General features: G+C 64.9%; 105 protein-coding genes, 1 other RNA gene and 2 riboswitches (1 of these 108 only partly in view). Of the genes, 44 read left to right on the top strand and 62 right to left on the bottom strand.

The features are described 5' to 3' along the window. From ACY3GB_RS00530 to ACY3GB_RS00500, 7 genes are all read left to right on the top strand, one after another. Nucleotides 1-537: the 3' portion of a 3-hydroxybutyryl-CoA dehydrogenase gene (locus ACY3GB_RS00530; RefSeq protein WP_463086971.1), read on the top strand. The gene continues 312 nt to the left of window position 1, outside the view; the window shows 537 of its 849 coding nt (coding positions 313-849); the start codon falls outside the window, past its left edge; the stop codon is at nt 535-537. Nucleotides 538-577: 40 nt separating this feature from the next. Beyond that, complete coding sequence (locus ACY3GB_RS00525; protein ID WP_463086970.1) at nt 578-2,080, top strand: CoA-acylating methylmalonate-semialdehyde dehydrogenase; 1,503 nt, start codon at nt 578-580, stop codon at nt 2,078-2,080. A gap of 60 nt (nt 2,081-2,140) precedes the next feature. Beyond that, the gene (locus ACY3GB_RS00520; protein ID WP_463086969.1) at nt 2,141-3,301 is read left to right on the top strand and encodes an acyl-CoA dehydrogenase family protein; all 1,161 of its coding nucleotides are present in this window, start codon (nt 2,141-2,143) and stop codon (nt 3,299-3,301) included. A gap of 106 nt (nt 3,302-3,407) precedes the next feature. Continuing rightward, nucleotides 3,408-4,190, top strand: coding sequence for an enoyl-CoA hydratase (locus tag ACY3GB_RS00515; protein WP_463086968.1), 783 nt, complete (start codon nt 3,408-3,410; stop codon nt 4,188-4,190). A gap of 31 nt (nt 4,191-4,221) precedes the next feature. After that, nucleotides 4,222-5,340: an enoyl-CoA hydratase/isomerase family protein gene (locus tag ACY3GB_RS00510; protein ID WP_463086967.1), complete on the top strand. Its 1,119-nt coding sequence runs from the start codon at nt 4,222-4,224 to the stop codon at nt 5,338-5,340. Nucleotides 5,341-5,362: 22 nt separating this feature from the next. Next, nucleotides 5,363-6,253 (top strand): 3-hydroxyisobutyrate dehydrogenase, encoded by an 891-nt coding sequence (mmsB, locus tag ACY3GB_RS00505; protein ID WP_463086966.1) that lies wholly within the window; start codon nt 5,363-5,365, stop codon nt 6,251-6,253. Nucleotides 6,254-6,394: 141 nt separating this feature from the next. Further along, nucleotides 6,395-8,914 carry an alpha/beta hydrolase family protein gene (locus tag ACY3GB_RS00500; protein WP_463086965.1) on the top strand — a complete coding sequence of 840 codons (2,520 nt, stop codon included), beginning with the start codon at nt 6,395-6,397 and terminating at the stop codon, nt 8,912-8,914. 109 nt (nt 8,915-9,023) lie between these two features. Here the strand turns inward: ACY3GB_RS00500 and rsgA are convergent, their stop codons facing one another. Then, nucleotides 9,024-10,049 carry a ribosome small subunit-dependent GTPase A gene (gene rsgA / locus ACY3GB_RS00495; RefSeq protein ID WP_463086964.1) on the bottom strand — a complete coding sequence of 342 codons (1,026 nt, stop codon included), beginning with the start codon at nt 10,047-10,049 and terminating at the stop codon, nt 9,024-9,026. Nucleotides 10,050-10,469: 420 nt separating this feature from the next. Here rsgA and ACY3GB_RS00490 point away from each other — a divergent pair, with 420 nt between their 5' ends. Beyond that, complete coding sequence (locus tag ACY3GB_RS00490; RefSeq protein WP_463086963.1) at nt 10,470-10,823, top strand: hypothetical protein; 354 nt, start codon at nt 10,470-10,472, stop codon at nt 10,821-10,823. An 18-nt stretch (nt 10,824-10,841) separates the two neighbouring features. On the opposite strand, the gene ACY3GB_RS00485 is transcribed toward ACY3GB_RS00490, so the two are convergent. From ACY3GB_RS00485 to rpoE, 20 genes are all read right to left on the bottom strand, one after another. Then, complete coding sequence (locus ACY3GB_RS00485) at nt 10,842-11,693, bottom strand: carcinine hydrolase/isopenicillin-N N-acyltransferase family protein (protein ID WP_463086962.1); 852 nt, start codon at nt 11,691-11,693, stop codon at nt 10,842-10,844. A gap of 99 nt (nt 11,694-11,792) precedes the next feature. Beyond that, nucleotides 11,793-12,260 carry an N-acetyltransferase family protein gene (locus ACY3GB_RS00480; RefSeq protein ID WP_463086961.1) on the bottom strand — a complete coding sequence of 156 codons (468 nt, stop codon included), beginning with the start codon at nt 12,258-12,260 and terminating at the stop codon, nt 11,793-11,795. Between the two features lie 206 nt (nt 12,261-12,466). Next, complete coding sequence (locus ACY3GB_RS00475) at nt 12,467-13,234, bottom strand: competence/damage-inducible protein A (RefSeq protein WP_463086960.1); 768 nt, start codon at nt 13,232-13,234, stop codon at nt 12,467-12,469. Nucleotides 13,235-13,238: 4 nt separating this feature from the next. Then, nucleotides 13,239-13,715, bottom strand: a complete 477-nt coding sequence (locus tag ACY3GB_RS00470) for a hypothetical protein (RefSeq protein ID WP_463086959.1) — start codon at nt 13,713-13,715, stop codon at nt 13,239-13,241. Nucleotide 13,716: 1 nt separating this feature from the next. Beyond that, nucleotides 13,717-14,805 (bottom strand): beta-N-acetylhexosaminidase, encoded by a 1,089-nt coding sequence (gene nagZ, locus ACY3GB_RS00465; RefSeq protein WP_463086958.1) that lies wholly within the window; start codon nt 14,803-14,805, stop codon nt 13,717-13,719. A 111-nt stretch (nt 14,806-14,916) separates the two neighbouring features. Continuing rightward, a complete protein-coding gene (acpS, locus tag ACY3GB_RS00460) occupies nt 14,917-15,294 on the bottom strand; it encodes a holo-ACP synthase (RefSeq protein WP_463086957.1) in 378 nt (125 codons plus the stop codon). After that, nucleotides 15,291-15,854 carry a metal-dependent hydrolase gene (locus ACY3GB_RS00455; RefSeq protein WP_463086956.1) on the bottom strand — a complete coding sequence of 188 codons (564 nt, stop codon included), beginning with the start codon at nt 15,852-15,854 and terminating at the stop codon, nt 15,291-15,293. Before ACY3GB_RS00455 ends, acpS begins: the two co-directional genes overlap by 4 nt. Continuing rightward, on the bottom strand, nt 15,854-16,582 hold the full coding sequence (gene pdxJ / locus ACY3GB_RS00450; RefSeq protein ID WP_463090904.1) for a pyridoxine 5'-phosphate synthase: 729 nt from the start codon (nt 16,580-16,582) through the stop codon (nt 15,854-15,856). The genes ACY3GB_RS00455 and pdxJ overlap by 1 nt, the downstream gene beginning before the upstream one ends. Before the next feature lie 25 nt (nt 16,583-16,607). Beyond that, nucleotides 16,608-17,345 (bottom strand): DNA repair protein RecO, encoded by a 738-nt coding sequence (gene recO, locus ACY3GB_RS00445; RefSeq protein ID WP_463086955.1) that lies wholly within the window; start codon nt 17,343-17,345, stop codon nt 16,608-16,610. Next, nucleotides 17,342-17,629 carry an antibiotic biosynthesis monooxygenase family protein gene (locus ACY3GB_RS00440; RefSeq protein ID WP_463086954.1) on the bottom strand — a complete coding sequence of 96 codons (288 nt, stop codon included), beginning with the start codon at nt 17,627-17,629 and terminating at the stop codon, nt 17,342-17,344. Before ACY3GB_RS00440 ends, recO begins: the two co-directional genes overlap by 4 nt. Next, complete coding sequence (gene era / locus ACY3GB_RS00435) at nt 17,629-18,522, bottom strand: GTPase Era (protein ID WP_463086953.1); 894 nt, start codon at nt 18,520-18,522, stop codon at nt 17,629-17,631. The genes ACY3GB_RS00440 and era overlap by 1 nt, the downstream gene beginning before the upstream one ends. Further along, entirely contained in the window at nt 18,519-19,229 is a 711-nt protein-coding gene (gene rnc / locus ACY3GB_RS00430; RefSeq protein WP_463086952.1) for a ribonuclease III, read from the bottom strand. The genes era and rnc overlap by 4 nt, the downstream gene beginning before the upstream one ends. A 7-nt stretch (nt 19,230-19,236) precedes the next feature. Next, nucleotides 19,237-19,596 (bottom strand): DUF4845 domain-containing protein, encoded by a 360-nt coding sequence (locus ACY3GB_RS00425; RefSeq protein WP_463086951.1) that lies wholly within the window; start codon nt 19,594-19,596, stop codon nt 19,237-19,239. A 40-nt stretch (nt 19,597-19,636) separates the two neighbouring features. Beyond that, entirely contained in the window at nt 19,637-20,608 is a 972-nt protein-coding gene (gene lepB / locus ACY3GB_RS00420) for a signal peptidase I (RefSeq protein ID WP_463086950.1), read from the bottom strand. Continuing rightward, entirely contained in the window at nt 20,609-22,402 is a 1,794-nt protein-coding gene (gene lepA, locus ACY3GB_RS00415; RefSeq protein ID WP_463086949.1) for a translation elongation factor 4, read from the bottom strand. A 156-nt stretch (nt 22,403-22,558) separates the two neighbouring features. Next, nucleotides 22,559-22,798 (bottom strand): glutaredoxin family protein, encoded by a 240-nt coding sequence (locus ACY3GB_RS00410; protein WP_463086948.1) that lies wholly within the window; start codon nt 22,796-22,798, stop codon nt 22,559-22,561. Beyond that, nucleotides 22,795-24,207, bottom strand: coding sequence for a DegQ family serine endoprotease (locus ACY3GB_RS00405; protein ID WP_463086947.1), 1,413 nt, complete (start codon nt 24,205-24,207; stop codon nt 22,795-22,797). Before ACY3GB_RS00405 ends, ACY3GB_RS00410 begins: the two co-directional genes overlap by 4 nt. Nucleotides 24,208-24,421: 214 nt before the next feature. Continuing rightward, entirely contained in the window at nt 24,422-25,318 is an 897-nt protein-coding gene (locus ACY3GB_RS00400; protein ID WP_463086946.1) for a MucB/RseB C-terminal domain-containing protein, read from the bottom strand. 68 nt (nt 25,319-25,386) lie between these two features. Next, nucleotides 25,387-25,869, bottom strand: a complete 483-nt coding sequence (locus ACY3GB_RS00395) for a sigma-E factor negative regulatory protein (RefSeq protein ID WP_021478035.1) — start codon at nt 25,867-25,869, stop codon at nt 25,387-25,389. 2 nt (nt 25,870-25,871) lie between these two features. Further along, on the bottom strand, nt 25,872-26,471 hold the full coding sequence (rpoE, locus tag ACY3GB_RS00390) for an RNA polymerase sigma factor RpoE (RefSeq protein WP_021478036.1): 600 nt from the start codon (nt 26,469-26,471) through the stop codon (nt 25,872-25,874). A 244-nt stretch (nt 26,472-26,715) separates the two neighbouring features. On the opposite strand from rpoE, the gene prpB reads away from it, so the two are divergent. The 6 genes from prpB to ACY3GB_RS00360 all read left to right on the top strand — a co-directional run bounded on the left by prpB (nt 26,716) and on the right by ACY3GB_RS00360 (nt 33,834). After that, the gene (gene prpB, locus ACY3GB_RS00385; RefSeq protein WP_463086945.1) at nt 26,716-27,594 is read left to right on the top strand and encodes a methylisocitrate lyase; all 879 of its coding nucleotides are present in this window, start codon (nt 26,716-26,718) and stop codon (nt 27,592-27,594) included. Between the two features lie 50 nt (nt 27,595-27,644). Beyond that, nucleotides 27,645-28,793, top strand: coding sequence for a bifunctional 2-methylcitrate synthase/citrate synthase (gene prpC, locus ACY3GB_RS00380; protein ID WP_463086944.1), 1,149 nt, complete (start codon nt 27,645-27,647; stop codon nt 28,791-28,793). Between the two features lie 55 nt (nt 28,794-28,848). After that, a complete protein-coding gene (locus ACY3GB_RS00375) occupies nt 28,849-29,415 on the top strand; it encodes a putative glycolipid-binding domain-containing protein (RefSeq protein ID WP_463086943.1) in 567 nt (188 codons plus the stop codon). 13 nt (nt 29,416-29,428) lie between these two features. Next, a complete protein-coding gene (gene acnD / locus ACY3GB_RS00370) occupies nt 29,429-32,035 on the top strand; it encodes a Fe/S-dependent 2-methylisocitrate dehydratase AcnD (protein WP_463086942.1) in 2,607 nt (868 codons plus the stop codon). A 56-nt stretch (nt 32,036-32,091) separates the two neighbouring features. Continuing rightward, a complete protein-coding gene (gene prpF, locus ACY3GB_RS00365) occupies nt 32,092-33,282 on the top strand; it encodes a 2-methylaconitate cis-trans isomerase PrpF (protein WP_463086941.1) in 1,191 nt (396 codons plus the stop codon). 201 nt (nt 33,283-33,483) lie between these two features. Continuing rightward, on the top strand, nt 33,484-33,834 hold the full coding sequence (locus ACY3GB_RS00360) for a cupin domain-containing protein (protein ID WP_463086940.1): 351 nt from the start codon (nt 33,484-33,486) through the stop codon (nt 33,832-33,834). Between the two features lie 18 nt (nt 33,835-33,852). Here the strand turns inward: ACY3GB_RS00360 and ACY3GB_RS00355 are convergent, their stop codons facing one another. After that, nucleotides 33,853-34,929: an NAD(P)-dependent alcohol dehydrogenase gene (locus ACY3GB_RS00355; protein WP_463086939.1), complete on the bottom strand. Its 1,077-nt coding sequence runs from the start codon at nt 34,927-34,929 to the stop codon at nt 33,853-33,855. A 286-nt stretch (nt 34,930-35,215) separates the two neighbouring features. Between ACY3GB_RS00355 and ACY3GB_RS00350 the strand changes: the two genes are divergently transcribed. From ACY3GB_RS00350 to dapA, 3 genes are all read left to right on the top strand, one after another. Further along, nucleotides 35,216-36,073, top strand: coding sequence for a DMT family transporter (locus tag ACY3GB_RS00350; RefSeq protein ID WP_463086938.1), 858 nt, complete (start codon nt 35,216-35,218; stop codon nt 36,071-36,073). 77 nt (nt 36,074-36,150) lie between these two features. Next, nucleotides 36,151-36,537 (top strand): lysozyme inhibitor LprI family protein, encoded by a 387-nt coding sequence (locus ACY3GB_RS00345; protein WP_463086937.1) that lies wholly within the window; start codon nt 36,151-36,153, stop codon nt 36,535-36,537. A gap of 77 nt (nt 36,538-36,614) precedes the next feature. After that, nucleotides 36,615-37,517, top strand: coding sequence for a 4-hydroxy-tetrahydrodipicolinate synthase (gene dapA, locus ACY3GB_RS00340; RefSeq protein ID WP_463086936.1), 903 nt, complete (start codon nt 36,615-36,617; stop codon nt 37,515-37,517). A gap of 81 nt (nt 37,518-37,598) precedes the next feature. Here the strand turns inward: dapA and ACY3GB_RS00335 are convergent, their stop codons facing one another. Continuing rightward, nucleotides 37,599-38,099: a YajQ family cyclic di-GMP-binding protein gene (locus ACY3GB_RS00335; RefSeq protein WP_011135595.1), complete on the bottom strand. Its 501-nt coding sequence runs from the start codon at nt 38,097-38,099 to the stop codon at nt 37,599-37,601. Nucleotides 38,100-38,229: 130 nt separating this feature from the next. Here ACY3GB_RS00335 and ACY3GB_RS00330 point away from each other — a divergent pair, with 130 nt between their 5' ends. After that, complete coding sequence (locus tag ACY3GB_RS00330; protein WP_463086935.1) at nt 38,230-38,865, top strand: LysE family translocator; 636 nt, start codon at nt 38,230-38,232, stop codon at nt 38,863-38,865. Between the two features lie 55 nt (nt 38,866-38,920). Here ACY3GB_RS00330 and ACY3GB_RS00325 read toward each other — a convergent pair whose 3' ends face one another. Continuing rightward, complete coding sequence (locus ACY3GB_RS00325; protein WP_011135593.1) at nt 38,921-39,259, bottom strand: P-II family nitrogen regulator; 339 nt, start codon at nt 39,257-39,259, stop codon at nt 38,921-38,923. Nucleotides 39,260-39,407: 148 nt separating this feature from the next. On the opposite strand from ACY3GB_RS00325, the gene purL reads away from it, so the two are divergent. After that, nucleotides 39,408-43,367 (top strand): phosphoribosylformylglycinamidine synthase, encoded by a 3,960-nt coding sequence (gene purL / locus ACY3GB_RS00320; RefSeq protein ID WP_463086934.1) that lies wholly within the window; start codon nt 39,408-39,410, stop codon nt 43,365-43,367. A gap of 309 nt (nt 43,368-43,676) precedes the next feature. Here purL and ACY3GB_RS00315 read toward each other — a convergent pair whose 3' ends face one another. Both ACY3GB_RS00315 and ACY3GB_RS00310 read right to left on the bottom strand, forming a co-directional pair. Continuing rightward, complete coding sequence (locus tag ACY3GB_RS00315) at nt 43,677-44,153, bottom strand: FKBP-type peptidyl-prolyl cis-trans isomerase (protein WP_463086933.1); 477 nt, start codon at nt 44,151-44,153, stop codon at nt 43,677-43,679. Between the two features lie 284 nt (nt 44,154-44,437). Next, nucleotides 44,438-45,439, bottom strand: coding sequence for an NAD(P)H-quinone oxidoreductase (locus ACY3GB_RS00310; RefSeq protein ID WP_463086932.1), 1,002 nt, complete (start codon nt 45,437-45,439; stop codon nt 44,438-44,440). 143 nt (nt 45,440-45,582) lie between these two features. On the opposite strand from ACY3GB_RS00310, the gene ACY3GB_RS00305 reads away from it, so the two are divergent. The 4 genes from ACY3GB_RS00305 to ACY3GB_RS00290 all read left to right on the top strand — a co-directional run bounded on the left by ACY3GB_RS00305 (nt 45,583) and on the right by ACY3GB_RS00290 (nt 51,049). After that, the gene (locus tag ACY3GB_RS00305; RefSeq protein ID WP_463086931.1) at nt 45,583-48,009 is read left to right on the top strand and encodes a heavy metal translocating P-type ATPase; all 2,427 of its coding nucleotides are present in this window, start codon (nt 45,583-45,585) and stop codon (nt 48,007-48,009) included. Next, nucleotides 48,009-48,179 carry a cbb3-type cytochrome oxidase assembly protein CcoS gene (gene ccoS, locus ACY3GB_RS00300; RefSeq protein WP_463086930.1) on the top strand — a complete coding sequence of 57 codons (171 nt, stop codon included), beginning with the start codon at nt 48,009-48,011 and terminating at the stop codon, nt 48,177-48,179. Before ACY3GB_RS00305 ends, ccoS begins: the two co-directional genes overlap by 1 nt. 182 nt (nt 48,180-48,361) lie before the next feature. Further along, entirely contained in the window at nt 48,362-49,663 is a 1,302-nt protein-coding gene (locus ACY3GB_RS00295; RefSeq protein WP_221666357.1) for a nucleoside transporter C-terminal domain-containing protein, read from the top strand. 72 nt (nt 49,664-49,735) lie between these two features. Next, nucleotides 49,736-51,049 (top strand): MFS transporter, encoded by a 1,314-nt coding sequence (locus tag ACY3GB_RS00290; protein WP_463086929.1) that lies wholly within the window; start codon nt 49,736-49,738, stop codon nt 51,047-51,049. Nucleotides 51,050-51,094: 45 nt separating this feature from the next. Here the strand turns inward: ACY3GB_RS00290 and ACY3GB_RS00285 are convergent, their stop codons facing one another. Together ACY3GB_RS00285 and ACY3GB_RS00280 are read right to left on the bottom strand one after the other, a co-directional pair. Continuing rightward, nucleotides 51,095-52,483, bottom strand: coding sequence for a dihydrolipoyl dehydrogenase (locus ACY3GB_RS00285; RefSeq protein WP_463086928.1), 1,389 nt, complete (start codon nt 52,481-52,483; stop codon nt 51,095-51,097). A 144-nt stretch (nt 52,484-52,627) separates the two neighbouring features. Beyond that, nucleotides 52,628-53,359, bottom strand: a complete 732-nt coding sequence (locus ACY3GB_RS00280) for a redoxin family protein (protein WP_087698666.1) — start codon at nt 53,357-53,359, stop codon at nt 52,628-52,630. A gap of 192 nt (nt 53,360-53,551) precedes the next feature. On the opposite strand from ACY3GB_RS00280, the gene gloA2 reads away from it, so the two are divergent. The 5 genes from gloA2 (at nt 53,552) to ACY3GB_RS00255 (ending at nt 59,255) form a co-directional block, all read left to right on the top strand. Continuing rightward, on the top strand, nt 53,552-53,950 hold the full coding sequence (gene gloA2, locus ACY3GB_RS00275; protein WP_463086927.1) for an SMU1112c/YaeR family gloxylase I-like metalloprotein: 399 nt from the start codon (nt 53,552-53,554) through the stop codon (nt 53,948-53,950). 129 nt (nt 53,951-54,079) lie between these two features. Beyond that, entirely contained in the window at nt 54,080-55,969 is a 1,890-nt protein-coding gene (locus ACY3GB_RS00270) for a lytic transglycosylase domain-containing protein (RefSeq protein WP_463086926.1), read from the top strand. Between the two features lie 10 nt (nt 55,970-55,979). Further along, on the top strand, nt 55,980-56,921 hold the full coding sequence (locus ACY3GB_RS00265; RefSeq protein ID WP_463086925.1) for a complex I NDUFA9 subunit family protein: 942 nt from the start codon (nt 55,980-55,982) through the stop codon (nt 56,919-56,921). A gap of 1 nt (nt 56,922) precedes the next feature. Beyond that, nucleotides 56,923-58,146 carry a multifunctional CCA addition/repair protein gene (locus ACY3GB_RS00260; RefSeq protein ID WP_463086924.1) on the top strand — a complete coding sequence of 408 codons (1,224 nt, stop codon included), beginning with the start codon at nt 56,923-56,925 and terminating at the stop codon, nt 58,144-58,146. Beyond that, complete coding sequence (locus ACY3GB_RS00255) at nt 58,146-59,255, top strand: PrpF domain-containing protein (protein ID WP_463086923.1); 1,110 nt, start codon at nt 58,146-58,148, stop codon at nt 59,253-59,255. Before ACY3GB_RS00260 ends, ACY3GB_RS00255 begins: the two co-directional genes overlap by 1 nt. 49 nt (nt 59,256-59,304) lie before the next feature. On the opposite strand, the gene ACY3GB_RS00250 is transcribed toward ACY3GB_RS00255, so the two are convergent. From ACY3GB_RS00250 to ald, 9 genes are all read right to left on the bottom strand, one after another. Further along, the gene (locus ACY3GB_RS00250) at nt 59,305-60,102 is read right to left on the bottom strand and encodes a TrmH family RNA methyltransferase (RefSeq protein ID WP_463086922.1); all 798 of its coding nucleotides are present in this window, start codon (nt 60,100-60,102) and stop codon (nt 59,305-59,307) included. A 65-nt stretch (nt 60,103-60,167) separates the two neighbouring features. Then, the gene (locus ACY3GB_RS00245) at nt 60,168-61,487 is read right to left on the bottom strand and encodes an HDOD domain-containing protein (RefSeq protein ID WP_463086921.1); all 1,320 of its coding nucleotides are present in this window, start codon (nt 61,485-61,487) and stop codon (nt 60,168-60,170) included. Then, complete coding sequence (locus tag ACY3GB_RS00240) at nt 61,474-62,214, bottom strand: SAM-dependent methyltransferase (RefSeq protein WP_463086920.1); 741 nt, start codon at nt 62,212-62,214, stop codon at nt 61,474-61,476. Before ACY3GB_RS00240 ends, ACY3GB_RS00245 begins: the two co-directional genes overlap by 14 nt. A 4-nt stretch (nt 62,215-62,218) precedes the next feature. After that, a complete protein-coding gene (motB, locus tag ACY3GB_RS00235) occupies nt 62,219-63,136 on the bottom strand; it encodes a flagellar motor protein MotB (protein WP_463086919.1) in 918 nt (305 codons plus the stop codon). A gap of 18 nt (nt 63,137-63,154) precedes the next feature. Beyond that, nucleotides 63,155-64,009: a flagellar motor stator protein MotA gene (gene motA / locus ACY3GB_RS00230; RefSeq protein ID WP_463086918.1), complete on the bottom strand. Its 855-nt coding sequence runs from the start codon at nt 64,007-64,009 to the stop codon at nt 63,155-63,157. A gap of 172 nt (nt 64,010-64,181) precedes the next feature. Continuing rightward, the gene (locus ACY3GB_RS00225) at nt 64,182-65,561 is read right to left on the bottom strand and encodes an aspartate aminotransferase family protein (protein WP_463086917.1); all 1,380 of its coding nucleotides are present in this window, start codon (nt 65,559-65,561) and stop codon (nt 64,182-64,184) included. A gap of 124 nt (nt 65,562-65,685) precedes the next feature. Then, nucleotides 65,686-67,020, bottom strand: a complete 1,335-nt coding sequence (locus tag ACY3GB_RS00220; RefSeq protein WP_463086916.1) for a glutamine synthetase family protein — start codon at nt 67,018-67,020, stop codon at nt 65,686-65,688. A gap of 111 nt (nt 67,021-67,131) precedes the next feature. After that, complete coding sequence (locus ACY3GB_RS00215) at nt 67,132-67,887, bottom strand: gamma-glutamyl-gamma-aminobutyrate hydrolase family protein (protein WP_463086915.1); 756 nt, start codon at nt 67,885-67,887, stop codon at nt 67,132-67,134. Between the two features lie 18 nt (nt 67,888-67,905). Further along, complete coding sequence (ald, locus tag ACY3GB_RS00210) at nt 67,906-69,030, bottom strand: alanine dehydrogenase (protein WP_463086914.1); 1,125 nt, start codon at nt 69,028-69,030, stop codon at nt 67,906-67,908. Between the two features lie 212 nt (nt 69,031-69,242). Between ald and ACY3GB_RS00205 the strand changes: the two genes are divergently transcribed. The 5 genes from ACY3GB_RS00205 to ACY3GB_RS00185 all read left to right on the top strand — a co-directional run bounded on the left by ACY3GB_RS00205 (nt 69,243) and on the right by ACY3GB_RS00185 (nt 73,544). Beyond that, nucleotides 69,243-69,788 (top strand): cupin domain-containing protein, encoded by a 546-nt coding sequence (locus ACY3GB_RS00205; protein WP_104946995.1) that lies wholly within the window; start codon nt 69,243-69,245, stop codon nt 69,786-69,788. 14 nt (nt 69,789-69,802) lie between these two features. After that, nucleotides 69,803-70,195: a VOC family protein gene (locus ACY3GB_RS00200; protein WP_463086913.1), complete on the top strand. Its 393-nt coding sequence runs from the start codon at nt 69,803-69,805 to the stop codon at nt 70,193-70,195. A gap of 44 nt (nt 70,196-70,239) precedes the next feature. After that, on the top strand, nt 70,240-71,727 hold the full coding sequence (locus ACY3GB_RS00195; protein WP_463086912.1) for an aldehyde dehydrogenase: 1,488 nt from the start codon (nt 70,240-70,242) through the stop codon (nt 71,725-71,727). 201 nt (nt 71,728-71,928) lie between these two features. Continuing rightward, a complete protein-coding gene (locus ACY3GB_RS00190; RefSeq protein ID WP_463086911.1) occupies nt 71,929-72,735 on the top strand; it encodes a substrate-binding periplasmic protein in 807 nt (268 codons plus the stop codon). After that, complete coding sequence (locus ACY3GB_RS00185; protein WP_463086910.1) at nt 72,732-73,544, top strand: substrate-binding periplasmic protein; 813 nt, start codon at nt 72,732-72,734, stop codon at nt 73,542-73,544. Before ACY3GB_RS00190 ends, ACY3GB_RS00185 begins: the two co-directional genes overlap by 4 nt. Nucleotides 73,545-73,598: 54 nt before the next feature. Here ACY3GB_RS00185 and ACY3GB_RS00180 read toward each other — a convergent pair whose 3' ends face one another. Further along, nucleotides 73,599-74,207, bottom strand: a complete 609-nt coding sequence (locus ACY3GB_RS00180) for an FMN-dependent NADH-azoreductase (RefSeq protein ID WP_463086909.1) — start codon at nt 74,205-74,207, stop codon at nt 73,599-73,601. 107 nt (nt 74,208-74,314) lie between these two features. Here ACY3GB_RS00180 and ACY3GB_RS00175 point away from each other — a divergent pair, with 107 nt between their 5' ends. From ACY3GB_RS00175 to ACY3GB_RS00155, 5 genes are all read left to right on the top strand, one after another. Continuing rightward, the gene (locus tag ACY3GB_RS00175; protein WP_463086908.1) at nt 74,315-75,256 is read left to right on the top strand and encodes a LysR substrate-binding domain-containing protein; all 942 of its coding nucleotides are present in this window, start codon (nt 74,315-74,317) and stop codon (nt 75,254-75,256) included. Nucleotides 75,257-75,299: 43 nt separating this feature from the next. Beyond that, entirely contained in the window at nt 75,300-75,839 is a 540-nt protein-coding gene (locus ACY3GB_RS00170; RefSeq protein ID WP_463086907.1) for a GNAT family N-acetyltransferase, read from the top strand. Between the two features lie 132 nt (nt 75,840-75,971). After that, complete coding sequence (locus tag ACY3GB_RS00165) at nt 75,972-78,554, top strand: DUF3141 domain-containing protein (RefSeq protein WP_463086906.1); 2,583 nt, start codon at nt 75,972-75,974, stop codon at nt 78,552-78,554. Nucleotides 78,555-78,619: 65 nt separating this feature from the next. Continuing rightward, nucleotides 78,620-78,705, top strand: a riboswitch (glycine riboswitch). A gap of 4 nt (nt 78,706-78,709) precedes the next feature. Then, a riboswitch (glycine riboswitch) is annotated at nt 78,710-78,807 on the top strand. Between the two features lie 151 nt (nt 78,808-78,958). Continuing rightward, nucleotides 78,959-79,573, top strand: coding sequence for a trimeric intracellular cation channel family protein (locus tag ACY3GB_RS00160; RefSeq protein ID WP_463086905.1), 615 nt, complete (start codon nt 78,959-78,961; stop codon nt 79,571-79,573). A 198-nt stretch (nt 79,574-79,771) separates the two neighbouring features. Next, entirely contained in the window at nt 79,772-80,464 is a 693-nt protein-coding gene (locus tag ACY3GB_RS00155; RefSeq protein WP_463086904.1) for a TIGR02117 family protein, read from the top strand. Between the two features lie 9 nt (nt 80,465-80,473). Here the strand turns inward: ACY3GB_RS00155 and ACY3GB_RS00150 are convergent, their stop codons facing one another. After that, the gene (locus tag ACY3GB_RS00150) at nt 80,474-81,385 is read right to left on the bottom strand and encodes a LysR family transcriptional regulator (RefSeq protein WP_463086903.1); all 912 of its coding nucleotides are present in this window, start codon (nt 81,383-81,385) and stop codon (nt 80,474-80,476) included. Between the two features lie 64 nt (nt 81,386-81,449). Here ACY3GB_RS00150 and ACY3GB_RS00145 point away from each other — a divergent pair, with 64 nt between their 5' ends. Further along, nucleotides 81,450-82,067 carry a LysE family translocator gene (locus ACY3GB_RS00145; RefSeq protein ID WP_463086902.1) on the top strand — a complete coding sequence of 206 codons (618 nt, stop codon included), beginning with the start codon at nt 81,450-81,452 and terminating at the stop codon, nt 82,065-82,067. Nucleotides 82,068-82,169: 102 nt separating this feature from the next. On the opposite strand, the gene ACY3GB_RS00140 is transcribed toward ACY3GB_RS00145, so the two are convergent. The 7 genes from ACY3GB_RS00140 to ACY3GB_RS00110 form a co-directional block, all read right to left on the bottom strand. Continuing rightward, a complete protein-coding gene (locus ACY3GB_RS00140; protein WP_463086901.1) occupies nt 82,170-85,565 on the bottom strand; it encodes a DEAD/DEAH box helicase family protein in 3,396 nt (1,131 codons plus the stop codon). Nucleotides 85,566-85,621: 56 nt separating this feature from the next. Then, nucleotides 85,622-86,017 (bottom strand): GmrSD restriction endonuclease domain-containing protein, encoded by a 396-nt coding sequence (locus tag ACY3GB_RS00135; RefSeq protein ID WP_463086900.1) that lies wholly within the window; start codon nt 86,015-86,017, stop codon nt 85,622-85,624. Nucleotide 86,018: 1 nt separating this feature from the next. After that, nucleotides 86,019-87,194 (bottom strand): restriction endonuclease subunit S, encoded by a 1,176-nt coding sequence (locus ACY3GB_RS00130; RefSeq protein WP_463086899.1) that lies wholly within the window; start codon nt 87,192-87,194, stop codon nt 86,019-86,021. Continuing rightward, entirely contained in the window at nt 87,191-88,729 is a 1,539-nt protein-coding gene (locus tag ACY3GB_RS00125; protein WP_463086898.1) for a type I restriction-modification system subunit M, read from the bottom strand. Before ACY3GB_RS00125 ends, ACY3GB_RS00130 begins: the two co-directional genes overlap by 4 nt. A gap of 78 nt (nt 88,730-88,807) precedes the next feature. Further along, nucleotides 88,808-89,172, bottom strand: a transfer-messenger RNA (tmRNA) gene (gene ssrA / locus ACY3GB_RS00120). Nucleotides 89,173-89,241: 69 nt separating this feature from the next. Beyond that, nucleotides 89,242-89,859, bottom strand: coding sequence for a GTP cyclohydrolase II (gene ribA / locus ACY3GB_RS00115; RefSeq protein ID WP_166440823.1), 618 nt, complete (start codon nt 89,857-89,859; stop codon nt 89,242-89,244). Between the two features lie 60 nt (nt 89,860-89,919). Beyond that, nucleotides 89,920-90,642: a GAF domain-containing protein gene (locus ACY3GB_RS00110; protein WP_463086897.1), complete on the bottom strand. Its 723-nt coding sequence runs from the start codon at nt 90,640-90,642 to the stop codon at nt 89,920-89,922. Between the two features lie 104 nt (nt 90,643-90,746). On the opposite strand from ACY3GB_RS00110, the gene ACY3GB_RS00105 reads away from it, so the two are divergent. After that, nucleotides 90,747-91,820 carry a hypothetical protein gene (locus ACY3GB_RS00105; protein WP_463086896.1) on the top strand — a complete coding sequence of 358 codons (1,074 nt, stop codon included), beginning with the start codon at nt 90,747-90,749 and terminating at the stop codon, nt 91,818-91,820. 79 nt (nt 91,821-91,899) lie between these two features. On the opposite strand, the gene ACY3GB_RS00100 is transcribed toward ACY3GB_RS00105, so the two are convergent. From ACY3GB_RS00100 to ACY3GB_RS00080, 5 genes are all read right to left on the bottom strand, one after another. Continuing rightward, nucleotides 91,900-94,521: a M9 family metallopeptidase N-terminal domain-containing protein gene (locus tag ACY3GB_RS00100; protein ID WP_463090903.1), complete on the bottom strand. Its 2,622-nt coding sequence runs from the start codon at nt 94,519-94,521 to the stop codon at nt 91,900-91,902. Nucleotides 94,522-94,785: 264 nt separating this feature from the next. Beyond that, nucleotides 94,786-95,670 (bottom strand): Hsp33 family molecular chaperone HslO, encoded by an 885-nt coding sequence (hslO, locus tag ACY3GB_RS00095; protein WP_463086895.1) that lies wholly within the window; start codon nt 95,668-95,670, stop codon nt 94,786-94,788. Further along, nucleotides 95,667-96,257, bottom strand: coding sequence for an MFS transporter (locus ACY3GB_RS00090; protein ID WP_463086894.1), 591 nt, complete (start codon nt 96,255-96,257; stop codon nt 95,667-95,669). Before ACY3GB_RS00090 ends, hslO begins: the two co-directional genes overlap by 4 nt. A gap of 158 nt (nt 96,258-96,415) precedes the next feature. Continuing rightward, nucleotides 96,416-96,937: a hypothetical protein gene (locus ACY3GB_RS00085; RefSeq protein ID WP_463086893.1), complete on the bottom strand. Its 522-nt coding sequence runs from the start codon at nt 96,935-96,937 to the stop codon at nt 96,416-96,418. A gap of 92 nt (nt 96,938-97,029) precedes the next feature. Next, entirely contained in the window at nt 97,030-97,320 is a 291-nt protein-coding gene (locus ACY3GB_RS00080; protein WP_463086892.1) for a hypothetical protein, read from the bottom strand. 244 nt (nt 97,321-97,564) lie between these two features. Here ACY3GB_RS00080 and ACY3GB_RS00075 point away from each other — a divergent pair, with 244 nt between their 5' ends. Beyond that, nucleotides 97,565-97,825, top strand: a complete 261-nt coding sequence (locus tag ACY3GB_RS00075; protein ID WP_463086891.1) for a hypothetical protein — start codon at nt 97,565-97,567, stop codon at nt 97,823-97,825. A 94-nt stretch (nt 97,826-97,919) separates the two neighbouring features. Here the strand turns inward: ACY3GB_RS00075 and ACY3GB_RS00070 are convergent, their stop codons facing one another. The 5 genes from ACY3GB_RS00070 to ACY3GB_RS00050 all read right to left on the bottom strand — a co-directional run bounded on the left by ACY3GB_RS00070 (nt 97,920) and on the right by ACY3GB_RS00050 (nt 103,466). Next, a complete protein-coding gene (locus ACY3GB_RS00070; RefSeq protein WP_463086890.1) occupies nt 97,920-98,123 on the bottom strand; it encodes a DUF2788 domain-containing protein in 204 nt (67 codons plus the stop codon). Between the two features lie 15 nt (nt 98,124-98,138). Beyond that, nucleotides 98,139-99,038, bottom strand: a complete 900-nt coding sequence (locus ACY3GB_RS00065) for a DMT family transporter (RefSeq protein WP_463086889.1) — start codon at nt 99,036-99,038, stop codon at nt 98,139-98,141. Between the two features lie 82 nt (nt 99,039-99,120). Then, nucleotides 99,121-100,347 (bottom strand): argininosuccinate synthase, encoded by a 1,227-nt coding sequence (locus ACY3GB_RS00060; RefSeq protein WP_463086888.1) that lies wholly within the window; start codon nt 100,345-100,347, stop codon nt 99,121-99,123. Between the two features lie 47 nt (nt 100,348-100,394). Then, nucleotides 100,395-101,318: an ornithine carbamoyltransferase gene (gene argF, locus ACY3GB_RS00055; RefSeq protein WP_463086887.1), complete on the bottom strand. Its 924-nt coding sequence runs from the start codon at nt 101,316-101,318 to the stop codon at nt 100,395-100,397. Nucleotides 101,319-101,507: 189 nt separating this feature from the next. Further along, nucleotides 101,508-103,466: an aminotransferase class I/II-fold pyridoxal phosphate-dependent enzyme gene (locus tag ACY3GB_RS00050; RefSeq protein WP_463086886.1), complete on the bottom strand. Its 1,959-nt coding sequence runs from the start codon at nt 103,464-103,466 to the stop codon at nt 101,508-101,510. 160 nt (nt 103,467-103,626) lie between these two features. Between ACY3GB_RS00050 and dinG the strand changes: the two genes are divergently transcribed. From dinG to ACY3GB_RS00035, 3 genes are all read left to right on the top strand, one after another. Further along, nucleotides 103,627-105,750: an ATP-dependent DNA helicase DinG gene (dinG, locus tag ACY3GB_RS00045; protein WP_463086885.1), complete on the top strand. Its 2,124-nt coding sequence runs from the start codon at nt 103,627-103,629 to the stop codon at nt 105,748-105,750. A gap of 117 nt (nt 105,751-105,867) precedes the next feature. Further along, nucleotides 105,868-106,182, top strand: coding sequence for a DUF3579 domain-containing protein (locus ACY3GB_RS00040; RefSeq protein WP_046158927.1), 315 nt, complete (start codon nt 105,868-105,870; stop codon nt 106,180-106,182). A 175-nt stretch (nt 106,183-106,357) separates the two neighbouring features. After that, nucleotides 106,358-107,539, top strand: a complete 1,182-nt coding sequence (locus ACY3GB_RS00035) for a porin (RefSeq protein WP_463086884.1) — start codon at nt 106,358-106,360, stop codon at nt 107,537-107,539. An 81-nt stretch (nt 107,540-107,620) separates the two neighbouring features. On the opposite strand, the gene ACY3GB_RS00030 is transcribed toward ACY3GB_RS00035, so the two are convergent. The 6 genes from ACY3GB_RS00030 to ACY3GB_RS00005 form a co-directional block, all read right to left on the bottom strand. Beyond that, nucleotides 107,621-108,376 (bottom strand): endonuclease, encoded by a 756-nt coding sequence (locus ACY3GB_RS00030; RefSeq protein WP_463086883.1) that lies wholly within the window; start codon nt 108,374-108,376, stop codon nt 107,621-107,623. Between the two features lie 299 nt (nt 108,377-108,675). Further along, on the bottom strand, nt 108,676-110,679 hold the full coding sequence (locus tag ACY3GB_RS00025) for a M13 family metallopeptidase (RefSeq protein ID WP_463086882.1): 2,004 nt from the start codon (nt 110,677-110,679) through the stop codon (nt 108,676-108,678). 75 nt (nt 110,680-110,754) lie between these two features. Further along, nucleotides 110,755-111,177 (bottom strand): ExbD/TolR family protein, encoded by a 423-nt coding sequence (locus tag ACY3GB_RS00020; protein WP_463086881.1) that lies wholly within the window; start codon nt 111,175-111,177, stop codon nt 110,755-110,757. A gap of 10 nt (nt 111,178-111,187) precedes the next feature. After that, nucleotides 111,188-111,631 carry an ExbD/TolR family protein gene (locus tag ACY3GB_RS00015; RefSeq protein WP_046159195.1) on the bottom strand — a complete coding sequence of 148 codons (444 nt, stop codon included), beginning with the start codon at nt 111,629-111,631 and terminating at the stop codon, nt 111,188-111,190. 6 nt (nt 111,632-111,637) lie between these two features. Continuing rightward, the gene (locus ACY3GB_RS00010; RefSeq protein WP_463086880.1) at nt 111,638-112,384 is read right to left on the bottom strand and encodes a MotA/TolQ/ExbB proton channel family protein; all 747 of its coding nucleotides are present in this window, start codon (nt 112,382-112,384) and stop codon (nt 111,638-111,640) included. Between the two features lie 39 nt (nt 112,385-112,423). After that, nucleotides 112,424-112,989: hypothetical protein (locus ACY3GB_RS00005; RefSeq protein WP_346196247.1), on the bottom strand; the 566-nt coding region annotated here is incomplete at its 5' end.

Below are 112,989 nucleotides of genomic sequence, written 5' to 3'. Positions count from 1 at the left end.
GCCGTCGTCGGCGAGAAGTGCGTGCTGGCGTCCAATACCTCGTCCATCTCCCTCACCCGCATCGCCAGCTGGGTCAGCCATCCGGAACGGGTGGTCGGCATGCACTTCATGAACCCGGTGCCGCTGATGGAGCTGGTTGAGATCATCCGCGCGCTGCAGACTGGCGACGAGGCCTACCACACCGTATTCCACCTGACGCAAGCGCTGGGCAAGACCCCGGTGACGGTGAAGGACGGCGCCGGCTTCGTCTCCAACCGCGTGCTGATGCCGATGATCAACGAAGCCGCCTTCGCGCTGTATGAAAACCTGGCCACCGCCGAAGACATCGACACCGTGATGAAGCTGGGCATGAACCACCCGATCGGCCCGCTGGCCCTGGCCGACCTGATCGGCCTGGACACCTGCCTGTCCATCATGGACATCCTTCACCGCGAGTTCCGCGACAGCAAATACCGCGCCTGCCCGCTGCTGGTCCAGCTGGTGCAGGCCGGACACCTGGGCCGCAAGAGCGGCAAGGGTTTCTACAGCTACAACTGAGCAGCGCCATCAGCCCGAACAATATAGAGGAGGCAGTGCCATGAGCCAGTCGGTACCCAACATCAAGCTGTTGATAGGCGGCGAATTCGTCGAGTCCAAAACCGCGGAATGGCGCGACATCGTCAACCCGGCCACCCAGGAAGTGCTGGCGCGCGTGCCGCTGGCCACCGCCGACGAGGTGAACGCCGCCGTCGCGGCCGCCAAGGAAGCATTCAAGACCTGGAAGAAGACGCCGATCGGCGCCCGCGCCCGCATCTTCCTGAAATACCAGCAGTTGATCCGCGACAATATGAAGCAATTGGCCGCCATCCTCACCGCCGAGCAGGGCAAGACCCTGGCCGACGCCGAGGGCGACATCTTCCGCGGCCTGGAAGTGGTGGAGCACGCCGCCAACATCGGCACGCTGCAGATGGGCGAATACGCCGAGAACGTCGCCGGCGGGGTGGACACCTACACCGTGCAGCAGCCCTTGGGCGTGTGCGCTGGCATCACCCCGTTCAACTTCCCGGCGATGATCCCGCTGTGGATGTTCCCGATGGCCATCGCCACCGGCAATACCTTCGTGCTGAAGCCGTCGGAACAGGACCCGATGGTGACGATGCGCCTGGTGGAACTGGCGCTGGAAGCCGGCATCCCCAAGGGCGTGCTCAACGTGGTGCACGGCGCGGCGTCGGTCGTCGACGCCATCTGCGACCACCCCGACATCAAGGCGGTGTCCTTCGTCGGCTCCACCAAGGTGGGCACCCACGTCTACCAGCGCGCCACCCTGTCCGGCAAGCGCGCCCAGTGCATGATGGGCGCCAAGAACCACGCCATCGTGCTGGCGGACGCCAACAAGGAACAGGCGCTGAACCAGCTGACCGGCGCGGCCTTCGGCGCCGCCGGCCAGCGCTGCATGGCGCTCAGCGTGGCGGTGCTGGTGGGCGAGGCGCAGCAATGGATTCCGGAACTGGTGGCCAAGGCCAAGGGGCTGAAAGTGGGTCCCGGCAAGGATAACCCGGACCTCGGCCCGGTGATCTCCTGCGCCGCGCTGGACCGCGTCAAGAGCCTGATCGCCCGCGGCGTCGAGGAAGGCGCCAAGCTGGAGCTGGACGGCCGCGGCGTGAAAGTCGCCGGTTTCGACAACGGCAACTTCGTCGGCCCCACCATCTTCTCCGGCGTCAAACCCGAGATGGCGATCTACCACCAGGAAATCTTCGGCCCGGTGTTGTGCCTGATGGCCGCCGACACGCTGGACGAAGCCATCTCCATCATCAATGCCAACCCCAACGGCAACGGCACCGCGGTGTTCACCCAGAGCGGCGCGGCGGCGCGCAAGTTCCAGGAAGAGATCGACGTCGGCCAGGTGGGCATCAATGTGCCGATCCCGGTGCCGGTGCCGCTGTTCAGCTTCACCGGCAGCCGCGCGTCCAAGCTGGGCGACCTGGGCCCCTACGGCAAGCAGGTGGTGGCCTTCTACACCCAGACCAAGACCGTCACCAGCCGTTGGTTCGACGACGAGGCCAGCAGCGGCAAGGTGCACACCACCATCTCTCTGCGCTGATTCTCCATAGGGCGGGCTGGCCGCAGGCCAGGCCCGCCGCTCGCACATGGAAGCATGAACATGAATTTCGAACTGAACGAAGACCAGATCGCCTTCCAGCAAAGCGCCCGCGATTTCGCCGAACATGAACTGGCGTCGCACGCCGCCGAATGGGACGCCGAATCCATCTTCCCGTTGGACGTGATCCGCAAGAGCGGCGACATGGGCTTTTTGGGCCTCTACACGCCGGAAGCCTACGGCGGCCTAGGCCTGTCGCGGCTGGACTCCGCTATTGTGTTTGAGGAGCTGGCCGCCGGCTGCACCTCCACCGCCGCCTACCTGACCATCCACAATATGGTCAGCTGGATGATCGCCAGCTTCGGCGGCAAGCAACTCGCCGAGCAGTGGGTGCCGAAAATGGTGAGCGGCGAAGTCTTGGGCAGCTACTGTCTGACCGAGCCGGGCGCCGGCTCCGATGCCGCCTCGCTGAAAACCCGCGCCGAGAGGAAAGGCGAGGTTTACGTGCTCAACGGCGGCAAGATGTTCATCTCCGGCGCCGGCAGCACCCAGGTGCTGGTGGTGATGGCCCGCACCGGCGGCCCCGGCCCCAAGGGCATTTCCGCTTTCGTGGTGCCGGCCGACGCCCCGGGCGTCAGCTACGGCAAGAAGGAAAAGAAAATGGGCTGGAACAGCCAGCCCACCCGCGCCATCACCTTCGACAACGTCGAAATTCCGGTGGAGAACCGACTCGGCGAGGAAGGCCAGGGCTTCGCCTTCGCCATGAAGGGGCTGGACGGCGGCCGCATCAATATCGCCACCTGCGCCGTCGGCACCGCCCAGGCCGCGCTGAACGCCGCGCAGCGCTATGTGCAGGAGCGCCAGCAATTCGGCCATCCGCTGGCCGAGCTGCAAACCGTGCAGTTCCGCCTGGCCGACATGCTGACCGAGCTGGTCGCCGCGCGCCAGATGGTGCGTCTGGCCGCCTGGAAGCTGGACAACGCCAGCGCCGACGCCACCGCTTATTGCGCGATGGCAAAGCGCCTGGCCACCGATCTGAGTTTCAATATCGCCAACAACGCGCTGCAGCTGTTCGGCGGCTACGGCTATCTGCAAGACTTCCCGCTGGAGCGCCACGTGCGCGACCTGCGCGTGCACCAGATTCTGGAAGGCACCAACGAAGTGATGCGCATGATCGTCGCCCGCAAGCTGCTGCAGGACGGCGCGCTGGAAACGCTGCGCTGAGCGAGGCCGGCAACAACCCTGCCGTCGCCTTGCGCCGGCTTGCCTAGCCGCTTCGCGGGCCCGGCCAGACTTGCAGGCTCACAACAGAATTCATAAAGGCATCGATATGAACAGCTACGCCCACCTGAACGTCGAGAAACGCGGCCACACCGCCGTGGTGACGATAGACAACCCGCCGGCCAACACCTGGAACCGCGCCAGCCTCACCGCGCTGAAACAGTTGGTGGCCGATCTCAACGCCGACCGCGACATCTACGCGCTGGTGATCACCGGCCAGGGCGAGAAGTTCTTCTCGGCCGGCGCCGACCTCAATATGTTCGCTGACGGCGACAAGAAAGTCGCCACCGAGATGGCCATGCTGTTCGGCGAGGCCTTCGAGGCGCTGTCCGGTTTCCGCGGCGTCAGCATCGCGGCGCTCAACGGCTACGCGATGGGCGGCGGCCTGGAATGCGCGCTGGCCTGCGACATCCGCATCGCGGAGGAGCAGGCGCAGATGGCTCTGCCGGAAGCCGGCGTCGGCCTCCTGCCCTGCGCCGGCGGCACCCAGAACCTGCCGTGGCTGGTCGGCGAAGGCTGGGCCAAGCGGATGATCCTGTGCGGCGAGCGCGTCAACGCCGCCACCGCCGAGCGCATCGGCCTGGTGGAACAGGTGGTGGCCAAGGGCCAGGCGCTGGAAACCGCGCTCAAGCTGGCCGAAGGCGTGGCCAAGCAGTCGCCGTCGTCGGTGGGGGTGTGCAAGCAGCTGGTGCAGACCGCCCGCACCCAGCCGCCGGCCTGGAATTTGATCAAGGAGCGCGAAGCCTTCATCAAGCTGTTCGACACCCACGACCAGGGCGAAGGCACCCGCGCCTTCCTGGAAAAGCGCGCGCCGAACTGGAAGAACGCCTGATCCCCTAAAAAACACTGAACGAGGTCAAGCCATGGATGACGTGGTGCTGTTTGACGAACTGACTACCAGCGACGGCCATCGCATCGCCATCGCCACCCTCAACGCCGAAAAATCGCTGAACGCGCTGACGCTGGACATGATCCGGCTGCTGGACGCCCGCCTCACCATCTGGGAGCGCGACGCAGGCATCGTCGCCGTGGTGCTGCGCGGCGCCGGCGAGCGCGCCTTCTGCGCCGGCGGCGACGTGCGCAGCCTGCGCGGCAAGTTGATAGACGAGCCCCACTACCCCAACCCGCACGCCGTGGCGTTTTTCACCGAGGAATACACGCTCGATTACCGCATCCACCGCTACAAGAAGCCGCTGATCGTCTGGGGCGGCGGCATCGTGATGGGCGGCGGCCTGGGCCTGATGGCGGGCGCCAGCCACCGCGTTGTCACGCCGGCCACCCGCATCGCGATGCCGGAAATCACCATCGGCCTGTACCCGGACGTGGGCGGCAGCTGGTTCCTGCAACGCATGCCGGCCCACCTGGGCCTATTCCTGGCGCTGACCGGCGCGCCGCTGAACGCCCACGACGCGCTGATCGCCAATCTGGCGGACCACGTGCTGGCGGCGGATGCCTACCCCGCGCTGCTGCAAGCCTTGCGGGCGGCAAACTGGGGCGACGACGCCCATGCGCGCCCGGCCCTGGCCAGCGCCTTGCTGAACCAGTTGGAGAGCCAGCTGGGCGACGCGCTGCCGGCGTCCAACATCGAGCGCAACCTGCTGGCGGTGCACCGGTTGATGAACCGCGGCGATTTGGCCGCCGTCGCCGCCGCGCTGACCGAAACCGCCTTCGAAGACCCATGGCTGGCCGACGCCGCCAAGAACTTCCGCCACGGTTGCCCGACCTCGGCCGCCGTCAGCTGGGAAATCCTGAATCGCGCCAAACACATGTCGCTGGCCGAGGCGCTGCGGATGGAGCTGGTTCTATCCGTCAACTTCTGCGCCCGCTCCGACTTCCCCGAGGGCGTGCGCGCGCTGCTGGTGGACAAGGACCGCAACCCGCATTGGAGCCGGCAGCTGGCCGACATCGACCAGGCCTGGGTGGACGGGCATTTCGAATCGCCATGGCGCGAGGCGGACCACCCGCTGGCGGGATTGAAATAACAAACATACAGAGGAGAACAGCATGGAAAACATCGCCTTCATCGGCCTGGGCAATATGGGCGGGCCGATGGCCGTCAATCTGCTGAACAAGGGCTTCAAGGTCAGCGCTTTCGACTTGTCGGCCGACGCGCTGGCCAAGGTAGCCGCCGCCGGCGGCCGCGCCGCCTCCAGCGCCGCCGACGCGGCCGAGGGCGCAAGCGTGGTGATTTCCATGCTGCCGGCCGGCAAACATGTGGCCGGGCTGTACCTGGGCGACGGCGGCCTGTTCGCCAAGCTGCCCAAAGGCGCGCTAGTCATCGATTGCAGCACCATAGACGCCGGCACCGCCCGCAAAGTGGCCGACGGCGCGCAGGAAAAAGGCCTGGCCATGCTGGACGCGCCGGTTTCCGGCGGCACCGCCGGCGCCGCCGCCGGCACGCTGACCTTCATCGTCGGCGGCGCGGCGGAAGACCTGGCCCGCGCCCGCCCGGTGCTGGAGGCGATGGGCAAGAACATCTTCCATGCCGGTGGTCCCGGCGCCGGCCAGACCGCCAAGATCTGCAACAACATGCTGCTGGGCATCCTGATGGCCGGCACCGCCGAGGCGCTGGCGCTGGGCGTCAAGAACGGCCTGGACCCGAAAGTGCTGTCCGAGATCATCAGCAAGAGCTCGGGCCGCAACTGGGCGACCGAGCTGTACAACCCCTGGCCCGGCGTGATGGACAACGCCCCGGCCAGCCGCGGCTACGCCGGCGGCTTCATGTCCGAGCTGATGCTGAAGGACCTGGGCCTGGCCGAGGAAACCGCGCTGCAGAGCCACGCCGCCAATCCGCTGGGCGCGCTGGCGCGCAATCTGTATGAAGAACACGTGCATCAGGGCAACGGCAAGCTGGACTTCTCCAGCATCGTCAAACACTTTCACTCGGTGAATTGAAACAGGTCCAGATAACTGCCACAGCGATATGACATGTGATAAATTCATGTAATGTCTGCGACAGGGAGGGCGCTCAGGCGCCCTCCCTTCTTGTTTCAGCAGCCCCGAACCGGATAAGAATAAAGTCTACCAAGGATGAATATGTCTCATTCCCTCGCCCTGAAAGGCATAGCCGCCGCCACGCTGCTGGCCTGCGCCCTGCCCGCCGCGGTCGCCGCCGGCTACCAACAGCCGCCGGCCAACATCCTCAAAGTGATGCGCGCGCCGTCGCTGCCCGGCCCCAGCCTCAGCCCGACCAAGGACAATATGCTGCTGGTCGCCTGGCAGGAATATCCGTCCATCGCCCGCGTGGCCTCGCCCTATCTGAAGCTGGCCGGCACCCGGATCGAACCGGCCAACCGCAGCAAGCACGACACGCCGGGCGGCTACGGCATCGCCCCATGCGCGGAAAGCTTCAAGCTGGTGAGCGTCCCCGGCGGCAAGGAAACCCCGATCGCGCTGCCGGCCGGCGCCTGCCCGGACGCGCCGCTCTGGTCGGCCGACGGCAAGCGCTTCGCCTTCGCCAACGCCACCCGCGACGCGGTGGAGATATGGGTGGGCGACGCCGCCAGCGGCAAGATCCGCAAGATTCCCGGCATCCGCCTCAACCCGATGCTGAACGACGAGCTGCAATGGATGCCGGACCAGAAGACCCTGCTGGTCAAGGCGGTGCCGGCCAAACTGGGCGCGGCGCCGGCGCAGGCCAATACCCAGGATGGTCCCAGCGTGCAGGACAGCGGCGGCGGCCAGGGCGAAAGCAGCACCTATGAAACCCGCGACACGCTGTCCAGCCCGCACGACGAGGCCTTGTTCGACTACTACGGCGCATCGCAGCTGACGCTGGTGGACGCGGCCAGCGGCAAGGCCACCCCGCTGGGCCAGCCGGCCATCTACGACGGCGTCGGCCCTGCTCCGGACGGCAAGCACATCCTGGTGTCCAGCGTGCGCAAGCCCTACTCCTACGTCACCACCTACGAGCGCTTCCCGCATCAGGTGGAAGTCTGGAACATCGCCAACCCCGCCCGCGTCGCCGTCCACGCCGTCGCCTCGCTGCCGCTGGCCGACCGCGTGCCGGTGCACGGCGAACCGCTGGGTCCGCGCGACTTCTTCTGGCGCGCCACCGAGCCGGCCACGCTGCTGTGGGCAGAGGCGCTGGACGGCGGCGACTGGAAAAACACCGTGCCGGCCCGCGACAAGGTGATGATGCAGAAAGCGCCGTTCACCGCGCCGCCGGTGGAAATCCTGCGCACCGCGCAACGCTTCGCCGGCCTGGACTGGACCGAGCGCGCCGACACCGCTCTGCTCAGCGAGGTCGATCTGAACAAGCACTGGCGCCAGACCCGCGTCGTCAACGTCGACCAGCCGCAGCAAGCCGGCAAGCTGCTGTGGGATCTGTCCTACGACGACAAATACGCCGACCCCGGCAGCCCGGTGCATCGCACGCTGCCCAACGGCGAACGGGTGATCCAGCTGGATGGCGACGCCATCTATCTGGCCGGCGGCGGCGCGTCGCCGCAGGGCAACCGTCCCTTCCTCGACAAGCTGGACCTGAAAACCCAGCAAAGCCAACGCCTGTTCCGCAGCGACAAATCCGCTTACGAGCGCTTCATCGGCCTGACGGCCAAGGGCAGCGGCAGCTTCCTCACCTGGCGCCAGACCCCGGCCGAAGCGCCCAACGCCTTCCTGCGCACGCTGGGCGCGCCGGTCAGCGCCGACAAGGGCGAGGCCGCGTTCGCCTCCGCCGAAACCGCGGTCACCCGCATCGTCGATCCAACGCCGGAGCTGCGGCAGATCAAGAAGCGGCTGGTGAAGTACAAGCGCGCCGACGGCCTGGATCTATCGTTCACGCTGTACACGCCGCCGGGCTACCAGGAAGGCGCCCGCGTGCCCGCCATCCTCAACGCCTATCCGCTGGACTACGCCGACGCGGCCAGCGCCGGCCAGATCAGCGGCTCGCAGCAAACCTTCACCCGCCTCTACCAATACAAATACCTGCTGCTGGCCGGCTACGCCGTGATCGACCAGGCGTCGTTCCCCGTGGTCGGCGACCCGAAGGCCGCCTACGACAGCTATCTGGACCAGCTGAAAATGGACGCCGAAGCGGCGGTGAATGAGGCGGTGAAGCTCGGAGTGGTCGATCCGGACCGCGTGGCGGTCACCGGCCACAGCCACGGCGCGCTGATGACGGCCAACCTGCTGGCGCACACCGACCTGTTCCGCGCCGGCGCAGCCACCAGCGGCTCGTACAACAAGACGCTGACGCCGTTCGGCTTCCAGAGCGAGCGCCGCTCGGTATGGGAGGCCCCGGACGTCTACCGCAAGGTGTCCACCTTCTTCTACGCTGACAAGCTGAAGACGCCGCTCCTGATCATGCACGGCAGCGACGACGCCAACCCCGGCACCACGCCGCTGCAGGCCAGCAAGTTCTACGAGGCGATCCGCGGCAACGGCGGCACCGCCCGCCTGGTGATGCTGCCGCACGAGCCGCACTGGTACGCGGCCCGCGAATCGAACGAGCAACTGGTCTACGAGATGCTCAACTGGTTCGACAAGTACGTGAAGAACGCGCCGCCGCGCGCGGTGAAGAGCGCGCAGAGCCAGCCGGTTCCGGCCCAGCCCTGAGCGCCCCGCTTCCCCGGTCGAACGCCCCGCACGCGGGGCGTTTTCGCATTCGCCGTTCGCGGCAGCGAAAACGGCGGATGGTCCCTGCCGGCGGCAAGCCTCCACCACCCTAGCGCTGCCGCGCCGCCTTGTTGCGGACCTTCCACTCGCGCCGCAGCTGCTGACGCTGCAGCGCCGTCTGCTCGTGGCGCTCCATCTCGCGCCGCAGTTTGTGGTAGTTGCGCAGCCTGTCGCCATCCACGCCAGCCCTCACCGCGCAACCAGGCTCCTCGCGGTGGCTGCAGTCGCGGAACTGGCAGCGGCCGGCCAATTCCTCGATGTCGGCGAAGCTGCCGGCCAGCGCGCCGGCGTCCGGCGGGGCCTGCAGCGTGCGCACGCCCGGCGTGTCGATGATGCAGGCGCCGTCCGGGCACTTCAGCAGCGTGCGCGCGGTGGTGGTATGGCGGCCGCGGCTGTCGTCCGCCCTTACCCCGCCCACTGCCTGCGCCTCCTCGCCCAGCAAGGCATTGCTGAGCGTGGACTTGCCGGCGCCGGACGAGCCCAGTAGCACCAGCGTCTGGCCCGCGCCCAGCCAGGGCAGCAAAAGGTCGCGGCAGGCCGGATCGGTGCCGTTCAGCAGCAGAATGGGCGGCAGCGGCTTCAAGCGCTGTTCCAGCTCGGCCAGCCTGGTTTCGGCGTCCGGACACAGATCGGCCTTGCTCAGCGCCACCACCGGCGCCACGCCAGCCGCCGCGGCCAAGCCCAGGTAACGCTCCAGCCGCCGCGGGTTGTAATCGCCGTCCAGCCCCATCACCAGCAAGGCGGTATCGACGTTGCTGGCGTACGCTTGCCGCGCGCCTTCGTCGTTGACGCGGACCAGCTGGTTGAATGGTTCCAGACGCTCAAGCAAGCGCCAGGGTTCATGTTCCCGCGGCTGGCACAACGCCCAATCGCCCACCGCCAGCTCGGCGTGGACGCCGGGCAAGGCATGGGCCGGATGCTCGTCCTCGCCGTCATGCACCCATGCGCAGTCGCGCTGCACGCGGCAGACGCGCGCCAGCTGCCACGCTTCGTCGCCGGCCAGGGCCAGCGCCTGTTGCAGCAATACCGGCGTCAGGCCGATGGCGGCCAGACGCGGAAAATCGAAATTCAGCATTGAAACTCCCGCGAACGCTCGCAAGCCAACGCCGCCAGGCGTAGCCAGGCTCGATCAAGCATTCTGAAATGGATGGGGAAAACGCGCCTGGTGGACAGGCTTAGCCACCGCGCGAATGCGATGGAAGGAACATGCCGGGGAACGGCCGCCGAGCGGCGCCGCTTACAACTGGAAAACTATCGGAAAATGAAACGACCGGGGCAACGGTTCAGCCGGCACGCCCTTGGAATTGAATATCGCGGCTCATTGGATTCTCCTTTTCGCTATTGGGAAAAAGAGGATTATGCCAATTGAAAACCCCGCCCGCAAGCGAAACCGCGCCTGCGCCGCATCCGCGCCGAGAAAAGTTCTATAGATAGTAAAACGCGGCCGGAGAGTCGCGCATATCGGGCATCCGCCCAATCTGGGAGAAATGAAGCGATGAAAACCCTGCCGCTATTGATCGCCACCGCCATCGGCGCCGCTGCCTTGGCCGCCTGCGCCAGTCCGGAGGAAATCCACGCGATGGATCAGCGCACCTGCTCCGGTTACGGCTTTCAGCCCGGCACCGACAACTACGCCAACTGCATGATGAAGCAGGCGGACAAACGCGATCAGGACATGCGGGCCCGCATGACGCCGCCCGCCCAGCCCGCCGCCGCGCCAGCCACCACCGTCATCGTCATCCCCACAGAGAGCAGACCCAAGCTGCCGGACTGCCGGATGCAGGATCCCGGCGTCACGCTGAACAGCGACGGCAAGTGGGAGGGCCCCAACTGCACCCCGGCGCGCTGAGCGGGGCCGCCGCCTGGCTTACGGCAACAAAACGCGCGCCGGTTGCGACCAGAACGCCGCGTCCAGCATGTAATCCTTTTCCCTAACCGGCTCCCCAGGATTGGCCAGCACCAAGTGCAGCTTGGGGGCGCCGGCCGACGGCAGCGCCATCTGCCAGCCGGCCAGCGTATGCTCGCGTCCGTCTCGCCACAGGCTGTTGTCCGGGCCGTCATGATGGTCCTGGCTCAATCGCTCGAACTCCGCGAGCGCATGCGACGGGCGCTGATCCAGCAAAAACCGGATGCGGGCGAGCCGTGCCTGGCTGCTGGGGCCGATTTTCTGCGCCCCGTCCAGCAAGGACAGATTGGAATAATGGTTGGTGTGCGCCAGCGTGCCATTTCGCTGGCGGCTGAGCTGGTAGCGCCCATGCTGGCCGACTTCCACCTGCATCAGACCGCCGGCGTCGGCCAGCAACAGAAACACCGGGCGCGTTTGCGAAAACAGCTTGTCCGCCGCGGCGGCCACCTCGTCCAGCGAGCCGTAGTCACGCAATAGCCGCGACATGACGCCGCGGCGATCGTCGTCCGCCTGTCTCAGCGCCCGCGGCAAGCTGCTGGCCGAGGCGCTGACCACCGCCAGCCCCTTCTCGTTGACGCCGGCCTTGATGCCCGGCTCTCGGCCATTGTCGGCGTACAGGCCCAGATAGGCGTAGCCGTGCTCGGGATGGCGCAGCCGCAGCGACTGCGCATGGTCCGGCTTCCAATCCCGGTTCTTGGCCAGCAAAGTGCCTTCCGAGCTGGCCGAACCCGCCGCGCCCCACAAAGTGCAGGCCGCGACGGGCCAATGAATCAGGACAAGCCATCCCGCCGCAGCCAACCATGAAGCGCGCATGACGATCTCCGACGTAGCGAATGCAGCGATTCTGCCACGGCCTCGCGCCAGAATCGCCATCAAGCTTGCAAACAGATGTTAGGCCGAGACGTAGGCGCGTCAGACGGTTTCAGCCGGAAAGACATACTCCAGCATCTCGTCCCCGTACTTGTCGATCTGGCCGGTGGAAGCCCAGCCAAGATAGCGGTAAAAGCCATGGGAGCGCACCGCCGGGTCGCTGCTGCAACCCAGAAACAGCCGCTGGTGGCCAGCGCCCCGCAAGATGTCCATCACCTGAGCTAGCAGAGCCCTGCCCACGCCGATGCCTTCGCAATCGGGCAGCAAGGCCAGCACCACGATTTCGCCGCTTGCCGCCTCGCCGAAACAATAGCCGACGATGCGGCCATCCCTTTCCGCCACCACACCGGGCAGTTCGCCCGCGCGCACGCTTTGCGCCCAACTCTCCCGAGTGATGCCCAGCTCGTTCAGCCTGGCTTCCGAAATGGCGTTTTCACGGGTTTGGCCGCGGATGACGACGCAGGCCGGCACGTCTTCCGGACGCGCGGCGCGATAGAGGATGGCGCTCATGTATTTTCTCTTTAAAGAACGATGAATGTTCGAATCAGACCCGGCCGCGCTCAGGAAGGTTCGCAATCAAACGCTTCAATTGCGCCGGATATCGATCCCGCCAGTCCAAACCACAAACCGCGGGGACCGTTGCCGGTTCCCGCGGTTTGTTTTCGTCCTGAGCGGCCAGTTTATCCGCGTCGAAATTCGAAATGAATGCTTGCGGACTAGCTCTCCGCTTTAGGATTTTTGGCCCTCACTTCATAGCCCAGCGCCTGCAATGCCTTCACCCATTCGTCGATGGCGATCTCCACCAACGCTGGCTGGCCGGCGAAGCCGAATTCGATGTGCATCTCCGGAATATCCTCGCTGCCGAAATTGGGCAGGCAGGACAGCCTCAGGGCCGGATAGCGGACGGTGAAGTCCTGCATCAGGCCGATCAGGTCTCCCTCCCGGGCTTTGATCGCGATGCAGCTTTTCTCGACATCCGGCTGATCGTTGAACAGATGGCGGCAATGGGTGTCCAGCACCCACTCCGCCATCGGCCAGGCCATGCTGGGGAAACCGGGCAAAAAGTGGACATCGCCGCAGGAGAAGCCGGCGATCTGGTTGACCGGATTGGGAATGATGGCGGCGCCTTGCGGAAAATGGCCCATCAGGATGCGGTGCGGGTAGGCATCGGCGCCGAAACGCCCCTCGATCAGCGCCTTGGCCTCCGGATGCAGCTCCAGCGGCATGCCCAGCGCGCGGGCGGCGCAGGCCCGGGTGTGGTCGTCCGGCGTCGCGCCGATGCCGCCGAAGCTGAACACCAGGTCGCCGCCGGCGAAAGCGCGGCGCAAGGCCGCCTCGATGCGGGCCGGATCGTCGCCCAGGTATTCGGCCCAGGCCAGCTTCATGCCGCGCGCGGCCAGAATGCGGATCAAGGTCTGCATATGCTTGTCCTGGCGCTTGCCGGACAGCAGTTCGTCGCCGATGATCAGTGCGCCGACTTGCATGGTTTTACTCCTTCCCGCCCTGCTCCAGCATGCGCCGGCAGACGGCGTAACAATCGTCGATATGGCTGTTGCCGACATAGCGCATCGCGGCGAAGCCGATTGCCGCATTGGCCGCCCAGCCCAGCACCGGCACCAGTTTCAGCGCCTGCTTGCCGGCCCAGCGGCCGGCGGCGCGCCTAGCCACCGCCGCCAGCAGCGTGCGGGTAACTTCCAGCCCCAACAGCGCGCCGCCGGCGCGGCGTATCAGCTGATACAGCATCTGCTTGCGCGCCGCGTCGTAGCCGGCGATCTGCTCCGGCGCCACGCCGAAGCGCTGATTGATGGCCGGGATCAGCTGCAGCAGGATGGCGACGTCGGCGGCGACATCGATGCCGGGCGCGGGCACGGCGGACGCGCCGGCGGACAGCGCCGCGCGGCCGTTGACCATCGCCCGGCACTGCTCGCGGATAGCGTCGAGCTCACGCAGGCTGGCGGGCAGCATCTCAGTGCGCCTCGCCCACCTGCGGGCCCGCCAGCGCGTCCTTGGGCATCGCCAATTGCTTCACCACGGCCTGGGCGGCGGCGAAGTCCGGCGCGGCGATCAGCCGCTGCCAATCCTCGGCGCGGCTCTTGCCCGCCATCCGCTCCAGGCGCTCGGCCAGCTTGGGCTGCGGCGGCGGAAGCAGCGCCGCCAGCATCGCGTCGGCCTCTTCCGGCTGATTGCAGACCAGCACCATGTCGCAGCCGGCCGCCAACGCCGCGTCGGCGCGCTGCACGTAGCTGCCGGCCCCGGCCGCGCCGGCCATGTCCAGCGCATCGGAGAAGATCACGCCGTCAAAGCCCAGCTTGCCGCGCAGGATGTCTGTCAGCCAGATCCGGGAGAAGCCGGCCGGCTGGCTGTCCACCGCGGGATACAGCACGTGCGCCGGCATCACCGCGCCCATGCCGGCGTCGGCCAGGCGAGCGAACGGCACCAGGTCGTCGCGCTCGATCTGGGCCAGGCTGCGCTCGTCCCGCGGCATCAGGTGGTGGCTGTCGCCTTCCACGTAGCCGTGGCCGGGGTAATGCTTGCCGCAGCTCATCATGCCGCCGCGCCCCAGGCCCTGCTGCAAGGCCTCGGCCAGCTCGGCCACCGCTTCCGGGTCGCGGTGGAAGGAGCGGTTGCCGATCACGGCGCAGCGCTCCCAATCCAGGTCCAACACCGGGGTGAAAGACAGATCGATGCCGCAGGCCGACAACTCGGCGGCCAGCACATAGCCCACCGTTTCGGCCAGCTTGCGCGCCTCGTCCTGATCCTGGTCCCAGGCCTCGCCCAGCACGTTCATCGGCGGCAGGCGGGTGAAGCCGTCCAGGAAGCGCTGCACGCGCCCGCCCTCGTGGTCGACGGCGATCAATAGATGCGGCGAGCGCAAGGCGCGGATCTCGGCGGTCAACGCGCGCAGTTGCTCGATGTTCTGGAAATTGCGGCGGAACAAAATAATGCCGCCCACCAGCGGATGGCACAGCCGGGCGCGTTCCTGCTCGGTCAGCGCGCAGCCGGCGATGTCCACCATTACCGGGCCGCGGGGAAGATTCAGTGTATTTTGGGCCATGGGTTCATCCTCGACCATTGCGGGGCGCGCATAGCCGCCCCGGTATTGCAAAGACAAGCGCGGAGCGCCTACCGTTCCCGCGCCTGTCGCGCGCGGGCGGCGGCCTTCGCTCTAAGATTCAAGCACGACGAAGGCCAGCGCGTGGCCGCGCTCGTCGCTGATGGACAGATGCATGCGCGCGACGCCGCGCGCGGCGACGAAGGCGGCCAATTCGTCGGACAGCGCCAACGAAGGCTTGCCGAGCGCGTCGTGGGCCACGCCTATCGCCGTCAGCAAGGCCGGCGCCACCACGCCGGTGCCCAGCGCCTTGGCGAAGGCCTCCTTGGCGGCGAAACGCTTGGCGAGAAAGCGCGCCGGCTCGGCGTGGGCGGCGAACTCGGCCTGCTCGGCCGCGGTCAGCAACCGTCGCCCCGCCTTGTCGCCCCAGCGCCGGCACCAGGCCTCCATCCGGGCGATTTCCACCAAGTCGGTGCCAATGCCGTAAATCATGCGCGCGCCTCGCTACCACGGCGCAGCCACAACCATCGCGCCGCCCACAGCGCCATGCACGGCAGCCAGACATAGACGAATTCGGTATACACCACTCGCCAGCCCTTGGGGCCAAACCAGCGTGTCAGGCCGATCGGAGCGCCTTCTATCGGTTTCCAGTCGCTGAGGTAGCGATGATCCGACCAGGGCATGAACAGCGCCGGACCGAAGCTGGCGTCGCAGATCATGTCCAGCGCGGCGTGCGAAGCCACCGCCAGAAACAGCAACCACGCCGCCGACGCGGCGCTCAGGCCCACCCGCAGCCAAAGCGGGCGGCACAGCCAGGCGAGCAAGCCGGCGCAAACCGCAGCGGCCGCCAGCGAATGCGAAAAACCGCGGTGCCCCCACGGACTGGCGTACGGAATGCCCAGCTTGAAGGTGGCCACGTCCAGATCCGGCAGCATCGCGGCCGCGCCGCACAGCGCCAGCCACGGCAGCATGCCGGGCGTGGAGACCGGCTTGCGGCTGGCCAGGGCAACCAAGGTAGCGCCAGCCAGCGCGTGGGTGACGACGGTGGGCATCAGCGGACGCGCGCGCTTTCCATCAGCGCCTTCATCTCGCGCACCGCCTGCGAGAAGCCGACGAACAGCGCATGGGCGACGATGGCGTGGCCGATGTTCAGCTCGGCGATCTGCGGGATGGCCGCGATGGGCTTCACATTATGGTAGTTGAGGCCGTGGCCGGCGTTGACCACCATGCCGAGGCTGGCGCCGAATTCGGCGGCGGCGCGGATGCGGACCAGCTCAGCCTCGCGCTCCCTGGCGTGCGACGCGTCGGCGTAGGCGCCGGTGTGCAGCTCGATCACGCGCGCGCCGGCGTCGTAGGCCTTCTGGATCTGTTCGCTGTCGGGGTCGATGAAGATGGACACGCGGATGCCGGCGTCGGCCAGCTTGCCGGTGTAATGCTTGACGTCGGCGTAGTGGCCGCGGACGTCCAGGCCGCCCTCGGTGGTGACTTCCTCGCGCTTCTCCGGCACCAGGCACACGTCTTCCGGAGCCACCTCCAGCGCGTGCGCCAGCATTTCCGGCGTCATCGCCATTTCCAGGTTCATCCGCGTCTTCAGCACCGGACGCATCGCTTTGACGTCGGCGTCCTGGATGTGGCGGCGGTCTTCGCGCAGATGCAGCGTGATCAGGTCCGCGCCGCTGGATTCAGCCACCAACGCGGCCTCCACCGGGCTCGGGTAGCGGGTGCCGCGCGCCTGGCGCAGCGTGGCGACGTGATCGATGTTTACGCCCAACAAAATCATTTCCATCCCCCTTGTCTATCCGCCATCAGTCCGAAAGGGACTGGATGGCCTGCAATAATTGGCGCGACGCCAGCGGCTCGTCGCCCAGCAGCGCGGACAACCATACCCGGCTGAGCTGGCGCGCGTGGCCGCGGATATCCGGCTGGCCATAGTCGTCGGCGTCTATCGCCAGCAAGGCCTCGCCCGGCAACCGGACCGCGCGGCCGACCGGCGCCAGTTCCGGATGCTCGTCCGGCTCCGGCATCGCCGCGTCGCGGCACAGGTAATGGCGATCGGCGGCGATGGCCTCGCCGCGGCTGTCGCGGCCGAGCGCCGGCGCGTAACCCAGCACCTGGGCCAGCTTGAGCTCGTATCGGCGCAAGGCCGTCGACAACGGCGCGCCGCCGGCCAGCTCCCGCACCGCCCGGTCATAAACGGCAAAAGCCCGCGGCTCGGGATCGTCCCGCGCCGTGAGCTTCATCATCAGTTCATTCAGGTAAAAGCCGCAGACCAGCGGCAAGCCGGTCAGCGCCCGCACCCCGCCATCCCAGTCGGCGGCATGCAGCGTGCGCAGCTCGCCCTTGCCGAACCACGACAGGGTCAGCGGCTGGAACGGCAGCAGCACGCCGCGCAAATCGGAGCGGGGCCGGCGCGCGCTGCGCGCCACCAGGCTGAAACGGCCATGGTCGCGGGTCAGCACCTCCAGCAGCAGGCTGGTCTCGCGATACGGCTGGGCATGCAGAATGTAACCCGGCTGCCTGTCTACCCTGCCCGGCTGGCTCATGCCGTCGCATCCCCGGTCTGGCGGCGGCTCACCTGGATGGAAACCGCTTCGTCCGCGCCGCGTCCCAGCCGCTGGCGGGCCAGCAGTTCCACCCGCGCTCGCCAGGCGGCGATGGCTTCCACGCTGTCCCAATACGTGATCCGGTCCTCCGTGGTCACGCCCAGGCAGCCCGGCTGGCTTTCCGCCAGCCTCAGCGCGCAGCGCGACAGCTCTGCCGCCGCGCCGTCGCCGGAAAGGTTCGCCGCCCAGCAAGCCTGCGCCGGCGGCCTGTCCAATACCGTCATCAGTTCAAACCGAACTCGCGCAGGAAACGGACGTCGTCGGCCCAGCCGGATTTCACTTTCACCCAGACCTGCAGGAATACCTTGCCGTCGAACAGCTTCTCCATGTCGAGGCGGGCCTCGGTGGAGATCTTCTTCAGCTTCTCGCCGGCCTTGCCGATCACGATGGGCTTCTGGTGTTCCTTGTCCACCAACACCGCGATATGGATGCGGCGCAGCGCGCCGTCCATCTCGAACATTTCCACTTCCACGTTCATTTCATACGGCAGCTCTTCGCCCAGATAGCGGAACAGCTTTTCGCGGACGATCTCGGCGGCCAGGAAGCGCTCGTTCTTGTCGGTGACCATGTCCTCCGGATACAGGGGCATGGATTCCGGCAGATGCGGGCGCACCTGGTCCAACAATTCCGCCAGGCGCTGGCCGTGCTTGGCGCTGACCACTTCGACGCCGGCGAATTCGAACTCGGCGGTCACTTCGTCGATGAAGGCTTGCAGGGTCAGCTTGTCCTTGGCCTTGTCCAGCTTGTTCACCACCAGGATCACCGGCGTTTTCTTCGGCAGCAGCGCCATCACTTCCTTATCGGCGGAAGTGAAACGCATCGCCTCCAGCAGGAACAGCACGCAATCGACGCTGCCCAGCGAGTCCTTGACGCTCTTGTTCAAGGCTTCGTTCAGCGCGCCCTTGTGATAGGTCTGGAAGCCCGGCGTGTCGACGAACACGAACTGCGCCGTCTCCTCGGTATGGATGCCGGTGACGCGATGGCGCGTGGTCTGCGATTTCTTCGAGGTGATGCTGATCTTCTGGCCGATCAGATGGTTCATCAACGTGGATTTGCCCACGTTGGGACGGCCGACGATGGCGACGAAGCCGCAGTGAAATTGGGGAGTATCGGTCATGATTTTTTCTTGCCTGCGGCGAGTTTCTGTTCCAGCAGGACCAACGCCGCTTCGGCGGCCTGCTGTTCGGCGGCGCGGCGGCTGCCGCCGTCGCCGGTGGAGATCAGGGCCAGCTCGCCCAGATCGCACTCCACCTTGAACCATTGTTCGTGGGCCTCGCCGCTCTGCGACAGGATGCGGTACTTGGGCAGCGCCAGCTTGCGCGCCTGCAGCGCTTCCTGCAAGCGGGTCTTGGCGTCCTTGGCCTGGCGCGTGGTGTCGATGTTGGCGACGCGCTGGCGGTACAGCCGGCGCACCACCTGCTCGGCGGCGGCGAAGTCGGCGTCGAAGCTGACGGCGGCGAAGGTGGCTTCCAGCGCGTCGGCCAGGATGGACGGACGGTTGAATCCGCCGCTCTTGAGCTCGCCCTCGCCCAGGTACAGGTAATCGCCCAGCGCCAGTTCCTGGGCGATTTCCGCCAGCGTGTTCTGGTTGACCAGATTGGCGCGCAGGCGGGACAGCTCGCCCTCGGTCAGCTGCGGAAACTGGTCATACAGCATGCGGGCCACGGTGTAGTTGAGGATGCTGTCGCCGACGAATTCAAAGCGCTCGTTGTTCGTGCTGCTGAAGCTGCGGTGCGTCAGCGCCTGGCGCAGCAGTTCCGGTTTCTGGAATGCATAATCCAGCGCCTGGATCAGGCGCCGGAATCGATTGTCTATCTGGGTCACGGTATGGTTATTGCGCAGGCGGTTGACCCGCCTGGGTATCGAAATGGAAAAGCAGGCTGACATTGCCGAACAGCGGCACTTCGCGCTGGTACTTCGCGCGCAGATAATTGCTGCCGGCTCCGGCCACCACCGCCAGATTCTCTCCCTTGACGGAAACGATGCCGGCGACATTGGCCTTGCCGTCGAACTCCTGCCGCAGCGTCTGCTCGCCGACATTGGTCTCGGCGGACAGGGCCGTCAGCGCGTTCTTGACATCGCCGTACTCGGTGTAGACCGGCACGATCTTGAACACCAGCATCAATCCGGCGCCGACGAAGGCCAGGACCAACAAAATCGCAATTACCGACAAGCCTTGCTGCTTCTTCATGCGTTTCTCCAGGTCATGGCCGCTCGTGGCCTGATTGTTTTTACTGAATCCGGGTGCCGATGCGCGACAGCTGGGTGAAGTTCATCCAGATCATGAAGGCCTTGCCCACCATCAGCTTGTCGTCGACGAAACCCCAATAGCGGCCGTCGGAGCTGTTGTCGCGGTTGTCGCCCATCATGAAGTAATTGCCCTGCGGCACCTTGCAGACGAAACCGTCGTCATCGTAGCGGCAATTGTCGCGGTAGGGGAAGTCCTGCACCTGGCTCAGCGCCACCACCGGCGCTTCGACGTTGTTCAATACATGGTAGGACTTGCCGCCCTGATTTTCCCGGAAACGCTGGGCGGTGATCTGGGCCAGGCCTTGCTCGATGTAGTCGTAAGTGCCGTCGGCGACATCGGTCACCGGCTTGCCGTTGACGGTCAGGCGCTTGTTGCGGTACTCGACGGTGTCGCCCGGCAAGCCGATCACGCGCTTGATGTAATTCACCTTGGGGTTGGGCGGATAGTTGAACACCACCACATCGCCGTGATTGACCTGATTGACCGGCACCAGCACGTTGTTCAGCACCGGCACGCGGATGCCGTAGGTGAACTTGTTGACCAGGATGAAATCGCCGACCACCAGGCCGGGCCGCATCGAGCTGGACGGAATCTGGAACGGCTCCACCAGGAAGGAGCGCAGCACGAACACCACCAGGATCACCGGGAAAAAGCCGCGCGAATAATCGACGAAATGGCCGGGCTGCGCGCCGCTAGCGGCGCGCTTCCTGGCCAGCATCCACTTGTCCAGCGCCCATACCGCGCCGGTGATCACGACGAACACCAGCATCACCGCGGTGAAGCTCATGTAGTCGGACAGCAGGCCGAAGCCGCCGATCACCAGAGCCAGATAGCCCCACTGCACCGATTGCGGCCAATCCTTGGCGCCTTCCTGCTTCTTGCCGCCCAGCAAAATCAGCAACACGCCGACCACGACCGCGGCCGAGAACACCCAGAACAAGTTTGCGCCCACTTATTTGTCCCCTACTTGAAGAATCGCCAGGAAAGCCTCTTGCGGGATTTCCACGTTGCCGACCTGCTTCATCCGCTTCTTGCCGGCCTTTTGTTTTTCCAGCAGCTTTTTCTTGCGGGTGATGTCGCCGCCGTAGCACTTGGCCAGCACGTTCTTGCGCAAGGCCTTCACCGTTTCGCGCGCGATGATGTGGCCGCCGATGGCCGCCTGCACCGCGATGTCGAACATCTGGCGCGGAATCAGCTCGCGCATCTTGGACACCAGCTCGCGGCCGCGGTACACGCTGGAGGCGCGGTGGACGATCAAGCTCAGCGCGTCGACCTTTTCGCCGTTGACCAGCACGTCCAGCTTGACCAGATCGGCGCTCTGGAACTCCTTGAACTCGTAGTCCAGCGAAGCGTAGCCGCGGCTGGTGGACTTCAGCTTGTCGAAGAAGTCCATCACCACTTCGTTCATCGGCAGATCGTAGGTGAGCATCACCTGGCGGCCCATGTACTGCATATTGCGCTGCACGCCGCGCTTCTGGTTGCACAGCGTCATCACCGCGCCCACATAGTCCTGCGGCACCAGGATGGTGGAGGTGATGATGGGTTCGCGCAGGTCTTCGTACTTGCCGGAATCCGGCATGCGCGACGGGTTGGACACCACTTCCACCGTGCCGTCCTTCATCACCACTTCGTAGTTCACCGTGGGCGCGGTGGTGATCAGGTCCATGTCGAACTCGCGCTCCAGCCGCTCCTGAACGATCTCCAGGTGCAGAAGGCCGAGGAAGCCGCAGCGGAAGCCGAAGCCCAGCGCCTGCGACACTTCCGGCTCGTACTTCAGCGAAGCGTCGTTCAGCTGCAGCTTTTCCAGCGCGTCGCGCAGCGCTTCGTAATCGTGGCTTTCCACCGGGTACAGGCCGGCGAATACCTGCGACTGCACGTCCTTGAAGCCCGGCAGCGCCTCGGCGGCCGGCTTGGACACCAGGGTGATGGTGTCGCCCACCTTGGCCGATTTCAATTCCTTGATGCCGGCGATGACGAAACCCACCTCGCCCGCGTTCAGGCTTGGACGTTGAACCGACTTGGGGGTGAACACGCCCACCTGTTCGCACAGGTGCTCGGCGCCGGTGGCCATGAACTTGATTTTGTCCTTGGGCTTCAGCGAGCCGTCGATCACCCGCACCAGCATCACCACGCCGACGTAGTTGTCGAACCAGGAGTCGACGATCAGCGCCTTCAGCGGGCCGTCCGGGTCGCCCTTCGGCGCCGGGATCTTGCTCACCACCTCTTCCAGGATGTCTTCGATGCCGATGCCGGACTTGGCCGAAGCACGCACCGCTTCGACGGCCTCGATGCCGATGATGTCCTCGATCTCCTGCGAGATGCGCTCGGGATCGGCGGCCGGCAGGTCGATCTTGTTCAGCACCGGCACCACTTCCACGCCCAGCTCAATGGCGGTGTAGCAGTTGGCGACGGTCTGGGCTTCCACGCCCTGCGACGCGTCCACCACCAGCAGCGCGCCCTCGCAGGCGGACAACGAGCGCGACACTTCGTAGCTGAAGTCCACGTGTCCCGGGGTGTCGATCAGGTTGAGGTTGTACACTTGGCCATCGCGGGCCTTGTAGGTCAAGGCGGCGGTCTGCGCCTTGATGGTGATGCCGCGCTCCTTCTCGATGTCCATGGAGTCAAGCACCTGGGCGCTCATCTCGCGCAACTCCAAACCACCGCAGAACTGAATGAAGCGGTCGGCCAGGGTCGATTTACCGTGGTCGATATGGGCAATGATCGAAAAATTTCGGATGTTCTTCATCGGTTTCCAGCAAAAGATAAGGGCACGCTAGCGTGCCCGGGGCTGCTGACGGATGGCCCTTCCGGCGATCCTGCGGGTCCGGCGGCGGCCGGAAGCCGATCAGCAAGCGGGGGCGCGACCCGCGCGCCCCCGGTTTTACTCACACTGGCGCGGATTTTAGCCGATTTCGCCCAAGTGTGCAGCCAATCTCGCGCCATCCAGATGCCAATGGCAGATTTCGGTCTCGCCATCCATCAGCACCGGCACCAGCTCGTTGAAGCGGGCCTCCAGCGCCGGATCGGCGTCGACGTCCACCACCTCGAGCTCGAAACCGTGGCGCTCGCGCCAGGGAGCGAGCTCGGCCAGCATCTGATGACACAGGCTGCAGTATTCGCGGAAATAAAGCGTCAGCTTCACTTGGCCTCATCCACGGTCAGCGGCACGAACATCGTCACGCCCTGGCGCATCACCTGCAAGGCGACCGCGCTGCCCTTCTTGGCCTGGTTCAGCGCGGCCTTCAACTGGGCGAAGCTCTTCAGCGGATCGCTGCCGATGCCGACGATGATGTCGCCCTGCTGGATGCCGGCCCGCATCGCCGCGCCGTTGGCGCCGCGGACCAGCAGGCCGTAGTCGATGCCGGCGCGCTGCAACTGGACCGGATTCAGCTCCTGCAGGCGCAGGCCGATCTGGGCCAGGCTCTGCTCGCTCTCCGCGCCCGGCTTGCGGTACTCGCGCTTGGCGACGCGGGCATCCTCCTCCACCAGTTCGTCCGGCACCACGCGAATGCTGGCCTGCGCGCGGCTGCGCCAGACATCCAGCGAAATGGCCTTGCCCGGCGGCATGTCGCTGATCAGGCGCTGCATGTCGCCGCCGTTCTCTATCGCCTGGCCGTTGATGCGCAGCACGATGTCGCCTGCCTTCAAGCCCGCCTTCTGCGCCGGCCCCTTGGGATCGAGCGCGTTGATCAGCACGCCGCTGGGCTTGGCCAGGCCGAAGGACGCCGCCAGCTCCTTGCTCAGTTCCTGCACCACCACGCCGATGCGGCTGCGGGTCACCTTGCCCTTGGCCTTCAGCTGATCGGCCACGTTCATCGCGGTATCGATGGGAATGGCGAAGGAGATGCCCATGAAGCCCCCGGAACGGCTGTAGATCTGCGAATTGACGCCGATCACCTCGCCGCTCAGGTTGAACAGCGGGCCGCCGGAATTGCCGGGATTCACCGCCGCGTCGGTCTGGATGAACTGCACGGCGCTCTCGTCCGGCAGCATGCGGTTCTTGCCGGAAACGATGCCGGAGGTGGCGGTGTTTTCAAAACCGAACGGCGAGCCGATGGCCAGCACCCACTGCCCGACCTTCAGGCTCTTCGGATCACCCATCCGCACCACCGGCAGGTTCTGGGCGTCGATCTTGAGCAAGGCCACGTCGGAGCGGGCGTCGGAACCGATCACCCGCGCCTGGAATTCTCGCTTGTCGTTCAGCTTGACCGTGATCTTGTCCGCGCGGGCCACCACGTGGGCATTGGTCAGCACGTAGCCATCCTTAGAGATGATGAAGCCCGAACCCAGCGAACTCTCCTGATGCTCGCGCTGCTGCGGCGGCGCGAAGCGGCGGAAGAATTCGAAGAACGGATCCCCCTCCATGCCCTCCGGCAGACCGGAAACCGTCTCCTTGACCGTGGAAGTGGTGCTGATATTGACCACCGCCTTGCCTTCGGCCTCGACGATCTGGGCGAAGTCCGGCAGCTCCGCCGCCATGGCGACAGGAACCGCCGCGGCCAGAATAGATGCCGACAGCATTGCGAAAACAATCAGTTTTTTGACCGACATGTGCGCTCCATCTTTGGAATGTTGTGGACTGAATAGGCCGGCGGACGCCGGCCGTGCAACCATCGGATCGGGAAGCGGCGCCTTGCCGCGCCCCTCACGCTCCCTTGCGACGCGCCTTGCGGACGCATCACGCAAAACTGGCCACCTCCGCATGTTTCGAATGGGAAATGGCCAGTCACGCTTTCATCGGCAGGAAAGCCTGCCCGGCACGGGCTCAATCCCCCTTGCCGTTGACATGCAAGCCCTTGAGCAAGGCCATCATCGCGGTTTGCGGCATATCGCCCACCGCGGTCAGCTGCATGTCGTTCTGGTAGCTGGTGGCCATGTTGATCGCCCCGTGCAGGTTGCCCACCTTTTCCAGACGCGCGTGCTCGGGAGGAGGCGGCTCGACAAACACCGACAGCATCACCAGGCCGTCGCTCAGCACCATGTGCCGGACCGGCTTGCCGCCCTGTCCGGGCAGCACGCGCTGGACCGAACGCAGCACCCGGAAACCCTGCGGCAATCCGGTCAGCTCGCCCTGCGGCGCCGCCGCTTCCTCGCTGCCCGCCGACGCGCTGGAACGCAGCTGGAACCGCTGCGACAGCTTGGAGACGTACGCCCGCTTATCCTTGGCCCCGCCCAGCTCCACATCGGTGAAGGTGAACTGCTCGACCGCATCGCCGCGCGGCGACAAGGTCATCACTTTCAAGGGGAGATAGGTGGTGGGCTCTATGCACATCCGCATCGTGTAGCGCTGCGCATCCCGAGGCTGCAGATCCAGCCACTGGCAGTCCCGCTTGGCCACGCGATCATAGCCGGTGCGCTTGAGGACGTAGGAACGGGTGATATCGTCCAGATCATCGGGCAGCAAGGCGGGGAACAACCGCATCGCGCTGATCTTGCACGCCATCAAGGCGCGCTTGTCCGGCGCGAAGCAGGTCAGCCCCCGCCCCTTGCGAACCACCTCCCGCGTCGGACCGTCCAGCGAGGTGCGCTTTTCGCGCACATTGTCGCCTTGTCCCTGGCGGACGATGCGGAAGGTTTCCAGCGTGCCATTCATCTGATGCAGATAGGTGCCATCCAGCGGCTGCTGCCTGCCGGCGTTGCCGACATTGCGCAGCAGCTGCATGTCATCCTCCGCATGGGCCGCGCACGCGGCCCCGAGCATCAAAACACCAATCAGAGGAACGACACGCATCAGTGGCGAGCTCCGTTTCCGTAGGACACGCGCATCACACTCTGGTCAGCGGTCACCTCCTGGTGCGCCAGCACATAGGGATCGTCCTGATCCATCGCCGCAGCGGGCTTGGCGATCTGCACCGGCACGCCGCGATCGGCGATCGCCGACGGCGGAGCGTTGCGGTGGGACAGCTGCTGCCACCCCACGACGGCGGCGAAGCTGACGCTCGCGGCCAGCGCCACCGCGCTCGCGGTGCGCGCCTTGCGCGGACGCGTCCAGCGTCGCGGCGCCAGGACCGTCGGCTCTTCCGCCAGGCGAGCCGCCACCTTGGCTCTCACATTCAGCGAGGACAGGCGGTTGGCGCGCATCGCGTCGCCGATCAGATGATACCCTTCCCAGGCATCATCCAGATCCTTGTCTCCGGCGATGGCGGCGATTGCCTTATCGGCATCGGGCCCGTCCAGTTCACCGTCCATCAGTGCGGATATCGTTTCTTTCATACTTACCACCTTCTGTTCTTGGCCGTATCCAGCAGAGGCCTGAGCTCAGCAGCAATCGCCTCGCGTGCGCGGAAAATCCGCGAACGCACGGTACCTATCGGACAATCCATCACCCTGGCGATCTCGTCGTAGGACAGCCCTTCCATCTCCCTAAGCGAGATGGCAGTGCGCAACTCCTCCGGCAAGGCCTCCACGGCGGCATTGACCGTAGCCAGAATCTCCTTGTTCATCAGCTCGGTTTCGGGCGTGTTCATGTCGGGAATTTGCGACGCCATGTCGAAACTCTCGCCATCCTCGTCCTCTATCTCGCTGTTCACCACCGGGCGACGCCCGTTGGCGCTGAGGAAATTCTTGGCCGTATTGATGCCGATCCTGTACAGCCATGTGTAAAACGCGCTCTCACCCCGAAACGATGGCAAAGCACGATACGCTTTGATAAACGCTTCCTGCGTCACATCCTCGATGTCAGAACCGTCGCGTATGAAACGCGACAACAACCTGGCGAGACGTCGCTGATACTTTGCAACAAGCAGATCGAAAGCTCTTTTTTCACCTCGCTGGGCACGTTCCACCAACTGTTGATCGATGTCCCGATCACTCATAGTCGTTGTTATGCTCCCTGGTTTGCCCACTGTTCTATGTGGTCGTTACGTGGACTGTGATCTAGACCACGGTTTAAAGCCCGAGTTCCCACTGGCGAGGACGTTGCGAAACATATCACTCCCGGCGCAAAACTTGAACATCCGATTATCAACTATTGCCAGCATTTTCTAGAGCCTTTACACTCCAACCAAGCACTTGCTTGAATGACAGGCAATTAATTCAATCCACCGTCAGGAGCATTTCATGAGCACTCCCGGGCAGCGTTTCCGCCAGGCCGTGGCCGCCGAAAAACCATTGCAAGTGGTGGGGGCGATCAACGCCTACGCTGCACGTTTGGCCGAACACTCAGGTTTCAAGGCCCTCTACCTGTCCGGCGGCGGCGTCGCCGCCTCGTCCTGCGGCATCCCCGACCTCGGCATCACCACGCTGGAAGACGTGCTGATCGACGCCCGCCGCATCACCGACGTGACCGACCTGCCGCTGCTGGTGGACATCGACACCGGCTGGGGCGGCGCTTTCAACATCGCCCGCGCCGTGCGCAGCCTGGAGAAGGCCGGCGTCGCCGCCGTCCACATCGAGGACCAGGTGCAGCAGAAACGCTGCGGCCACCGCCCGAACAAGGCCATCGTCCCGCTGGATGAAATGATCGACCGCGTCAAGGCTGCCGCCGACGCCCGCCGCGACGACAGCTTCGTGATCATGGCGCGCACCGACGCGCTGGCGGTGGAAGGCCTGGACGCCGCCATCGAACGCGCCGTCGCCTGCGTCGAAGCCGGCGCCGACATGATCTTCCCGGAAGCAATGACCGACCTAGCCATGTACAAGCGTTTCGCCGACGCGGTGAAGGTGCCGGTGCTGGCCAACATCACCGAGTTCGGCGCCACCCCGCTCTACACCGCCGAGGAGCTTGCCGCCAACGGCGTCGCCATGGCGCTGTATCCGCTCTCCGCCTTCCGCGCCATGAGCCAGGCCGCGCTGGAAGTGTACGGCGCCATCCGCCGCGACGGCAGCCAGCAGGCGGTAGTCGACAAGATGCAGACCCGGATGGAACTGTACGACCACCTGGGCTACCACGACTACGAAAAGAAACTGGACCAGCTGTTCGCCGCCGGCAAGCAATAACAATTCAAGGGCTGCGGCATCGCCCCCAAGTCTGACAAAGGAGAAATTGCATGACTGAAGTGGTTCTGACCGGCAAACCGAAGAAATCCGTCGCACTGTCCGGCGTCGCCGCCGGCAACACCGCGCTGTGCACCGTCGGCCGCAGCGGCAACGACCTGCACTACCGCGGCTACGACATCCTGGATCTGGCCGACAAGGCGGAGTTCGAAGAAGTAGCCTACCTGCTGGTGCACGGCAAGCTGCCGAACCAGGCGGAACTGGCCGGCTACAAGAAAAAGCTGAAATCGCTGCGCGGCCTGCCGGCTTCGGTGAAGGCGGTGCTGGAAGCGCTGCCGGCCAGCGCCCATCCGATGGACGTGATGCGCAGCGGCGCATCGGCGCTGGGCTGCGCGCTGCCGGAGAAGGACGACCACAACCTGGCCGGCGCGCGCGACATCGCCGACCGCCTGATGGCCTCGTTCGGCTCCATCCTGCTGTACTGGTACCACTACAGCCACAACGGCAAGCGCATCGACGTCGAAACCGACGACGACAGCATCGGCGGCCACTTCCTGCACCTGCTGCACGGCGTCAAGCCGTCGGCCGAATGGGTGCGCGCGATGCACACCTCGCTGAACCTGTACGCCGAGCACGAATTCAACGCTTCCACCTTCGCCGCCCGCGTCATCGCCGGCACCGGCTCCGACATGCACAGCGCCATCACCGGCGCCATCGGCGCGCTGCGCGGCCCGAAGCACGGCGGCGCCAACGAAGTGGCGTTCGAGATTCAGCAGCGCTACGAAAACCCGGACGAGGCCGAAGCCGACATCCGCGCCCGCGTGGAGCGCAAGGAAGTGGTGATCGGCTTCGGCCACCCGGTGTACACCCTCTCCGACCCGCGCAACAAGGTGATCAAGGAGGTGGCGCGCGAACTGTCCAAGAGCAACAGGGACATGAAGATGTTCGACATCGCCGAGCGCCTGGAAACGGTGATGTGGGACGTCAAGAGAATGTTCCCCAACCTCGACTGGTTCTCCGCCGTCAGCTACCACGCGATGGGCGTGCCGACCGCGATGTTCACGCCGCTGTTCGTGATCTCGCGCACCAGCGGCTGGAGCGCACACGTGATCGAGCAACGCCAGGACGGCAAGATCATCCGCCCGTCGGCCAACTACATCGGCCCGGAAGACCAGGCCTACATCCCGCTGGAAAAACGCTGAGGCAAGCAGCAAGCGACGCGGCCGCCCGGCCGCGTCGGCCATACTGGAGCAGTAAATGAAGCAAATGTTGTTCTGGCAGCGCCTGGACTGCCCGGGACTGGAGCAGGCGGAAATCGAAACCGGCGCCGGCCTCTCATTGTCCGCCAGCGGCAGCCTGCTGCATGCCGACAGCGGCGCCAGCCTGCGTTACCGGATGCAGCTGGACCACAACGGCAGGCTCAGCCATGCCCACATCGATGTTTCCGCGCCCGAACCCAGGCAACTGACGCTGCAGCACACAGAAAGCGGCCGCTGGCTGATCAACGGCCAGGCGCAGCCGACCTGGGATGGCTGCCAGGAGCTGGACCTGCAGTCCTGCGGCCTGACCAACGCCTTCCCCATCCGCCGCTTGAAACTGGGCATCGGCGACAGCGTCGAGCTGTCTATGCTGTTCGTGCGCCTGCCGTCATTGACGCCGGCCATCTGCCCGCAGCGCTACACTCGCCTGCCGGACCACGACGGCATGCCCTGCTACCGCTACGAATCCCCCGGCTTCGCCGCCGACATCCTCGTCGACGAGCAAGGCTTCACCCTGCATTACAGCGACTTTCTGCAACGGCTGCCCGACAGCGGCCGCGACTGAGCGAAAGACAGACATGAACCGCCAATACCGCACCGCCCTGCCCGGCACCGGGCTGGATTACTTCGACGCCCGCGCCGCCGTCAACGCCATCCAGGCCGGCGCCTGGGACAAGCTGTCCTACACCGCCCGCATCCACGCCGAAAACCTGGTCCGCCGCTGCGAGCCGGCCGTTTTGACCGAGTGCCTGGAACAAATCGTCCACCGCAAGCGCGAGCGCGACTTCCCCTGGTTCCCGGCGCGCGTGGTGTGCCACGACATCCTGGGCCAGACCGCGCTGGTGGATCTGGCCGGCCTGCGCGACGCCATCGCCGACCAGGGCGGCGACCCGGCCCAGGTCAACCCGGTGGTGCCGGTGCAATTGATCGTGGACCATTCGCTGGCGGTGGAGTGCGGCGGCTTCGACCCGCAGGCTTTCGAGAAGAACCGCGCCATCGAAGACCGGCGCAACGAGGACCGCTTCCATTTCATCGAATGGACCAAGACCGCCTTCGACAACGTCGACGTAATCCCCGCCGGCAACGGCATCATGCACCAGATCAATCTGGAGCGGATGAGCCCGGTGATCCACGCCGACAACGGCGTCGCCTACCCCGACACCTGCGTCGGCACCGACAGCCACACGCCGCACGTGGACGCGCTGGGCGTGATCGCCGTCGGCGTCGGCGGCCTGGAGGCCGAGAACGTGATGCTGGGCCGCGCCTCCTGGATGCGGCTGCCGGATATCGTCGGCGTGGAGCTGAGCGGCAAACCCGGCTCCGGCATCACCGCCACCGACGTGGTGCTGGCGCTGACCGAATTCCTGCGCCAGCAAAAGGTCGTCGGCGCTTATCTCGAGTTTTATGGCGAAGGCGCCGCGGCGCTGACGCTGGGCGACCGCGCCACCATCTCGAACATGGCGCCCGAGTACGGCGCCACCGCCGCGCTGTTCTTCATCGACGCGCAGACCATCGCTTACTTGAAACTGACCGGCCGCAGCGACGAGCAGGTCAAGCTGGTGGAAACCTACGCCAAGACCGCCGGCCTGTGGGCGGACAGCCTGAAGACCGCCGAGTACGAGCGGGTGTTGAAATTCGACCTGGCCACCGTCACCCGCAACCTGGCCGGCCCGTCCAACCCGCACAAGCGGCTGCCGGTGTCCCTGCTTGCCGAGCGCGGCATCGCCGCCAACCTCGCGGAAGCCCGCGCCCAGGAAGCGCAAGGCCTGATGCCGGACGGCGCGGTCATCATCGCCGCCATCACCAGCTGCACCAACACCAGCAATCCGCGCAACGTGATCGCCGCCGGCCTGCTGGCGCGCAACGCCAACCGGCTGGGCCTGGTCCGCAAACCATGGGTGAAGTCTTCGCTGGCGCCGGGGTCGAAAGCAGTGGAGCTGTATTTGAAGGAAGCCGGCCTGCTGTCCGAGCTGGAACAGCTGGGCTTCGGCATCGTCGCCTTCGCCTGCACCACCTGCAACGGCATGTCCGGCGCGCTGGATCCGAAAATCCAGCAGGAGATCATAGACCGCGACCTGTACGCGACCGCGGTGCTGTCCGGCAACCGCAACTTCGACGGCCGCATCCACCCCTACGCCAAGCAGGCCTTCCTGGCCTCGCCGCCGCTGGTGATCGCCTACGCCATCGCCGGCACCATGCGCTTCGATATCGAAAAGGACGTGCTGGGCGTGGCCGGCGGCAAGGAAATCCGCCTGCAGGACATCTGGCCGTCCGACGAGGAGATCGACGCGGTGCTGAAACAGGCGGTGAAGCCCGAGCATTTCCGCCGCGTGTACGAGCCGATGTTCGCCATCCGCCAGAGCAGCGGCGAGAAAGTCAGCCCGCTGTACGCCTGGCGGCCGCAGTCCACCTACATCCGCCGCCCGCCGTACTGGGAGGGCGCGCTGGCCGGCGAGCGCACGCTCAAGGGCATGCGCCCGCTGGCGCTGTTGCCGGACAACATCACCACCGACCACCTGTCGCCATCCAACGCCATCCTGCTGGACTCCGCCGCCGGCGAGTACCTGGCCAAAATGGGCCTGCCGGAGGAGGACTTCAACTCCTACGCCACCCATCGCGGCGACCACCTGACCGCTCAGCGCGCCACCTTCGCCAATCCCAAGCTGTTCAACGAGATGGTGCTGAACGGCGACGGGTCGGTCCGCCAGGGCTCGCTGGCCCGCGTGGAGCCGGACGGCAAGGTGATGCGGATGTGGGAGGCCATTGAAACCTATATGGACCGCAAGCAGCCGCTGATCATCGTCGCCGGCGCCGACTACGGCCAGGGCAGCTCGCGCGACTGGGCGGCCAAGGGCGTGCGTCTGGCCGGCGTCGAAGCCATCGTCGCCGAAGGCTTCGAGCGCATCCACCGCACCAACCTGATCGGCATGGGCGTGCTGCCGCTGGAATTCAAGCCCGGCGTCAACCGCAAGACCCTGCAACTGGACGGTACCGAAACCTACGACGTGATCGGCACACGCGAGCCGCGCGCCGAGTTGACCCTGGTCATCCACCGCCGCGGCGGCGAAACCGTCCAGGCGCCGGTGACCTGTAGGCTGGACACCGCCGAGGAAGTGTCGATCTACGAGGCCGGCGGCGTATTGCAGCGCTTCGCGCAGGACTTCCTGGCGGCGGCGCAGGCCTGATCAACCATTGCAGCCGGCCATCGCCGGCTGTTCAACACAGAAACAGGATGGACAGCATGGCTCACCCGGCCCAGATCCGAATCCCCGCCGCCTATATGCGCGGCGGCACCAGCAAAGGCGTGTTCTTCCGGCTGCAGGACCTGCCGGAAGCCGCCCGCCAGCCCGGCCCCGCGCGCGACGCGCTGCTGCTGCGCGTGATCGGCAGCCCGGACCCGTATGGCAAGCAGATAGACGGCATGGGCGGCGCCACCTCCAGCACCAGCAAGACCGTCATCGTGTCCAAGTCCGCGCGTCCGGACCATGATGTGGACTACCTGTTCGGCCAGGTCGCCATCGACAAGGCCTTCGTCGACTGGACCGGCAACTGCGGCAACCTGTCCGCCGCCGTCGGCCCGTTCGCCATCGCAGGCGGCCTAGTCGACCCGGCGCGCGTGCCGGACAACGGCGTCTGCGCCGTGCGCATCTGGCAGGCCAATATCGGCAAGACCATCATCGCCCACGTGCCCATCACCCATGGCCAACCGCAGGAAACCGGCGATTTCGAGCTGGACGGGGTCACCTTCCCCGCCGCCGAAGTGCAGCTGGAATTCCTGGATCCGGCCGACGAAGGCGACGGCGACGGCGGCGCGATGTTTCCCACCGGCAAGCTGGTGGACACGCTGGAGGTGCCCGGCGTAGGCGCCTTCCCGGCCACGCTGATCAACGCCGGCATCCCCACCATCTTCGTCAACGCCGCCGACATCGGCTACATCGGCACGGAATTACAGGATGACATCAATTCCGACCTGGCGGCGCTGGCCCGCTTCGAAACCATCCGCGCCCACGGCGCGCTGAAGATGGGGCTGATCAAGGGCCTGGACGAGATCGCCGCCCGCCAGCACACGCCCAAGATCGCCTTCGTCGCGCCGCCGGCCGACTACATCGCCTCCAGCGGCAAACCGGTGAAGGCATCCGACATCGACGTTCTGGCCCGGGCGATGTCGATGGGCAAGCTTCACCACGCGATGATGGGCACCGCGGCGGTAGCCATCGGCACCGCCGCGGCCATTCCCGGCACGCTGGTCAACCTGGCCGCCGGCGGCGGCAAGCGCCAGGCAGTGCGCTTCGGCCATCCGTCCGGCACGCTGCGGGTAGGCGCGCAGGCCCGCGAGGAGCGCGGCGAATGGATCGTCACCAAGGCGATCATGAGCCGCAGCGCCCGCGTGCTGATGGAAGGCTGGGTGCGGATGCCGGGAGACGCGCTCTAGAAGAAACCGTCGGCCGCCGGCGGGAAAAATGGCGGGGATGCGCGCAGCATCCCCGTTTTCACATCCGGATGGCGATATTGCCGGCAGTTTCTTGCAGGATTTCGTGGGATAATGACAATCAGCCGGCGCGACAACGACGAGCATCCCAAAATCATCGCCATCCGCGCAGGCCCGGTCGAACACCAAACGGAACCCGCAGCCATGAGCACCCCCGCCCCGATACTGACTTCCTCCACCGATTGGCACTGGAGCCCCACGCCCTATCCCGGCGTGGACTTCACCTGGCTGCGCCGCAATCCGGACGGAGGCGGCTCGGCCTTGCTGAAGCTGGCCAAGGGCGCGAAGCTGCCGCTGCACCAGCACCCGGGCACGGAACAGGTTTTCGTCACCGCCGGCCGGCTCAAAGTGGGCGAGCATGTGCTGAACAAGGGCGACCACCTGTTCATCGACGCCCACGTTCCGCATGCGGTGGAAGCCTTGCAATCCGCCGTTTATCTGACGCTGTCGGAAAGCGATGGCGTGGAGCTGCTGGAGCCGGACCAGGCAGGCTGATCCGGCCGGAAAGGCGGACTAGAAGGGCTGGATCGCCACCTTCAGCACGCCGTCGCGCTGATGCGAGAACAGGTCGTAAGCCTCGACGATCTGGTCCAGCTTGTAGCGATGCGTGACCAGCGGCGACAGGTCCAGCCGGTCGCTCTCCAGCACATTCATCAGCCGCCGCATCCGCTCCTTGCCGCCCGGGCACAGCGAGGACACGATCTTTTTGTCGCCCAGGCCGGCATTGAACGCGTCCAGCGGAATCCTCAGATCGCTCGAATACACGCCCAGGCTGGACAACGTGCCGCCCGGCTTCAATATCCGCAGCGCGGATTCGAACGTGCCCTGGGTGCCCAGCGCCTCGATGGCCGAATCGACGCCGCGTCCGCCGGTCAACTTCAGGATTTCCGAGACCACGTCCACCTGGCGGAAATTCAGCGTCACATCGGCGCCCAGCCGCCGCGAAATCGCCAGCCGGTCGTCTATCCCGTCCACCGCGATGATGCACGACGCGCCGCGCAAGCGCGCGCCGGCCACCGCGCACAAGCCTATCGGCCCCTGGGCGAACACCGCCACCACGTCGCCGATCTTGATGTTGGCCGCCTCGGCGCCGGAAAAGCCGGTGGACATGATGTCGGGACACATCAGCACCTGCTCGTCGCTGAGCCCGTCCGGAATCGGCGCCAGATTGGCCTGGGCATCCGGCACCAGCACGTACTCGGCCTGGGTGCCGTCTATGGTGTTGCCGAAGCGCCAGCCACCCATCGGCTTGTAGCCGTGGCATTCGCAGCCGCCGTCCTGCGACGGATAACCGTCCTGGCAGCCATAGGAAGTGAAGCTGGGACAGATCGCGCCGGCGATCACCCGCTGGCCCTCGCGATAGCCCTTGACCCCAGCGCCCAGCTTCTCGATCACCCCCACCGGCTCATGGCCTATGGTCAGGCCGGACGCCACCGGATACTCGCCCTTGAGGATGTGCACATCGGTGCCGCAGATGGTGGTGGTGGTGATCCGCACCAGCGCGTCGCCCGGCCCCACCGCCGGGATCGGTTTCTCCCGCAGCTCGATCTTGCCGGGCGCGACGAATACCGCTGCCTTCATGCTGTTCATGGCTTGCCTCCTGTCATGGCGGAGCCCGCCCGGCCATGGCCCGCGGCCGGCTCCAGGATGGAAACGAAACGTATCCTTCACTAGGCCGCAATACCGCGCCGCGGACAACTGCCCTATCGGTCCAAAACATGGACGCATGATCTGGATCAAACGCCGTGTGGCCTTGCGGACATGCCTGCGCGCCGCCGCAGGTGGCGGAAAACAATGCCTGTTGATGTAACTACTGGTTTACACTTAACCGTTCCACTTAAAATATCTCCATATAAAACAAATACGAGAGACATCGATGAATCAAGCGATGCTGTACGCGCTCGCCGCGATCGCCATGTGGGCGTCCGTCGCCACCCTCAGCGCCCTCACCCATGCCCTGCCGCCTTTCTTCGTCGCCGGCGTCGGCCTGATGCTGGGCAGCCTGCTGACCGTGCGCCGCATGGCCGACTGGAAAGTGCCGCCCAAGAACTTCGCCAACGGGGTATACGGCATTTTCGGCTTCTACTTTTTCCTGTTCAACGCCTATCGGCTAGCGCCGGTGATGGACGCCACCGTGCTCAGCTACGTCTGGCCGCTGTTGATGGTGCTGCTGTCCCCGCTGCTGGTGCCCGGCACCCGGCTGGGCGCCAACCATATCCTGGGCAGCCTGATAGGCTTCGCCGGCGCGGCGCTGATCGTCACCGGCGGCAAGCTGTCGCTGTCGATGTCCGCGCTGCCCGGCTATCTGATGGCTCTGGGCGCGGCCGTGGTGTGGGCCACCTACAGCCTGTTCACCCGCCGCCTGCCGGCCACGTCGGACAATGCGGTCGGCGGTTACTGCTTCGCCTCCGGCCTGCTGGCGCTGGGTCTGCATTTCGCCACCGAACCCGCCGCCCATCCCTCGGCCATCCAATGGCTGATGATCGCCGTGCTGGGCCTGCTGCCGATGGGCGCGGCCTTCCTGTGCTGGAATCGCGCGATGCAGCTGGGCGATCCGCGCCAGACCGGCGCGCTGGGCAACGCCACCCCGCTGCTGTCCACGCTGATGCTGGTCGCCTCCGGCCAGGCCGCGCTCGACGGCTCCGCCGCGCTGGCCATCGCCATGATCGTCGGCGGCGCCGCGCTGGGCACCCTTCCCGCGGAGCGGCTGCTGCCGGGCTGGCTGCGCGCCTGAACTACGGTACCGGCGGACGCGGCGCGCCCGCCGGTCGGGCTATAATCGCAAACCTTCTCCACACAAGGAATTCTGCGATGAAGCCCTGCCTCCTGGCCCTGCTGGCGTTGTTCGCCAGCCATGCCGCGCTGGCCGAAGACGATCCCTGCCAGAGCGCCAACAACACGCTGGAAATCAACGACTGCAAGCAAAAGCAATTCGACGCCCGCGACAAGGCGCTCAACGGGCGCTACCGCGAGCTGCTGAAGAAGCTGCGCGCCGACGAAGCCCAGAGCGGCGCCAAAGACAAGCCGTCCGCGCTGCTGATCCAGGCCCAGCGCAAGTGGATCGCCTTCCGCGACGCCGACTGCAACACCAAGTACCAGATCTACATCGACGGCAGCATCCGCAACGCCGTCTTCCTCGACTGCAAGATCGAGCGCACCGAACAGCGCCTCAAGGAACTGGACCCCAAGTTCTGGTGATCCGCCCGGGTTTCCCCGCCCAGAGCCGAGGAGTATCATCCCGGCCTGTCTTCACGCAAAAATAAAAAGGGGCTGACATGGCAAAACACTGGGGCAAGGTGCTGACCGCGATGGTGACGCCGTTCGACGGCGACGGCCGGCTGAACCTCGACATGGCCTGCGCGCTGTCGCGCCATCTGGCGGATAACGGCAGCGACGGCCTGGTGCTGGCCGCCACCACCGGCGAAGCGCCGACGCTCTCCGACGCCGAGCGCTTCGACCTGATCCGCGCGGTCAGCGAGGCGGTGACCATTCCGGTGCTGGCAGGCACCGGCAGCAACGACACCCGCCACGCGCTGGACATGACGGCCAAGGCCGAAGCCGCCGGCGCCGCCGGCGCATTCCTGGTGTCGCCGTATTACAACCGTCCGCCCCAGGCCGGCATCGAGGCGCACTTCCGCGCGCTGGCCGCCGCCACCCGGCTGCCGGTGATGCTGTACGACGTGCCCGGCCGCACCGGCCGCCGCATCGCCCACGACGTGCTGTTGCGGCTGTTCCGCGAGGTGGACAATATCGTCGCCTTCAAGGACGCCACCGGCGACCCCGCCGCCGCCGCGCGCCTGGTGGCCGAGGCCGGCGGCCATTTCGAGCTGTATTCCGGCGACGATGCGCTGACCCTGCCCCTGCTGGCCGTCGGCGCGGTCGGCGTGGTGGGCACCTCCACGCACTGGACCGGCCCGGAGTTCGCCGCGATGATCGCCGCCGTCGAGCAGGGAAACCTCGCCCGCGCCCGCGAGATCAACGCCGCGCTGCTGCCCTCCTACGCCTACTCGAATACCGACGACGCGGTGTACTCGATGTCGGTGAAGGCGATGCTGCGCAGCCAGGGCCTGGCCGTCGGCGAATGCCGGCTGCCGCTGCCAGCCGCGCCGGCAGGCGTGGAGGCGCGGGCCGCCGAGACATGGCGCGGGCTGCAAGCCTGGCGCGCCGCCCAGCGCTGAGAACCCGTTCAGCCTCCGGCAATGAAAAAGGAGACCCGAGGGTCTCCTTTTTTTCGTGACTGGCGCGCCTCGCGGCGGGAATCAGTCGCGGAAGTTGTTGAACTGCAGCGGCGCGCCGTTTTCCAGATCGGACGCGATCTCGGCCTTCAGCAGCGCGATGGCTTCCTGCAGCACGTCGCGCTTGGCGCCGGACACCCGCACCGCCTCGCCCTGGATGCTGGCTTGCACCTTCATCTTGGAATCCTTCAGCAGCTTGACGATCTTCTTCGCCAGGTCGCTATCCAGGCCTTCCTTGATCTTCAGCACCTTCTTCACCTTGTTGCCGGACACTTTCTCCAGCTTGCCGTAGTCCAGGCTGCGCACGTCGACGCTGCGCTTGGACAGCTTGTTCACCAGGATGTCGTTGACCTGGTCCAGCTGGAATTCGGTATCGGCGAACAGCGTCACTTCCTTGTCGTTGAATTCGATGCGGGCGTCGCTGCCCTTGAAATCGTAACGGGTGGACACTTCCTTGTTGGCCTGGTCCAGCGCGTTGCGCACTTCCACCTTGTTTACTTCGGAAACGACATCAAAAGACGGCATAAAACAATCCTCGCTAATAACCTGCCGCATTCTAGTAGCGGCGTTGCCGCTTGTCACCCGTCATGCCATTGCCAAGGCCCTCCGGAAATGGTTTTATCGACGACAGTCAAACCAATCCCGAAAATCCGCCATGCTCGTCACCCTGCCGCAACTGGCCGCCTTCCTCGCCGCCGCCATGCTGATCACCGTCACCCCCGGCCCCGACAACCTGATGGTGCTGAGCCAAGGCATTTCCCGCGGCCGCCGCCAGGGCATGGCCTTCGGCCTGGGCTGCGCGCTGGGCTGCCTGAACCACACCTTGCTGGCGGCGCTGGGCGTCAGCGCGCTGATCGCCGCCTCGCCGCTCGCCTTCTCCGCCCTCAAGATCGCCGGCGGCGCCTATCTGGTCTACCTGGGCTGGGGCGCCATCCGCAGCTCCGGCGCCAGCTTCGACGCCCATGCCCAGGCCGGCGGCCCGCAGGGCTCGCTGGGCGCCACCTTCCGCCGCGGCCTGATCGCCAACGCGATCAACCCCAAGGTGGTGCTGTTCTTCCTCGCCTTCCTGCCGCAATTCGTCAACCCGGCGCAGGGGCCGGTCGGCCTGCAGACCGCCATCCTCGGCGCGCTGTTCACGCTGCAGGGCGCGCTGATCTTCGGCGCGCTCGGCTATTTCTCCGGCCACGTCGGCCAATGGCTGGCCAAGAGCCGCAAAGCCAGCCAATGGCTGGACCGCATAGCCGGCGCCGTTTTCATCGCGCTGGGCCTGCGCCTGATCCTGGCGCGCTGAGCGCGCAAAAAAGGCGGCCCCGCAAGGCCGCCTTTTCCATGCGATCCGGACTGGATCAGATCGCCTGCTCGTTGGTTTCGCCGGTGCGGATGCGCACCACCTGCTCCACCGGCACCACGAAGATCTTGCCGTCGCCGATCTTGCCGGTGCGCGCGGTTTCGACGATGGTTTCGATCGCCCGCTCCACCAGGTCGTCCGGCAGCACCACCTCTATCTTCACCTTGGGCAGGAAATCCACCACGTACTCGGCGCCGCGGTACAGCTCGGTGTGGCCTTTCTGGCGGCCGAAACCCTTGACCTCGGACACGGTGAGGCCGTTGATGCCGATCTCCGACAAGGCCTCGCGCACCTCGTCCAGCTTGAACGGCTTGATGATGGCTTCGACCTTTTTCATTGCGCAATGCTCCCGAATAAAACCAATGACGTTAGAGTAAAAAAGCGAAAAATGCCGCGGGCCGGCGGTATCTTCCGGACACGCCTTAAATGCGGCGATGTTTTGCTGTATTATGACGCCCTTTCCTGGTACTTGTCGCGGGTGTCTAATGTCTTACATTACCAAGCTGCGCGGTGGCGTTGCCCTGTCACCGTTTCGTCTCGAAAAACTGCAGGCGGCAGCTGCCGACGCCGGTCTGAAGGATATCGTCCTGACAGCCGAGCACTGGCATTTTGCGGAAAGCGACAGCGAGCTCTCGCTGGAGGAAATCGGCGTGCTGGGCCAGCTGCTCAGCTACGGCGAAGCGCCGCTGAACACCGAGCCGGAAGGCGAACTGTTCCTGGTCACGCCGCGAATCGGCACCCTGTCGCCATGGGCGTCCAAGGCCACAGACATCGCCCGGCATTGCGGATTGCCGAATATCCGGCGGATCGAACGCGGCACCGCTTTCCGAATCAAGTCCGCCGCAAAATCTTTAAGTGAAGAGGCTCGCCATACCCTGGCGGGCCTCTTGCACGATAGGATGACGGAAACCGTGTTGTCCTCGCTGGACGACGCGGAAAAACTGTTCACCCACATCGACCCGCAGCCGATGGCCAGCGTGGACATCCTCGGCGGCGGCCGCGCCGCGCTGGAGGCGGCCAACGTCCAGCTGGGCCTGGCGCTGTCCGACGACGAGGTGGAATACCTGGTCGAGAACTTCATCAAGCTGAAGCGCAATCCCAGCGACGTCGAGCTGATGATGTTCGCCCAGGCCAACTCCGAGCACTGCCGCCACAAGATCTTCAACGCCGAATTCATCATCGACGGCGTCAAGCAGGGCAAATCGCTGTTCCGCATGATCCGCGACACCCACGACGCCCACCCGCAGGGCACGCTGGTGGCGTACAAGGACAACGCCTCGGTGATCGAAGGCGCCTTCATCGAGCGCTTCTACCCGCAGCCGGGCAGCCACCAGTACGCGTACACCAGCGAACCCACCGACATCCTGATGAAGGTGGAAACCCACAACCATCCGACCGCGATCTCGCCCTTCCCCGGCGCCTCCACCGGCAACGGCGGCGAAATCCGCGACGAAGGTGCCACCGGCCGCGGCTCGCGCCCCAAGGCCGGCCTGACCGGCTTCACGGTGTCCAACCTCAACATCCCCGGCTTCAAGCAGCCGTGGGAAGCCTACCGCGACGGCCAGCCGGAGTACGGCAAGCCCGGCCGCATCGCCTCGGCGCTGCAAATCATGCTGGAAGGCCCGATCGGCGGCGCGGCGTTCAACAATGAATTCGGCCGCCCCAACCTGGCCGGCTACTTCCGCGCCTTCGAGGAAGAATTCAACGGCGAGATGCGCGGCTACCACAAGCCCATCATGCTGGCCGGCGGCCTGGGCAACATCCAGCAGCAGCAGATCCACAAGAACGAAATCCCGGAAGGCGCGCTGCTGATCCAGCTGGGCGGCCCGGGCCTGCTGATCGGCCTGGGCGGCGGCGCGGCCTCGTCGATGGACACCGGCGCCAACAGCGAAAACCTGGACTTCGACTCGGTGCAACGCGGCAACCCGGAAATCGAACGCCGCTGCCAGGAAGTGATCGACCGCTGCTGGCAGCAGGGCGACGCCAACCCCATCGTCTCCATCCATGACGTGGGCGCCGGCGGCCTGTCCAACGCCTTCCCCGAGCTGGTCAATGACGCCGGCCGCGGCGCGATCTTCCATCTGCGCAAGGTGAACCTGGAAGAAAAGGGCATGACCCCGATGCAGATCTGGTCCAACGAAGCGCAGGAGCGTTACGTGATGGCCATCCTGCCGGAGGACCTGGACCGCTTCACCGCACTGTGCGAACGCGAGCGCTGCCCGTTCGCGGTGCTGGGCGTGGCCACCGACGACGGCCACCTGCAGGTGCGCGACGACCACTTCGGCAACAATCCGGTGGACATGCCGCTGGAAGTGCTGCTGGGCAAGCCGCCGCGAATGACCCGCGACGCGAAGACCATCGAGCTCGCGCCGCAGACCTTCGACGCGTCCAAGTACCCGCTGCGCGAAACCGCCTACCGCGTGCTGCGCCACCCGACCGTGGCCGACAAGTCATTCCTGATCACCATCGGCGACCGTACCGTCGGCGGCATGACCGCGCGCGACCAGATGGTGGGCCGCTGGCAGGTCCCGGTGGCTGACGTGGCCGTCACCACCATGGGCTTCAACACCTATCGCGGCGAAGCGATGGCGATGGGCGAACGCACCCCGGCGGCGCTGTTCGACGGCCCGGCCTCCGGCCGCATGGCCATCGGCGAGGCGCTGACCAATATCGCCGCCGCCTTCGTCGGCCACCTGGGCAACGTCAAGCTGTCCGCCAACTGGATGGCCCCGGCCGGCCACCCGGGCGAGGACGCCAACCTGTACCGCACCGTGCAGGCCGTCTCCGAGCTGAGCCAGAGCCTGGGCGTCAGCATTCCGGTAGGCAAGGACTCGCTGTCGATGAAGACAGTATGGCAGGAAGACGGCGAGCAAAAATCCGTCACCGCGCCGCTGTCGGTGGTGATCTCCGCCTTCTCGCCGGTGGACGACGTGCGCAAGACCGTCACCCCGGACCTGAAGGACGTCAAGGACAGCGACCTGATCCTGATCGACCTCGGCTACGGCCGCTGCCGCCTCGGCGGCTCGATCTACGGCCAAGTGTGGAAAGACATGAAGGGCCGCGCGCCGGACGTGGAAAGCCCGCTGCAGCTGGCCGCCTTCTTCGGCGTGGTGCAGTCGCTGCTGCGCGACGACAAGCTGCTGGCCTACCATGACCGCTCCGACGGCGGCCTGTTCGCCGCGCTGGCGGAAATGATGTTCGCCGGCCACGTCGGCGCCAGCATCGACCTGCAGGAACTGGTGATCGAGCGCCAGAACACCCAGCGCATCATCGACGACTACGTGCAGCCGACGATGGAGGCCGCCACCCACGGCCGCATCATGCGCGTGCTGTTCAACGAGGAGCTGGGCGCGGTGCTGCAGGTGAAGAAGGCCGACACGCCGGAAGTCATCGCCCGTTTCATGAAGGCCGGCATCGGCCGCGAGCTGTTCGTCATCGGCCGCACCAACGGCCACGACCGCCTGGTGATCAAGCACAAGGGCAAGGACCTGTTCAGCGAAAGCCGCAGCGAGCTGTTCTGCGCCTGGTCCGAAACCAGCGCCCGCATGCAGCGCCTGCGCGACAATCCGGCCTGCGCCGACAGCGAGCAGCTGCTGCGCAGCCACGCCAAGCCGCGCGGCCTGTTCGCCCAGCTGTCCTTCGACGCGCACGGCGACCCGGCCGCGCCCTACATCGGCACCGGCAAGCGCCCGCGCATGGCCATCCTGCGCGAGCAAGGCGTCAACGGCCAGCTGGAAATGGCCGCGGCGTTCGACCGCGCCGGCTTCGACGCGGTGGACGTGCACATGAGCGACATCATCGCCGGCCGCGTGCAGCTGGCCGACTTCAAGGGCCTGGCGGCCTGCGGCGGCTTCAGCTACGGCGACGTGCTGGGCGCCGGCGAAGGCTGGGCCAAGAGCATCCTGTTCAATCCGCGCGCCCGCGAACAGTTCGAGGCCTTCTTCGGCCGCGGCGACACCTTCGCGCTGGGCGTATGCAACGGTTGCCAGATGATGTCCAACCTGTCGTCCATCATCCCGGGCGCCGAACACTGGCCGAAGTACCACCGCAACGCGTCGGAACAGTTCGAGGCGCGCTTCGCGATGGTGGAAGTCACCGCCTCGCCGTCCATCTTCCTGTCCGACATGGTGGGCAGCCGCCTGCCGGTGGTGGTCAGCCACGGCGAAGGCCGCGCGGTGTTCGCGCCGGGCGCGCAGGAGCAGGCGCTGACCGCGCTGCGCTACATCGACTTCGACGGCCGCGCCACCGAGACCTACCCGCTGAACCCCAACGGCTCGCCCGCCGGCATCACCGGGGTCACCACGCAGGACGGCCGCTTCACCATCATGATGCCGCACCCCGAGCGCGTGTTCCGCACCGTGCAGAACAGCTGGCATCCGGCGGAATGGGGCGAGAACGGCGGCTGGTACCGGATGTTCGCATCGGCCCGCCGCTGGGTGGGTTGATCGACGCCGCCTGCCGCAGCGCAAAGCAAACGGAAGCCTTCGGGCTTCCGTTTTTTCATGCGCGCGGCTAGACGCCATAGCCTGTCAAAGCGAATGATGGCCAGGCATTCAAGATGGCAGCGTGACATCCTGAAACCCTGCCGGAAAAGCGCAGCGGCCGAAACAGCGGCCGCCCCGCGGCCTCGAATGGTGTGCCCCGTTGCGCTTGCCGGCCGCAAGCCGACCAGAAAACCCCAAGGCGGCCGGGGCCAGGCAAAACAAAGCCCTACCGAAATCGGGAGGGCTTTAGTTTGTGGGGAACCAGCGGTATCAGTGCTGATGCCCGTGCTCGCCATGCACATGCTGGTGGGCGATTTCCTCGGCGGTCGCCTCGCGCACATCCAAAACTTTAATGGCGAAACGCAGGGTTTTGCCGCAAAGCGGGTGGTTGCCGTCCAGCAAGACAACAGGGCCTTTGATCTTGGTGACGAAATAGTAGCGCCGCTCGCCATCCGGGCCGGGACGCTGGATCTGTCCGCCTACCTTGACGCCGGGCGGAAATTCGGACTTGGGCATGGTGGTGACCAGCGCTTCATCGCGCTCGCCAAAGGCGTCTTCGGGAGCGAGTTCCAGCGTGGTTTGAAAGCCTGCCTCCTGGCCCTCGAGCGCGGCTTCCAGTTTGGCGAAGAGGTTGTCGTAATCGCCGTGCAGATAGGAGACCGGATTCTTGCCGTCGTCGTAAACCAGGCCCTGGCTGTCTGTGACTTTCATTCGCAGGGTGACGGCGGTGTTTGAGGTGATTTTCATGGCGGTGCTGGCAAAAAAATGAAGCCGGAAGGTTCTCAGTTCAGCGGGGGAGTGTCAACTGCGCCGCCCCGCGTTTGTCGGATGCCGATGCGAAAGCCGCCATCTTTACCTTTTGCCGCGCGAAAGGCCGCCTTGGCCAAACGTCTGACCTTGCGGTCGATGCGCTTTGGGCCCATCAAACCAAGCAGTCAGATGCGAAAAGAGGCCCTCGCGGGCCTCTTTGTCTGGCGCTGCCGGCAATAGGCCGATCCTGTCCTTTTCGTGGCCGGCTTTATTCTTTCCGGTCAGCCGCCGCCGGCCATCACCGGAAACAGCGTCAGCACCACCTTGCCCAGATTGCGGTTGTCGGCGACGTAAGCGTGCGCGTCCCGCACCTGGGTCCATGGATAACTGCTGTCCACCACGGTGCGCGCCCGGCCTTCCAGCAGCGCCGGCAGGATCAGGTCGCGCAGCGCGGCGGCCAGCTCCGCCTTCACCTGGATCGGCTGCGGACGCAATGTGGAGCCGATCAGGCTGATGCGCTTCATCAGCAGCCGGCCGAAATCCAGCTCGGCTTTCAGGCCGCCCATCAGGCCGATGTTCACCAGCCGGCCGTCCGGATTCAGCGCCTGCAGGTTTTCCGCCAGATGGCTGGCGCCCACCGGGTCCAGCACCGCGTCGGCGCCGCCCCACGCCCTCACCCGCTCGCCGAAAGCCGGCGTCTCGTGGTAATTGAACACCTGGCTGGCGCCCAGTTCGCGGCAGAAAGCCAGCTTCTCGGCGCTGCCGGCGCTGGCGAAGGCTTCCGCGCCCAGGAAACGCGCCAACTGGATCGCCGCGACGCCGACACCGCTGGCGCCGGCATGAATCAACGCCCGCTCGCCCGCCTTGAGCCCGGCCTTCGCCACCAGGTTGAACCACGCCGTCATCCAGGCTTCCGGCAGGCTGGCCGCCTCCACCCACGACAGCTGGTCCGGCTTGGCGATGGCCAGCGGCTCATCCAGCAGAGCGTATTCGGCGTAGCCGCCGCCGTCCACCAGGCCGAATACCGCGTCGCCCGGACGGAAGGCGGAATCGCCGACCACCTCCTCCACCACCCCGGCCACCTCCAGCCCCATCAGCGGGCTTGCGCCCGGCGGCGGCGGATAGCGGCCCTCGCGCTGCATCAGGTCGGCGCGGTTGACGCCGGCCGCCATCACCCGCACCAGCAATTTGCCCGGCGCGGCGCGCGGCTTGTCCCACTCCCCCATCTCCATCGTTTCGACGCCGCCCGGCGCCTGCTGCACGATGGCCAACATCTTTTCCATTCAGCCTTCCCCCTTGATTGATATCCGACAAATGCGGACAGGCGCCCCGAGCGCAAGCGCCGCGTTGAAATAATCCGCATCGAAAAACATTGCCATGCGCTGGATCAAGCATTGCGCGCCGGCTTTGATTACAATCCTACGTCATGAGCGAGAACTGTTTCCATTGCGGTTTGCCGGTGCCCGCCGGCGCCAGCTTCCCCATCCTCTACCGCCAGCGCGAAGAACCCGCCTGCTGCGCCGGCTGCCAGGCGGTGGCCGCCACCATCATCGAATCCGGCCTGGCCGACTACTACAAGCACCGCACCGAGGGCGCGGCTCGCGCCGAAGCGCTGCCGCAGGCGGTGCTGGAGCAGATCAAGCTGTACGACAGCGAGGAGCTGCAGCGCGGCTTCGTCCGCGTCGAGGATGCGAATGTCCGCGAAGCCTCGCTGATGCTGGAAGGCATCACCTGCGCCGCCTGCATCTGGCTGAACGAGCAGCACATCCGCCGCCTGCCCGGCGTGCTGGGCGTAGACATCAATTACAGCACTCAGCGCGCCCGCGTGCGCTGGGACAACGGCCGGGTGCAGCTGTCCGCCATTCTGGAGGCGGTGGCGGCGATAGGCTACCGCGCCCATCCCTACGACGCCGACCGCCAGGAAAAGCTGCAACAGAAGGAGCGCAAGCAGGCGTTGACCCGGCTGTGGGTGGCCGGCCTGTCGATGATGCAGGTGATGATGTACGCGGTGCCGGTCTATCTGGCGCCGGACGGCGACATCGCGCCCGACTTCCTGTGGCTGCTGCATTGGTCCAGCTTCATCCTGACGCTGCCGGTGCTGCTGTACTCGGCCCTGCCCTTCTACCGCAACACCTGGCGCGACCTGAAGACCGGCCGCGTCGGCATGGACACGCCGGTCAGCATCGGCATCCTTACCGCCTTCGCCGCCAGCTTCTGGGCGCTGATCCACAAGGTGGAGCACGGCATCTACTTCGACTCGGTGTCGATGTTCGTGTTCCTGCTGCTGGGCGGCCGCTACCTGGAAGGCATCGCCCGCCGCAAGGCCGGCGCCGCCAGCGAAAGCCTGGTCAAGCTGGTGCCGGCCTTCGCCCACCGGCTGGACGGCTGGCCGCAAAGCCGGGACAGCCGCGAGGCCACGGTGGCCGGCCTGAATCCCGGCGACGTGATCCTGGTCAAACCCGGCGAAACCATTCCCGCCGACGGCGTGGTGCTGGATGGCCGCAGCGCCAGCAACGAATCGCTGCTCACCGGCGAGAGCCGCCCCATCGCCAAAACGCCGGGCGACGCGGTGATCGCCGGCAGCGTCAACACCTCCAGCCCGCTGGTGCTGCGCATCGAGCAGGTTGGCCAGTCCACCCGCTTGGCCGGCATCGTGCGGCTGCTGGACCAGGCGCTGGCGGAGAAGCCGAGGCTGGCGGTGCTGGCCGACCGCTTCGCCAGCTGGTTCGTCGCCTTCCTGCTGCTGGCCGCCGCCGGCAGCTATCTGGCCTGGCATTTCATAGACCCGGACCGCGCGTTGTGGATCATGGTGGCGGTGCTGGTGATTTCCTGCCCCTGCGCGCTGTCGCTGGCCACGCCTGCCGCGCTCACCGCCGCCAGCGGACGCCTGGCCTCGCTGGGCGTGCTGACCACCCGCGGCCACGCGCTGGAAACGCTGGCCAAGGCAGACGACGCGGTATTCGACAAGACCGGCACCCTCACCCACGGCCAGATGCGGCTGCTGAAAACGCGAGGCCCGCTGGACGCGCACCGCGCGCTGGCCGTCGCCGCCGCGCTGGAACAGGGGTCCGAGCACCCGCTGGCCCAGGCCATCCTGGCGGCCGCGCCGGCGGACAGGCCGCAGGCGGACGGCGTGATCAACCATCCCGGCGGCGGCGTGGCCGGCGTCGTCGATGGCCGCGAGTGGCGCTTGGGCTCGGCGCCCTTCATCGCCGCCTGGCTGGGCCATGAGGTGGACGAAGACGCCGGCTGGCAGCCGGATTGCACCCAGGTGCTGCTGGCCGACGCCGACGGCGTGCAGGCCCGCTTCGCCATCGGCGACGCCTGCCGCGACGACGCGGCGGCGCTGGTGGCCGAATTGACTCGCCGCGGCCTGGCCGTCCATCTGCTCAGCGGCGACGGCGAAGGCCCGGTGGCCGGCCTGGCCGCCAGGCTCGGCATCACGCGATGGCGCTCGCGCGCGACGCCGGAGGACAAGCTCGCCTACGTCGCCGCGCTGCAGGCCAGCGGGCGGCGGGTGCTGATGGTGGGCGACGGCGTCAACGACGCGCCGGTGCTGGCGCGCGCCGACGTGTCGATCGCCATGGGCGGCGGCACCGACGTCGCCCGCGCCAGCGGCGACATGGTGCTGATGGGCGACCGGCTGAGCCTGATCGCCGACTCTTTGGCGCTGAGCCGGCGCGCGCTGGCGGTGATCCGGCAAAACCTGATCTGGGCGGCCGGGTATAATGTCGTCGCGCTGCCTCTGGCGATGCTGGGCCACGTCACGCCCTGGCTGGCCAGCCTGGGCATGGCCTTGAGCTCGCTGCTGGTGGTCGGCAACGCGCTGCGTCTCGTCAAACGGAATCCCTGATGGAAAGCCTCTACCTGCTCATCCCGCTCAGCCTGGTGCTGGTCTTCGTGATCGGCGCCATTTTCTGGTGGGCCACCCGCTCCGGCCAATTCGATGACATGCAAGGCCCGGCCCACCGCATTCTGATGGACGACGACGCCACTCACGACGAGGACAAGCCGCCGCGCTGACCGCCCGCCCACCCCATCCGGGTAAAATGCGCCGAAACGGGCCATTTCCCTTTCAGGGAGATGGCCTTTTGCTGTAAAATGCCGCGCCTTCAAGCATTAGCCAATCATGATTTGGCGCGGCGGAAGGCATCCCGGACTGGACGGACGCCGACACGCCGCCCATCGCTAGTCCAAGGGCCTCCGTGAATACCATCCAAGCACTGGCCGGCATGCTGCTTCTCGTCGCCGCCGCCTACCTGTTCTCCACCAATCGCCGCGCCGTGAACTGGCGCACCGTGCTGATCGGCCTCGCCATCCAGAACGGCCTGTTCCTGCTGATCAACTACGTGCCCGCCGTCCACCACGGCTTCTCCGCCTTCGGCGCCGGCTTCGCCAAGGTGCTGAGCTTCGCCGGCGACGGCGCGGGCTTCATCTTCGGCGATCTGGCCAAACCCAGCGGCAAACTGGGCTTCCTGTTCGCTTTCACCGTACTGCCGGTGATCATCTTCTTCTCGGCTTTCAGCGCCCTGCTCTACCATTTCGGCATCCTGCAGCGCGTGGTCGCCGGCCTGGCCTGGGCGATGAAGCGCAGCATGGGCATTTCCGGCCCGGAAAGCGTGGTGGCCGCCGCCAACATCTTCCTCGGCCAGACCGAGGCCCCGCTGCTGGTCCGCCCCTACATCCGCCACATGACCCGCTCCGAGCTGGCCTGCATCATGATCGCCGGCATGTCCACGCTGTCGGGCGGCGTGCTGGCGGCCTACGTCGCCTTTCTCGGCGGATCGGACGCCGCCGAGCAGGCGCGCTTCGCCACCTATCTGTTGACCGCCTCCTGCATGAACGCGGCCGGCGCGGTGGTGTTCTGCAAAATCATGTTCCCGGAAACCACGCCTGACGCGCTGTCCAGCAGCAAGCTGCAGTCGTCCAAGGAAAAGAGCGAGGGCAATTTCGTCAGCGCGGTGGTGACCGGCGCGCTGGACGGCATGAAGATGGCCGCCGCCGTCGCCACCATCCTGCTGGCCATCGTGGCGCTGATCGCGCTGGCCAACTTCCTGGTCAAGGACGGCCTGGGCGAACTCTTGGGCGTCAACGCCGCCATCCAGGCATCCACCCACGGCATGTTCGACGGCCTGACGCTGCAATACCTGGTGGGCCAGGTGTTCCGCGTGTTCGCCTTCCTGATGGGCATAGGCTGGAACGAGACGCTGGGCGTGGGTAGCCTGCTGGGGCAGAAGATCGTGCTCAACGAGTTCATCGCCTACCTGGATCTGGCCAAGATGAAGGCCGCCGGCACGCTGTCGGCGCAAACGGTGATGATCTCCACCTTCGCGCTGGCCAGCTTCTCCAACCTGTCGTCGGTGGGCATCTGCGTGGCCGGCATCGGCGCGCTGGCGCCGGAGCGCCAGCAGGAGCTGGCCAATATCGGCATGCGCGCGCTGGCGGCGTCCATCCTCACCGGCTTCATGACCGCCACCGCCAGCGGCCTGTGGCTATCGCTGTTCTAAGCTGAGCCGCGACTGACAGCGAGGCGGGAATCCGTTAGCATGCGGTTCCCGCCTTTTTCATAACCGGCCATCGTGAAAGCTGACTTCTCCTTCTTCGCCACCCGGCGCTTCCTGCCCTTGTTCGGCACCCAGTTCCTCGGGGCCTTCAACGACAATATGCTGAAAACCGCCATCGTGGTGCTGATCAGCTTCCATGGTCTTGAAATGATGGGCATGCCGCCGCAGCAGCTGGTCAACCTGGCCGCCGGCATCTTCATCCTGCCCTTCTTCCTGTTTTCCGCCAGCGCCGGCAAGCTGACCGAGCGCTACGACAAGGCCCGCATCGCGCGCATGATCAAGCTGGCCGAGATCGTCATCATGCTGGTGGCCGGTGCCGGCTTCCTGCTGAAGTCCGCCGCCATCCTGCTGTCCGCGCTGTTCCTGATGGGCGTGCACTCGGCCTTTTTCGGCCCGCTGAAATACTCGGTGCTGCCGCAATACCTGAAGGAGCATGAGCTGGTGGGCGGCACCGGCCTGATCGAGATGGGTACCTTCCTCGCCATCCTGCTGGGCCAGCTCAGCGGCAGCCTGCTCACCCACAGCGGCGCGCTGCTGATCGTCGGCGCGCTGCTCTTGGTCGCCATCCTCGGCTACTTCAGCAGCGCCACCATGCCTTCGGTCGCGCCCGGCGCGCCCCACCTGAAGCTGTCGTGGAATTTCCTCGGCGATTCGGTGCGGCTGATTCGCGAAGCCTGGCGCATCCACGACGTGCGCTGCTCGATCTTGGGCATTTCCTGGTTCTGGCTGATGGGCGCGGTCTACACCACCCAGCTGCCCACCTTCACCCGCCTGCACCTAGGCGGCGACGCCGACGTCTACACCCTGCTGCTGGCGCTGTTCTCCATCGGCATCGGCGCCGGCTCCATCGCCTGCGCCAAGCTGTCGCGCGGCAAGCTGCAGCTGGGCATCGTGCTGTTGGGCAGCGCCGGCATGACCGTGTTCGGCGGCGATCTGGCACTGGGCGCGATGCCGTCCTACCACGGCCCGCTAGCCGCGCTGCCGGCGTTCCTGGCCAAGGCCGGCAGCTGGCGCGCCATCGTCGACGTGACGCTGCTGGGCTTCTTCGGCGGCTTCTTCACCGTGCCGCTGTACACCTGGCTGCAAACCGGCAGCCCGGACGCCTTCCGCTCGCAGGCGGTGGCGGCCAACAACATCATCAATGGCTTCTACATGGTAGCCGCCGCCATCGGCAGCGCGCTGATGCTGAAATGGTACGACAGCATCTCGATGCTGCTGCTGGCCGTGGCCGCGCTCAACATCCTGGCCACCGCCCACCTGGCCTGGCGCGCGCCGGTGATCTGGCGCGAACGCTTCAGCTGGGCGCGCGCGCTGCTGAAGAAGGAATGAAAAAAAACGGGGCAGAAGCCCCGTTTTTTTTCATTGCATCGAACATCAAGCCAACCTGGCCGCCGCATCGCGCAGCGCGGTGCGCAGGCCTTCCTCTATCACCGGATGGTAGAACGGCATGTCCAGCATCTGCTCGACGGTCAGCCCCTGCTGATGGCTCCAGGCCAGCAGATGCGCCAGGTTCTCGGCGCGCGGGCCTATCATCTCGGCACCCAGGAAGCGGCCGGTCGCCTTGTCGGCATACACGTGCAGCAAGCCCTTGTTGACGCCCATCACCCGGCTGCGGCCCTGGTCCTCGAAACTGACCTCCCCGACGACGAAGCCTCCCTCCGGCAGATCGGCGAAGCGGCGGCCCACCATCATCATCTGCGGATCGGAAAACACCACCGCGATGGTGGAGCGGCGCAGGCCAGGCGCCACGTCCGGATAGCGGGCCGCGTTGACGCCGGCGGTCTTGCCCTCGTCGGCCGCCTCATGCAGCAGCGGCAGGATGTTGTTGGCGTCGCCGGCGATGAACACCGGCGCGCCGATGCACAGCAGCGTTTCCGGATCGAACAGCGGCACGCCGCGGGCATCAAGCCGCACGCTGGTATTTTCCAACCCCAGGCCGCGGACATTGGGCGCGCGGCCGGTGGCGGCCAGCACGTAGTCGAAACGCTCCTCGACTTCCGCGCCGTCCAGATTGACATAACGGATGCGCGCGGCGTCGCCGTCGTTGGCCATTTCCAGCACCTTGGCTTCCGGGTCCAGGTAGAACTGTTCGGACAGCGCCCGGCGGGCGTAGTCGCGCACCGCGGGATCGGACAGCGGCCCCACGCCGCCGCCCACGCCGAACACGCGCACCCGCACGCCCAGCCGGGACAGCGCCTGGCCCAGCTCCAAGCCGATCACGCCGGGGCCGAACACCGCCACGCTTTGCGGCAGCGTGTCCCAGTCGAATACGTCGTCGTTGACGATCAGCCGGTCGCCGAAGGCCTTGAACGGCGCCGGAATGGCAGGTGACGAACCGGTGGCGATCACCACCCGCCGGGCCTGGACAATGGTGTGGTCATCCACTTGCAGCGTGGTGTTGTCGACGAAGCGGGCGTAGCCGGACAGCTTGTCCTCGGCCGGAATGCCCTCCACGCCGCGCACCACGAAGCCGACGAAGCGGTCGCGCTCGCTGCGCACCCTCGCCATCACCTCGCGGCCATCGATGCGGACGTCGCCATCGACGTGCACGCCGAACATATCAGTATGGTTCGCATGATGGGCGGCTTCGGCGGCGGCGATCAGCAGCTTGGACGGCATGCAGCCGACGCGGGCGCAGGTGGTGCCGTAAGGGCCGCCTTCGATGATCAGGGCGGAAGCGCCGCCGGCCTTGGCTGCGCGGTAGGCGGCGAGGCCGGCGGTGCCGGCGCCGATGACGGCTACGTCGATGTGGATGGTTTTCATGGTTCTTATCCTCTATCTGGCGGGGATGCGGCGCGGCACGCCGCGCATGCCGTCCCGCATCCCGGCTGGAAAAAACGGCCGGCAGGAGTACCGGCCCAAGCCATCCGGCGGCGTCAGGGCCCGAAGCCGCCGGAGTCGAACGTCTTATTTGGCGAAGCGCTTTTCCACTTCGTCGGCGGAGCCGATCAGCTCGCCGTTGATGAACACCTGCGGGGCGGTCATCGCGCCGGACACGGCGCCCAGCGCCTTGCCGCGGATCTTGTTGTCCAGCGGCACCTCGACGAAGTCGTAGCCGTTTTCGGCCAGCACGGCCTTGGCGCGGGCGCAGTGCGGGCAACCCACCTTGGTGAACACCACGACCTGGTCAGGCTTCTTGGCGCTCGGGTTGATGTAGTTCAGCAGGGTGTCGGCGTCGGATACCTTGAACGGGTCGCCCGGCTCTTGCGGCTCGATGAACATCTTGTCCACCACGCCGTCCTTCACCAGCATCGAGTAGCGCCAGCTGCGCTTGCCGAAGCCCAGGTCCTGCTTGTCCACCAGCATGCCCATGCCTTCGGTGAAGTCGCCGTTGCCGTCCGGAATCATCACGATGTTCTGCGCTTCCTGGTCCTTGGCCCATTCGTTCATCACGAAGGTGTCATTGACCGACACGCACAGGATGGCGTCCACACCGTTGGCGAAGAAGGCCGGCGCCAGTTCGTTGAAGCGCGGCAGGTGGGTGGAAGAGCAGGTCGGGGTGAACGCGCCCGGCAGCGAGAACAGCGCGACGGTTTTGCCGTCGAACAGTTCGGCGGTGGTGACATTCTTCCACTCGTTGTTTTCACGGATGCGGAAAGTGACGTTCGGTACGCGTTGGCCTTCACGATTTTGCAGCATGGCTATCTCCTTGAGGGTTGACTGCGGTTGTTAGCTATCGATGCGTGCATTTTGATAGTCATAGCAAAATTCGTCTAATTGATTGTCGCAAGACTTCTGATTGTCTTTTTCAATGCCCATATCCGCCGCTGGGCAGCCCGCCCGCAGCGACGCTAAAATGGCGGCATCCGGCAACACCCAGCCTCAACAGCCATGCATATCACCGGCCTGCACCACGTCGCCATCATCGCTTCCGACTACGCGCGCTCGCGCGACTTCTACTGCCGCGCGCTCGGTTTTCAAGTCATCGCCGAGAACTGGCGCGAGGAAAGACAGTCCTGGAAGCTGGACCTGGCGCTGCCGGGCGGCGGCCAGCTCGAACTGTTCAGCTTCCCCTCCCCGCCGCCCCGCCCCAGCCGGCCGGAGGCATGCGGCCTGCGCCACCTGGCGCTGGCCTGCGATGACGCGGAAGCGTTGCGCCGCCATCTGCAAGACCAGGGCGTGAGCGTGGAAGCCATCAGGGTGGACGAATACACCGGCGCGCGCTTTTTCTTCTGCGCCGATCCGGACGACTTGCCGATCGAGTTCTACCAGGCCGCCCCGGCGGCCTGAAACGCGGGCCATCGAAAGCGAGCGCTCTGCGCCGCGGCCTGTCATATTGAAACAAGCATTGAGCGCGCGGGACGCCCCGCCGCCGCCGCGCCGCCAGTCGGCGCGGAGACCCCAACAGACGGAACGCAAATGAAAGCTTTGACCACCCCCATCCGCCTGGCGGGCCTGACCCTGGCCCTAGGCGCCGCCCTGCCTGCGCTGGCCGGCCCCGACGACACCCTGCTCGCCGCCCGCGACGCCTTCCGCGCCAACGATCTGGCCAAGCTGGCCAGCCTGGGCGACAAGCTGCCCGACAATTACCCGCTGAAGGACTATCCGGAATACTGGCAAACCTGGAAGGCGCTGGAACGCAACGACGACGCCCAGGTGCAGCGCTTCCTGTCCCGGGTGCCGGAAGGCTTGATGCCGGAACGGATACGCAATGAGTGGGTGAAGAAGCTGGGCCTGCGCGAGGACTGGACCGCCTTCGCCAATGAATGGAAAAAACTGCCGGCCGACGGCCGCGACGAGGAGTCCAATTGCTACGGCCAACTGCTGCAGCTGCGCCAGGGGCAAAAGCCGGACAATCTGGATCGCTTCCTGGAAGGCAAGCCGGCGCCCGACGGCTGCAACCGGCTGATAGACATGGCCTATGCCCGCGGCGCGCTGAGCCAGGACTGGCTATGGCGCCGCGCCCGCCTGCTGCTGGCCGGCAACTACCTCACCCAGGCGCGCCAGCTGGCCAGCGATACCCAGCTGCCGCTGGACAACGCCGCGCTGAACAAGCCCTCCCTCGCCAGTCCGGACACACCGGGCGGCCAGGAGGCCATCCTCTACGACGCGGTGCGCAAGGGCAAAACCGATCTGAGCGGCGCGGCGGCGATGCTGTCCCGCGTGGAAAGCCAGCTGACGCCCGATCGCGCTGGCTTCGGCTGGGGCCAGCTGGCGCTGTTGTCCGCCCGCAAGCAGCAAGCCGGCCAGGCGCTGCAATGGTTTGAAAAGGCCGACCCGCGCCAGCTGACCACCGATCAGTGGGAATGGTGGGCGCGCTCGGCGCTGCGGCTGGAGCAATGGAGCCAGCTGGACGGCATCATCCGCCGCATGCCCCAGGAAGTGGCGAGCAAGCCGGCCTGGCGCTACTGGCTGGCGCGTTCGCTGAAACAACAGGGCAAGCCGGCCGAAGCGGCGCCGCTGTTCAGCCAGGCCAGCGTCGGCCACAACTATTACGCGCTGCTGTCGTTGGAGGAGCTGGGCAATAGCCTGTCCGCGTCCGCCAGCAAAACCGGTCCGAGCAGCGATGACGTCGCCCGGATGAAGGCCGACCCCGCCATCCGCCGCTCGCTGGCGCTGCTCAACGTCGCCGAAATCTACACCAAGCCGGAGTTCCGCACCGACGCGCAGCGTGAATGGCGCTGGGCGATGCGCGGCCGCAACGACATGGAGCTGCTGGCCGCCGCCGAGATCGCGCGCAAGGAAAACTTCTACGACATGGCGATATACAGCGCCGAGCGCACCAAGGAGGAACATGACTTCTCGCTGCGTTACCTGACGCCTTACCGCGAAGTCACGCAGAAATACGCGCGCCAGCTGGATATCGACGATGCCTGGGTTTACGGCCTGATCCGCCAGGAAAGCCGCTTCATCACCATGGCCCGCTCCGGCGTCGGCGCCTCCGGCCTGATGCAGCTGATGCCCGCCACCGCCAAATGGGCGGCCAAGAAGATCGGCCTCACCCACTTCGCGGTCAACGACATCGACACCAACGTCCAGCTCGGCACCTGGTATCTGCGCTACGTGCTGGACAACCTGTCCGGCAATCAGGTGATGGCTACCGCCGCCTACAACGCCGGCCCCGGCCGCGCCCGCAACTGGCAGGCCGACCGCGCCCTGGACGGCACCATCTACGCCGAGACCATCCCCTTCAGCGAAACGCGCGATTACGTGCAGAAAGTGATGGCCAACGCCGCCTACTACTCCAGCACCTTCGGCCATGCCAACATCTCCCTGAGAAACCGCATGGGAATCGTGCCGGCGCGCTGAGGAAAACGACATGAGCTCGCAGAGAATTTGCCTGATAGGCGGCAGCGGCTTCATCGGCCGCCATCTGGCGGCCCAATTGGCCAGCCGCGGCCACCGGCTCACCATCGCCAGCCGCCGCGCCCCGCCGCCCGGCTTCCGCGTGCTGCCGTCGGCCGAGCTGGTTTCCGCCGACATCCACGACCCGGCCCAGCTGGCCAAGCTGGTCGATGGCCACGACGCGGTGGTCAGCATGGTCGGCATCCTGCACGGCAGCCGGGCCCAGTTTGAAAAAGCCCACGCCCAGTTGCCGGAAAAGATCGTCGCCGCCTGCCAGCGGCAGCATGTGCGCCGGCTGCTGCACGTCAGCGCATTGGGCGCCGCCCAGGACGCGCCCAGCGACTACCAGCAGACCAAGGCGCTGGGCGAGCTGGCGGTGGAGTCCAGCGGACTGGACTGGACCATCCTGCGCCCATCGGTGGTATTTGGCTGCGATGACGCCTTTCTCAATATGTTCGCCGGCCTGCAAAAACTGCTGCCCGTGCTGCCCCTGGCCGGCGCCGGATGCAAAATGGCGCCGGTATGGGTGGAAGACGTCGCCCGCGCGGCGTGCGAATGCCTGGCGCGCAAGGAAACCGTCGGCAAAAAGCTGGATTTGGCCGGCCCGGAGACCCATACCCTGGCCGATCTGGCCCGGCTGGCCGGCCGCGCCAGCGGCCATCCGCGTCCGGTGGTCGGCCTGCCCGACAGCCTGGCCATGCTGCAGGCGGCGCTGATGGAATGGCTGCCGGGCCCGACGCTGATGAGCCGCGACAACGTGCGCTCGCTGCGATGGGACAATGTCAGCGACCAGCCTTTCCCGTCCGCCCTGCTGGGCTTCGAGCCCGCCGCGCTGTCGGCGCTGGCCCCGGGCTGGCTGGCCGGCCGCGGCCGCAACGACACCGCGTCCCGCTACCGCGAGAAGGCGGCGCGCTGAGATGGAAATCTACATCGTCGGCGGCGCCGTGCGCGACCGCCTGCTGAACCTCCCGGTCAAGGACCGGGATTGGGTGGTGGTAGGCGCCACCCCGGACGACATGCTGGCGCAGGGCTATCGCCCGGTGGGCAAGGACTTTCCGGTGTTCCTGCATCCGGAAACCCATGAGGAATACGCGCTGGCCCGCACCGAGCGCAAGGTGGCCAGGGGCTACCACGGCTTCACCTTCCACACCTCGCCCGATGTGACGCTGGAAGAAGACCTGGCCCGGCGCGACCTGACCATCAACGCCATCGCCGAGGCGGCCGACGGCAGCCTGACCGACCCGTACGGCGGCCAGGCGGACCTGAAGGCGCGCCTGCTGCGCCACGTCAGCCCAGCCTTTGCCGAAGACCCGGTGCGCATCCTGCGGCTGGCGCGCTTCGCCGCCCGCTTCGACTTCGCGGTCGCGCCGGAAACCATGGCGTTGATGCGGCAGATGGTGGACGACGGCGAGGCGGACGCGCTGGTCGCGGAGCGGGTGTGGCAGGAGCTGGCCAAGGGGCTGATGGAAGACAAGCCTTCGCGGATGTTCCTGACGCTGCGGGAGTGCGGCGCGCTCGCGCGCATCCTGCCCGAGGTGGACGCCCTGTTCGGCGTGCCGCAGCGCGCCGACTACCACCCCGAGATAGATTGCGGCGACCACGTGATGCGCGTGCTCGATTACGCCGCGGCGGCCGGCCAGCCGCTGGCGGTGCGTTTCGCCGCGCTGGGCCACGACCTGGGCAAGGCGCTGACCCCGGCCGACGTGCTGCCGCGCCACATCGGCCACGAGGAAGGCGGCATCGCGCCGCTGTCGGAACTGTGCCGCCGGCTGCGCGTGCCCAACGATTGCCGCGATCTCGCCCACATCACCATGGTGCATCACACCAAGGTTCACCGGGCGCTGGAGCTGAAGCCGGAAACCGTGCTGCGCCTGCTCAAGGACTGCGACGCGCTGCGCCGGCCCGAGCGCTTCCTGCAGATGCTGGACACCTGCCTGGCCGATGCCCGCGGCCGGCTGAACTTCGAAAACGCGCCCTATCCGCAAAAGGACTACCTGCGCGCGCAACTGGCTGCTACGCTGCAAATTGATGCCGGCGCCATAGCCGCCGGCTGCGCCGACAAGGCCGCCATTCCGGCCACGATAGACGCCGCGCGCATCGCCGTCATCTCCAAGTGCAAGGAGGAATGGAAGGAGGACTGATGGACACTGACTATCGCCTTCCCGCCACGCTGATGCGCGGCGGCACCAGCAAGGGCCTGTTCATCCGGGCCGACGCGCTGCCCGACGACACCGAGCAATGGCAAAGCTTGCTGTTGCGCGCGATCGGCAGTCCCGATCCTTACGGCCGGCAAACCGACGGCCTGGGCAACGGCACCACCCGCTCCAGCAAGGTGGTGATCGTCAGCCCTTCCCGCCGCGACGATTGCGACGTGGACGCGCTGTTCGGCCACGTGTTCACCGACGAGGCGCGGATAGACTGGTCAGGCAATTGCGGCAATCTGGCCGCCGCCGTGCCGCTATTCGCCGTGATGGAAAAACTCGCCCGGCCGGAGGATGGCGTCGCCACCATCGCCATCTGGCAGGCCAATGTCGGCAAGCGCATCCTGGCCGAGCTGGAAATATTCGAAGGCCAGGCCGTCTGGCAGGGCGACTTCCGCATCGACGGCGTCGCCTTCCCCGGCGCGCCGATCCGGCTGCGCTATCTGGACCCCGCAGGCGACTGCAGCGAGATGTTCCCCACCGGCCTGCTGATGGACAAATTGAAGCTGCCCGACGGCAGCCAGGTGGACGCCACCCTGATAGACGCCGGCAATCCCACCCTGTTCGTCCGCGCCCGCGACTTCGGCCTGAAGGGCCGCGAAACCGCCGCCGAGATCGATCCCGCCATCATGCGCCGCTTGGAGATGGCGCGCGCCGCGGCCACGGTGGCCATCGGCCTGGCCGATGACATCTTCGCCGCCGGACGCGAATATCCGGCCACGCCCAAGATCAGCTTCCTGTCGCCGGACGGCGATCCGGACTGCGCGCTGCACGCCCGCGCGCTGTCGATGGGCAAGCTGCATCCCGCCTACCCCGGCACCGACGCCATCGCGCTCGCCTGCGCCTGCGCCACCGAGGGCACGCTGCCGGCCGAACTGGCCGGCGGCCCCGTGCGCGGCATGCCGCTGACCTTCAGCCACCCCAGCGGCCGGCTGACATTGGAAGCCGTGCTGGGCCTGGATTCGCTGGGCTGGAAAGTGGACGAGGTGGTGATGACCCGCACCGCGCGACCGCTGATGCGCGGCGAGGTGTTCATCCCGCTGGACTGAACAGCCGCCCCCTCCCGCCGGCTGCCGGGCCGTCGCCCGGCAAGCCGGGTCAGACCGGCTGTTCCTGCTGTCTCACCCGCTCGAACAGGCAGACCGTCGCCGCCATCGCCACGTTCAGCGACTCCGCGTGGCCGGGCATCGGAATGCGGATGCGCGCGTCCGCCAGCGCCAGCAGCGCGTCGCTGACGCCCGCTCCCTCGTTGCCGAACACGAAGGCTACCGGCCCGGTCAGGTCATGTCCGTACAAGGAGCTGGACCCCTCCAGATGCGTGACCAGGCGGCGTCCGCCGAAGCGGCGCAGCTCATCGGCGAGATCGGCGTGCTCGTGTATGCGCAGCGCGAAATGCGCGCCCATGCCGGCGCGCAGCACCTTGGGAGAGAACACGTCCACGCAGCCCTTGGACAGGAAGACGTCGTACACGCCGGCCGCCGCGGCGGTGCGCAGGATGGTCCCCAGATTGCCTGGGTCCTGGATGTCTTCCAGCAGCACCCGCGCGGCGTCGGCCGAAGGCGGCGCGGGCCGCGGACGCGGGCTCAGGGCCAGCAGCTCGCCAGCGCTGGACAGCGCGGTCACCTTGGCCATCACCGCTTCGGGCATCGCGATCACCGCGCACCCGGCAGGCAAGCCAGCCAGCAGCTTCTGCACTTCCGGCTTGCCGGCCATGGCCTCGTTCAGATAGACCCGCGACAAGATGCCGCCGGCCTGCAAACAGGATTCGGCCAGGTGGATGCCCTCCAGCACCATCACGCCTTCCTTGCGGCGGTCGCGGCTGTGCTGGACCAATCTGGCCAGCGCCTTGACTTCGTCGTTGTGGGGTGACGTGATGGTCTTGGAGATGTGATGCATGTCGATTCTGCCGATGCGGCGCTAAGCGGAGGGGCAGAGTTTACCCGCCCCCGCGCCTTCTTGCATCAATGCTGGGCCAGACGGCTGATCAGGTCCTTGAAGCGATGGTAGGTGGCGTCGTCAATCGCGCGGCCGCTGCGTGCGTTGTCGACATAGAACACGCCGCCGAGCCTGTGCCCGCCGAACAAGGTCATCAACGCGAACTCGCCGTCGCCGATGTGCTGGAAGAACTCGTCCTCATAGCGCCGGCTCAACTGCTGGCGGACATCGGACGGCGCGTGGAAACTCTGCGGCTTGCCGGTGAACACGCCGAAGAAGCTGCCCGGCTCCAGCGCCACCTGCAGCTTGCGCAGCGGGTTGTCCGCCTCCACGCCCACCTGGTAGCGCAGCTTCAACGCGTGCAGATCGTGCTCGTAGTGGTAATACAGCACGCGTTCGAACTTGAGATCGTTGGCCAGGAAGCGTATCGACTCACGAATCGCGTGCTCAAGCTGGTCGGCGTCCGACAGCGCCTGGGCCTTCTTCATTTCCGGCTTCTTGCCGTTGTCGGCCAACAGCAGCAGCGCGCGCGCCGGGAAGGTATAGCCGACCACGTGCGGGCGCTTCGCCACCTTGAGCGCGGCGTGCACCACCGCGTTGTAGGCCATTTCCGGCATGCAATTGATCATCTTGGCCGCTGTGTCCACGCCCACCAGCCAGGTGCTGCGCTCGATGCCGTGATCCAGCGAGTTCGCCGTGGCGATGGCCAGCTTCAGCAGCTGGCGCCGCTTATTGGGCACGCCGGGCCCCAGCAGCGTGTTGAATCCGCTCGGCAGCGGCATGTGCTTGACGAAGGATTGCAGGATCTTGCTGTAATCGGCGTTGAACGCTTCGGACATTTCCTGCAATAGCGGCTTGTCCGGCAGGCGGTTGCGCTGGATCATGTAGATGCAGGCCGGCAGATTGTACAGCAGCGCGGAGACGAAACAGTCCTCCACTTTCAGGTCGCCCATGATGGACAACCATTCCTTGACGATCAGGGCCGCCACCCGGCTGCGCGCCATCCAGTCGCCAACCGCTTCGTAAACATCGGCGTCCAGCTTGCCCTCGGCAGCGTCCAGGGGCTCGATGCGGTTGAAGCGCGCCACCACCGCCTCCAGCCCCATCAGCAGCAGCGTCTGCTCCACCGCGGGGATGCTCTCGTTGCGCTGCAGCGCGCGCGAATTGCCCACCACCCGGAACAGATCCAGCAGCAGGAAGGGATCGGACAGGCAGAGGTTGGCCAGGTCGGTGAAATTGATCAGGTCGCTGTGGCGGGCGCAAGCGTCGCGCAGCTCCAGCAGCGTGTCGGGCAGAATCGGCCACCGCCGTTCCGCAATGGTCTTGGTCCAGTTATCGAGGTCCATTTGGGTGGCGCCAGATCAATAGTTCTTTTTGCAAAGGGCCGTCGAGAGGAATGCATTCGTCCGGCTCGATGCCGGGCACGGAAAAGGTGTTGCTGATGAGCAGGCTGCCTGGCCGGCCCTCGGCGACGAACTTGCTCCAGACCCTAGGCATGGGCTCCGGCGACAAGAACACGTAAATCGCGTCATACCCCCCCCAATCCTCGCTCCAAAAATTGCGGCAGGCGAACGCCAGCCGGCTCGGGCTCCCCGCCCGCCGCCAGCACCAGCGCGCCAGCAACCAGCTGCCCACGGCGTTTTCCAGCGCGCGCATGTTCAGGTCCGGCCGGCGCAGGGCCAGCAGCAGCGCCAGCCGGCCGTCGCCGCAGCCGGCCTCCAGCAGCGACGCGCCGCCGGCCAGGCGCTCAGCCAGCCTTTCCGCCACCGCGACCCCGGAACGGTAAAGCGGCACCCGCTCCACCAGCGCGTTGCGGCCTAGCGCCAGCGTCAGCAGCAACGCCGCCAGGTACCAGCCCGGCGCGACGCCCGCCTGGCTGGCCAGCGCCACAGCCGGCACGAACAATCCATGCGCGAGGCGCTGCCAGCCCGGCAAGCGCAAGGCGACGGCGAACAAGCCCGCCAGCAGTCCCTGCAGCGCGGCCCAGGGCAATAAATGCAAAGCCGGCGCGATGAAAATCCAGGCGCCGACGCAGGCCAGCAACTGAAGCAGCGGATGGCGCAGCCGCCTCATGCGCTCAGGGCTCGTTCGGCTGCGGAGCCGACTCGCCGCCTTGCTGCGGCCCGCCTATCACTTCCTGGTTCATCTGCGGCTTGAAGCCGTCGTTGAGTATCGACGATTCGGCGTCCTTGTTCAGCACCACGATGGTGATGCGGCGATTCTCCGGACTGAACACATCACTCTTGATCAGCGGGTTGGCGGACGACAAGCCCACCACGCGCAGGATCTTGTTCTCGGAGAGCCCGCCGGCCACTAGCTCGCGGCGGGCGGTGTTGGCCCGGTCGGCTGACAGCTCCCAGTTGCTGTAGCCGCCTTGTCCGCCGGCGAAAGGCTTGGCGTCGGTGTGGCCGGAAATGCTGATCCTGTTGGGCAGCTGGTTCAGCTCCGAAGCCAGCTGCTGCAGCAACACCCGGGTATGCGGCAGCATGCGGGAGCTGCCGGAATCGAACATCGGCCGGTTCTGCTCGTCCACGATCTGGATCTTCAGCCCTTCCGGCGTCATTTCCAGCTTCAGCTGGTTTTTGTACTGCTTGAACAGATCGCTCTGGTCTATAGTCTGCTGGATTTTCTGCTGCAGCTGGTTCAGGCTGGCCTGCTCCTTCTGCTTCTGCATGATCTCTTCCTGCTTGGAGCCAGCCTTGTTGACCTGGCCGGCCTGCTTGGTCAGATCGTTACCGCCGCCCTTGATCACCGAGGTGGCGTCGCCCGCGCCCGCGCCGCCGGACATGGCGACTTTCAACGGCGTCTTGAAGTATTCGGAAATGCCGCTCAAGGTGCCTTGCGACGCCGACCCCAGCAGCCACATCAACAGGAAGAACGCCATCATCGCCGTCACGAAGTCGGCATAGGCGATTTTCCAGGCGCCGCCGTGATGGCCGTGCCCCCCCTTCTTGATTTTCTTGACGATTATCGGTCGTTGCGATTCATCGGCCATGTCTGCCCCCTGCCCGGCTTATTTCTTCTGCTTGACGTGATCTTCCAGTTCCTTGAACGACGGGCGGTCCATCGAGGACAGCGCCTTGCGGCCGAACTCCACCGCCACCTGCGGCGCGTAGCCGTTCAGGCTGGCCAGCAGCGTCACCTTGATGGTCTGGTAGACACGGGTGCCCTCGGCCAGCTTGTGCTCCAAGATGGTGCCCAGCGGACCGACGAAGCCGTAGGCGAGCAAAATACCGAGGAAGGTGCCCACCAGCGCGTGGGCGATCAGCATGCCCAGCTCGGACGGCGGCGCGCCCACCGACTCCATCGTATGCACCACGCCCATCACCGCGGCCACGATACCGAAGGCCGGCAGGCCATCGGCCAAGCCCTTGACCGCCGACACCGGCACCTCGCCCTCGTGGTGGTGGGTTTCAATCTCGACGTCCATCAGGTTCTCGATCTCAAAGGCGTTGAGGTTGCCGCCCACCATCAGCCGCAGGTAGTCGCAGATGAACTCGACCACATGGTGGTCATGCATGACGGTAGGGTACTTTGAGAAGACCGGACTGGCCTCGGGATTTTCGACGTCGGCCTCGATCGACATCAGGCCTTCCTTGCGCACCTTGGTCAGGATCTCGAAGAGCAGGGAAAACAGATCCATGTAGAAGGCCTTGCCGTAGGAACTGCCCTTGAACACGGTGGGAAGGGCCTTAGTGGTGGCCTTCAGCGGCGCGCCGCCATTGGCGACGACGAAAGCGCCGATGGCCGCGCCGGCGATCATCACGACCTCCAGCGGTTGCATCAGCGCGGCGACATGGCCCCCCGCGGCGATGAAGCCCCCAAGCACCGAGCCCAGAATGATGAGATACCCGATTGCGACGAACATGCGCCAAGTCCTGTATTTGTTTTATTGCCTCATGCCGTTATTTGTATTACAGCATGCCTTTTTGCAATTCATTATAGAAATAATAGAAAAAGCGGGTGGAATTGTATCAACCCGCTTCATTCCCTGCAAAAAAGGCAGGGGCGAGGCCGCCCCCACACCAGCATAGCCGGCGCTAGGCCAGGCCGCGCGCCTTCAGCGTCTGCTCGAACTCCTCCAGACAGCGCTCGGCCACCGCCAGCATTTCATCCACCTCGGCCCGCGTCATCACCAGCGGCGGCGAGGACACGATGTGGTCTCCGCAAGCCCGCATGATCAGGTTGTTGCGGAAGAAAATGTCGCGGCACAGCGTGCCGATCTCGCCGAAGTCCGGGAACAGCTCGCGCGTCGCCTTGTTCTTCACCAGCGTGAAAGCCTGGATCAGGCCCACGCCGCGCACGTCGTCGACGTGCTCGAAGCGGCTGAATGTTTCGCGCCAGCGCTTCTGCATATAGGGTCCGATATCGTCCTTGACCCGCTGGACGATGCCCTCGTCGCGCAACGCCACCACATTGGCGTGCGCCACCGCGGCGCAGACCGGATGGCCGGAATAGGTGAAGCCGTGGTTGAAGTCGCCGCCTGCGATCAGGCCTTCCGCCACGCGCTTGCCGACGAACACCGCGCCGATCGGCAAGTAGCCGGACGACAAGCCCTTGGCCGCGGTGAACAAATCGGGCTGGAAGCCGAAATGCTGATGGCCGAACCATTCGCCGGTGCGGCCGAAGCCGCAGATCACTTCGTCCGCCACAATCAACACATCGTGCTTGCGGCAGATGCGCTCGATTTCCGGCCAGTAGGTGGCCGGCGGAATGATCACGCCGCCGGCGCCCTGGATGGGCTCGGCGACGAAGGCGGCCACCTTGTCGGCGCCGATCTCCTGGATCTTCTCGTCCAGCCAGCGCGCAGCCACCACGCCGAACTCGTCCGGCATCATGTCCTTGCCGTGCTTGTACCACCACGGTTGCTCGATGTGGGCCATGCCCGGAATCGGCAGATCGCCCTGCTCGTGCATGTACTTCATGCCGCCCAGGCTGGCGCCGCCGATGGTGGAGCCGTGATAGCCGTTCCAGCGGCCGATCAGGGTCTTCTTCTCCGGCTTGCCCTGCACGTCCCAATAGCGGCGCACCATGCGGATCATGGTGTCCACCGATTCGGAGCCGGAGTTGGTGTAGAACACATGCTCGAAGCCGGCCGGCGTCACTTCGGCCAGCAGGCTGGACAGCTCGACCACCGCCGGATGGGTGGTTTTGAAGAAGGTGTTGTAGAACGGCAGCTCTTCCATCTGGCGGCGCGCCACCTCGGCGAAATCCTGGCGGCCATAGCCGACGTTCACGCACCACAGGCCGGCCATGCCGTCGATGATCTTGTTGCCGTCCGAATCCCACAGGTAGACGCCCTCTCCGCGCGTCATCACGCGCGCGCCCGCCTGGTTCAGCGATGCGGTATCGGTAAACGGATGCAGGTGATGGGCGGCATCCAGTTCGCGCCATTGGCTGGTCGTACGTTGCTTCTGCATAACACTTCCTTCCAGTTTTCTCCGACGGGGCGGGCTCTTGCCCGCCCCCCTGCGCCTGCGGCGTCGTTCTATTCGTTTGTCCTGTCTGTTCCTCGATTCTAACCTTGCGCGGATGGTCCGCGCATCACACGTGCAGCAGCAGGAACTTGCGCTCCCACGGGCTGATCACGCGGAAATACTCGGAAAACTCCTTCTCCTTCATCGCCACGTACATCTTGACGAAGCGCGGTCCCAGCACCTCGGCGATCTCGCTGCAGCCGGCCAGCTGCAGCAGCGACTCTTCCGAGCTGTTGGGGAACTGGTAAGGCAGCTCGTAGGCGTCGGTCTGCCTGGGCTCGGTCGGCCGCAGCTTGTTCACCATGCCCAGGTAGCCGCAGGCCAGCGTGGCGGCGATGGCGATGTAGGGATTGACGTCGACGCCCGGCACCCGGTTTTCGATGCGGCGCGCGGCCGGCGACGAGTGCGGGATGCGCAGGCCCACGGTGCGGTTGTCGTAACCCCATTCGACATTGGTCGGCGCCGCGGTGTAGCGAGACAAACGACGGAATGAGTTCACGTAGGGCGCGAACAGCGGCATGGTCTGCGGCACGTATTTCTGCAGGCCGGCGATAAAGTGGAAGAAGATGTCGGACGGGCTGCCGTCCTCGTTGGTGAACACGTTGCGGCCGGTGTTCTTGTCCACCAGGCTCTGGTGGATGTGCATGGCGCTGCCCGGCTCGTTCTCCATCGGCTTGGCCATGAAGGTGGCGTACATATTGTGGCGGAACGCGGCCTCGCGCACGGTGCGCTTGAACAGGAACACCTGGTCGGCCAGATCCAGCGGGTTGCCGTGCAGGAAGTTGATTTCCATCTGCGCGGTGCCGATCTCGTGGATCAGGGTGTCCACTTCCAGATTCTGCGCGTGGCAGTAATCGTAGATGTCCTCGAACAGCGGGTCGAACTCGTTGACCGCGTCGATCGAGTAGGAACGGCGGCCGAACTCCGCCCGGCCGGTGCGGCCGATCGGCGCGGCCAGCGGGATGTCGGGGTCGGGATTCGGTGACAGCAGGTAGAACTCCATCTCCGGCGCCAGCACCGGCTCCAGGCCCATCTCGCCGAACAGGCCCAGCACGCGCTTGAGCACATTGCGCGGCGCCACGTCCACCGGGCTGCCGTCGGCGCGGCAGCAGTCGTAGATCAGCTGCGCCGTCGGATCCACCGCCCACGGCACGTAGCGCAGCGTGTTCGGATCGGGCTCCAGCACCATGTCGGGATCGGTCAGGTCCAGCAGGCTGTCGTCGGGATAGTCGCCGGTCACGGTCTGGATCAGCACCGCTTCGGGCAGGCGCATTTCCGGATCGGAAACGAACTTGTCCTTGGGCACGATCTTTCCACGGGCGATGCCGGTCATGTCCGGCACGATGCATTCCACTTCGGTGATGCGGTGCTCTCGCAACCACTCGTTGATCTGGTGATTCATAACGCTTCCTCTATGGTCTCCCCGGCCGCTGGCTGCGGCTCTGGATCGGGAGGTGCTACTTTATGAGTCATCGAGACTCGCGCCGGGTTCCTCGTCCGGCGCGCATGGGATTCATCCCTTGCGGCTTTCCCTCCTCATCCGGCAAGCCTCGCCGAAGGCATGGAAGATGGCCTGGGACAGCGGGTTGTCCCAGTACAGCCATTCCGGGTGCCATTGCACGGCGAAGGCGAAGCCCTTGGAATTGCGGACGCGGTAAGCCTCCACCAGGCCGTCCTCGGCATGCGCCTCGGCGATCAGGCTGGGGGCCAGCCGCTTGATGCCCTGCTGGTGCAGCGAATTGACCATCGCCGAGCGCTCGCCGGACCATTCCGCCAGCAAGCCGCCCTCGACGAAGTCCACCCGGTGCGCCGGCGCGTACATCGCGGCGATGTCGTCGCCCTCCGCCTCGCGGTGGTCGCGCAGGCCCGGCTCTTCCTGCACGTGCTGGTGCAGCTCGCCACCCAGCGCGACATTGATCTCTTGGAAGCCGCGGCAGATGCCCAGCAGCGGCACGCCCTCCTCCAGCGCCAGGCGGATCAGCGGCAACGTGGTGGCGTCGCGCCTAGGATCGTGCAGCGTGCCGGTGCGGCTGGCCGGCCCGCCGTAATGGCGCGGCTCCACATTGGACGGCGAGCCCGGCAGCAGCACGCCGTCCAGCGTCGCCAGCGTGGCGCGCAGCAGGGCGTCGTCGCCCAGCGACGGGATCAACACCGGCAGGCCGCCCGCCCCGCCGGCCGCGGCGGCGATGTATTTGTCGCCCACCGCGTGAAACGGCAGCAGGCCGATCATTTTCAGATCACACGGGATGCCTATCATTGCTTGCGACATGGCTTGCTGCGCTCCTTATCAGCTTGCGGCCTTGATGGCCTCTATCGGATCGACGTAAGCGTGGCCTAGATCCCGCGCCACCGCCTGGTAAGTGACCCGCCCGCGGCAGACGTTGAGACCGTTGCGCAGGTGGGCGTTGTCCAGCAGCGCCTGGCGCCAGCCCTTGTTGGCCAGCTCCAGCGTGTACGGCAGCGTGGCGTTGGTCAGCGCCTGGGTGGAAGTGCGGGCGACGCCGCCCGGCATATTGGCCACGCAGTAGTGGACGATGCCGTCCACGGTGTAGATCGGGTCCTGGTGGGTGGTGGCCCGGCTGGTCTCGAAACAGCCTCCCTGGTCTATCGCCACGTCCACCAGCACCGCGCCCGGCTTCATCGTCTTCAGCATCGCGCGCGTCACCAGCTTGGGCGCGGCCGCCCCGGGAATCAACACCGCGCCGATCACCAGGTCGGCGTCGCGAATGCTGTCGTCGATGTTGGCGCCGTTGGACATCAAGGTCTTGATGCGGCCGCCGAACACCATGTCTATCTCTTTGAGCCGGGTCAGCGATTTGTCGAGGATGGTGACGTCGGCGCCGGCGCCCATCGCCATCCGCGCGGCGTTGAGTCCCACCACGCCGCCGCCTATCACCACCACCTTGGCCGGCGCCACGCCGGGCACGCCGCCCAGCAGCACGCCGCGGCCGCCCTGGGCCTTTTCCAGCGCGTGCGCGCCAGCCTGGATCGCCATCCGGCCGGCCACCTCGGACATCGGCGCCAACAGCGGCAGGCCGCCGCGCTCGTCGGTGACGGTTTCGTAGGCGATGGCCACCGAGTCGGACTCGATCAGCAGCTTGGTCTGCTCCGGGTCCGGCGCCAAATGCAGGTAAGTGAAAAGAATCTGGCCCGGGCGCAGCATCCGGCACTCCACCGGCTGCGGCTCCTTGACCTTGACGATCATGTCGGCGCGCTCGAACACCTCTTCCGCGTTGGAAGCGATGGAGGCGCCGGCCTGGATGTATTGCTCGTCGGTAAAGCCGATCGCGAGACCCGCGTGGGTCTGCACCAGTACCTTGTGCCCGTTCGCCACCAGCTCGCGGACACCGGACGGGGTCAGACCCACGCGGTACTCATGGTTTTTGATTTCCTTCGGAACGCCGATCAACATAGTCGTCTCCAACTGGTTTTTGCCCTGCACAGGCAGACAAGCGCCGTTTAAGAAAATTCACATCGCGCTTGCCCTTTCAACTTGATTCTGACTATAAAATCTGGCCGTTGCAAAGATATTCGATTTTGCGACGCAGCAAGCACATTTGCCTTCTATCGCGCTACAATGCCGCAGTTGTCTAAAATTATTAACATACTGATGGAGCAGGAAGAATGGACGTAGGCGCACGCTTGAGAATGGTCAGAACGCGGTTCGGATTGTCGCAAAGAGAGCTGGCCAAACGCGCGGGCGTCACCAACGGCACCATCTCGCTGATCGAGCAGAACCGGGTAAGCCCTTCGGTCAGTTCCCTCAAGAAAGTGCTGGAAGGATTGCCGATCACGCTGGCAGAATTCTTCACTTTCGACGCCGAGCCGGCACAGCCGCGCGTGTTCTACCAGGCGGACGAGCTGCCCAACCTCGGCAACGAGGACATCAATCTGATGCTGGTGGGCACCGCCCACGACAAGCGCGACATCGCCATCCTGCGCGAACGCTACCTGCCCGGCGCCGACACCGGCCCGGACATGCTGGAGCACGAAGGCCAGGAGGGCGGCGTGATCATCCGCGGCAGCATAGAAGTGACGGTGGGCAGCGAGAGCCGGGTGCTGGGCCCGGGCGACGCTTACTACTTCGACAGCAAGCTGCCGCACCGCTTCCGCAATGTCGGCGACGACATCTGCGAGGTGGTGAGCGCCAGTTCGCCGCCCACATTCTAAACAGGGGAAACGTCTTGAAGCTGGCTTACACCATTATCTACGTGCCGGACGTGCCGGCTTCGCTGCGCTTCTTCGAATCCGCCTTCGGCTTCAAGCGCAAATTCCTGCACGAATCCGGAACCTACGGCGAGCTGGACACCGGCGAAACCACCCTGTCCTTCGCTCAGCATGAGCTGGCCGCCGCCAACCTGCCCGACGGCCATGTCCGCGCCAATGAATCCGCCAGGCCGCTGGGCATGGAGATCGGCCTGGTCACCGGCGACGTGGCGGCCGCCCATGCGCAAGCTCTGGCGCACGGCGCGGCGGAGCTGTCGCCCCCGAAGACAAAGCCCTGGGGACAGACCGTGTCCTATGTGCGCGCGCCCGACGGCGCGCTGATCGAACTTTGCAGTCCCGTTTCAGCCTGAAAGCTTAATTCCGCTCAACAACATCACTCGACGAGGAGAGCAGCATGGCCCGCAGTCACGCCGAATGGAAGCAACTTGCAGCAGAACTGAAGATTGAAGGCCGCGCCTTCGTGAATGGCGAATACCGCGACGCCGCCGAGGGCAAGCGCTTCGATTGCGTCAACCCCGCCAACGGCGCCAAGCTGGCCGAGATCGCCCACTGCGGCGAAGCCGACGTGGAAACCGCGGTCAAGGCCGCCCGCCGCGCGTTCGAATCCGGCGTCTGGTCCGAACTCGCGCCGCTCAAGCGCGCCGCCGTGCTCAAGCGCTTCGCCGCGCTGATCCGCGAGCACGCCGACGAGCTGTCGCTGCTGGAGACGCTGGACGTCGGCAAGCCCATCGGCGACACCACCGCCGTCGACGTGCCCGCTTCCGCCTACTGCGTGGAATGGTTCGCCGAAGCGATCGACAAAGTGGGCGGCGAAGTCGTGCCGGTCGATCCCAAGCTGGTCGGCCTGGTGACCCGCGAGCCGATAGGCGTGGTGGCCGCGGTGGTGCCGTGGAACTTCCCCATCCTGATGGCGAGCTGGAAATTCGGCCCGGCGCTGGCCGCCGGCAACGCCGTCATCGTCAAGCCGTCGGAAAAATCGCCGCTGACCGCGATCCGCATCGCCGCGCTGGCCAAACAGGCCGGCATCCCCGACGGCATCTTCCAGGTGCTGCCCGGCGCCGGCGACGTCGGCCGCCTGCTGGCGCTGCACATGGACGTCGACTGCGTCGCCTTCACCGGCTCCACCAACGTGGGCAAGCTGATCGCCGGCTACGCCGCCCAGTCCAATCTGAAGCGGGCATGGCTGGAGCTGGGCGGCAAGTCGCCCAACATCATCCTGCCGGACTGCCCGGACCTGGCCCTCGCCGCGCGCTCCGCCGCCAGCGGCATCTTCTACAATATGGGCGAAGTCTGCACCGCCGGCTCGCGCGTGCTGGTGCACAAGGACATCAAGGCGCGCTTCCTCGAGGAGTTCAAGAAAGCCGCCTCCGGCTTCTTCCCCGGCGATCCGCTCGATCCGGCCACCAGCATGGGCGCCATCGTCGACGACATCCAGTACCGCAAGGTGCTGAACTATATCGACAAAGGCTTGAGCGAAGGCGCCAACCTGCTGCTGGGCGGCAAGGCCGTGCACACCGACAAGGGCCTGTTCATCGAGCCCACCGCCTTTGATTGCCCCAGCGACGACCTGACCATCTGCCGCGAGGAAATCTTCGGCCCGGTGCTGTCAGTGATCACCTTCAGCGAGCTGGACGACGCCATCCGCATCGCCAACGACACGTCCTACGGCCTGGCGGCCGCGGTGTGGACCTCCAACGTCAGCACCGCCCATCAGGTGTCGCGCCGCCTGCGCGCCGGCACCGTGTGGGTGAACTGCTATGACGAGGGCGGCGACATGAACTTCCCCTTCGGCGGCTACAAACAGTCCGGCAACGGCCGCGACAAATCGCTGCACGCGCTCGAGAAATACACCGAGCTGAAGAGCACGCTGATCAAGCTGTAACCCTTCGCGCCGGCCGGGGCTCCGTTCCCGGCCGGCGGCCTGCCCCGTCCCAGCCGTCCTGCATCCTGAAACACGCACCCTGTCCGCATCTCCCCTTGCCCGCCCCAAAACCGCAAGCGCCCTTGCCGCCGCCAGTCGGGGTAGCAGCCGCCGACAGCGCGGCTATGATTGAAATCAAAGACTTCCGGATGGCGCGTCAGCATGCAGCGAATCTACAAACTTGCCGTTGTCGGCCTGTTATGGCTAACTCCCCTGGCCCACGCGGCGCAAAGCAATTCCGCCTGCCCCAACGGCCCGCTCAAGATCGGCTACTACAAGATCGGCGCCGCCTACCGCGACGGCAAGGGTTACGATGTGGACATGGTCAGGGAGTTGTCCCGCCGGCTGGGTTGCCCCATCGCCAGCGAAACCGAATTGCCCCGGTTGCGCGCGCTGAAAATGCTGTCCAGCGGACAGATAGACATCAGCCCCTCTACCTTGGCCTCGCCGGACCGGCTGCAATACTCATGGATTTATCAATACAACCACAGCAAGAACATGGTGCTGCTGAACCCCGCCGTCCAGGCCAGAACCTTGTCCGCGCTGCGCGAAGACCCGGCGCTGCGCTGGGGCGCGATACGCGGCTACCACCACGGCCCTTCGCAAGACAAGCTGCTGGAAGAGCTGAACGCCCGGCGCAAGGTCGTGATCGCCGCCGACGAGGACGACCTGTACAAGATGCTCGGCAGCGGCGTGGTCACCGCGGTTTTCGCCCAGCCTTTCAGCTATGGACGCTGGCTGCGCGAGCTGCCCAACGCCAGCCAGATCGTGGTGCTGGATCTGTATCCGGAATCCGACATGGTCGCCAGCGGCCTGGCGCTGAGCAAGGCGCGCTTCGGCCGCGACGCCGCCGAGAAATGGCATCAGGAGCTGCTGAAGATGTATCAGGACGGCAGCCTGTACGAAATCATGCGCCGCTATCTGAACGAGAGCGCCGCCAAGCAGATGATGCAGAAGCCGCTGGAATGATGCGCCAACCCTTCCCCCAGCGCCTGGCCGGCTGGCTGATTCCGCTCCTCCTGCCGCTAGCCGCCCAGGCTGGCAATCCAGCCTGTCCGCAGGGCCCGCTGGCCGTCGCCTACTACGATTTCGGCGTCGCCTACCACCAGGGAAAGGGCTACGATGTCGACCTGGTGCGCGAGCTGGCGCGGCGGCTGGATTGCCCGATCCGCGCGGAGACCGACTACCCGCGCATCCGCGCGCTCAAGCAACTGGAGCTCGGCCTGGCCGACATCGGCTCCTCCACCTTGATCACGCCTGAGCGCCAGCGCTATCTGTGGCTGTATCCCTACAACCACAGCAAGAACATGGTGCTGCTGCCCCGCGCCAGCCGGGCCGATTCGCTGGACGACCTGCTCAAATCCCCCTCCCTGCGCTGGGGAGCGATACGCGGCTATCGCCACAGCCCCGCCCAGGATAGGCTGCTGAGCGACCTCGCCCAGCAACACAAGCTGGTGATCGCGGAAAGCGAAGACGACCTGTACCGCATGCTGGTCAACGGTTTGGTGGACGCCGCTCTCGCGCACCCCATCAGCTACGACCCATGGTTGCGAGCTCACCGCGCCGAGCAACTGATCAACGCTCGCGACTTCTTCCCCGACGCCGAAACCATCTCCGGCTCCATCGCGCTGAGCAAGGCGCGTTTCACGCCGGCCGCCGCCGAACTCTGGCACCAGGAGCTGCGCAAGATGTACCGCGACGGCGCCTTGCGCGCGATCCTGCGCCGCTACCTGAGCGAAGCCAGCGTGGATCAAGTGCTGAAGCAGCCGCTGGAATGAAGCGGACGCGAAAAAGCCCGGTTCCGAGAACCGGGCTTTGACATTGCCTTCAGCTTACAGCGCCAGCTTGGCGATGGCCTCCTTGGCCATGTGGATGGAGGTGGCGCGCTTGTCAGGCCCCATGTTCACCGCTTCGGCGCGGATGATTTCCACGTTGCTGACGCCCAGGAAGCCCAGCACTTTCACCAGGTAATCTTCCTGGAAGTCCATCAGGCTGCCCTGCTCGCCGCTGTGCACGCCGCCGCGGGCGGACACCAGCACCACTTTCTTGTCCTTCACCAGGCCCACCGGACCGGTTTCGGTGTACTTGAAGGTGCGGCCGGCGGCGAACACGCGGTCGATCCAGCTTCTCAGCTGCGTCGGAATCGAGAAGTTGTACATCGGCGCGCCGATCACCAAGACATCCGCGGCCAGGAATTCCTCGATCAGCTGATCAGTCAGCGCGGCCTCGCTGCGCTGGGTAGCGGTCCAGTCGGATTCCGGCGCGAAACGCGCGCCGACGATCTCGCCGGACAGGTGAGCGATCGGGTTGGCGGCCAGGTCGCGGTAGCTGGTTTCCACGTTGGCGTGGCGCTGGCGCAGGGTGTTGGCGACGACGGCGGACAGTTCGCGGGTGACGGAGTTGTCGGCCAGGATGCTGGAGTCGAGGTGGAGCAGTTTCATGGTCTGGGTCCTTCGGGGTTCGATTGCGATGAGTGGATGATAGATATCCGCAACAATCAGGACTAGACTGTCAAAATCGGAAACATTGTTCCATCAGTGAGACAATCATGCAGGACCTGAACGACCTCTTGTACTTCGCCAAAGTCGTCGAGCACGGCGGCTTCATGGCCGCCGGACGCGCGCTGGGCATTCCCAAATCCAAGCTGTCCCGCCGCGTGGCGGAACTGGAAACAAGGCTGGGCGTGCGTCTGCTGCAGCGAACCACCCGCCGCCTGTCGCTGACCGAAATCGGCGGCCAGTACTACCAGCACTGCCAGGCGATGCTGGCCGAGGCCGAGGCCGCCGACGAGGCGGTGCTGCACAGCAGCGCCGAGCCGCGCGGCCTGATCCGCGTCAGTTGCCCGGAGCTGCTGTCCAAAACCATGCTCAGCGCCGCGCTGCCCCGCTTTCTGGCGCTCCACCCGCAAGTGCGGGTGATCCTCGATGCCACCAACCGCCGCGTCGACCTGATAGAAGAAGGCGTGGACGTGGCGATCCGGGTACGCAACGTGATCGAGGACAGCGCCAGCCTGGTGGTGCGCCGGCTGGGCAAAAGCCGGGTGATCCTGGTGGCCAGCCCGGCCTTCCTGGAAAGCCACGGCGAGCCGAAAACGCCGGAACGGCTGGCTTCCCTGCCCGCGCTGGCCATGAGCCGGCCCGACGGCCGCGGCCAATGGGTGCTGCTGGACAATGTCGGCCAGAGCTACACCATTCATCTGGACGCGCCCAGGCTGATGACCGACGACATGATCGTGCTGCTGGAAGCGGCCATCGCCGGACTCGGCGTCGCCGCGCTGCCGGTCAACGTTTGCCACCAGGCGCTGGCGGATGGACGGCTGCGGCACATCCTGCCGCAGTACGACTTTCCCTGGGGCATCCTGCACGCGGCCTTCCCCACCCGGCGCGGGCTGTCTCCGGCGGTGCGCGCCTTCATCGACTTCGTCTCGGAACAGCTGATCAGCGAGGAAATGGCCGGCGACTGGCAGCGCGCGGACATCCGCCCGGCATGACAATTGCTTCTATTCCGGCTTACCACCCAGGATGATTGAAAACATGCTCACGCTGCGCCCGCTGGCCGAAACCGACTCGATCGAACAACTGACCGCGCTGCTGCACCGCGCCTACGCCCAGCTGGCGGCGATGGGCCTGCGCTACACCGCGGTGGACCAGAGCGCGGCCGTCACCCGCCGCCGCATCGCCGGCGGCTACTGCCTGCTGGCGTGGCATGGAGACGAGCTGGTCGGCACCGTTACAGTGCATCATCCGCGGCCCGCCTCGTCCTGTCCGCAATTCCGCCAGCCGGACGGCGCCGTGCTGATGCAGTTCGGCGTCGATCCCGCCTGGCAAGGGCAGGGACTGGGCTCGCGGCTGATGGACGCCGCCGAAGACTGGGCCCGCCGCCAGGGCTATCGCCGCATCCGCCTGGACACCGCCCAGCCCGCCGCCCATCTGGTGGAACGCTACGGCAAGCGCGGCTACCGCGTCGAGGCGCCGCTGCAATGGCCGGACAAAGCCTACGCCAGCGTGGTGATGGTCAAGGAACTGGAAGCGGCCGCCGCGACTCGAACCCTTGTTTGCGCTGCAACAAATTGATGGCTGCGCGCCACATATCGGCGCCAGACCATTCGCATTTATTGCATCGCAGCAGATAACGAGTACAGTGACGGCCATGGCTCGCGATGAGCCGTCGCGTCTTTTCCTACCGTTCAAGAACAAGGGGTTGCAATGTGGTCAACTGCTGCAGTTCAAGGCGGGAAGTTCCCGTTCCCTCAACCGTTGTTTGATTACTGGCTGGACGCCTGCCAGCGCGGCATCCTGTATTGGGACACGCTGTACCGCCGCGGCGAAGCCTACCTGGAACATTGCGAAAGCGGCAAGCCGCCGGTGCTGGTTTTCGACTACCGGATCATCATGGATGCCCGCGAGCTGCCCGATCCGGCCAACTACGCGCTGGCGGCGATCCAGCCGCCGTCCAACTGCCCGCCCACCGACCCGGCCAAGCGCCCCTTCGTCGTCATCGACCCCCGCGCCGGCCATGGGCCGGGCATCGGCGGCTTCAAGATGGACAGCGAGATCGGCATCGCGCTGCAGCAAGGCCATCCCTGCTATTTCGTGATGTTCTTCCCCCAGCCGGTGCCGGGCCAGACCATAGAAAGCGTGGCCAAGGCCGAAGGACACTTCCTCAAGCGCGTCAACGAGCTGCACCCGGACAGCGACGGCAAGCCCTTCGTGATCGGCAACTGCCAGGGCGGCTGGGCATTGGCGATGCTGGCGTCGGTGGCGCCGGAGCTGGTCGGCCCCATCCTGCTGGCCGGCTCGCCGCTGTCGTACTGGGCCGGCGTGCGCGGCAAGAATCCGATGCGCTATGCCGGCGGCCTGAACGGCGGCACCTGGACCGCGTCGCTGGCCGGCGACTTGGGCAACGGCCATTTCGACGGCGCCCACCTGGTCGAGAACTTCGAAAAGCTGGACCCGGCCAACACCCTGTGGAAGAAGTCCTACAACCTGTACGCCAAGATCGACACCGAGCCGCAGCGCTATCTGGACTTCGAGCGCTGGTGGGGCGGCCATTACCTGCTGAACAAGGCGGAAATGGAGTGGATCACCCAAAAGCTGTTCGTCGGCAACGAGCTGGTTCACGGCAAGATTACCAGCCATGACGGCAAGGCCCGGGTGGACATGCGCAACATCCGCTCGCCCATCATGGTGTTCGCGTCCTGGGGCGACAACATCACCCCGCCGCAACAGGCGCTGAACTGGATCGCCGATCTGTACGACAACGCGGAGGACATCCGCAACAATGAACAGACCATCGTCTACTGCCTGCACAACAAGGTGGGCCACCTCGGCATATTCGTCTCCGCCGGCGTCGCCAACAAGGAGCACAGCGAATTCGCCAGCGCGCTGGATCTGATCGACGTGCTGGCGCCTGGGCTGTACGAGGCCGTCATCGAGGACATCGCGCCGGACGCGCCAGGCCAGGAGTACATCGAGGGCCGCTACATCATCCGCTTCGAAGCCCGCGACGTCTCCGACATCCTGGCGCTGGACGACGGCCGCGACGACGAGCGCGCCTTCGAAGTGGTGAAACGGGTATCCGAGATCAACCAGGGCCTGTACGACCGCTACGTCTCTCCCGCGCTGCGCGCCGCCAGCAACGAAGCCAGCGCCCGCCTGCTGCGCGAGCTGCACCCCGCGCGGTTGGAGCGGACGCTGATATCGCCGAAAAACCCATGGCTGTGGTGGCTGCCGGAGCTGGCCGACAAGGTGCGCGAGCAGCGCCGGCCGGTAGCGGCCGACAATCCGCTGTGGCTGTGGCAGGAGCAGGTGTCCGGCTTCATCGTCCAGTCGCTCGACCATTACCGCGACCTGCGCGACGCCGCCCAGGAGCAACTGTTCCGCGCGATCTACGAATCGCCGCAGCTGGCCACCCTGGTCGGCGTCGCGCCGGCCGGCGAGCCGCGCAGCCAGGCGCTGACCTGGGAAAGCCGCGAACTGGCCCGCCTGAAACGGGAAGCGCTCGATCCCAGCTTCGAACAAGGCACCCTGGCCGACGGCTTTGTGCGGCTGCTGCTCTACGTCAGCATCGGCATAGGCGTGGTGGACGAACGGCCCTTCAACGCCATCCGCCGGGTGATGCGCGACGTGCGCCACGAGTATCCGCTGACGCTGATGCAGTTGAAGGACATCGTCCGCCACCAGGTGGCGCTGGTGCGGCTGGACGCGCCGCGCGCGCTGCGCGGCCTGCCCCTGCTGCTGCCGGATGCCCGCCGCCGCCATCAAGCCTGGCTGTTGGCCCGCGATCTGCTGGCGCTGAACGGCCCCATCCCGGCCGAGCACCAGGCGCGGCTGGACCAAGTGGCCAAGACGCTGGAACTCGACACCGCCGCCGCGATCCGCGCCGCATCTTCCCCAATCAGGACGGAAGCGGAGACTGCGGCCGATGCGCCGGTCCCTGCCGAGGCCGCACTCGCCGTTTATCCCCCCGCGGCCAAACCTGTCGCCGGCAAAGCCGTTTCTGCAAAGGCAGCGACAAGCAAACCCGCCCCGGCGAAGCCGGTGCCCGTTGCCAAACCATCGGCGAAAACCGTCAAGCCGGCAGCAGGCAAACCGGCCACAGCAAAACCCTCGCCGGCAGCCAAAACCCCTGGGAAAACCGCCAAGCCCGCGGCGCCGAAGCCAACGTCGGACGAAATCAAGCCAATAGCCAAACCTGCCGCGTGGACAAGCGTCGCGAGAAAGCCTGCGGGCAAAGCCAACGGCCAGGCGCCAGCCGCTTCCGCGCCCGGCAAGCGAGGCAAGGCGTAAGCCATGCGCGGGAACCGGGGCGACTCGGTTCCCGCATTGACTATTGCAATAGCGAAAGCTAATATTCCAGCTCTGCGGGAGAGAGGGGCCATGCCCCCGCCGAAGACGCAAGCTCCCATAATCGCTCAGGCAAACGTACCGCAGCGCAGTATCGATTCAAGCCGATTGGAGAGAGGCCGCCGCGCGCGGCCCACCGAAGGGGCAAGCGGCCAAAGGCCGCGCAACTCTCAGGTAAAAGGACAAGGGGAGAGGCTGTTACCCAACCCGGAAACCGTCCAGGAGTTTGCCTTGTCCGCTCATCCATGCCTCGGCGCGAGCCTCTCGCGCCTCATTTCCGTTTTCCGCCATCCGCGCGCCGTCGCGCCGGCGGGCATTCCATCGTTCCACCCCCATAAGATTTCATCATGCTGACCCTGATCTACCTGATCGCCATCACCGCGGAAGCGATGACCGGCGCGCTGGCGGCCGGCCGCCGCCACATGGACATTTTCGGCGTAGCCGTCATCGCCTTTCTCACCGCGCTGGGCGGCGGCACCGTGCGCGACATCGTGCTGGGCCGCTATCCGATAGGCTGGACCCAGCATCCGGAATACGTGCTGCTGGTGGTGGCCGGCGGCCTGGCAGCGGTTCTGGTCGCCCGCTACATGCGCCACCTGAACCGCTTGTTCCTGATCCTGGACGCGCTGGGCCTGGTAGCGTTCACCATCATAGGCTGCGACGTGGCGCTGGGCATGGGCTACCACCCGGTCATCGTCGTGATGGCCGGCATGATCACCGGCATCGCCGGCGGCATCCTGCGCGACGTGCTGTGCAACCGCGTGCCCATCGTGTTCCGTCGCGAGCTGTACGCCAGCGTGTCGCTGCTGGTGGCCATCCTGTACCTGGGCCTGAACCATCTGGCCATGCCCCACGACTGGAACGTGATCGCCAGCTTCGCCTTCGGCCTGGCGCTGCGCCTGGTCGCGCTGTGGCGCGAATGGCAGCTGCCGGTGTTCGCCTACCGGCACGATCACCACTGAGCCATCCTAATCAAACACCCCGCCCAGGCGGGGTGTTTCGCATCCCGGGCATCCGCGCCGCGGCGCCGCAGGCTCTGGACCTGTCTTGCCCTAAGCCCCATAACCGCGCGCAAATGACAATGGATATTTGACACATGCCATTCACCCAATGTAAATAAGAAGCCCCTGATATCCCGCCCCGGACAAATCGACATCACCATGCACATTTCCGGCCCCGCCTTTCGCCGCCTTATCCTGCGTCTGCCGCTGGCCATCTGCGCGCTCTTGATCTGCTATCTGCTCGCCGCGCTGGCGCTGGGCCTGCTGCCAAGCAACCGCGGCTGGACCCCGCCCGCGGACGGCATCCCCATCTATCTGGACAGCAATGGCGTGCACACCAGCCTGATCATGCCGGTCAAGACCGAAGCGATGGACTGGACTACCGCCTTTCCTCCGGCACACGTCCGCCGCCCCGATCTGTACGCGCGCTCGCCCTACATCTCCATCGGCTGGGGCAGCAAAGTATTCTTCCTGACCATACAAAACTGGGAAGACCTGAGCGCCGGCAAGGCATTGGCCGCGCTGGCGTTCGACCAAAGCGTGCTGCACGTGGAATACCTGCCCCAGCCCAAGGAAGGCAAGGACACCCGGCGCATCCTGATCAGCCCGGAACAATACCTCCGGCTGGCGGACTTCATCCGCCAAAGCGCGCCGCTCAACGCCCACGGCCGGGCCTTGCAGGAAACCGGACACCACTACGGCGACAACGACGCCTTCTACGCCGCCCGAGGCCGTTACAACCCCATCGTCACCTGCAACCAATGGACGCGCGACGCGCTGGCCGAGGCCGGCGTGCGCACCGCGCTGTGGTCCCCTTTCGTCCAGCCCTTGTTTTGGCAGTTGGAGAAATGAAAGGAATTCTCAAGCCATGCCCCGCAGCCAAGCCAGCATATCCGCGGCGAAACCGCCTGGCTTGAACGGCTCCGGCGACAGCAGCACATAACGCGAACCATCGCCGACGAAACCCAGCGGCGCAGCCAGCAGTCCACTCTCCAGATCATCCCTGACCAAGTGCCAGGGACCGATCGCCACCCCCAGTCCCGCTACCGCCGCCTGCAGACTGAAATAAAAATGCTCGAACCACTGCCCCTCTCCGACGGACGGCTCGCAATGGGCGCTGGCCGACCACTCCGCCCAGCCCGCGGGCCGGGTTCGCGCATGCAATATGGGCGCATCCACCTTTAAACCGTCTGCTGCAAACCAGGCGCACGTTCGATCCGGATGGCAAACCGGGCCCACTCTTTCCTCGAACAGCGGCTCGGCATGCCAGCCTTCCCCCCATGGAAAGTCATCCCGCCGGATCGCCAAATCGATTCCGTCACCAAATGCGAACGGGCCGCCGCCAGCAGCCAAGCGCACCTTGGCATCCGGATAGCTGGACTGAAAATCGGGCCAGCGGGGAATCAGCCAACGCATCAACAGCGTCGGCTCGCAAGACAAGGTCCACAGCTTTTCCTTTTCCGAGCCGGCTCGAATTTCCCTCACCGCCCGCCCCATCACATCCAAGCCCTCGCGAACCGCCAATGCCAGGCTTCGCCCCGCATCTGTCAGAAATACCCTGCGGCTGCGCCGATGAAACAAGGCCGTCCCCAAGTCCTCCTCCAGCACACGCACGGCCCTGCTGACCGCGCCATGCGTCAGGCACAGTTCCTGAGCCGCGCGCGTGAAGCTCTCGCTGCGCGCCGCCGCCTCAAAGCAACGCAAGGCCATCAGTGATGGCAGGCGATCCCGCTTTATCTGTGAGCTGAACTCACCATATTCGTCAGAATTCATCGTTATTTTTCAACCATGACTATCGATATGATTGGCAACATTATCCAGAAAGGAATCATAAGCCATGACTGAATGGTTAGCTGTAATCACAATCAGCATTTTAGCCGTGATCAGTCCAGGACCGGACTTCGCCATGGTCACGCGCAATAGCGCACTGTTGTCCCGACAGGCGGGCCGGCTCACCGCGCTGGGAATCAGCCTAGGCGTGCTGGTTCATGTCGCCTACACCCTGGTCGGCATCGGCGTATTGCTCCATCAGTCGCCCTGGCTGTTCGGCTTCCTCAAACTGCTGGGCGCCGCCTATCTCCTCTGGCTGGGCATGAAAATGCTGCGCGCGCGCCCCTCAAACGCCACGGAATCATCGGCCGCCTCTTCGTTTTCCGCATTGGCGGCGCTGCGCACCGGCTTTCTCACCAACGCCCTGAACCCCAAGACGTCCATCTTCGTCGTCAGTCTGTTCATGCAAATCGTCAGCGCAGGCACGCCGCCCTCCAGACAAATGGCGTACGGAGCATGCATCGCCATCATCCACGCAATCTGGTTCGCGCTGGTCGCGCAATGCTTTTCAGCCGAGCGAGTGCGAGCCCGGCTGTTGGCCAAGCGGCATTGGATTGATCGCGCCTTCGGCGCTCTGTTGATTGGTTTCGGCGCGGCGCTGGCGCTGATGGGCATGCCGCAGTAGTTTGAGCGCGCCTATTGGAAACTGGCATCGCTGGAGTTGGCGATACCGGTCAAGCCATGGATCCGCAAGCGGAAAAACTTAGGAAACACTGCCCGCGCCCGCTTACCCCGCCGCTTTGCGCTTGATATCGTCCAGCACGGCGATGATGCGCTGGAGAGTGGCATGCGGAAACAAAGCCAAGGGGCCGCTGGCACTCACATGGGTGAATGGCGATTCGAACAAGCGGCTGGGCTCCATCACGCCGTTTTCGGTCAACTCGCGGACAATCAGCTGGATGAACTCGATCTGGCTGGCCGTGGCAGTGGAAGAAGACGCCTTGAGAAATTCGTCAAAGGCCTGCATGGCGGTCTCGCGGTCCAGACCCACCAGTGAGCGGATGAAAATGCCCAGACCATGGCTCTTGGCCTTGGCTTCGTCAATCAGCTGCGGCGAGCCGCCCGCCTGCCGCAGCATGCCTTCCAGCTCCGCCAGGTCGGCTGGCGTCAGCGCCTGGTTGCGGCGCAGGCGCTGCAAAGCCAGATGGTGCTCATGTTCGCGCAAGAAGGCTCTGGCCTTATCCTTGAACTTGGCCATATTCAGGCCAGCCGTCACCTGCGGCAGCTCGATGGTGGAGAGTTCGCCCAGCTCGTCTTCAAAGTTGGTGTAAACCACCTTTTTTTTGCCCTTGGGCAACAGCTTCACCAGCGCGCGCAGCTTGCGGCGGGCCTGTTCCAGCATGGGTACGGTCACGTCCTGCCACCAGTCGTCGCTGGCCACGGCCTGAATCAGCACGATTTCCGCCTTGATGGCGGGTATCGCCATCTGCCCCTCCAGCTCCTGGGCTATGGTCTGGATTTTTTCGCGCAGGCTGGCAAACTCCGGCGCCGCCTGCAGAATGGCCAACTGGGCGCGCAATGCCAGCATGTCGAAGCGCTTGGCGTCTTCGTCGTTGTCTTCCTGCGCAGATGGCAGATTCGCCACCTTGTCGGCCAGCTCGGCGCGCGCCTCTTGGCTCAGCACCTCCCAGGCTTCTGCCGCGGCGTATTTTTCCACGTAACGGCGCTGCGGGCGGACGACGAAATTATCCAGATTCATCAGCGCCACGCGCTCATGCAAGGCTGCCGCGAAGCCTGCGCGCACGGCCGCCGCCGTCAGTTCTTCGCCATAAGGCGCATCCGGCTCGCCAGCCTTCAGCGCTTTGTCCAATTCGCCAATCAACTCCAGCCTGGCCTTGAACAAACGCGTGCTCAGCGGCTCACCGCCCGCGCCTTCCTTGAAGTCCGGGTTTTGCGAGAAGAATTCCAAATTGCCGCAGAAATCAAAGATGAAAAAGTCGCGCTTGTCCTCGCCGGGGCCAAACAGGTCCAGACACAGCCGCGTGCCGCGCCCCACCATCTGCCAGAACTTGGTCTTGGAGCGCACCACCTTGAAGAACACCAGATTGACCACTTCTGGCACGTCGATGCCGGTATCCAGCATATCCACCGAGATGGCGATATGCGGCATCTTGTCCTTGCTGGAAAAGTCCTCGATGAGGCTCTGGGCGTACTCGGTCTTGTACGTCACCACCCGGGCGAAATGGCCTTTGTATTGCGGGTAGTTGGCGTCAAAACGCTTGGCGATGAAGTCCGCATGGTCGTTGTTCTTGGCGAAGATGATGGTCTTGCCCAGCCGGTCGCCGCCGGCCACGCGCTGGCCGCGCGTCATCAATACTTCCAGCACCTTGTCCACGGTGTCCTGGTTGAACAGCCACTGGTTCACTTCGGCGGAGTTCACCTCGTCCGGCACCGTGCCTTCGTCGTTCCAATCCAGGCTTTCCCACTCTTCCTTTTCTTCGTCGGACAAGTCGTCGTAGCGTATGCCTTCGCGCTGGAACTTCAGCGGCACACTGATGGGTTCCGGCTTCACCAAGTGGCCGTCGGCAATCGCCTCGTCCAGGCTGTAGGCGTCGGTTGGCACACCGCTTTCCAGGTCGAACAGGCCGTAGGTGTTCTTGTCTACGTCATCCTTGGGCGTGGCGGTCAGGCCCACCAGCAGGCAGTCGAAGTAATCGAAAATGGCGCGATACTTCTGGTACACCGAGCGGTGAGCCTCGTCGATGACGATGAGGTCGAAATGCCCTACGCCAAAGCGGCGCTGGCCGTCCTGCGCCTCGTCTATCAAGCCCATCATGGTGGGATAGGTAGACACGAACACCCGGCCCTCGGCGGCTTTGTCGGTCACCAGATTAACCGGCGCGGCGTCCGGCAGATGGGACTTGAAGGCATTCACCGCCTGGTTCACCAGCGCCACGCGGTCGGCCAGGAACAGCACGCGCTTCACCCAGTTGCTGCGCATCAGCATGTCCGCCAGGGCAATGACGGTGCGGGTCTTGCCGGCGCCGGTGGCCATCACCAGCAAGGACTTGCGCTGATGGTCGCGTTCAAACGCCTCGCCCACGCGGCGGATGGCGCGGGTTTGATAGTAGCGGCCGGCAATCTTGTCGTTAATCAGCGCGGTGTCCAGCGGCTTGCGGTTGGCGCGGCGCAGCACCAGCAGCTCCAGCTCCGCCTTCTTGTAAAAGCCTTGCACCTCGCGCGGCGGGTAATGCAGGTCGTCCCACATCCAGTGCTCGTAGCCGTTGGAATAGCAAATCACCGGCCGTTGGCCGTATTGTTTTTCCAGGCAATCGGCGTACAGCTTGGCCTGCTGCTGGCCTTCGGCCGGGCTGCGATTGGTGCGCTTGGCTTCCACCAACATCAGCGGCTTGCCGTCGTCGCCCCACAGCACGTAATCGACATAGCCCACGCCCTGGCTATTGGGCATGCCCTGCACTTCCACCTCGAAATTGCGCGCCGGCTTGAGCTCCCAGCCGGCCTCGCGCAGCAGCAGGTCGATATAGGCGCTGCGGGTTTGCTGTTCCGAGTAATCATGGGTATCCGGCACCGCCGCGTTGGCCTGCTTGGCCGCCGCCAGCTCGGCGCGCAGCTGCTGTAGCTCGGCGTCCAGATTCGCTTTTTCGTCGCGCAGCAAGGCCAGCGCGGCATTTTGCTGCGCCAGCTCGCCCTCCAGCTGGCGCAGCTGGCTCTGGCTCAGCGCCGGCGCGGCCGACGCTTGCGGGATGGCGGCCGGGTTGAAGCTCAGCCCCGGCTCCGGGCGCTGGCGGCGGGCATAGCTGCGCGCCAGCCAGAAACAGAAGTGGAACAGCTCGCGCACGGCATTGAGCGCGTCGCTGTGCTGCATCTTCTTGTTGCCGTGCACCGCCAGATTACCCAGGTCTTTTATCAGCCTCGCCTTGGCAAACAGCGCCTCGCCCACGCCGTTGCGGAAGGTCGGCTCGTGGATAAAGGCGCTGAGGGTGTCCTGATAAGGCTGCTTGAAGGATTTGTCGTAGGCGTAGAGCCAGGCCACGGCCAGTTCCAGGCTGCGGCGGGCATAAAAGCAGGCGGCGCGCGGGTCGCTGTGCGCCGCCTGTTCGGCGCGCAGCGCGGATTCATGCAAGGACGGCCATTCGGCCTGCAAAAAGCTGAAATTGCTCATCTGGCGTTTCCACAAGGGCCGGACGCTCCGGCGGCGCGCCAGAACTTCGGGATGGATTATGGAAAAGCATTATACCCATCGCATGCCCGTCCGTGTAGGGCGGAAGCCCCGCGCAGCGGGGCGTTCCGCCGGGCGTGCGCGTTTACGCTCAGCCAGGTACGGCTGATGGGAAGGCACCGGATGGCGCTCGGGTCAGCCGGGGAAGTGGAAGCGGCGCGGCGTGGCCGAAGCTTGAGGCGAGAGGCGGCGGAACGCCCCGCATGGCGGGGCTTCCGCCCTACGCACTCCCACATCAGGATGGAGCCGCTGGGGTAGCCGCGATACAGCGAATCCAGCAGGTCGCGCACCCGCGTCGCCCGCCACACATAATGGCGCTGGATTTCCGGCAGGCGCAGTTCGCCGCGCTTGTACATGTCCACCAAGGTGCCGATGGGAATGTTTTGCTGCTGCATCTCAGAGCTCTCCCCGGAAGGCGCGGTGTTGGAGGGATGCAAAAAGACACTCGGACTCAGCAAGGGTGGTCATATGAGAGCTTATCTTTGCAGAGACCTTGCCGGACAATACGCCAAATTTTTGGCGATACTCGGCTGGCGGTAATCTGAACTGAAAGGTTCGAATGTCCTTTGGCGAAATATGAGGGACAGTCGTTTCGGTTGGTTTGCAGTGCCTTGTAAATTCAGGTTGCCTAAGCAGTGCATAGAGGTAAGAATTCTCAACGCCATCTTTTCCCCTCAATCTGGCAACTCGCTGCACCAATAAGGCAGGAATGTCTCGTTCAGGAACGATAGAAATCTTGAACCCTTCAGAAATCCAAGGACGGTCCATCGCAATCACAATGTCACCAGCCTTCAATGAAAAACCCTCTAGCCCACTTAATTTATCCAAAGGCCAATACACCGTATCGCTCCAGTCCAAGCGATTTGGTAAGACATTTGCTCCTCGGCATAGCTTTATCGAGTTGCGGGAGTTTTCAACGTACTCTTCGCTGCGAAACGGATAGCCTGTAATCATGTCGGCAACATCCCCAAGGCTTACCTCAGGCCAAGAGGTGTAGCCAATGGAGCCCTCACCAAACATCTCCACAAAGATAGACTGCGTAAGGCGGTCAAGCTGGGCCAGAGCCTCGCGGCGCTTGGCGCGCAACGCGTCGGCTTTGTCGAGAATGGCGGCGATGCGGCGTTGTTCGGGGAGAGGGGGGTGGGGGATTCGAATCTTCGCGACTTGCGCTGGTCTGGCTCGCAGCAGAGACCCACCGACACCGGATACGGTCTGCATGAACTGAGCATGAAAGTCATCACCCAGCAAAACGTGTCGCAGGTACTCCGGTGCTGCCTGGTCGCTGCGGAACACAATCCATTCACCAGAAGCTATCTGTCGATGGTCGTTCGTAGGGCCGACAATCCAAGAACGTCGAATGTGAGGAACGATTTTCGACAGCAGCACATCTCGCGATTGAACGAGTTGCTTCGTAGAGCCAATTTCCTCGCCAGTGACCACTTCCGGGTTGCGGCTGTCGTATGCAGGGATGCTGTAAAGCTCAAACGTCTCATCGGCGAATTTCGAAGGGTCAACGCTCCCTAATCTAGTCGCCATAAGCTCTTCAAGCGGAATCATGGGAATGGAGCTCACTTCAACATCCCCTCCAACTCTACCATCCCCTGCTGAATCTCGACCTCCAGCTCGCGCAAGCGCGCCAGGATGTCCAGCGGGTGCTCATGCTCCACGGCCTCGTGCACCACTTCCTTGTAGCGGTTGATGCTCAGGTCGTAGCCCTGGGCGGCGATGTCGGCCTTGGGTACGCAGAAACTTTGCGCGGTGCGGGGGTTGGCGCGCTCCGCTTCGTCGCGCGCGTTCCAGCGCGCCAGGCAGTCCGGCAGATTGTTCTTGCCGTGTTCGGCTTCATCGAGCGCGCGCTGCGGCAAGGGGCCGAGCAGCGCTTCGTCCAGCAGCGGCTGGCGCTTGTCGTCCAGGCTCCAGCCGTCGGCCTGCATGTCGTAGAACCAGACGTGGTCGGTGCCGCCGGAGTTGGTTTTGGTGAACAGCAGAATGGCGGTGGACACGCCGGCATAAGGCTTGAATGCGCCGGCCGGCAGCGAAATAACGCCATCCAGCTTCTGCTCTTCCACCAGCATCTGGCGCAAGGCCTTGTGCGCCTTGGAAGAACCGAACAGCACGCCGTCCGGCACAATCACCGCGGCGCGGCCGCCCGGCTTCAACAGGCGCAGGAACAGGGCTAGGAACAGCAGCTCGGTCTTCTTGGTTTTGACGATGCTGAGCAGGTCCTTGGCGGTGTTTTCGTAGTCCAGGCTGCCGGCGAACGGCGGGTTGGCCAGAATCAGCGAATAGGCTTCCTCGTCGCCGCTGTGGTCTTGCGCCAGCGAGTCCTTGTAGCGGATGTCCGGGTTGTCCACGCCGTGCAGCATCATGTTCATGCTGCCGATGCGCAGCATGGTGTTGTCGAAGTCGTAGCCGTGGAACATGCCGTTGTGGAAGTGCAGGCGGCTTTGCAGCTCGCTGAACAGGCCGGGGTGGTTCTGCGTCAGGTATTCCGACGCCGCCACCAGGAAGCCGCAGGAGCCGCTGGCCGGGTCGCAAATGGTGTCTTGCGGCGTGGGCCGGGTCAGCTCCACCATCAGCTTGATGATGTGGCGCGGCGTACGGAACTGGCCGTTCTGGCCGGCGGCGGCAATCTTGCCCAGCATGTATTCGTAAATGTCGCCCTTGGTGTCGCGGTCATCCATCGGGACGAGGTCAAGCTGGTCTACTACCTTTGCCAGCAAGCCAGCGGATGGCACGGTGAAGCGGGCATCCTTCATGTGCGTGGCGTAGGTGCTATCGTCGCTACCCATGGAGCGCAGGAAAGGGAACACATGTTCGCCCACCACGGTAAACATGTCCGCCGGCGCAAAGTGCTTGAAGCGCGACCAACGCAGGTCGTTGTAGTCGCGGCCCTTGTCATCCCTGCCTTCCGGAAACACGCGGCGCTTCATCGGCCTGCTCAGCAGCATGGCCTCGCTCTCGGCGCGGGTGTGGTTCTCATCCAGGCGGCGGATGAACAGCAGATAGGTAATCTGTTCCATCACTTCCAGCGGGTTGGAAATCCCGCCGGACCAAAAAGCGTTCCAGATGCTGTCGATTTGACTGCGAATTTCACCGGTCAACATGTCTCAATCCCGATTGGCCGCCGCGCCAGGCGCGCGCGACAACAAAAAACCCAACCGCGAACGGTTGGGTTTTGAATGTGGTGGAGGCGGCGGGAATCGAACCCGCGTCCGAAAGTCCTCTACAGTGAGTTCTACATACTTAGTCGTGTCATTTGGATTTAACCTCCGCCACGCCGACGGACAGGCTGGACTTTGGCGAGTTACCTATTATTTCGCACTGAACCAAGTAACCCGGAGCAGCACTAGCAGATGTAGAGTGACACTACAGGGTTTTGACGCCCCCGGCCCATCTGCGAACCGTTGTAGTGTCTAGCCGGCCGTTAGGCTGCTAGAGCGTAAGTTTCGTCGTTTGCGACTATATAAATTCAGCGTTTTACGGGGTGACTGAAATCCCGGTATGCCCTCATCTGCTTCGCAACCCCCGTCGAAACCAGGTCGCCCCCAGATAAGAATGTTCATTATATTACAACTATCATCGCTTGGCGAGTCCGGTCATCTCCGCCAAACACCATTTACTTGAACAGCATATGCCCCAGCTTGGCGGCCTTGGTGTCCAGGTAGCGGTCGTTGTACGGATTGCGGCCCACTTGCAGCGGCACGCGCTCCACCACCTTGATGCCGGCGCTCTCTAGCGTCGCCAGCTTGCGGGGATTGTTGGTCATCACCTTGACGCTGCCTATGCCCAGATGCTCCAGCATGTGGCGGGCGATGCGGAAATCGCGCATATCGGCCGGGAAGCCCAGCCGCTCATTGGCCTCCACCGTATCGGCGCCGCCATCCTGCAGCTTGTAGGCGCGGATCTTGTTGATCAGGCCGATCCCCCGACCTTCCTGGCGCAGATACAGCAGCGCGCCGCGGCCAGCCTTGCTGATCGCCTCCATCGCGGCTTCCAGTTGGAAGCCGCAATCGCAACGCAAGGAGAACAGCGCGTCGCCGGTCAGGCATTCCGAGTGCAGCCGCGCCAGCACCGGCTGGCCGTCGCCCACCTCGCCCAGCGTCAGCGCCACGTGCTCCTGCCCGCTTTCCTCCTCGAAGCCATGCATGGCGAACTCTCCCCACGGCGTGGGCAGCTTGCAGCTGGCGATGTACTGGATGATGGGTTCGGGAGCGGGTTGCGGGTGCGGCGACATGACTTCTCCAACGCTGAGGAATGCAATGCGAAAAGGCCGCGCGGCGGCCTGTGATGATGCTTAGTTGGGGAGGCTTTCCCCGTTTTCAAGCGGCGGCAGATTGATCAGGATCTGCGGCAGCACGATGGCCAGCGCCGCCAGCCATACCTGGCGCTCAGGCGTGAAGTGGCCGGCGGCGAAGGATTCGGCGTCGATGATGCCCAGCACATTGTCGTCGCTGCGCAAGACCGGCAGGCAGATCTCGCTTTTCACCTTGGGGTCGCACTCATAGTAGCCGCCGCCTTCGGCTCGCCATTGCTCGATGTCGTCCACCACCACCGCCCAGCCGGTGAGACCGACGCGGCTGTTGTTGCTGAACTCGGCGAACTCTTCCGTCAACGGAAACTCGGCGCGGCTTTCCACCCCCTTGTAGGCCAGCTTGACCAGCACCGCGTTCTTGCCGACGCCGATCTTGCGGTAAATACCCAGCCAGTCAGCGCCGATCTTGGCGTTGACCGAGTCCAGCAAGGCGTTCAGGTTGACCAGCCCGGCGGTGGTTTCGGGCGTTTCCACGCCCAGCACCACGCGCAGGTCGTACGGGGTTTCGTCCAGCTCGTCGAACAGCGAGCAACTGCCGCCCTCGCCCAGCTTGGGCACTTTGTAGCGGTACAGGTCGCGGCTGGGAGTCGGCTTGCTCACGGCGATCACGGCCTGCAATGTCATCACCGCGATCTGCAGTTCGGTCATGTCGAGTTTCAGCGCCTGCTCTCGCAGATAGTCGGTCAGTTGGCTTGCGGGTATCATGAGGGGGACTCCTGAACAGCGGCGCGCCAGGGCGCGCTTGCATTCGAAACGCAACAGGATATCAAACCCGACCACGCTTCGCCATTTCGCCACTTTATATCGTAATGACCGCCATTCATATCCGCCAAGCCCCGCTCGTGATCAAGGCCGGCGCCCGAGCGCGCCGATTGCTGCAACAGGGACTCCATCCATCCCAGGTGGGCGTGCTGCCCGGCGCGGCCGGCGGACCCAAGGCCGTGGGTCTCACCGGGCTGGACCAGGCGGTGTTCGGCTGGCTGGCCGGCGCGCCGAGGGAGCGCGAGCTGGTGGGCGCGTCGATAGGCGGTTGGCGCTTCGCCTGCGCGATGCAGGCCGACCCGGCCCAGGCGCTGGCAAGGCTGGCCGAACGCTACACCGCCGAGCATTACCATCCCGGCGTCACCGTCGCGCAGATCACCGCGCAGACGCGGCGAATGCTGCATAACATTCTGGGACCGGACGGTTTCGAAAACATCCTGACGCATCCCCATCACCGGCTGAGCCTGCTGCTGGTGCAATCGCGCGGGCTGGCCAACCGCGAGGCCAAATCCTCGCTGCTGCCCGGGCTGGCGCTGGCGGCGGCGCTGAACGCCGTCTCCCGCCCGCTGATCCGCCACAGCTTCAGCCGGGTGATCTGCCACGATCCGCGCAGCGCGCTGCGCTTCCAGCCGGCCGACGCCATTCCCACCCGGCTCTACCCGTTGGCCGCCGGCAATCTGGAACAGGCGCTGATGGGCACGGTGGCGATACCCGGCGTGCTGCACGGCGTGCAGTTGCCGGACGCGCCGGCAGCGATCTACCGCGACGGTGGGCTCACCGACTACCACATCGATTTCCCCTTCGCCCACGGCGACGACATCGCGCTGTATCCGCACTTCACCGACCGCATCGTGCCCGGCTGGTTCGACAAGCCGCTGCCCTGGCGCAAGCCCGGCGCCGCCAATCACGCCAATACCGTGCTGCTGGTGCCGTCGCGCGAATACCTGGCCGCCCTCCCCGGCCGCCGCCTGCCGGACCGCAAGGATTTCCGCCGTTACCTGGGGCGCGACGAATTGCGCCGTCAGCACTGGCGCGCCGCCACGGCGGAAAGCCAGCGGCTGGGCGACGCTTTTCTCGAGTGGCTGGCAAAGCCCGGCTCCATCGCCGTGCAGCCGCTGTAAACGCCTGTTCCGCATCGAAGGTCAAAGAAAAAGCCGGGCGAACCCGGCTTTTTTCGATTTTCCAGCTAGCGGCAAGCCATCAACCGGCCTGCGCCCAGCACTGCTCCTCAGGCATGTCGCGAGGCGTGGCGTTCAGTTCCACCACCACGTCGCGGGATTGCGCGCCCTTGCTGAGGCGGACGGTCATCTTGTCGGCCACGCCCGGCTGATCGAGGTCGCGGCGATACGTGAACGAACCCCAGTCGGACATCGCCGCGCGGCCCAGCTGCGGCGCCTGCACCAGCTGATAGCGCTCCACGCCGCCCACACCCTCAAGCTGGCCGCGCAGGCAGCGCGCCGGACCGGCATAGCTCAGCTTGGCCAGGCTCAACTCGCCGGTTTGCGGCGGTTGCGGCTTGGCGCTGCCGGCCGGGCCCAGCGGACCTTCGCAACGCATCACGGCGGTCTTGCGCTTGAAGTCGTAGTCGGTGGCCGAGCAGTTGGTCGCCATCAGGTTGTTGACGCCGCCGGTCTTCACCAGGTTTTGCAGCGCGCCGTCCAGCAGCTTGTCCAGCTCCTGGCGCGCGCGGGTGTTGTCGCTGGCGGACAGCGGCAGCGTGCCGCTGCATTCGAAGCGGCGCAGCGCGCTGGTTTCGCCGTCGGCCCACACCTGGCAACCCACCGGCAGCGAGCGGCGCATCGCGGCCTCCACCGCGCTGGCGTCGCCGGCCTGCCACTTGTCCTTGGCCACCCAGTCCACGCCCTCAACGGTAGAGGTATTGCCCAGCTGGCCGGACTTGGCCGCTTGCACCTGTTGCTCCACATACTGGCGGAAACCGGACACCAGCGCGGCGTCGCCGCCCATGCTGTTCACCAAGGCGTCGAAGCGCTTGACGTCGTCGGCGCGCAGCGCGGCCAGGATGTCGGCGATCTTGCCCGGTTGCTGCTGGTTCAGATAGTAGAACCACAGCGCGGAGTGGCTGTAGAAATCCCAGCCGTCGCTATAGCTGGAGCGCATGATGCGGGACGGCTCCAGGAAGCTGTTCGGCCAGCCGCCGGCCACCACGTCCACCACGTGGCCGCGCACCTTGATGCCGTCGCGCGAGGTGCTCCAGGCCATGAATTCGGCGAAGCCCTCGTCGTACCACGGCATGCGGCGGTCGTCGCGGTAGAACTCGGACGTGCCCCACATGCCCGGCTGGATGTAGCGGCCGGACAGATAGTGCACATACTCGTGGCGCACCAGCTCTTCCAGAGTCAGGTAGCTCTCGCGCGGCACTTCGCGCTGGAAGGTGTAGAAGGTGCCGTCCTTCTCGATGTAGATGCCGCCGTTGTCGGTGGACAGCTCGTTGAGCAGACCCTGGAAGCGCTGATAGGCGGTCTTGGTGCCGTAGATCACCATCTTCAGCTTTTCATTGGGATCGTTCGCCACCGCCTCCTTGGTGCCGGCCACGCGGAACAGCTGGGTCTGCACCTGCTTCATCGCGTAGTACAGCGGCTCCACCTCGGCCAGGCTCAGCGGGGTTTCGAACACCAGCTTGCCGTTGTCGAAGCTCCAGCGGTTGGGGAACAGGCTGGCGCGCAGCTCCTGCTCGGCCTGGCAGATGCCATAGCGCTCGCACGGCACCTTGCCCAGCTTCTTCAGCGCGTACACGGCCTCGGCCCAGGCGGCGCCGAACTTCTCGCCCTTCAGATGCAGGGCGACGGCGGACTCGGCTTGCGGCGCGGTGCGCGGATACTGCATGAAGCGGCCGGTTTCGCGCAGGGTGTTGAGGAACATCTGCTCGTCGGCGAACGCCGGCTGGCCAGCGCGGGTCAGCCCTGCCAGGCTGGCCACCAGGCCGTCGAGCTGGCCCTTTTCCACCTTCTGGGCGAATTCGGGCTGGTAATGCATATTGAACAGCAGCGTCTGCATCGGGTGCAGCGCGAAGCGCGCCCAATTGTCCTTGGCGGCAGCGTTGTAGCGGCCGAAGAAGCGGTTCAGCAGCGGCAGCGCATACTCGGCCTTGCGCACCGAGTCCGCCAGGATCAAGGTTTCCGCCACGCTCTGCCGGGCGTCGCGCTCGCGGAACCAGGCGTCGTGGTCGCCGCGGCTGTCGATGGCCTTGACGTTCCACAGCGCCGGATTGGCGGCCATCGCCTCCACTACCTGCATCACCGGCTGGTCCACCGTCGGACCGTAATCGCCCACTTCCTTGGCATGGCTGTACTGCAGGAAGTAGCCCGCCTTCAGGAACACCGCCAGCGGCCACAGACCGTTGGCGTTCTGCCCATCCCAGGCGGTCGCGCGTTGGCGCGCCTCGGCCGCCACCAGCTGCATATTGGCCGGCGACACCACGCGGTAGCTGAAGTTGTCCGCCTGGAACAGGCGGTTCATGCAAGTGCCGTCCACGCTGGCCACGTAGCGCACCAGCGCCTGTCCGGACAGCTGGCCGAGCTTAGCCTCGTCGCAGTCGGCATAGGCCGGCGCGGCGGCATCCACCCGGGCCGCCTTGCGGGCGATCTGGCCTTGCTGGCCCTGCGGCTTGGCCGGCGGCTGCGCGCCGCCGTTATCCGGCGCCGCCGGCGGCAAGCCGTGCGGGTAATCCGGTTTTTCCGACAACGCCGGAGAGTGGGAGGAATAGCGCGCGCTGGGCTGATTGGCCTGCGGCGCGGGTTGCTGCGAGCCGGTTTGGCCGCCGCCTGTCGTCGTCAGGCAGGCGGACAAGGCCAGCGGCACCATCACGGAAAGTCCCCACGCCCGATACCGACGCGGTAGTGTTGTTGTATTCATTCAGTCATCCAATGGCTTGTTAAAATGACGCCAGGCTAACCAGCCAAGCGTCGCGAAGCATAATGGATATCACTGATATTGAATATTGTGTTTAAGGCCAGATCGTGATCTTAAACAACAAAACAGGCCAGTTAATTTTCACGCCCAATTTCAGCTTAAGAAAATACAAAAAAAGCCGCATAAGCGGCCTTTTTTGAACGGAAGTTGCGGGCATCAATGACGCGCTTCGCGCGCCGCCGCCACCACGTCGTAGTCGAACAACTGGTTGGCGTCTTCCTCGTCGAACACATAACGCTGGTTGCAGTAGTCGCAAACGATTTCCACGCTGCCCTGCTCCAGCAGCACATCGCCCACTTCCTGGCCGCCCAGCATGGTCAGCATATTGCTGACGCGCTCGCGCGAGCAGTTGCAGTTGAAGCTGACGGTTTCCTGCTCGAACACCCGCACCTGCTCCTCATGGAACAGACGATGCAGAATATCCTCGGCGCCCAGCTCCAGCAGCTCTTCCGCCTTCAGCGTGCGGCCCAGCATCTTGACGCGGTCCCAGCCCTCGGCTTCGCCATGGCCTTCCGGCAAACGCTGCAGCAGCATGCCGGCGGCGGCCTCGTCGCCGCTGGCCAGCACCAGCGCGGTGTCCAGCTGCTCGGAGCGCAACATGTAGTTTTCCAGCATCTGGCCGACGGAGTCGCCTTCCAGCGCCACGATGCCTTGCCAGGTCTGATTTTTGTCCAGGCGCGGCTCCAGCGTCAGCACGAATTTTCCGCCCTCGCCCAACAGCGTTTTCAGCGGCCTGCCGTCCAGATCGCCGTCCCACTTGGCGGTGGCGCGCACGGTGCGGTCGTTGTTGCACTCGACCACCGCCAGCTTCAGCGCGCCGGTGCCGTGGATCTGCAGGATCAGCGAACCGTCAAACTTCAGGTTGGCCGCCATCAGCACCGAGGCCGCCATCATCTCGCCCAGCACGGTCTTCAGCGCCTGCGGGTAGGCGCGCCGCGCCAGCACCTGCTGCCAGGCGCCATCCAGGCGCACCAGCGCGCCGCGCACCGGCGCGCCGTCGAACAGGAATCGTTGCAGTTTGTCGTGGTGGTTCATATTCATGCTTCCTTGGCCGCCCCGGCGGCCGCTTCAACGGTATAGACAGACATCGGCAGCGAGGAGCTGACGTCGAATTCGCAGCCGGCGCGCACGCCGATCTCGGCGATCTCCCGGGCCGACAGATCCTGGTCGTAGACCGCGTGCATCGCGCCCATCGCGAACTTGCGGCCCGAGCCTATCGCCCAGATGCGGGAGAATTCGTAGATCTCGCGCATCGGATACACGCCGAAAATGCCGTGGGCGTTGGCGATCACCACCATCATCTGGCTGGACTCGTAAGGATCTTCCTCATCCTCCTCCGGACGCATGTAGAACGCGTCCTTCAGCTTCGGGTGAAGCTTGCGGAAGGTGTCGAAGATGCCCTGGCGGCTGCTCAGATCCTTTTTCTTCAGCTCTTTCAACGCGCCCTGCAGCACCAGGTCGTGCGCGGCGGAGCCGGACACGGCCAGATAGTTGTCGCCGTGGCGGAAAATCTTGTTGTGGCAGCAGTCGTACGGCGCGAGAAGCTTCTGGTCATCGCCGAAAGTGGTTTGGCTATCGGCGGCGATGGCGATCTGGTCGCCCTTGCGCACGGCCACGATGGTTGTCATGCGGCTACCTTGTCATATTCTTGAAAACAGTCCTTCAAGATGGGACCGAAGCCGGCATTTTGCAATCCCGGCGCAAAGCGAAACCGGCGATTATACCATAAGGGCCCAGCGATCCAGCGCCCGAAAGGCGGTGCCCCCAGGAGCGCCGCCCGTCCGGCTCAGCGCGATCCGGCCGCTTCGCCGAAATAGGGCCGATACTTAGCCCTTCGAAGCACCATCACGTTGCGGACATGGGTATTGGTGATGTCGGCGAAGGACTGCCCGTAACCGGCCTGCCGGCGCCTTGACTGGCCGCTGGCTTTTTCCAGCCCGCCGAACCAGCGCGCTGGATCGCAGCCCGCCATGTTGGCGCACAAGCGGCGCCGCTGCAGCACCGAGCCAAAGCCGGAATTGTAGGCGGCATCCATCATCGCCAACCGGTCTTCGCCTTCTGCCCAGCGTATCAGCCGATAGTTGTCGCGGTTCTTCAGCACCATCGCCGTCAACTGGTAGCTCGGGTCGAAAGCGTTCTGCCAACTCCAGCCGCGCAACGCTGGATGGCGCGCCGCCATCTCCCGGATCGCGTCGAAACGAACCCCGCCATCCGCCCGATACGCCTTGGTGAACTGGCCGAGCCCGGCGCCGTATTCGCGGGAAGTCTTGAGCACCGCCCGCTCGCGCCACCCGCTCTCCTGCTCCACCTGGGCCGCCAGCACGGAACGCGACGGCATGTCCGGCCAATGCTGGGTCGCGGCGGCATTCAACAGCGGCAGCAAGGCCAACGCGCCGACGCTCAGCCCCGCAGCCACAGCACGCCCGCCAGCAATACGGCGGCCATGAACAGCCTGTCGGCCAGCACCACCAGCGACGCCCCCACCGGCGAAGCCAGCGCCAGGTCGGCAGCCTGGCTGACATCGGAATGGAACAGCACCTTGCGCAGCAGCAACGCCACGCCCACCAACACCGGCAAGGCCAGGCCCAGTTGCAGCCACGTGACGGCGACGACGCGGTCTATCCAGCACAAACCCGCCACAGCGGGCAGAATCAACACATACAAGCGGTAATCGCGCAACTTGCCAAACATGATGATCAGTCCTCCTGTCATGAATACAGGATCAGCTTACCGATCATCGCCTCCGGCAACCCGCTGACAGACGACACCATCAGCCCAAGCGCAGTAAACTACTGTTCTTCCGGACATTTCCCGCCAAACTAGCGGTTCCTACTTATAAACAAAACCCCTCCAGCCTCGTAAGATACAAGGGCAATGTTCAGCCCGCCCCAGCCATCAGCCAAAGGCGGAGACCCCTTCCAAAGAGGTGAGTGCCATGCTTGACAGCAACTTCGAACTGGATGAGCCGTTGGAGGCCATCCTGCAGCGCCCCCTGACCTGGTTTGAGAAACAACAGATCCAGGACAAGCAACAGGTTTCGGTCGACGAAGCCCAGGGCATTGTTGAGGCCGCGGCCGACACCCATCCCTTGCGCCGCCGTCTGAAGGACATGGCAATGATGCAGGTGGTGCGCATCGATCATCCCGAGGTCCGCAAACCCAAAGCCGAAACGGCGCTGCGAGCCAAGATCGCCTGAGCCCCCCTAAAAAAGCCAAGCCCCGCATCGAGCGGGGCTTGGCTTTTAAACTTTTCACCAGGCGAAGCCTTCCCGCCCAAACCTGCAGCCAAGCTTACTTGTTCAGCAGAAACTCCACCAGAATGTTCTTGAAGACAAACCCGGTGACGCCAAACCCCAGCACCAGGAACAAAACGATCATGCCGGTCTTGCCGGCCTTGGACTTCTTGCCCAAGTCCCAGATGATGAAGCCCATGAAAATGATCAGCCCAGTCAGGCATACCACCAACGAGATATTCGTGAATTGCTCTTCCGACACGTTACCCATCCCTGTTCAGCCCCGTCCGCTCCTGAAACGGCCCGGTAAACGAAGATCCCCGCCGCGCAGCACCAAGGCCACGCCGACGGCTGCCAACACGATACCTCCCATCGCCGCCGGGCTCAAGCGCTCGTCAAACAACCACCAGGCCTGGACCGCCGTCAGGCCCGGCACCAGATAGAGATAGGCCGCCACCCGGCTGACATCGCCGTCGCGCAGCATGCGCAGCAGCAGCAGAACCGCCAGCACCGACAACATCGTCACGCTCCAGCCCAAGGCGAAGATGAACTCTCCGCTCCACACCACCGCCTCTCCCCGCTCGAACAGCAAAGCCAGCGCGCCGGTTACTGCCAGCGCGGACAGATACTGGTGAAACGCGCCGGCGACCGGATGCGCTCCGCCGCCGCGGTAGCGCTGGTAAAGCGTGCCGCCGGTGATCAGCAGCAATCCGGCGATCACGAAGGCCGCGCCGGCGCCGCCAGCCAGAGCCACGCCCTTGCTGCCCGCAATCACCAGTGCCGTGCCGGCAAGCCCCAGCGCCATGCCCAGCCACTGGATGGCGCGAAAGCGCTTCTCGCCCAGCCGCCAGGAAATCAGAGCGGTCAACAAAGGCTGCATGCCCATGATCAACGCCGCCAGGCCGGCGGGCACCCCCAGCTTGATCGCCGCGAACAGGCAACCCAGATAGCCGCCATGCAGCATGCCGCCGCTCACCCACTGCCGCCGCGCCTGCGCGAATGTCGGCCAGGCGGGGCGCAGCGCGGCCAGCAACGCCGCGAAGCACAGCAGGGTCAGCGCCATCCGGATCGCAAGAAAAGTAAACGGCCCGCAATACGGCAAGCCGAGCTTGGCGCCTGTAAAGCCAGTGCTCCACAACACGACAAAAACCCACGGAATCCAACTGCTCGCCCGCATGCGCGACACCTCTCCTTGCCTGCTTAAAGAACGAAAAATGGCGGCCGAACGGCCGCCATGTCAACGGTATGAATGGATTGTATCAGCCGCGCTTGCTCCGCGCATTGGCGGCGATGCGCATCCGCAGCGCGTTCAGGCGGATGAAGCCGGCCGCGTCGGCGTGGTTGTAGGCGCCGCCGTCTTCGTCGAAGGTGGCGATGGCCGGATCGAACAGCGAGTCGGTCTTGGACTCGCGGCCGACGACGATCACATTGCCTTTGTACAGCTTCAGCCGCACCCAACCGTTCACCGTGGCTTGCGACGCGTCGATCATCTGCTGCAGCATCGCGCGCTCCGGGCTCCACCAGTAGCCGGTGTAGATCAGCTGCGCGTACTTCGGCATCAGCTCGTCCTTCAGGTGGGCCACCTCGCGGTCCAGGGTGATGGACTCGATGGCGCGGTGAGCCTTCAGCATGATGGTGCCGCCCGGGGTTTCATAGCAGCCGCGCGACTTCATGCCGACATAGCGGTTCTCTACGATGTCCAGCCGGCCGATGCCATGCTTGTTGCCCAGGCGATTGAGCTCGGTCAGCACCGCTGCCGGGCTCAGCGCCTGGCCGTTGACGGCGACGATGTCGCCGTTGCGGTATTCCAGCTCCACGTACTCGGCCTGGTCCGGCGCGTTTTCCGGGCTGACGCTCCACAGCCACATATCCTCTTCCGGCTCCTGCGCCGGGTTTTCCAGCACCGTGCCTTCATAGGAGATATGCAGCAGGTTGGCGTCCATCGAGTACGGACTGCCGCCGTTCTTCTTCTTGCTGATGTCGATGCCGTGGGTTTCGGCATACGCCAGCAGCTTCTCTCGCGACAGCAGATCCCACTCGCGCCACGGCGCGATCACCTTCACGTCCGGCTTCAGCGCGTAATAGCCCAGCTCGAAGCGGACCTGGTCATTGCCCTTGCCGGTGGCGCCGTGCGACACCGCGTCGGCGCCCACCTGGTTGGCGATTTCGATCTGGCGCTTGGCGATCAGCGGCCGGGCGATGGAGGTGCCCAGCAGGTACTCGCCTTCGTAAATGGTATTGGCGCGGAACATCGGGAACACATAGTCGCGGACGAACTCTTCGCGCAGATCCTCGATGAAGATGTTCTCCGGCTTGATGCCCAGCGATACCGCTTTCTGGCGCGCCGGCTCCACTTCCTCGCCCTGGCCGATGTCGGCGGTGAAGGTCACCACTTCGCACTTGTACTCGTCCTGCAGCCACTTGAGGATCACCGAGGTATCCAGACCGCCGGAATACGCCAAAACCACTTTCTTGATGTCAGACATTGCTTCTCTTTCCACTCGTTGTTTGTTTATCGATCGCCGGGCGGGACTCAGTCCTCGCGATGCCCCAGCAACAGATATTCGATCAGGGCTTTTTGCACGTGCATGCGGTTTTCAGCCTCGTCCCAGACCACGCTCTGCGGGCCGTCTATCACCTCGGCCGCCACTTCCTCGCCGCGGTGCGCGGGCAGGCAGTGCAGGAACAGCGCGTCCGGCTTGGCATGCTTCATCAGCTCCGCCGTCACCTGGTAGCCGGAGAAAGCCTCCAGACGAGCCTTCTGTTCGGCCTCGAAGCCCATGCTGGTGAACACGTCGGTGGTGACGATGTCGGCGCCGTGCGCGGCGCGGGCCGGATCCTGGGTCAGTTCCAGCACGTCCGAACCATAATGATGGCCGTCCAGCGGCTTCAGCTCGTAACCGAGCGGCGACGCCACTCTCAGCTTGAAGCCGAGCACGCGCGCGGCCTGCAGCCAGGTGCGGCAGACATTATTGCCGTCGCCGATCCAGGCCACGGTCTTGCCCTTGATCGAACCCCGCCGCTCCACATAGGTGAAGATGTCGGCCAATATCTGGCACGGGTGGTACTCGTTGGTCAGGCCATTGATCACCGGCGCGCGCGAATGCGCGGCCAGCCGCTCGACCAGGCTCTGCTCGAAGGTCCGGATCATGATGATGTCGCTCATCCGGGACAGCACGCGCGCCGTGTCCTCGATCGGCTCGCCGCGGCCGATCTGCGAGCTCTTGGTGTCCAGGAACATCGCGTGGCCGCCCAGCTGGGCCATGCCGGCCTCGAAAGAGACGCGGGTACGGGTGGAATTCTTTTCGAACACCATGGACATCACCTTGCCGACCAGCGGCCGATGCAACTCGCCGGCGCTTTGTCGTCGCTTCAGGACCCTGCTTCGCTCGAAGAGATGGTGGTACTCGTCGGGAGAAAGATCGCTGAACTGAAGGTAATGCCTTACGGACGTCATGGTGCTCCAATCAAAAAAAGAGGCCGCTGCGCGTGCAACACCGAGAGGTGGTTTCATGCGCAACGGCACATTACTACACGCTAGTCTCAAGTCACTTTACAAATATCGTCCCCTGCAAATACATAAGCATGATTTACAGAAATGCGACATTTGTTATATTTATCGGAAATCCTCCTGCCTGACAAGCATTCAATTGAACAAACTACGCCCCGGCAATTCCGCCAGCTCCTGCGGCTTCAGCACGCGCAGGTAGAATTCGCCGCCGTCCTCCGCCAAACCATGCATTTCAATGCTTTTCTGCGTCTTCTGCAGCCGCGCCAGATAAGCCAGAATGGTGTCGTCCACCACCTGCCCCGGCACCAGCACCGGAATGCCCGGCGGGTACGGCACGATCTGGTCGCAGCACACCCGCCCGCTCAACGCCGGATTCGGCCGGCCATCGTCATCCAGCAGCGGCAGCCTCTCCCCGGCCTCGTAGAAAGCGTCGCGCGGCAGGCAGGCCAAGCGCGAGAAATGCGGAATTTCCGGCATGCGCCCCAACGCCCGCGGTGGACGCCCCTCCTTGGCCAGGCGCAGCATCGCGTCGTACAGGCGGGACAGCTTGCTGCGGGTGGTCCCTATGGTCAGCAGCAGCGTGATGGTGCTGAACGTCGACTTCTCCACCTGGATGTTGTAGCGCTCGAACAGCGCCTGCTGCAGCTCGTCGGCGGTGAAGCCGGAACGGCTGAAATCCACCGTCAGCTTGGTCGGATCCAGCAGGATGCCGTCCTCCTTCACCTCTTCCGGCAGCAGATCGCCCAGCTCCAGCACGCGGAAGGCGCCGGTGGAGTTGATTTTCTCGCGCAGCTCCTGCGCCAGCTTCAAGGTGCGGTCCAGCAGTCTGTAGCCTTCCGTCACCGCCTGCTTGCGCGCCACGTCCAGACTGGCGATCAGGCTGTACTGCGGACTGGTGGACGCGTGCATGTTGAAGTTTTCGCGGAACAGGTGCTCGTCGAAACGGGGGTCGTTGACATGGATCATGCTGGCCTGCGAGAACGCCGACAGCACCTTGTGCGTGCTCTGGGTCACGTAGTCGGCGCCCGACTCCAGCGCCGTCGGCCGGAACGCGGGGTGAAAGCGCGCGAAACCGTACCAGGCTTCGTCGACGATCACCTTGATGCCCTTTTCGTGCGCGGCTTCGATGATGGGCTTCAGATCGTAGCGTAGGCCGTCATAAGTGCATGAGGTGAGAATCAGCACCCGCGCGTCCGGATTGTCGTCTATCGCCTGGTAGATGGTGGTCTTGGGCACCGGGCCGAAGATGCCGTACTGGCGGTTGACCGACGAATCCAGATACACCGGCCGCGCGCCGGAGAGGATCACCCCGTGATGCACCGACTTGTGACAGTTGCGGTCCAGCAGCAGCTTGTCGCCCGGCGCCAGCAGCGTCTGGAAGATCACCTTGTTGGAGGTGGAGGTGCCGTTGGTGGCGAAATAGGTCTTGCGCGCGCCGAAGGCCTTGGCCGCCAGCATCTGCGCCTCGGCGATGACGCCGGTCGGATGCAGCAGCGAGTCCAGCATCGGCACCGATACCGACAAGTCAGCCCGCAGCAGGTGCTCGCCGACGAAATCATGGAAATCGCCGACCCAGTTGCTGCCTTTCAGCGAGTCGCCGCCGGAATGGCCCGGCGTGTGCCAGGAATCCTTGGCCATCCGCACGTATTGCTTGAGCTTGTCGTAGAACGGCGTCGCCGACTTTTCCGCCAATTCCGCCACCAGTATGCGGAACCAGCCGTTGAAATCGGCCTCGTCGCGATAGAAATAGCCATCCACCGCGTGGCTGGCCAGCTCTTCCACCAGCGCCCGCTCGTCGTCGTCCTGCAAGAAGACGTAAAGCGAGGTCTCCGGGCGAAAGTCGCTGATGCGGTTCGCCAGCTGGGCCGCGGCCTCGCCGTTGGCGGTGCCTTTCAGCTGCCGATCCACCAATACCACCTGGACTTCGCCGTCGCGGGCGATCAGATCCATCGTCTCCGCCGTGGTGCAGGCGGGCACGAAGGTCAAACCAAATGGATTCTCCAGCCGCACCGCGGCGGCTCCCAGACCGGCCAGCACTTCGGCCTGCCATGTCACATCGTCGCTGACCACGACAACGCGGCTAACGGGTTTCATGAAGGTTTCTCCTCTTGCTGTTTGCCGCGCACTTGTTTTTAGCGTCTGTCCGGACGTACGCGCTGTTCTGTATTTTTTGTTTGTCGCCTATCCTATCCACATCTTGTGCCCGCCGTCATTATGCAGGCGCACAACGGTCGCATGCGGTACAATCGCTGCCATGCTGACCGACGCCGAAAAAGACTCCATCCGCGACCATTACCGCGCCATTTCCGACCGCCTGCCGGGCTTCCGCCCGCGCGCCTCGCAACGCCGCATGCTGGCTGAAATCGCCAATGCCTTGTCGCGCGCCCAGGAAAAAGTCGGCGATGACTGGCCGGAGCGCGAAGGCGAAAGCATCACGGTGATAGAGGGCCCCACCGGCGTCGGCAAGAGCCTGGCCTATTTGCTGGCCGGCGGCGTGATGGCGCGCGCGCGCGGCAAGAAGCTGGTAGTCACCAGCGCCACCGTGGCGCTGCAAGAACAACTGGTCAACCGCGACCTGCCCTTCGTCGTCGAAAACAGCGGCCTGCCGCTGACCTTCGCGCTGGCCAAGGGCCGCGGCCGCTACCTGTGCCCGTACCGCCTGTACGGCCTCACCGCCCAGCACGCGCAGCAGAGCCTGCTGCAGCCCGATCCGATGATGGCGCTGTGGGACCACAAGCCGGAACAGGCCGAGCTGGACGCGCTGAGCGCGATGGCCGACGCCTTCCATTACCGCAAATGGAACGGCGACCGGGACACCTGGGACAGCATCGTGGAAGACGGCCTATGGGCGCGCGTCACCAATGACCGCCACGGCTGCCTGAAAACCGCCTGTCCCAACCGCGTCGAATGCCCGTTCTACCTCGCCCGCGACACCCTCGAAAACGTCGACGTGGTGGTGGCCAACCACGACCTGATGCTGGCCGACGTCGCTATGGGCGGCGGCGTGATCCTGCCCGCCCCGGAGGAAAGCTTCTATTGCATAGACGAGGCGCACCACTTGGCGAAGAAGGCGGTCAACCAGTTCGCCGCCGAGCACTCACTGGGCCAGGCGCTGGGCTGGCTGGACAAGGTGGGCGCGGTGGTCGTGCATGCAGAAGCGCACACCGGCAAGGCCGAACTGGCCAGCAACGCGATCGACTCCGCCGCCGCCTGCGTGGAGACGCTGACCGAATGGCAATGGCTGCTGGGCAGCGAAGACTCGCTGGCCGCCAGCAGCGACAATCTGGAGCCATCCTGGCTGATCGAAGACGGTGTACTGCCGGAACGGCTGAAAGCCTCGGCCGCGAATATGGCGATATCCGCCCGCGCGCTGGCCAAGCAACTGGACGACATGGGCAACGCGCTGTCCGAGGCCCGCAAGGACAAGAGCGGCGACGTGGATCTGGACAAAACCGCTACCGAATTAGGCTTCCTGATCGGCCGCGCCGAACAACTGAGCGCGGTATGGGATTTGTTCGATACCGAAACGCCGGAAAACGCGCCGCCAATCGCCAAATGGATCACCCGCCGCGCCGAGGGCAAGGGCGACTACCTGTTCTCGGCCTCGCCGGTCAGCGCCGCCGCCAGCCTGGCCGCCACGCTGTGGCGCCGCGCCGCCGGCGCCATCCTGACATCCGCCACGTTGCGCTCGCTCGGCGATTTCGAACTGCTGCTGTCGCAGACCGGCCTGAAATGGCTGCCCAAGGTCAGCTGCATGGCGCTGGAATCGCCGTTCAACTTCGACGAGCAGGGCGAGCTCTACCTGCCGCCGCTGCTGGCCAGCCCCAAAGACCCGGGCGGCCATACCCGCGAAATCATCGAATGGCTGCCCAAGCTGATCGACCTGAAAGAGCCGGTGGGCACCCTGGTGCTGTTCTCATCCCGCAAACAGATGCAGGAAGTGGCCGCCGGCCTGCCCGCAGCGCTGCGGGACAGGCTGCTGATCCAGGGCGACATTCCCAAGCGCACGCTGCTGGACACCCATCACCAGCGGCTGAAAGACCAGCAGGCCAGCGTGATTTTCGGCCTAGATTCGTTTTCGGAAGGGCTGGACCTGCCGGGCGAGAGCTGCGTGCATGTGATCATCGCCAAATTGCCGTTCGCGATGCCGGACGACCCGGTGGGCAAGACCCTGTCCCGCTGGATCGAAAAGCGCGGCGGCAACCCCTTCATCGAGCTGACTGTGCCGGAAGCCTCGATCAAGCTGGTGCAAGCCGTGGGCCGTTTGATCAGAACCGAACGCGATTACGGCCGCGTGACCATCCTGGATAACCGCTTGACGCGACAAAGTTACGGCAAAAAGCTGCTGGCTTCGCTGCCGCCATTCAAGCGCATATGATTTTCAGGTATGATCACAAAACTTTCGCATAAGTAAAAGTCGTCGGCCTAGAAAAAACGTCTTAGCACGGACAACAAAACAGGCTACACCAAAAGCAAACACACTGGTTCCACCGCCATGATCTGCAATCCGTACGAAATCGTGATCCAGGGCCTGACCTCAGAAGGCCGCACATTCCGCCCCAGCGATTGGGCCGAGCGACTGGCGGGCATCCTGGCCTCCTTCGACACCAATCAGAAGCTGTCCTACCATGCCTTTGTCCGCCCCATGCTGCTGGAGGGCGTTCGCTGCGTCGCCGTGGACAAGAAGCTGGAGAAAATCTATCCGCAAATCTTTCAGTTCCTGATGGACTTTGCAAAAGACAATGATCTGCGCGTAGTCGATTGTCGGACACTGATCGACGAGATCTATCCGAACAAGTTTTCGGCATAATCGCAACAGGCGTCGCATCGATACCACTCTTTTTACCAGTCTTCGCAACACTCCCGTCATATTCTGTGGCTAAACTAATACAAAGTCGTGAAGCAGCCGTGCAAGCGTTGCCAAAACCGGACACGGTCTCTTCACTGCTTCACAACAGAACCACAGACTTGACTTGGAGTTCATCATGCAAAAGAAGAATCTGGCAGCCATCGTTGCATCTCTGTTCATCGTCCCGGTCGCGGCTCACGCCGACGTGACCATCTATGGTTTCCTGAGCGCAGGCATTGAGTCCGTCAAGGCCACCGGCAACGGCAACCCTGCTAACGACTACACCTCGCGTACCCGCGTTTCCGACTACAACTCCCGCATCGGCTTCAAGGGCAACGAAGACCTGGGCAACGGCACCAAGGCCATCTGGCAAGTGGAAAGCAGCCTGCGCAACTTCGAAAATGGCGGTACCGACGACAAAGGCAATTCAGCATCGTTTGGTACCCGCAACACCTTCGTCGGCATCGAAAACGCCGACTTCGGTAAAGTACTGCTGGGCAACAACGACTCTGCCTACAAAGTTCTGTCCGGCAGCGGCAACAGCGCGCTTGGCGTAGATGTCCTGATCAATACCACAGCTGAAAACTTCGGCAAGTCTTCTGTCAACGGTCGTGGCGAAGAGCGCCTGAAGAATTCCATTCACTGGTACTCGCCGAGCTGGGCTGGCTTCAAGCTGGGCGCATCTTGGGGTGTGGACGAAGCACGCGTTATTGACCAAACCAAACCGAGCAATGGTTCCGCTACAGACTCCAAGCGCCTATCGCTGGGATTGGCTTACAACTGGCAAAGCCTGAACCTGAGCACCGCCTGGGACCGTCGCTATGACAGTGCAGTGAATGGCGACTCCAACACGGTAGGCACTGGCTTCTCTGGCAAGAATGTCACCATGTACAACATTGCCGGTAGCTACAAATTCGACTTTGGCACCTACATCGGCGGCTATTACGAGTGGGCCACCTACGACAACGTTGGCGGTGCTCAGCTGAAGCAGGATGACTGGATGATCGCTCTAGGCCAGGACTTTGGCGCTGCTTCGATCAAACTGGGCTATGGCCAACTGGGCAGCCTGAAGAACGTATCCGCTGCTTCCAACAGTAGTGACTACAAGGCTAAACAATGGATTCTGGGCGGTACTTATGACCTGTCCAAGACCACTCAGCTGATCGCTTACTACACCAAGATCACCAACAACGCCAAGGCTTCCGCCAACTTTGCGAATGATGCGGTTTACGACAACCACTTGGGCCAACCCAACGCTGGCCTGACCTCTGGCAACAGCCCGCAAGCATTTGGCTTCGGCATGAAGGTTTCCTTCTAAGCCTTGCGCGGAACGGCTTCAAACCAAACGCCACGGCATCATGCCGTGGCGTTTTTTATCGTCGATGCCCAATAAAGCGGATTAGCCGCAAACCCTGCTCAGTTCCTCTGGCTGGGATACCAGGAAATTACCCTCGCCCTGCCATTGCACGATGCGCTTGTTGCGCTGGCGCTCCCACTCATCCACCGGGTGTTGCCGCGCCCATGCGCACATCAGCTGCCGATCCTGTTGACTCATCCTCAAGCCATAGCGCTGGTGCATGTATAGCGTGATGCGCGCCGCCGCGCCGCGCACCTCTTCCCGCGGCTGGAAACGCTTTTGCTTGAAATCCACGAAGGATTGGCACTGTCCATAGATAGGCCGCGGATGGATTTCCCAAGCTCCGTAGGCGAAATTGGCGCGGTCGCCGTTAACCTCCCCTACCGCCGGGACCAGATTGTTCAGATCCCCCTCCGCCATCTGGAACAATGGATCCTGATCGCCGCAAGCCTTGCGGCCGCCCTGCTGCCAGCACTGGCGCTGGTGTCCCAACACCCAAGCCGGCACCACATGCTCCCACTCGATGCGGCTGGCGCGCGCTTCGGACTTGCGCGGCTGGTAACCGCAAGACTGCCAATCAACCGCCTTGCCCTGATAGCGGCAACCGCAATAGAAGTCCACCTCCATGCCTGAGTACACGCGCGGCAAAATGCGCTTGGCGGCGGCGAAGTCGCGATGGCCGATCGCCTTGCCGCCGCTGACCAAGGGCTCGGCCTTGACTTGAGATGGCACGCCTCCGGATTGCTGCGACGCCGCCGATGACAGGATGGACTCGCCCAGAGCAGCCAACTGCTTCACTTCCGGGGATTTTGCTATCTGATTGATTTGATGCGAATCGCAAGCGGTTAAAGTTGCGACAAGTATGAAAGGCATGAATTTGTGCATCTGCGAAGTGTATGCACCGGAACCAATTACAGCAATACCATTGCCAGATTATCCACCTCCTTCAGCTGCTGACAGTCCGACACGCCGAGAAATCCGCAGTCTGCCTCATCACCTCCCGAACCACCGCGCATGCGAAACGCGGGCAAGCATCCGCAAATTCGGCGCCTGCCCGCGTTCAGCCCATCCCGAAGTGAGATGGTAAGAGATTCTCACTACCAGATGCGAATACGCTGATCCTCTGGCTTATACATCTTGTCCCCCGGCTTCACTTCGAAAGCGCGCTGGAAGGCATCGCTGTTCGAGGTGGCGCCGATCGCCCGGAACGCATCCGGAGAGTGGGGGTCGGAAACCAGCCGGGCCAGCAAGGCCTCATCGCGGGTCTTGCCGCGCCAGACCTGGGCAAAACCGTAGAAAAAGCGCTGATCGCCGCTCATGCCATCGATCACCGGGGCCGGCTTGCCGCCCAGCGACAGCTGATACGCCTTGTAGGCGATCTGCAGACCCACGTTGTCGGCGATATTCTCGCCCAGGGTCAGCTTGCCATTGATGTGCTTGCCCGGCAGCGGCTCGTACGCGTCGTATTGCGCCACCAGCTTGCTGGTCAGCTCATGGAAGCGCGCCTTGTCCTCCGCCGTCCACCAGTCGCGCAGATTGCCGTCGGCATCGAACTGGCTGCCTTGATCATCGAAGCCATGGCTGATCTCATGCCCGATCACCGCGCCGATGCCGCCGTAATTGACCGCATCGTCCGCCGCGGCATTGAAGAACGGCGGCTGCAGAATGGCGGCTGGGAACACGATCTCATTCTGGGAAGGATTGTAATAGGCATTGACCGTCTGCGGCGTCATGCCCCATTCCGTCCGGTCCACCGGCTTGCCCAGATGCGACAGCTGCCACTGGTAATCGAACTGATTGGCGCGCTTGACGTTGCCCACCAGGTCATCGGGCTTGAGCTCCAGGCCGGAATAGTCGCGCCAATGCTCGGGATAGCCGATTTTCAGCATGTACTTGGACAACTTGACCTGCGCAGCCTGTTTGGTCGCCGGGCTCATCCAGCTCAAACCGTCGATGCTCTGACGATAGGCCTGCATCAGGTTGCCGACCAGCTCCTCCATCTTGCGCTTGTGTTCCGGCGGAAAATACTTGGACACATACAGCTGCCCCAGCGCCTCGCCCAGGGATGACTCCACCAACTGCACGCCCCGCTTCCAGCGCGGCCGCTGCTCCGGCGTGCCGGACAAGGCCTTGCCGTGGAAATCAAACCTGGCATCGACCATCGCCTTGCCCAGATAGGGCGCATAGCCGTCCAAGGTGTGCGCGATCAGATAGTCCTGCCACGCGAGCAAGGGTTCCTTGCGCAGCAGTTGAGCCAGACCCGCCACGTACTCCGGTTGGCTGACGTTCAACGCGGCGATCCCGGGCATGCCGGCCGCGGACAGGAAACCATGCCAATCCAGCTTGGGCGCCAGTTTGGCCAACTGGGCCGGCGTCATCTTGTTGTAGGTCTTCTGCGGATCGCGGTTTTCCACCCTGCTTCGCTGCAGCTGCGCCAGCTTGGTTTCCAGCGCGATCACGCGCTTGGCACGCTTTTCCGGTTGCGCATATCCAGCCAGGCGGAACAAACGGCCCAGATAAACCTGATAAGCCTCCCGCGCCTTGGCGAAACGCGCATCCTTGCCCAGGTAGTAGTCTCTATCGGGCATCAGCAAGCCGCTCTGGTACAGGTCAGGCAAATACGCGGTCGCGTCGCGGGCGTCGATCCCCACGTACAAGGCCAGCGGCAGCTTGACGTTGCCTGACTGCCCGCCGCCGATCAATTTCAACAGCTCATTGCGGCTCGCCAGCAAGGTGATCGCCTGCAGATCCGGCTCGATCGGCTGCAAACCCTTTTTTTCCGCCGCGGCCTCATCCATGAAGCTGGCGTATGCGGCGCCGATCTTCTGCGCGTTGCCATCCTTAGCCTGGCCAGCCAAAGCCTGCTCGATCAATTCGCGGCTTCGCGCTTCGCTCAGATCCCGCAGATCCTTGAAAGCGCCGCTCCAGGACTCGCTGGCGGGAATCTCATGCGTGTCCAGCCACTTGCCGTTGACGGCCAGATAGATATCGTCCTGCGGACGGATGCTGGAATTGAAATTGGCGGCGTCGATCCCGGACACGCCATGCGCCCATGCCTGGCCTGCCAGCAGCAGTGCCCACGCCAACGCTTGCATCTTCATTGAACTTCTCCATGCGTGTTTCGAGAAAAGAAAGGCAGCCGAAGCTGCCTTTCCTGTCCGATCCTTAAAGACCGTCTACTGCAGGAACTGTTCCGAGCCGACGATGCCCAGCTTGGTCAAACCCAAACGCTGCGACTCCGCCAGCACCATCGCCACCGGCGCGTAACTCGCATCCTTGTTCGGCTTGATGTGCAGCTCCGGCTGCGGATCCGCCTTCCCCGCCGCCGACAGCTTCGCCTCCAGCGCCTCCCGGTTCGCCAAGCGCTCGCCGTTCCACATCACCGCGCTGTCCGGCGCAATGTCGATCTGCACCACCACCGGCTTCGCCAACGGCTTCGCCGGCGTGTTCTGCGGCATGTCCAGCTTCACCGCGTGCGTCTGGATCGGTATCGTGATGATCAGCATGATCAGCATCACCAACATCACGTCGATCAACGGCGTGGTGTTGATTTCCATCATCAGGTCGTCTTCTCCCGACGACCCCACATTCATCGCCATGTCTCTTCTCCTACTCGCCGCCGCCGGGCGCCGGCGGCTCCGTGATGAACGCGATCTTCACGATCCCCGCCTGCTGCACCGCCAGCACGATGCGGCCGATCGGCGCGTACTTCGCCGTCGCGTCGCCCCGGATGTGCACTTCCGGCTGCGGGTCTTTCTTCGCTTCCTTCACCAGCCGCGCCAGCAATTCCTGCTGGTCCTTCACCGGCGACATGTTCCAGTAGATGCGGCTGTCCGGCCCCACCCCCAGCACCACGTTCTCCGGCTTGGTCTGCGTCGGAATGTTCTGCTCTTTCGGCAGCGTCATCTTCACCGTCTGCGTCACCACCGGCACCGTGATCAGGAAGATGATCAGCAGCACCAGCATCACGTCCACCAGCGGCGTGGTGTTGATCGCCGACAGCACCTGGTCTTCGTCGCCCTTGCCGTGGCCAAATCGCTTGTAACGCGCCATGGCCGTTTACCGGGTCGGGTTGTTCAGCAGGCTGGCGTGCAGACGGCCGGATACCACGCGGACGTTGTCCAGCACCAGCTTGTTGCGGCGCACCAGCCAGTTGTATCCCAGCACCGCCGGCACCGCCACCGCCAGACCGATCGCGGTCATGATCAGCGCTTCGCCCACCGGGCCCGCCACTTTGTCGATCGAGGCCTGGCCCGAGGTGCCGATCTTCACCAGCGCGTGGTAAATGCCCCAGACGGTGCCGAACAGGCCGACGAACGGCGCGGTGGAGCCCACGGTGGCGATCACCGACAGGCCGTTTTGCATGTGGTGGCTGGCGGAGTCCACCGCGTCCGAAATCGCCATCGCCACCCAGGTGTTCAGGTCGACGCGGTTGGCCAGTTCGCCTTTGTGCTCGGCGGCCGCTTCGATGCCGGCTTGCGCCACCGCGCTGTACATCCCTTCGTCCGCCAGTTCGCTGGCGGCTTTTTGCAGATCCGTGCCGTGGTGGCCCAGCAGTTCATGCCCCTGCTTGATCAGGCGGCGTTGTTCCAGCAACTTGACGATGCCGACGTACCAGGTGGAGGCCGACATGATCAGCAGAATGATCAGCGTGCCCTTGGCCACGAAGTCGCCTTGCGACCACAGCGCGTCGATGCCGTACGGATTGGAGGTGCTGACGGTCTCCGCCGCCAGCGCCGGCAGTGCGGTCAGCAGGCCGGCGGCGCCCAGGACTTTGCCCAGCAGTGCGCGAGTGTTCTTGATCATGGTATTTGCTCCTTTGTGTCTTGAGATGCCCTGGGCGACTTAGGCGCCAGAGTCGAGTTTGAAGCCGAATTCCTGCTTCAGCTGGGAATTGGCCTGGCAGGTGTAACCCTGCAATGCGGTGGTGATCGCCGACTTGAAGCTGCTGCGGTAGCGCGGCGGAATGTCGCCGCTGAAGTTGAAGCTGGCCTCGCCGCCGAACTTGCCGCTGGCGCCCACGCTGAACACCACCGACACCACGCCCTGGATTTCGTCTTCCTGGGCCTTGGACGGATACTCCGGCGCTTCCAGGTGGCTGCAGTTGGCCTTGGCCGAGACCGGGCCTTTCGGCGCTTCCACCGCCGGAGCCGGCGTCGGCGCCGGTTGCGGCTTCGGATCGGAAGTCACCGCCTGGATGGCGTTGGCCGATTGCGTGACCGGCGGCGGATTCACCACCGGCGGCACGTAGGCCTGCGGCTTCGGCGTCGTCGGCTGCTGCACCACTTTCTCGATCTTCGGCGGCGGCGGAGGGGGCGGCGGCGGCGGTTCGCTGATCACCGACACTTCCACTTTCTGCTGGATCACCTTGACCACCCCCTGGGCCAGGCCTGTCACCAGCGCGTAGATCA

It is taken from the genome of Chromobacterium sp. Ag138 (assembly GCF_055181315.1).
This window is presented reverse-complemented; position numbering and strand designations above follow the sequence as displayed.

Coding starts and splice junctions, on each gene's coding strand:
- ACY3GB_RS00525 (WP_463086970.1), top strand. CDS start 578: ATGAGCCAGTCGGTACCCAACATCAAGCTGTTGATAGGCGGCGAATTC.
- ACY3GB_RS00520 (WP_463086969.1), top strand. CDS start 2,141: ATGAATTTCGAACTGAACGAAGACCAGATCGCCTTCCAGCAAAGCGCC.
- ACY3GB_RS00515 (WP_463086968.1), top strand. CDS start 3,408: ATGAACAGCTACGCCCACCTGAACGTCGAGAAACGCGGCCACACCGCC.
- ACY3GB_RS00510 (WP_463086967.1), top strand. CDS start 4,222: ATGGATGACGTGGTGCTGTTTGACGAACTGACTACCAGCGACGGCCAT.
- mmsB (WP_463086966.1), top strand. CDS start 5,363: ATGGAAAACATCGCCTTCATCGGCCTGGGCAATATGGGCGGGCCGATG.
- ACY3GB_RS00500 (WP_463086965.1), top strand. CDS start 6,395: ATGTCTCATTCCCTCGCCCTGAAAGGCATAGCCGCCGCCACGCTGCTG.
- rsgA (WP_463086964.1), bottom strand. CDS start 10,049: ATGCTGAATTTCGATTTTCCGCGTCTGGCCGCCATCGGCCTGACGCCG.
- ACY3GB_RS00490 (WP_463086963.1), top strand. CDS start 10,470: ATGAAAACCCTGCCGCTATTGATCGCCACCGCCATCGGCGCCGCTGCC.
- ACY3GB_RS00485 (WP_463086962.1), bottom strand. CDS start 11,693: ATGCGCGCTTCATGGTTGGCTGCGGCGGGATGGCTTGTCCTGATTCAT.
- ACY3GB_RS00480 (WP_463086961.1), bottom strand. CDS start 12,260: ATGAGCGCCATCCTCTATCGCGCCGCGCGTCCGGAAGACGTGCCGGCC.
- ACY3GB_RS00475 (WP_463086960.1), bottom strand. CDS start 13,234: ATGCAAGTCGGCGCACTGATCATCGGCGACGAACTGCTGTCCGGCAAG.
- ACY3GB_RS00470 (WP_463086959.1), bottom strand. CDS start 13,715: ATGCTGCCCGCCAGCCTGCGTGAGCTCGACGCTATCCGCGAGCAGTGC.
- nagZ (WP_463086958.1), bottom strand. CDS start 14,805: ATGGCCCAAAATACACTGAATCTTCCCCGCGGCCCGGTAATGGTGGAC.
- acpS (WP_463086957.1), bottom strand. CDS start 15,294: ATGATTTACGGCATTGGCACCGACTTGGTGGAAATCGCCCGGATGGAG.
- ACY3GB_RS00455 (WP_463086956.1), bottom strand. CDS start 15,854: ATGCCCACCGTCGTCACCCACGCGCTGGCTGGCGCTACCTTGGTTGCC.
- pdxJ (WP_463090904.1), bottom strand. CDS start 16,582: ATGATTTTGTTGGGCGTAAACATCGATCACGTCGCCACGCTGCGCCAG.
- recO (WP_463086955.1), bottom strand. CDS start 17,345: ATGAGCCAGCCGGGCAGGGTAGACAGGCAGCCGGGTTACATTCTGCAT.
- ACY3GB_RS00440 (WP_463086954.1), bottom strand. CDS start 17,629: ATGACGGTATTGGACAGGCCGCCGGCGCAGGCTTGCTGGGCGGCGAAC.
- era (WP_463086953.1), bottom strand. CDS start 18,522: ATGACCGATACTCCCCAATTTCACTGCGGCTTCGTCGCCATCGTCGGC.
- ACY3GB_RS00425 (WP_463086951.1), bottom strand. CDS start 19,596: ATGAAGAAGCAGCAAGGCTTGTCGGTAATTGCGATTTTGTTGGTCCTG.
- lepA (WP_463086949.1), bottom strand. CDS start 22,402: ATGAAGAACATCCGAAATTTTTCGATCATTGCCCATATCGACCACGGT.
- ACY3GB_RS00405 (WP_463086947.1), bottom strand. CDS start 24,207: ATGTCGGTCAAAAAACTGATTGTTTTCGCAATGCTGTCGGCATCTATT.
- ACY3GB_RS00400 (WP_463086946.1), bottom strand. CDS start 25,318: ATGCAGCTGCTGCGCAATGTCGGCAACGCCGGCAGGCAGCAGCCGCTG.
- ACY3GB_RS00395 (WP_021478035.1), bottom strand. CDS start 25,869: ATGAAAGAAACGATATCCGCACTGATGGACGGTGAACTGGACGGGCCC.
- rpoE (WP_021478036.1), bottom strand. CDS start 26,471: ATGAGTGATCGGGACATCGATCAACAGTTGGTGGAACGTGCCCAGCGA.
- prpB (WP_463086945.1), top strand. CDS start 26,716: ATGAGCACTCCCGGGCAGCGTTTCCGCCAGGCCGTGGCCGCCGAAAAA.
- prpC (WP_463086944.1), top strand. CDS start 27,645: ATGACTGAAGTGGTTCTGACCGGCAAACCGAAGAAATCCGTCGCACTG.
- ACY3GB_RS00375 (WP_463086943.1), top strand. CDS start 28,849: ATGAAGCAAATGTTGTTCTGGCAGCGCCTGGACTGCCCGGGACTGGAG.
- acnD (WP_463086942.1), top strand. CDS start 29,429: ATGAACCGCCAATACCGCACCGCCCTGCCCGGCACCGGGCTGGATTAC.
- prpF (WP_463086941.1), top strand. CDS start 32,092: ATGGCTCACCCGGCCCAGATCCGAATCCCCGCCGCCTATATGCGCGGC.
- ACY3GB_RS00360 (WP_463086940.1), top strand. CDS start 33,484: ATGAGCACCCCCGCCCCGATACTGACTTCCTCCACCGATTGGCACTGG.
- ACY3GB_RS00355 (WP_463086939.1), bottom strand. CDS start 34,929: ATGAACAGCATGAAGGCAGCGGTATTCGTCGCGCCCGGCAAGATCGAG.
- ACY3GB_RS00350 (WP_463086938.1), top strand. CDS start 35,216: ATGAATCAAGCGATGCTGTACGCGCTCGCCGCGATCGCCATGTGGGCG.
- ACY3GB_RS00345 (WP_463086937.1), top strand. CDS start 36,151: ATGAAGCCCTGCCTCCTGGCCCTGCTGGCGTTGTTCGCCAGCCATGCC.
- dapA (WP_463086936.1), top strand. CDS start 36,615: ATGGCAAAACACTGGGGCAAGGTGCTGACCGCGATGGTGACGCCGTTC.
- ACY3GB_RS00335 (WP_011135595.1), bottom strand. CDS start 38,099: ATGCCGTCTTTTGATGTCGTTTCCGAAGTAAACAAGGTGGAAGTGCGC.
- ACY3GB_RS00330 (WP_463086935.1), top strand. CDS start 38,230: ATGCTCGTCACCCTGCCGCAACTGGCCGCCTTCCTCGCCGCCGCCATG.
- ACY3GB_RS00325 (WP_011135593.1), bottom strand. CDS start 39,259: ATGAAAAAGGTCGAAGCCATCATCAAGCCGTTCAAGCTGGACGAGGTG.
- purL (WP_463086934.1), top strand. CDS start 39,408: ATGTCTTACATTACCAAGCTGCGCGGTGGCGTTGCCCTGTCACCGTTT.
- ACY3GB_RS00315 (WP_463086933.1), bottom strand. CDS start 44,153: ATGAAAATCACCTCAAACACCGCCGTCACCCTGCGAATGAAAGTCACA.
- ACY3GB_RS00310 (WP_463086932.1), bottom strand. CDS start 45,439: ATGGAAAAGATGTTGGCCATCGTGCAGCAGGCGCCGGGCGGCGTCGAA.
- ACY3GB_RS00305 (WP_463086931.1), top strand. CDS start 45,583: ATGAGCGAGAACTGTTTCCATTGCGGTTTGCCGGTGCCCGCCGGCGCC.
- ccoS (WP_463086930.1), top strand. CDS start 48,009: ATGGAAAGCCTCTACCTGCTCATCCCGCTCAGCCTGGTGCTGGTCTTC.
- ACY3GB_RS00285 (WP_463086928.1), bottom strand. CDS start 52,483: ATGAAAACCATCCACATCGACGTAGCCGTCATCGGCGCCGGCACCGCC.
- ACY3GB_RS00280 (WP_087698666.1), bottom strand. CDS start 53,359: ATGCTGCAAAATCGTGAAGGCCAACGCGTACCGAACGTCACTTTCCGC.
- gloA2 (WP_463086927.1), top strand. CDS start 53,552: ATGCATATCACCGGCCTGCACCACGTCGCCATCATCGCTTCCGACTAC.
- ACY3GB_RS00270 (WP_463086926.1), top strand. CDS start 54,080: ATGAAAGCTTTGACCACCCCCATCCGCCTGGCGGGCCTGACCCTGGCC.
- ACY3GB_RS00265 (WP_463086925.1), top strand. CDS start 55,980: ATGAGCTCGCAGAGAATTTGCCTGATAGGCGGCAGCGGCTTCATCGGC.
- ACY3GB_RS00260 (WP_463086924.1), top strand. CDS start 56,923: ATGGAAATCTACATCGTCGGCGGCGCCGTGCGCGACCGCCTGCTGAAC.
- ACY3GB_RS00255 (WP_463086923.1), top strand. CDS start 58,146: ATGGACACTGACTATCGCCTTCCCGCCACGCTGATGCGCGGCGGCACC.
- ACY3GB_RS00250 (WP_463086922.1), bottom strand. CDS start 60,102: ATGCATCACATCTCCAAGACCATCACGTCACCCCACAACGACGAAGTC.
- ACY3GB_RS00245 (WP_463086921.1), bottom strand. CDS start 61,487: ATGGACCTCGATAACTGGACCAAGACCATTGCGGAACGGCGGTGGCCG.
- ACY3GB_RS00240 (WP_463086920.1), bottom strand. CDS start 62,214: ATGAGGCGGCTGCGCCATCCGCTGCTTCAGTTGCTGGCCTGCGTCGGC.
- motB (WP_463086919.1), bottom strand. CDS start 63,136: ATGGCCGATGAATCGCAACGACCGATAATCGTCAAGAAAATCAAGAAG.
- motA (WP_463086918.1), bottom strand. CDS start 64,009: ATGTTCGTCGCAATCGGGTATCTCATCATTCTGGGCTCGGTGCTTGGG.
- ACY3GB_RS00225 (WP_463086917.1), bottom strand. CDS start 65,561: ATGCAGAAGCAACGTACGACCAGCCAATGGCGCGAACTGGATGCCGCC.
- ACY3GB_RS00220 (WP_463086916.1), bottom strand. CDS start 67,020: ATGAATCACCAGATCAACGAGTGGTTGCGAGAGCACCGCATCACCGAA.
- ACY3GB_RS00215 (WP_463086915.1), bottom strand. CDS start 67,887: ATGTCGCAAGCAATGATAGGCATCCCGTGTGATCTGAAAATGATCGGC.
- ald (WP_463086914.1), bottom strand. CDS start 69,030: ATGTTGATCGGCGTTCCGAAGGAAATCAAAAACCATGAGTACCGCGTG.
- ACY3GB_RS00205 (WP_104946995.1), top strand. CDS start 69,243: ATGGACGTAGGCGCACGCTTGAGAATGGTCAGAACGCGGTTCGGATTG.
- ACY3GB_RS00195 (WP_463086912.1), top strand. CDS start 70,240: ATGGCCCGCAGTCACGCCGAATGGAAGCAACTTGCAGCAGAACTGAAG.
- ACY3GB_RS00190 (WP_463086911.1), top strand. CDS start 71,929: ATGCAGCGAATCTACAAACTTGCCGTTGTCGGCCTGTTATGGCTAACT.
- ACY3GB_RS00185 (WP_463086910.1), top strand. CDS start 72,732: ATGATGCGCCAACCCTTCCCCCAGCGCCTGGCCGGCTGGCTGATTCCG.
- ACY3GB_RS00180 (WP_463086909.1), bottom strand. CDS start 74,207: ATGAAACTGCTCCACCTCGACTCCAGCATCCTGGCCGACAACTCCGTC.
- ACY3GB_RS00175 (WP_463086908.1), top strand. CDS start 74,315: ATGCAGGACCTGAACGACCTCTTGTACTTCGCCAAAGTCGTCGAGCAC.
- ACY3GB_RS00170 (WP_463086907.1), top strand. CDS start 75,300: ATGCTCACGCTGCGCCCGCTGGCCGAAACCGACTCGATCGAACAACTG.
- ACY3GB_RS00165 (WP_463086906.1), top strand. CDS start 75,972: ATGTGGTCAACTGCTGCAGTTCAAGGCGGGAAGTTCCCGTTCCCTCAA.
- ACY3GB_RS00160 (WP_463086905.1), top strand. CDS start 78,959: ATGCTGACCCTGATCTACCTGATCGCCATCACCGCGGAAGCGATGACC.
- ACY3GB_RS00155 (WP_463086904.1), top strand. CDS start 79,772: ATGCACATTTCCGGCCCCGCCTTTCGCCGCCTTATCCTGCGTCTGCCG.
- ACY3GB_RS00150 (WP_463086903.1), bottom strand. CDS start 81,385: ATGAATTCTGACGAATATGGTGAGTTCAGCTCACAGATAAAGCGGGAT.
- ACY3GB_RS00145 (WP_463086902.1), top strand. CDS start 81,450: ATGACTGAATGGTTAGCTGTAATCACAATCAGCATTTTAGCCGTGATC.
- ACY3GB_RS00140 (WP_463086901.1), bottom strand. CDS start 85,565: ATGAGCAATTTCAGCTTTTTGCAGGCCGAATGGCCGTCCTTGCATGAA.
- ACY3GB_RS00135 (WP_463086900.1), bottom strand. CDS start 86,017: ATGCAGCAGCAAAACATTCCCATCGGCACCTTGGTGGACATGTACAAG.
- ACY3GB_RS00125 (WP_463086898.1), bottom strand. CDS start 88,729: ATGTTGACCGGTGAAATTCGCAGTCAAATCGACAGCATCTGGAACGCT.
- ribA (WP_166440823.1), bottom strand. CDS start 89,859: ATGTCGCCGCACCCGCAACCCGCTCCCGAACCCATCATCCAGTACATC.
- ACY3GB_RS00110 (WP_463086897.1), bottom strand. CDS start 90,642: ATGATACCCGCAAGCCAACTGACCGACTATCTGCGAGAGCAGGCGCTG.
- ACY3GB_RS00105 (WP_463086896.1), top strand. CDS start 90,747: ATGACCGCCATTCATATCCGCCAAGCCCCGCTCGTGATCAAGGCCGGC.
- ACY3GB_RS00100 (WP_463090903.1), bottom strand. CDS start 94,521: ATGGTGCCGCTGGCCTTGTCCGCCTGCCTGACGACGACAGGCGGCGGC.
- hslO (WP_463086895.1), bottom strand. CDS start 95,670: ATGAATATGAACCACCACGACAAACTGCAACGATTCCTGTTCGACGGC.
- ACY3GB_RS00090 (WP_463086894.1), bottom strand. CDS start 96,257: ATGACAACCATCGTGGCCGTGCGCAAGGGCGACCAGATCGCCATCGCC.
- ACY3GB_RS00080 (WP_463086892.1), bottom strand. CDS start 97,320: ATGTTTGGCAAGTTGCGCGATTACCGCTTGTATGTGTTGATTCTGCCC.
- ACY3GB_RS00075 (WP_463086891.1), top strand. CDS start 97,565: ATGCTTGACAGCAACTTCGAACTGGATGAGCCGTTGGAGGCCATCCTG.
- ACY3GB_RS00065 (WP_463086889.1), bottom strand. CDS start 99,038: ATGCGGGCGAGCAGTTGGATTCCGTGGGTTTTTGTCGTGTTGTGGAGC.
- ACY3GB_RS00060 (WP_463086888.1), bottom strand. CDS start 100,347: ATGTCTGACATCAAGAAAGTGGTTTTGGCGTATTCCGGCGGTCTGGAT.
- argF (WP_463086887.1), bottom strand. CDS start 101,318: ATGACGTCCGTAAGGCATTACCTTCAGTTCAGCGATCTTTCTCCCGAC.
- ACY3GB_RS00050 (WP_463086886.1), bottom strand. CDS start 103,466: ATGAAACCCGTTAGCCGCGTTGTCGTGGTCAGCGACGATGTGACATGG.
- dinG (WP_463086885.1), top strand. CDS start 103,627: ATGCTGACCGACGCCGAAAAAGACTCCATCCGCGACCATTACCGCGCC.
- ACY3GB_RS00040 (WP_046158927.1), top strand. CDS start 105,868: ATGATCTGCAATCCGTACGAAATCGTGATCCAGGGCCTGACCTCAGAA.
- ACY3GB_RS00035 (WP_463086884.1), top strand. CDS start 106,358: ATGCAAAAGAAGAATCTGGCAGCCATCGTTGCATCTCTGTTCATCGTC.
- ACY3GB_RS00025 (WP_463086882.1), bottom strand. CDS start 110,679: ATGAAGATGCAAGCGTTGGCGTGGGCACTGCTGCTGGCAGGCCAGGCA.
- ACY3GB_RS00020 (WP_463086881.1), bottom strand. CDS start 111,177: ATGGCGATGAATGTGGGGTCGTCGGGAGAAGACGACCTGATGATGGAA.
- ACY3GB_RS00015 (WP_046159195.1), bottom strand. CDS start 111,631: ATGGCGCGTTACAAGCGATTTGGCCACGGCAAGGGCGACGAAGACCAG.
- ACY3GB_RS00010 (WP_463086880.1), bottom strand. CDS start 112,384: ATGATCAAGAACACTCGCGCACTGCTGGGCAAAGTCCTGGGCGCCGCC.